Here is a 111,411-nt window from a genome sequence, read left to right on the forward strand (position 1 = left end):
TCGAACAGCGGGCCGCGCTGAAGCCGATCTTCACAGGGTAGAGGTGGCGAGGCGAGGACGCCACGCGCGACACGTGGGACCGGCGGGCTTGCACCGCACCGGTTGCGGCAAGCGGCCCGCCTCGCTACATACGCGGCACATTCCCGAAAGCCCCGGCCCACCAGTCCGAGAGCGGAGCCCGCACGCCCCATGTCCCGTCAGTTCATCTACCATATGCGCGGCCTGTCGAAGACTTATCCGGGCGGCAAGCAGATCCTCAAGGACATCCATCTCTCCTTCTACCCCGACGCCAAGATCGGCGTGCTCGGGGTCAACGGCGCGGGTAAGTCGACCCTGCTCAAGATCATGGCGGGCTTCGACAAGGAATGGACTGGCGAGGCCTGGGTCGCCGAGGGCGCGCGCGTCGGCTACCTGCCGCAGGAGCCCAAGCTCGACGAGACACTCAACGTCCGTGACAACGTCATGCTCGGCGTGGCGCCGCAAAAGGCGATCATGGATCGCTACAACGAGCTCGCGATGAACTATTCCGACGAGACCGCCGACGAGATGACCAAGCTGCAGGACGAGATCGAGGCCAAGGGCCTGTGGGATCTCGATTCCAAGGTCGAGCAGGCGATGGACGCGCTGGGCTGCCCGCCGGACGATTGGGAAGTCTCGAAGCTCTCGGGCGGTGAGCGCCGCCGCGTCGCGCTGTGCAAGCTTTTGCTCGAGCAGCCGGAGCTGCTGCTACTCGACGAGCCGACCAACCATCTCGACGCCGAGACCACCGCCTGGCTCGAAGGCCATCTGCGGACTTATCCGGGCGCGATCCTGATCGTGACCCATGATCGCTACTTCCTCGACAACGTCACCAGCTGGATCCTCGAGCTCGATCGCGGCCAGGGCATTCCCTATGAGGGCAATTACTCGGCCTGGTCGGTGCAGAAACAGAAGCGCCTCGCCCAGGAAGGCCGCGAGGATGTCGCGCGTCAGAAGACGCTGGAGCGCGAGCAGGAATGGGTTCTGGCCTCGCCCAAGGCGCGCCAGGCCAAGAGCAAGGCCCGTATCCAGCGCTATGACGAGCTCGTGCAGAAGGCCAACAACAAGGGGCCCGACACCGCGCAGATCATCATCCCGATCGCCGAGCGGCTCGGCAACAACGTCGTCGATTTCGACAATCTGTCGAAGGGTTTCCAGGACAAGCTCCTGATCGACGGCCTGTCCTTCAAGCTGCCGCCGGGCGGCATCGTCGGCGTGATCGGCCCCAACGGCGCCGGTAAGACCACGCTGTTCAAGATGATCACCGGCCAGGACAAGCCCGATTCTGGCACGATCGCCGTCGGCGAGAGCGTCACGCTCGGCTATGTCGACCAGAGCCGCGACTCGCTCGACGACAAGAAGAATGTCTGGGAGGAAATCTCGGGCGGCAACGACATCCTTTATCTCGGCAAGCGCGAGATCAATTCACGCGCCTATTGCTCGACCTTCAATTTCAAGGGCGGCGACCAGCAGAAGAAGGTCGGCTCGCTCTCGGGCGGCGAGCGCAACCGCGTCCATCTCGCCAAGATGCTGAAGGCGGGCTCCAATGTCCTGCTGCTCGACGAGCCGACCAACGATCTCGACGTCGATACGCTGCGGGCGCTGGAGGAGGCGCTGGAGGACTACGCCGGCTGCGCTGTGATCATCAGCCATGATCGCTGGTTCCTCGACCGCATCGCGACCCATATCCTCGCCTTCGAGGGTGAGAGCCATGTCGAATGGTTCGAGGGCAATTTTGCCGATTACGAGGAAGACAAGAAGCGCCGTTTGGGCATCGATTCCACGATTCCCAAGCGCATCCAGTACAAGAAGTTCTCGCGCTGACGAGACGGATTCGACTTTCAGGGCCAGCGTTCCGGGACCGGAGCGCTGGCCCTTTCTTTATGCGCCGGTTCTTTATGCGTTGAGACGTGTCTCATGCTTCGGGATTTGCTTCGCGCACCGGGGGGCTGCCTCCGATGCGAGGTTTGGCGCGTATGATATGTCAAAAGACACGGACATGGGGTGATCACGCCTCTATAGGCCGAAGTTTGACGTCTCCGCAGTGAATGGAACGAACGACCCGTGTACGACCTCGCCGATGAAGGCCCAGCTCCGGAGCGGCAGGAGGTCGATGCGAGGTTCATGCGCAGCCTGCTGGCCGCATCGGACGACTGCATCAAGGTTTTGACCCTCGACGGCGCGCTCAGCTTCATGAGCGAGGGTGGCCAGCGCGTGATGGAGATCAGCGACTTCAATGCGGTCAGGGGCTGCTCCTGGCCGGACTTCTGGCAGGGCGACGGCAATGCCGATGCGAAGGCGGCGATTGCGGCGGCAAAAGCGGGACGAAGCTCGCGTTTCCAGGGCGCCGCCAATACCGCGCTGGGAAATCCGCGCTGGTGGGATGTGCAGGTTTCGCCCATTCTGGGTCCGGACGGGCGCCCCGAAAGCATCCTGTCGGTCTCCCGCGACGTCACGGAACTCAAGCGCGCCGAGGAGCGCCAGCGGCTGCTCGCGCTGGAGCTCAAGCATCGCATCAAGAACACCATCGCCATGATCCAGGCGATCGCGAACCAGACGCTGAGGAGCGGCGCGGAACTGGCCGATGCCAAGGCCGCGCTGATGGACCGGCTGAAGAACATGGCCGATGCCCAGGATCTGCTGACGCAGTCGGCCTGGTCGAGAGCTCGCATGCATGAGCTCGTCGCCAAAGTCGTAACGCCCCAGGGCGAGGCGGACCGGATTGGGGTTGACGGGCCCGATGTCGAATTGTCCTCGAAATGCGCGCTGGCGATGTCGCTGGCGCTGCACGAGTTGACGACCAATGCGATGAAATACGGGGCCCTGTTGGGAGAGGTTGGCCGGGTCGGCGTGGCCTGGACGATCGACCACGCGGCGAGCCCGCCGCAGTTCCGGTTCGAGTGGCGGGAGACAGGCGGGCCGGTCGTCACCCCGCCATCGCATGTCGGGTTCGGCTCACGCATGATCGAGCGGGCGCTGGCGGGCTATTTTGCCGGTACGGCCGGGATGGAATACCCGCCGACGGGTGTCATCTTCACGCTGGTGGCGCCGCTCGAGGCCCTGACGGCCGAGTGAACGGGGGCTTCAGCCCTTGCCGCCCACCAGAATCCGCCCATCGACATCGCGCACATCGCGCAGGCCGCACAGCGCCATGGTGATGTCGAGTTCCTTGCGGATGATGTCGAGGCAGCGGGTGACGCCCTCTTCGCCCATGGCGCCCAGCCCATAGAGGAAGGCGCGGCCGATGAAGGTGCCGTGGGCGCCGAGCGCCAGCGCCTTGATCACGTCCTGGCCCGAGCGGATGCCGCCGTCGAACAGGATCTCCATGCGCCCGCCGACCTGCTCGACGATAGCCGGCAGCGCCGCGATCGAGGACAGTGCGCCGTCGAGCTGGCGGCCGCCATGGTTGGAGACGATCAACGCGTCGGCGCCGCTCTTGGCTGCCATCTCGGCATCTTCGGGGTCGAGGATGCCCTTGAGGATCAGCTTGCCGCCCCAGAGATCCTTGATCCATTTGACGTCGTCCCAGCTCAGGGCCGGGTCGAACTGCTCGGCGGTCCAGGAGGAGAGCGAGGAGAGATCGCCGACGCCCTTGGCGTGGCCGACGATATTGCCGAAGGAGCGGCGCGGCGTGTCGAGCATGCCCAGGCACCAGCGCGGCTTGGTGGCGAGGTTGATCAGGTTGGCGATGGTGGGCTTGGGCGGTGCGCTGAGGCCGTTGCGGATGTCCTTGTGGCGCTGGCCGAGGATCTGCAGGTCGAGCGTCAGCACCAGCGCCGTGACGCCGGCATCCTTGGCGCGCTGGATCAGCCGGGCGATGAAGTCGCGGTCCTTCATCACATAGAGCTGGAACCAGAACGGCTTGCCGACATGGTTGGCGATGTCCTCGAGCGAGCAGATGCTCATGGTCGAGAGCGTGAAGGGCACGCCGGCCTTGGCCGCGGCGCGCGCGGCGAGGATTTCGCCATCGGCGTGCTGCATGCCGGTGAGGCCGGTGGGGGCGAGCGCGACCGGCATGGCGACGGGCTGGCCGACCATGGTCGAAGCCAGCGTGCGGTTGGTCATGTCGACGGCGACGCGCTGGCGCAGCTTGATGACGGCGAAATCGGTCTCGTTGGCGCGGTAGGTGCCCTCGGTCCAGGCGCCGGAATCGGCGTAGTCGTAGAACATGCGCGGCACCCGGCGCTTGGCCAGGATGCGCAGATCCTCGATGGTCAGGGGCTGGGCCATGCTCGTCGCCTCCACGCGTGTGTTTGACGGCGAGGTCGCATGGAAATTTGCAGGTGGCAACCGCTCCTTACGACACCCCCATATACCGTCCGGGCTTGTGGTTGATCGCGAGGATGAGGTTGAGCACGGCTGCGCCGGCTAGCGAGATCAGCACCTTGTCGAGCGGCAGCAGGAAGAGCGCCCCGGTGAGGATCACCACATCGACGCCGAGCTGGAACCAGCCGGCGCGGATGCCGTGATGCTCCTGCAGATAGAGCGCCAGGATGTTGATGCCGCCAAGCCCGGTGCGGTGGCGGAAGAGCGCGAGCAGGCCGAGCCCCATGAAGCTGCCGCCCGCGATCGCGGCATAGAGCGGGTCGACAGCCTCGATCCGGAGCCAGGCCGGTGTCGCCCAGGTGAAGACCGAGACAAGCCCGACCGCGATGAAGGTGCGCGCCGCGAAGCGCCAGCCCATGCGGCGGATCGCCAGCCAGTAGAAGGGCAGGTTGAGGGCGAAGAACAGGATGCCGAAATTGATGCCGGTGGCGAATTGCAGCAGGAGCGCCAGGCCCGCCGCCCCGCTCGTGAGCAAGGTCGCCTTGGTGTAGAGCACGATGCCGATGCTCACCATCAAGGTGCCGAGCAGCATTGCCAACACGTCTTCATAGAAGCGGTGGCGTTCGCCCGTCTCCAAGGCGGTGGCAGCTTGCGTCATCGCGTCATCCCGGTTCGCGCGCCTTCGGCAGGGCTCGCCCTGCGGCGATGCAACGGTTGAGCCATGCGGAGCGATCCTGTAGGGCCGGACCACCCTTTCCGCCAGTGAGCGAGACCTGTTCCATGATCCTGCGGCTCGTCGCTGCGTTCCTGCTCTGCCTTGTTGCGCCCCAGGCCTTTGCTGATAACGCCTTTGCCGATGACACCGTCGCCTGGAAGACCGGGCGCGAGGCCGCCGCGATCGAACGGCGCATCGACGCGCTGCTGGCGAAGATGACGCTGGAGGAGAAGGTGGGGCAGCTCCATCTCTCGGGGCGCGGCGACGGCTTCGACATCAACCAGATCAAGACCGGCCACATGGGCGGGGTGATGAACTTCGTCGTGCCCAGCGAGGTGCTCGCCGTCCAGCACGCCGCGCGCGAATCGCGCCTGAAGATCCCGGTGATCATCGGGCTCGACGCGGTTCACGGCTTCTCGACCTATTTTCCGCTGCCGCTCGGCCAGGCCTCGACCTGGAATCCCAAGCTGATCGAAGAGGCGGCCTATTGGACCGGCCGCGAGGCGCGCGCCGCGGGCATCCAGTGGACCTTTGCGCCGATGGTCGACATCTCGCGTGATCCGCGCTGGGGCCGGGTGCTGGAAGGGGCGGGGGAGGACCCGTATCTCGCCTCGGTCGTGGCCGCAGCGCGCACCCATGGCTATCAGCGCGGCGGCGTCGCGACCACGGCGAAGCATTTCGTCGGCTATGGCGCGGCGGAAGCCGGCCGCGACTATAATTCGACCTGGATCCCGACGAGCCAGCTGTACGATCTCTACCTGCCGCCGTTCAAGGCGTCGTTCGAGGCGGGCTCGATGACGGCGATGGCGGCGTTCAACGCGCTGAACGGCATGCCAGCGACCGCCCATCGCGGCATGCTGACCGATCTGCTGCGCGGGAAATGGGGCTTCAAGGGCTTCGTCACCTCGGATTTCGGCTCGATCACCGAACTCAGGCTGCACGGTATCGCCAAGGATGATGCCGAGGCCGCGCGCAAGGCGCTGCTTGCCGGCATCGACATGGACATGATGGGCGATGTCTATCTCAAGCATCTCGGCAATGAGGTGACGGCCGGCCGCGTGCCGATGAAGGCTCTGAACGAGGCCGTGCGCCGGGTGCTGCGGGTGAAATTCCATCTCGGCCTGTTCGAGCGCGCCGATATCGATCCGGCTGCGGCGCCGGCGCTGATGCAGACGCAGGCCGCCCGCGAGGTGGCACTGAAGGCGGCCCAGGAAGGGGTGATCCTGCTGAAGAACGCCAATGAGACGCTGCCGATCGCGGCGGGCGTCAAATCGGTCGCGGTCATCGGCGCGATGGCGCGCCCCGAGGATGAGCGGGTCTGGACCGATCCCGCCGGGCTTGGCCGGCGCGTCATCCAGGCGCTGCCCGAGGCGCTGAAGGAGCGACTGCCGGCTGACGCGAACGTCGTCTACGAGCCCGCCTTCACCAAAGCCTGCGGCACGGAGTTCGCCGACAAGGGCGCTGCGCTGCGCGCGGCTGCCGCGAGCGACGTGATCGTCGCGATGCTGGGTGAGGATTGCGAGTTCATGGGCGAGGGCGCCTCGCGCACCAATCTCGGCCTGCCCGGGGTGCAGCAGGAACTGCTGGAGGCGCTGGTCGCTACCGGCAAGCCGGTCGTGCTGGTGCTGGCGACGGCGCGGCCTTTGGTGTTGAGCTGGGCCGAGGCCCATGTCGCGGCGATCGTCCAGACCTTCCATGGCGGCACGGAAGGGCGGACCGCCATCGCTGATGTTCTGGCCGGCAAGGTCAATCCGTCAGGGCGCGTGCCGATGAGTTTTCCGCGCTCGGTCGGGCAGATCCCGGTTTATTACGACCAGTTGCCGACCGGCCGGCCCGAGAAGGTCCGCCAGCGCTATGAATCCATCTTCATGGACGAGAAGAACGAGGCGCTCTACCCGTTCGGCTATGGCCTGTCCTATTCCCGCTTCACCTATGCCAATCCGCGTGTCGACAAGGCAAGCGTACCGATGAACGGGACCGTCGAGGTCTCGGTCGATGTCGGCAATGCCGGCTCCCGCGACGGGCAGGAGGTGGTGCAACTCTATATCCGCCAGCCGGTCGCCAGCCGCTCGCGGCCGCTGCGCGAATTGAAGGCATTTGAGAAGGTCGCGTTGCGCGCCGGGGAGACGCGGACGGTGCGCTTCAAGCTGGATGTGGCCCGGCTCGGCGTCCATGACGACGCGGGGCGCTATGTCCTCGACCCCGGAACCTTCGAAATCTATCTCGGCGGCTCGTCGCGGGCGTCGGAAACGGTCAGCTTCATTCTGACCAAGTCTTGATCGGATCGCCTCGCGCCCTGCATTCCCTTTGGTCTCGACAAGGATGAATTTTCGGTCAATCCTTTGAGGGCGCGGCCTTCGGACGCTTGCATCCGTCGGCTGGCAAGATGCGTGGCTCCAAAGGATGCGGCGATGGCGACCGGAACCGTAAAATGGTTCAATACTGAGAAGGGCTTTGGTTTCATTCAACCTGCTGACGGCGGCAAGGACGTGTTCGTCCATATAACTGCCGTAAAGGAAGCAGGCCTGATGACCCTGACGGAAGGGCAGAAAGTCTCGTTCGAGCTCAAGACCGAGCGCGGCAAGACGGCGGCGGGATCGCTCCAGCTGATCTGACCCTTTCGAGCTTGGCCTATGTCTGGAGATCGCATCCTGGCTGCTGCGATAACGAAGGGCTTTGCGCAGGAGATCGCGGGCGGTTTTTCGCTGCGGTGGAACTCGGGCAGCGGGCTCGCGGTATCGTGACGATCGCCGCAGACGCTTGCGAGCGCGAGTAGGCCGCCGCCCTGGTCATCGCGCGAAGCGCTTGGCTCCTGCGACGCAGAGCGCCACGGCCGCCGAGACGGCGACCATTTGCCAGCTGACCGCCTCGTTCAACAGCATCGACGCCAGCAGCAATCCGAAGAAGGGCTGCAACAATTGCAATTGCCCGACGGCGGCGATGCCGCCCTGGGCGAGGCCGCGATACCAGAAGACGAAGCCGATCAGCATGCTGAACAGCGAGACATAGCCGAGCCCGAGCCAGGCCGGTCCGCCTGTCTGCGCGAGCGACGCCGGCATGGTGCTGAAAGTGAGCGCCGCCATGATCGGCAAGGCCAGGACCAGCGCCCAGGAGATCACCTGCCAGCCGCCGAGCCTGCGCGACAGCGCCGCGCCTTCGGCATAGCCGAGGCCGCAGATGATGATGGCGGCGAGCATCAGGAGATCGCCCAGCGGTGAGGCGTCGAAGCCGTGGGTCATGGCGAAGCCGGCGACGAGTGCGCTGCCCAGGCAGGAGAACAGCCAGAAGGCCAGGCGCGGACGCTCGCCGCCGCGCAGCACGCCGAATATCGCCGTCGCCAGCGGCAGCAGCCCGATGAAGACGATGGAATGGGCCGAGGTGACGTGCTTCAGCGCCAGCGCCGTCAGGAGCGGGAAGCCCACGACGACGCTGAGCGCGACCACGACGAGCGAGACGAGATCTCCCCGTTCCGGCCGCTTCTGCCGGAAAGCGAGCAAGAGCCCGAGCGCGAGGATGCCGGCGATGGCGGCCCGCGCGGCGGTGAGGAAGACGGGGTCGAAATCGGCCACCGCCACCCGCGTCGCAGGCAGCGAGCCGCTGAAGATCAGCACGCCGATCAAGCCGTTGATCCAGCCGCTCAAGGTCTTGTCCATCGATCACGCTCCGATTTCTGCATGCATCGAGGGTGCGGCGTCGTTTTTCCAGAGACAGTTCAATACAGTTGATACAAACTGTGCTGCTTTCAGGAGCGATACGGATGCATGATTGGGTTCTGCCGAACAGCGATGACGGCACGCTGGTCGAGCGCGTCATGGCGGCCGTCAACCAGCGGATTGCGGGGCGGGCGCTTGCGCCGGGAGCCAAGCTGCCTTCGCTGCGCAGCCTCGCCGAGACGATGGGCGTGTCGAAATCGACCGTGGTGGAGGCCTATGATCGCCTCGCGGCCGAAGGCGTGATCCAGGCGCGGCGCGGCTCCGGCTTTTATGTGGTGGGACATGCGCCGCCCTTCTCGGTCGCCGATCTGGGCCCAAGGCTCGAGCGCGCGGTCGATCCGTTCTGGGTCTCGCGGCAATCGCTCGATGCCGGTGATGGCGTTCTCAAGCCAGGCTGTGGCTGGCTGCCGGCCGATTGGCTGCCGGAGGACAGCATGCGCCGGGCGTTGCGGGCGCTGTCGCGTGCGCCGGCCGAAACGCTGGCGGATTACGGTACCCCGCTGGGCTTGGCGCCGCTGCGGCAGGTGCTGGCCCGCCGCATGGCGCTCCACGGCATCGAGGTTGGGCCGGACCGGATCATGCTGACGGAATCCGGTACGCAGGCGCTTGACCTCGCCTGTCGTTTTCTGGTCGAGCCGGGTGACACGGTTCTCGTCGACGATCCCTGCTATTTCAATTTTCACGCCCTGCTGCGGGCGCATCGCGTCCGCATCGTGGGCGTGCCCTATACCCAGAACGGGCCGGACACCGTGCAGTTCGAGCAGGTGCTGGCGGAGCATCGCCCGCGCCTCTACATCACCAATTCCGCGCTTCACAACCCGACTGGCGCGACGCTGTCCCCGGTCGTCGCCCATCGCGTGTTGAAGCTCGCCGACCAGTTCGGCTTGACGATCATCGAGGACGACATCTTCGCCGATTTCGAGCTGGAGCCGGCCCCGCGCCTGGCCGCTTTCGACGGGCTCGACCGCGTCGTCCAGATCGGCAGCTTTTCCAAGTCGCTCTCGGCTTCGGTGCGCTGTGGCTACATTGCGGCAAAGCGGGACTGGATCGAGGGGCTGATCGATCTCAAGATTGCGGCCTCCTTCGGCACCGGCCGCCTTGCGGCCGAGATGGTCCTGACCATCCTCAGGGATGGCAGCTATCGCAAATACATGGATGGGCTGCGCGCGCGTCTGGCGCGGGCCATGAGCGAGACCTCGGCACGGCTCAAGGCCATGGGCATCCAGCCCTGGATAGAGCCGCGCGGCGGCATGTTCCTGTGGTGCGTGCTGCCCGAGGGGCTGGATTCCTCGATGATCGCGCGGCAGTTGCTGGCGGAGGACATCGTGCTGGCGCCGGGTAACGTCTACAGCCTGTCGCAATCGGCGGGCCGGTTCCTGCGCTTCAATGTCGCGCAATCCAGCGATCCGCGTCTGTTCAGCGCGCTTGGGCGGGCCATGGCGACCGCCGCGCGGCACGGTGCGCGGCGCGGGGCGCCGGCACAGATTGAGCTTGCGCGAACGCCGTGATTGACATAAAGATATCTTTATATCTTTCTTGGCTTCATCGCGGAGTTCGAGCGCTTGCGCCAGCCGACCATGGTCTCGTCCGATGTTCTGCTCGCCGGCCTGCGCGCGGCCGGTGAAGAGACGCGGCTGCGTATCCTGGCGCTGCTCTCCGAGGGTGAATTGTCGGTGTCGGATCTGACCGACATTCTCGGCCAGTCGCAGCCGCGCATTTCGCGCCATCTCAAATTGCTGACCGAGGCCGGGCTGGTGCGGCGCTCGCGCGAGGGGGCCTGGGCCTTCTTCCGGCTCGACGAGACCGGGGCGGGCGGCGCCTTCGCCGCTTCGCTCGCGGCCTGGCTCGATCCGCGCGATCCGGTGCTCGCTGCCGATCGCGAACGGCTGTCGGCGGTGCGCATGTCGCGCGCCGAGGCGGCGCAGGGCTATTTCGCCAGCGTTGCGCGCGACTGGGACCGGCTGCGCTCGCTGCATGTGCCTGATGAGGCGGTCGAAGCCGCCGTGGAAGCCGCCGCCCGCGAAGGCGCGCGTGGCGCGCTGCTCGATCTCGGCACCGGCACGGGACGCATGCTGGAGCGGATTGCGCCGACCTTCGGCCGCGCCGTCGGCGTCGACGCCAATCACGCCATGCTTGCGGTTGCGCGCGCCAATCTGGAGAAGGCCGGGCTGTCGCGCGTGGAATTGCGCCAGGGCGACATCTACGCGCTGCCCTTCACGCGCGGCTCCTTCGATCTCGTCGTGATCCATCAGGTCCTGCATTTCCTCGACGATCCTGGCCGCGCCGTGCGCGAGGCGACGGCGATGCTCAGCCCCGGCGGGCGCTTGATCGTGGTCGATTTCGCGCCCCATGAGATGGAGTTCCTGCGCGCCGAGCATGCGCATCGCCGGCTGGGCTTCTCAAAAGCCCAGATTTCCGGCTGGTTCTCGGAGGCCGGGCTTAACTGCGATCTCGCCGAGGAGATCAAATCAGCGGGCGGCGTCTCCGCTGAGCTCACCGTCATGCTCTGGCGCGGGCAGGACCGGCGCAAGCCGGCTGAGCAGAGCTTGCGTCAAACCAATCTCGAGGTTGCCTGATGAATGCGTTTCGCCCCAGCCGGCACGGCTCGCGCCGCCCAAAAGTCTCCTTCGAATTCTTCCCGCCCAAGACGGCGGAGATGGAGACCGCGCTATGGGAAAGCGTGCGCCGGCTCGAGCCGCTGGTGCCGAGCTTCGTCTCGGTGACCTATGGCGCCGGCGGTTCGACGCGTGAGCGCACCCACGCCACCGTCAAGCGCATGGTCGAGGAGACGGCACTGAAGCCGGCCGCACATCTGACCTGCGTGTCGGCGACGCGCGACGAGGTCGATGACGTCATCCGCTCCTATTGGGAGGCTGGCGTGCGCCATATCGTGGCGCTGCGCGGCGACCCGGCGGGTGGCTTGGGGACGGCTTACGAGCCGCATCCGCAGGGCTATCACCAGACCTCGGATCTCGTCGCCGGTATCCGGCGCGTCGGCGATTTCGAGGTCACCGTCTCGGCCTATCCGGAAAAGCATCCGGAAGCCGCCTCGCTCGACGCCGATATCGACGCGCTGAAGAAGAAGGTCGACGCCGGGGCGACGCGCGCCATCACCCAGTTCTTCTTCGATAACGACGTCTATTTCCGCTATCTCGACAAGGTCCGGGCGCGAGGCATCGATATTCCGATCCTGCCCGGCATCGTGCCGGTGCAGAATTTCAAGCAGACCGCGAACTTCGCCCGCAAGACCGGCGCGAGCGTGCCGCAATGGCTCGCCGACCGCTTCGAGGGGCTGGAGGACGACGCCGCGACGCGTCGGCTGGTCGCGGCTGCCGTCTGCGCCGAGCAGGTGCTCGATCTGATCGATCGCGGCGTTTCGGACCTGCATTTCTACACGATGAACAAGGCTGATCTGGTCTATGCGATCTGCCATCTGGTTGGCCTGAAGCCCGAGAAGACGGCGGCGCAGGCTGTTGCGGCGGAGTGATTTCGGCATTGCGAGCGAAGCGAAGCAATCCAGATTCATAGAGTTTTACGAACCCTGGATTGCTTCGTCGTTTCACGCCTCGCAATGACGCTGAGGGCGCGCTGTCGGCGCCATAAAACTTGAGACGAAAGCGTGACGATGTCCGAGTTCAAGCCTACTCCTGTCGACGGCGCCGAGATCGAGCGCGCGCTGCGCCAGTCCGCCTCCGAGCGCATCCTCGTGCTCGACGGCGCGATGGGCACGCAGATCCAGAACCTGAAGCTCTCGGAGGCCGAGTTCCGGGCCGAGCGCTTCAAGGGCTGGAACCATGACCTCAAGGGCAATAACGACCTGCTGGTGCTGACCCAGCCAGAGGCGATCCGCGACATCCACCTGGCTTACTTCATGGCCGGCGCGGACATCGTCGAGACCAACACCTTCTCCTCGACCCAGATCGCCCAGGCCGATTACGGCATGGAGGCGCTGGCTTATGAATTGAACGTCGCCTCGGCGAAGCTCGCCCGCGAGGCTGCCGCGATCGCCCAAAAGGCCGATGGCCGCCGCCGCTATGTCGCCGGTGCGATCGGCCCGACCAATCGCACGCTCTCGATCTCGCCCGACGTCAATAATCCCGGCTTCCGCGCGGTGACCTTCGACCAGGTCCGCGATTCTTACGCCGAGCAGGTGCGCGGGCTGATCGATGGCGGCTCGGAGCTGATCCTGGTCGAGACCATCTTCGATACACTCAACGCCAAGGCGGCGATCGTGGCGATCGAGGATGTTTATCGCGAGAAGGGGTTGCGCCTGCCGGTGATGATCTCCGGCACGATCACGGACCTCTCCGGCCGCACATTGTCGGGGCAGACGACTGAGGCCTTCTGGAATGCGATCCGCCATTCCAATCCGATGACGGTCGGCCTCAACTGCGCGCTCGGCGCGCGCGAGATGCGGGCGCATATCAAGGATCTGTCGCGCGTCGCCGATACGCTGATCTGCGCTTATCCCAATGCTGGCCTGCCCAACGAATTCGGCCTCTATGACGAGAGCCCGGAGGCGACGGCCGGCATGCTGGCCGAATTCGCCGATGCCGGCCTCGTCAATGTCGTCGGCGGCTGCTGCGGCACGACGCCCGGCCATATCCGTGCCATTGCGGAAGCTGTCGCCGGCAAGGCGCCGCGGCAGGTCCCTGAGATCAAGCGTTATCTCAGGCTGGCGGGGCTTGAACCCTTCACGCTCGACGAGACCATCCCCTTCGTCAATGTCGGCGAGCGCACCAACGTCACCGGCTCGGCCCGCTTCCGCAAGCTGGTCAAGGAGGGCGATTTTGCCGCCGCGCTCGATGTCGCGCGCGACCAGGTCGCCAATGGCGCGCAGGTCATCGACATCAACATGGATGAGGGCCTGCTCGACTCGCAGGCCGCGATGACCGAGTTCTGCAATCTGATCGCCTCGGAGCCGGATATTTCGCGGGTTCCGATCATGGTCGATTCGTCGAAGTTCAATGTCATCGAGGCCGGGCTGAAGACGATCCAGGGCAAGCCGATCGTCAATTCGATCTCGATGAAGGAGGGTGAAGAAGCCTTCCTCGAACATGCCCGCATCTGCCGCAATTATGGTGCGGCCGTCGTCGTCATGGCCTTCGATGAGACCGGGCAGGCCGATACCTATCAGCGCAAGATCGAGATCTGCACCCGCGCCTACAAGCTCCTGACCGAGGAGATCGGCTTCCCGCCCGAAGACATCATCTTCGACCCCAATATTTTCGCGGTCGCGACGGGCATCGAAGAGCACGATAATTACGGCAACGACTTCATCGAGGCGACCAAGACGATCCGCGAGACCTTGCCGCACGCCCATATCTCGGGCGGCGTCTCGAACTTGTCGTTCTCGTTTCGTGGCAACGAAAAAGTCCGCGAAGCGATGCATTCGGTCTTCCTGTACCACTGCATCAAAGTCGGCATGGATATGGGCATCGTCAATGCGGGCCAGCTCGGCTCCTATGACGACCTCGACCCCGAGTTGCGCGAGCTCTGCGAGGATGTCGTCCTCAACCGCCGCAAGGATTCGACCGAGCGGCTGCTCGATGCCGCCCCGCGCTTCAAGGGCGACGGTTCCGTCGCTGTCTCGGCCAAGGATCTCGTCTGGCGCGACAACCCGGTCGAGAAGCGTCTCGAATATGCGCTGGTCAACGGCATCACCGCCTTCATCGACGTGGATGTCGAGGAGGCCCGCGCCAAGGCCGACAAGCCGCTGCATGTCATCGAAGGCCCGCTGATGGCCGGCATGAACGTGGTCGGCGATCTGTTCGGCGCCGGCAAGATGTTTCTGCCGCAAGTGGTGAAGTCCGCTCGCGTGATGAAGCAGGCGGTGGCCTATCTGATGCCCTATATGGAGGAGGAGAAGCGCCTGAACGGCGGCACCGAGCGCTCGGCTGCCGGCAAGGTGCTGATGGCGACCGTCAAGGGCGATGTCCACGACATCGGCAAGAACATCGTCGGCGTCGTGCTCCAGTGCAACAATTATGAGGTCATCGATCTCGGCGTGATGGTGCCGACGCAGAAGATCCTCGACACCGCCCGCCGGGAGAAGGTCGACATCATCGGATTGTCCGGCCTGATCACGCCTTCGCTCGACGAGATGGTGACGGTCGCCTCCGAGATGGAGCGCGAGGGTTTTGACATTCCCCTGCTGATCGGCGGGGCGACGACCAGCCGCGTCCATACGGCGGTGAAGATTCACCCGGCCTACAGCCAGGGCCAGACGGTCTATGTCACCGACGCCTCACGTGCGGTTGGCGTCGTCTCCAGCCTGCTGTCGCAGGACCAGAAGCCGGCCTATATCGAGGGCGTCCAGGCTGAATATGCCAAGGTCGCGGCGGCGCATCGCCGCTCCGAGGCCGACAAGCAGCGCCTGCCGCTGGTCAAGGCGCGCACTAATGCCTTCAAGCCGGACTGGACGAGCTATATGCCGCCCAAGCCCAGCTTCCTCGGCACGCGTGTCTTCCGCACCTATGACGTCGCCGATCTCGTGCCGGTGATCGACTGGACGCCGTTCTTCCAGACCTGGGAGATGAAGGGGCGTTTTCCTGCGATCCTCCAGGACGAGAAGCAGGGTGAGGCGGCGCGCGCGCTCTGGGAGGATGCGCAGGCGATGCTGAAACGTATCGTCGAAGAACGCTGGTTCAATCCCAAGGCCGTCATCGGCTTCTGGCCGGCCAATGCGGTGGGCGACGATATCCGCCTCTATACCGGTGAGAGCCGGCAGGAGACGCTCGCGAGCTTCCACGGTCTGCGCCAGCAGCTCTCCAAGCGCGACGGCAAGCCGAATATGTGCCTGTCGGATTTCGTTGCACCGGAGGGGATTGAACGGCCCGACTATATCGGCGCCTTCGTCGTGACCACGGGTGCGGAGGAGGAGCGCATCTCCGAGAAATTCGCACGCGACAATGACGACTATCGCTCGATCATGGTCAAGGCGCTGGCCGACCGCATCGCCGAGGCCATGGCCGAACGCATGCATCAGAAGGTCCGCACCGAGTTCTGGGGCTATGCGCCCGACGAGAACCTGGCCAATGAGGACCTGATCCGCGAGGAGTATCGCGGCATCAGGCCGGCGCCGGGCTATCCGGCTCAGCCCGACCATACCGAGAAGGAAACCCTGTTCGAGCTGCTGCAGGCGGAGCGGCGCGTCGGCGTGAAGCTGACCGAGAGCTTTGCGATGTGGCCGGGCTCCTCGGTCTCGGGGCTCTATCTCTCGCACCCCGACGCCTATTACTTCGGCGTCGCCAAGGTCGAGCGCGATCAGGTCGAGGATTACGCCGCCCGCAAGAGCATGCCGATCCACGAGGTCGAGCGCTGGCTCGCGCCGATCCTGAACTACGAGCCTTCGGCCTATCGATTGGAAGCGGCGGAGTAACGCCGTCTTCCGTCGCGGCTGGCGCGGCATGGGCCGTAGGCTCGATGAGCTGCGTGTTCGTGATGATGCCGGGCTGAAGGGCTATCGGCGGGCGATCGTCATTGCTGCAGTGCCAGATCGCGCCTGCGCAGGCGCAATGGCGCGGGCATTGAAGAGCCTTCGCATCTGCAACATTTTGCGCCTCACCGAACGGTCCCGTTCCGACAGAGGTTGCCATGACCACCATCGCCATCGTTTTCCATTCCGGCTACGGCCACACCAAGAAGGTCGCCGAGCACGTCGAGAAGGGCGCGGCCTCGACCGGCGCCAAGGTCGAACTCATCGCCATCGACGCCGAAGGCAACCTGCCCGACAGCGCCTGGGAGACCATCAAGGCCGCCGACGGCATCATCTTCGGCTCGCCGACCTATATGGGCGGCCCGTCCTGGCAGTTCAAAAAATTCGCCGACGCCTCCAGCAAGCCCTGGTACAGCGGCGAGTGGAAGGGCAAGGTTGCGGCTGGTTTCTCCAACTCGGCCTCGCTGAACGGCGACAAGTTCTCGACCATCCAGTACTTCATCACGCTCGCCATGCAGCATAAGCTGCTCTGGACCGGCACCGGCATGATGCCGGCCAGCGCCAAGGCGAACACCCGCGACGACCTCAACCGGCTCGGCGGCTTCTCGGGCCTGCTCACCGCCTCGCCCGCCGATGGCAGCGTCGAGGAGATGATCCCGGGCGACCTGAAGACGGCCGAGGCCTTCGGCAAGAACGTCGCCGAGGTGGTCAAGAGCGTGAAAGGCTGATTGGAGCGTTTTCGAGCGAAGTGGACGCCAGTTCGCGTGAAGACAACGCGTTAAAATAAAGAGCTGGAGCTGTTGAACGATCCAACTGGATCGGAAACCGCTCTGGCCCGGGCTTCTCCAGCCCGGCACAACAGCTTTGCCGAAAGGGCCGCGATCCCGACCGGGTCGCGGCCTTGTCTCGTCTGGCCGATGGTTGTTGACTTGCTTCTCTGATCCGGCACGGCAGCGCAGCTGCTGCAGCCGGGCGAAAGCGGCCCCGTGAGAGGGCCGGTCATCCAAGGGAGACGCGCCATGACCCTGACACGACGTACCATGCTGGGCTCCGGTGGAGCCGCGGCCACTCTTGCTGCGGGTGCCGCACAGGCGCAGCCTGTCGCCACCGTGAAGACGCCCTTCGCGGTTGCGCAGACGACAATCCCGATCGTCGGATCGCAGGATGCCTTCCCGGTTCGGCGGATTTACTGCATCGGGCGCAACTACGCAGCCCATGCCCGCGAGATGGGCTCTGATCCGACACGCGAGCCGCCCTTCTTCTTCCAGAAACCGACCGACGCGATCCAGCTCGTCAAGCCCGGCGAGGTCGCCGACCATCCCTATCCCTCGCTGACCAAGAACTATCATTACGAGGTCGAGCTCGTCGCCGCGCTGAAATCGGGCGGGCGCAACATCCCGATCGACAAGGCGCTCGAGCATGTCTTCGGCTATGCGCTCGGCCTCGACATGACGCGGCGCGATCTGCAGCGCGCCTCGGGCGATGAGAAGAAGCCCTGGGAGATCGGCAAGAGCTTCGACAGCTCGGCCCCGATCGGCCCGATCCACCCTGTCGGCACAGTCGAGCACTTCACCAAGGGCGCGATCTCGCTTTCCGTGAACGGCACGGTGAAGCAGAACTCGAACCTGACCCACATGATCTGGTCGGTGGCCGAGCAGATCTCGAAGCTGTCGGACGCCTTCGAGCTCAAGGCCGGCGACATCATCTATTCCGGTACGCCCGAGAATGTCGGACCCGTGGTCAAGGGCGACGTGATCCTGTGCAAGCTCGAGGGCCTGCCGGATCTGTCGATCAAGATCGTTTGAGGCGCGGCTTTCGAGCGTTGGCGCGGGCGTTCCCCTCGGAACCGCGCCGTCATCCTGGACAAGCCGCGCAAGCGGCGCAGCGCCGGGATCCATCATAGAGCGGCGAGCTTTACGATGGATCCCTGTGTGTTTGATTGGTGTCATGATTGGTGCGGGCGGGAAGCCGTTGGATCCCGGGTGGCAAACACCGCGTTCCGGCTCGGTTCCCGCCCGCGTTCGAAGACCCCATCCTGAACAGTTGACCGAGGCCGCTTGCACCGGACCTCGCAGCACAGGGACAGGCACCATGACCATACACCCCTGCTTCATCGGTTGCGATATCGCCAAGAGCCATCTCGACCTGTTCGAGGAGACGAGCGGGACGAGCCTTCGGATCGCCAATACGAGCGAGGCGATTGCGAGCTGGCTGTCGTCGCTCGACTGCCAGGCCAGCTTCGTCGCTTTCGAGGCGACCGGCCCCTATGACCGTGCGCTGCGCCAGGCCCTGGAGCAGGTCGGCTGCCGCTTTACCCGGATCAACCCGGCGCGTGCCCGTGACTTCGCCCGCGCCACAGGCCGTCTGGCCAAGACCGATGCGATCGACGCTCACATGCTGGCTGCGATGGCGCGCATGCTGGCACTCACGCCCGACGCAGCCTCCGATCCCGCCCGCAACACCTTGGCGCAGCTTCACAAACGCCGCGACCAACTCGTCGAGATGCGCGCCGCCGAGCGGGTCCGCGACAGCGAGGGGCAAGATCCCACCGGCAGCCTCGCCCGCCATCTCGCTTGGCTCGATGCGGAGATCGCTACGCTCGAGCACCTCGTCAGCGAGGCACTGCAGGCAGATGAGACCCTGACAAGGACGCAGGCCCTGCTGCGCTCGGCGCCCGGCATCGGCCCCGTCACAGCCGCCACTCTCATCGCCCTGATGCCCGAACTCGGCCACGTCTCGCCAAAGGCCATCGCCGCGCTCGCAGGCCTCGCACCCTTCAACGACGACAGCGGGCGCAGGCGCGGCCAGCGCATGATCAAGGGCGGAAGGCGACGCGTCCGCAAAGCCCTCTACATGGCCGCGCTCGCCGCCATCCGGACATCTGCGCGCTTCAAGACCTTCTACGACGCAATCCGCGCACGCAGCCCAGCCGCAAAGGTCGCCATCATCGCCGTCGCAAGAAAGCTCCTCGTAACCCTCAACGCCATGCTCAAAACTGACACCGCCTTCCAACCATGACACTCCAAACAACACAGTTGCCGGGACGACCTGCGGTCGCCCAGGATGACGGCGTGGTTCCGAGCCAAGACAAATTGCCAGGCGCAAGGAAGGCGCCGGAGCGCAGCCTACTCCCGTCGCAGCGCTTCGATCGGGTCGAGCCGCGCCGCCTGCGTTGCCGGGTAGAAGCCGAAGAAGACGCCGATCATCCCGGAGACGCCGACCGCGATCAGGATCGTCTCGATCGAGACGACGGATGGCCAGCCGGCGAAATTCGCGATGGTCAGCGCCGCTGCGATGCCGAGCGCGATCCCGACCGCGCCGCCGATCGTCGCCTCGATCAGGAACTGCGCCAGTACGTCGCGCTGGCGCTCACCGACGGCGAGCCTGAGCCCGATCTCGCGGGTACGCTCCGTGACCGAGACCAGCATGATGTTCATGATGCCGATGCCGCCGACCAGGAGCGAGACGGCGGCGACCGCCGCGAGCAGCCAGGACAGCGTGTTGGCGATCTCGAGTCTTGATCTGGTCGCCGTTCAGCCGGGCGACGACCTGGCCGGCCTTCACCTGCGAATTATAATCGGTGAGAATTTCGACGACCTGGCCCGAAAGCTGCGAGCCGACGAGGACGGTGGTGACCGGGGTCAGCGTGCCGGTGCGCGCACGGCGGCGGTGATCCGATCAACCACTTGCGCAAGGTCGCTCAGGCCGTCCGCGCGTCCCGGGTCGCCGCCAGCAGGTCGCGCAAGGTGGTGATCGTCGAGGCGTCGGCGACGCCGTCGACCTTGTCCTGCCGCCAATGGCGCTGGAAGGCCGCGACCACGGCCTCGAGCCTCTCGTCGAAGACGCCGTCGACCGTCACGCCATAGCCCAGCATCGCGAACATCGCCTGCAGCGCCTCGACCGGCTGGCCGCTTTCGCCACGCGCCAGGAAGCGGCCGCTGCGGATCGGAGCGGGTTCCGCCCAGACGCCGACGCCGCCTTCGGCGAAATAGCGCCACGGGAATTTCTCGCCGGGGTCGATCTTGCGGCCGGGCGCGATGTCGGAATGGGCGAGCACGCGCTCGGGCGGGATGGCCCAGCGCTCGCAGATGTCGCGGCAGAGGTTCAAGGTCGCCGCGATCTGCTCGGGCGGGAAATCGGGCAGGCCGCCGGGATGGCCGGGATTGGCGATCTCGATGCCGATCGAGCAGGAGTTGATGTCGGTCTCGCCGGCCCAATGCGAGGCTCCGGCATGCCAGGCCCGACGGCCCTCCGGAACGAGTTGCAGCGTATGGCCGTTCTCGAAGACGAAATAATGCGACGAGACCTGCGAGACCGGATTGCACAGCCATTGCAGCGCTTCGCCGGCGTCGCTCATGCCGGTGTAGTGCAGGATCAGCATGTCCGGGCGGCGGGCAGGGGCGTCATCACCGGCGTCGTCGCCCGCGCCATTGCCGCTCGGCTTGCGCTCGCCATGATTCGGTGACGGAAAGATCTTGGCCGCGAAGCGGCTGTCGGGATGGGCGGTTTGGCTCATGCTGGGTTCTCTCAGGCCGGTTCTCGCGGGCGCTTGGTCGCCAGGTTCTTGGCCGCCAGCCCGCGTTCCGCCTCGATCGTATCCCAGGCGGCATTGATCGCGGCGAGGCGGCGTGTGGCGATGGCTACAGCCTCCTCAGGCAGGCCGCGCGCGATCTCGCGGTCGGGATGGGTCTGTGCGACCAGCTTGCGATAATGCTGCTTCAAGGCGGCATCGTTCATCTCGCGCGTCGCGCCCAGCACCAGATAGGGGTCGTCGGGCCGGCGCATATGGCGCGCCTCGATGCGGGCGAAACCGGCCTCAGCGATGCCGAAGATCGTGGCGACGTCGCGCAGATAGGCGTGCTCGTCCTGATGGATCGCGCCATCGGCCGCCGCGATCAGGAACAGCCCGTCGAGGACGTCCTCGAGCAAGGCAGGCTCGTCGCGGAAGGCTTCCGCGATCTGCGTCGCATAGGCTTCGAAGCCGGCGCTGGTCTGCTTGGCGAGGTCGAACAGGCTTTCGATCCGGGCCTGCTGGTCGGGCGGTACGATGACGATACGCCGGAAGGCGGCGATCTCGTCGCGCGTCACGACGCCGTCCGAACGCGCCATCTTGGCCGCAAGCGCGACCAGCCCTGTGGTGAAGACGAGCTCGCGCGGGGCCGGCCCGAATGGCGCGCCCTCCCGGTCGATCAGGACATGGCCGGCGACCGCGCCGATCAGCGCGCCGAGCGGGCCGCCGAGCGCAAGACCGAGGCCGCCACCGCTCAGCGCCCCCCAGAATGACGAAACCATGATACGGGCAACTCCCGGCCTGACCTGGTGGATGAGGATAGTGACGAAGGGCCGCGTCGGACAGGCCGGCTCGGCGCGGGATGGTGCCGTTAGCGATATTTTTTCGCTGCGGCATCGCCCGAGAGGCGATTTCACCACTCCGGCCGTGAAATGCGTCCTCAATGGGGCAATGTCTTCGGTCGAGATTGTCGTTGGGTTAACGCAACCTTCGGTTGCGCGCTCTTGATTCGATTACATGCCGAATACTCCAGCGATCAATATCGAATAATTCCCTGTTGATAGCGCCAAAGCACAGATTTATTGTGCCTCCGGTCAGATTATGGTCGCATTTACTGATCATTTGCCTCTGCCCTTCAGCCATGTTCCAGCATGAAGGGTAAAATTGATCATGCGATATACCACAAGCGCCGCCGCCATTTTCGCGATTTGCCTCATCGGATTTCAGCCTGCCAAAGCTGAATCGGTCAACGACGAAAAGGATGCGCTGGCGTTCATCGTGAGGGACGCTGAGATCGCTCGTGACAAGGCTGCCGCGCAGGGTGGGCACGAGACCGCGAAGACTGAAAAGGCCTCGCAGGCACGGCTTGCCCGGTCCGGGAAGACGGCGATGCGCGCAGTCCCTGCGCTGGCCGCGCCGGCCGGTTCCGAGGGCCTCAAGGCGCTGGTTGCGCGCCATGCAGCGGCCAATGGCGTGCCGTTCGCGCTGGCTGACGCTGTCGTGCGGATCGAGAGCCGCTACAACCCCCGCGCGGCCCATGCCGGCAATTACGGCCTGATGCAGATCCGCCACCAGACCGCGCGCGGCCTGGGCTATACCGGCGGGGCGAGCGGCCTGCTCGATGCCGAGACCAATGCGCGCTATGCGATGAAATATCTGGCTCAGGCCTATCGCCTTGCCGGCGGCGATACCTGCAAGACCGTGATGAAATATCAGAGCGGCCACATGACTGAGCGCATGAGCGGCGCCAACCGAACCTATTGCGCCAAGGTCCGCACCATCAGCGCCCATAGCTGAGCCGCGGCCCGGCCGGCTTGACGCGGCGCGCCCAAGCGCGCACTAGCGACCCGCCAGTCGGCCGGACGGCCGCTCCCGTTCGCGGGGGAGGGAAAGTCCGGGCTCCACGGAAACACGGTGCCGGATAACGTCCGGCGGGGGCGACCCCAGGGAAAGCGCCACAGAGATCGAACCGCCTTCTGCCAAGCGCTTCGGCGCCTCGGTGCGAAGGTAAGGGTGAAAAGGTGCGGTAAGAGCGCACCGCGGACCCGGCAACGGGGACGGCATGGCAAGCCCCACCGGGAGCAAAACCGAATAGGGACGATGCTTTCCGCGCAAGCGGGGAGGGGCCTGTTTCTGGGCCTTGTCGTCCGGGTTGGTTGCTCGAGGCGCGCAGCAATGTGCGTCCCAGAGGAATGGCCGTCACGTCGGGGGAGCGATCCTCCGGCCATCCAGAACCCGGCTTATAGGCCGACTGGCAATTCTCGACCGTCGGATATTCTACTCCGGCGGACATCTGACGCGGCTTTCTGCGCTTCCGGTGCTCACGGACCGATGTCCGCTCCGCTCCGGTTCTCGAAAGCCACGCCAGCTGACTCACCGGAGCGAATCTCCGATCGGCCTCGGATGGTCCGAGGCCTCACGAGACGTCTCGCGGCCTATCGGCTCACGCGACCTTCAGCTCGACGTCGATATTGCCCTTGGTCGCGTGCGAGTAGGGGCAGACGATATGGGCCTTCTGGACCAGGTCTTCGGCCACGGTCTTGTCGATGCCCGGTACCGAGATGGTCAGCTTGACTGCGATGCCGAAGCCGGCGCCGTCATCGCGCGGGCCGATGCCGACATCGGCGCTGACGCGGGCGTCGTCCGGGATCTTCACCTTCTCCTTGCCGGCGACGAATTTCAGCGCGCCGAGGAAGCAGGCGGAATAGCCGAGCGAGAACAATTGCTCGGGATTGGTGCCGTTGCCGCCGCCGCCGCCGAGTTCCTTGGGCGTGTTGAGCACGACATCGACATTGCCGCTATCCGTGGCGGCCTTGCCCTCGCGGCCTCCGGTGGCGGAACCATGGGCGGTGTAGAGGATTTTCATCGGGAATCTCCTTGGTCTTGGTGATCGTTCGGGTCTTGGTGATCGTTCGGCGGGTCGCGATGCGGGACCGGTTGATCGGCGAACTTGCATCGGCGATTTAGATCGTGCACAATTGAATTGTCAACGAGCAAAATGAGCCCGCTCACGTTGAGTTGATTGCGTCGCCGGCTGCGTTCTGGTCTGGGGTGAGCAGGAGGTGGCGGCTGGCGCTGGGAAGGGAAGCGATGACGGCTAAGAAGGTTCCCGAGCAGCATTCGCCCCGGCTGGAGGATCAGCTTTGCTTCGCGGTCTATCTCGCGGGCCATGCCTTCAACCGCGTGTATCGCTCGGTGCTGGCCGAGCTCGGCCTGACCTATCCGCAATATCTGGCCATGCTCGTGCTGTGGGAATGTGACGGGTTGACGGTGAAGGGGATGGGTGAGCGGCTCATGCTCGATTCCGGCACGTTGACGCCGCTGCTGAAGCGACTGGAGGCCGCCGGCCTGATCCGCCGCGAGCGCGACCGCGAGGATGAGCGGCAGGTGCGGCTATACCTGACGGCGCAGGGCGAGAGCCTGCGCGATAAGGGGCGCTGTGTGCCGGACGGCATGGCGCGCGCGCTCGGTGGCACGCTGGAATCCAAGGACCGGCTGCTGGAGCAGTTGAACGCCTTGCGCGATGCGCTGCTCGCGGCGGCCGAGCCGGCCTGAGGCGCAACAGAAGCCCGAAAATTATTTCGCATGGGCTGCCCGCCCGCGCGGCTGCCGTATGGTCGTTGCGGGGCCGGTTTCGGCGTCATTCCGCGCATGCTTACGGATACTTAACCTTAACGGGCTGTGATGGGGCGAAGCATCGGCAGGTACCTGTCGGCGCATGCGATTCCATTGACGCCCATAAGAACCCATGCTATCCCAAATCATCCCGTCGAAGCAGACAGGCGACAGTCAGGTCAAGGTCCGTGTGCCGCGCGGATTTCGGCCCGCCCTCGCGCTTTGCCTGCTTCGACGGGGTGTCGTGCCCTCGGCTGTTGCCGAGCCGGGCATGCATGTGAAGAGCAGGCCGGGAGGCGGCGTTGACAGACCGCTTCGTCTCGAACTTCACCAATCGGCTCGACGCCAAAGGGCGCGTGTCCATCCCTGCGAGTTTCCGATCGGTCCTGGCGAAGGACGGCTACGAGGGGCTTTACGTCCATCGCACGCTGGACCTGCCGGCGCTGGATGCAGGCGGCCACGCCTTGCGGGCGACGATCGACGATATCCTGGCCCGCTTCTCGCCCTTCTCGGACGAATGGGAATTGCTGTCGACGGCTCTGAACGGCGCCTCGGAGGTGCTGAAGGTCGATCCGGAGGGACGCATCATGCTCAGCGAGGCGCTGAAGACGCATGCCGGCATCGCAGATGCGGTGACCTTTGTCGGCCACGGCCACAAGTTCCAGATCTGGGAGCCGTCCCGCTTCGAGGCGCATCTGGAGGCGGCGCGGACGCGGCTGCGAGACGTCAAACGCAGCCTGGGAGTATCATTGCCAATTCCAGCCACTTCGGGGGCGGGGACATGAGGGGGCGTCGTAGGCTCGACGAGGTCGCGGTCGACACGGGCGCCCGCCATGTCCCGGTGCTGCTCGCCGAGGTCCTGCAGGCGCTCGCATTGCAGCCGGGCGGCCGCTATCTCGATGGCACCTTCGGGGCCGGCGGCTATGCCCGCGCCCTGCTCGAGGCTGCGCCCGGCGCGACCCTTCTGGGGCTCGACCGTGATCCGACGGCGATCGCGGGCGGGGCGGATCTCGTCGCCGAGATGGCTGGCCGGCTGACCTTGTCGCAGGCGCGCTTCGGCGAACTCGCCGAGGAGGCGCGGCGTTTCCAGATGGCGCCGCTCGACGGCGTTGTGCTCGATATCGGCGTCTCCTCCATGCAGATCGATCAGGCAGAGCGCGGCTTCTCGTTTCGCTTCGACGGGCCGCTCGACATGCGCATGGGGCGCGAGGGCCAAAGCGCTGCCGACATCCTCAACGAGTCCGAGGAAGGGCTGCTCGCCAACATCTTCTATCACTATGGCGAGGAGCGGCGCTCGCGCGCCGTGGCGCGCGCCGTAGTCGAGGCGCGGCGCAAGGAGCCGCTGACGACGACAAAGCAGCTTGCCGATCTCGTCGCCGGCATCGTCTGGACCGAGCCCGGCGGGGCCCATCCCGCGACGCGGGTGTTCCAGGCCTTGCGCATCGCGGTCAATGACGAGCTTGGCGAGCTGGTCAAGGCGCTGCACGCCGCCGAAGCCGTGCTCAAGCCCGGCGGGCGGCTGGTCGTGGTGACCTTCCACTCGCTGGAGGACCGCATCGTCAAGCAGTTCATGGCGGCGCGTTCGGGCCGTAGCCCTGCGGGCTCGCGCCACGCGCCCGTGGTCGCCATCGCCGAGCCGACCTTCCGTCTCGTCTCGAAGGGGGCGGTCGCGCCGACAGAGGCCGAGATGCGGCTCAATCCGCGGGCGCGCTCGGCCAAGCTGCGCGCGGCCGAGCGACTGGCCACTGCCGCGCGTGCCGCCGAGCCGGATCTGGTGGCGCTCGCCGAAGTGCCCGACCCACAGCCGCGCCGGAGGCCCTGAGCGTGATCAAGCTGCTCCATGTCGTCGCCATCGGCGCGCTCGTTTCCTCGGCGCTCTATGCCTACACGATCAAATACGGCACCACTCTGGAGGCCGAGCAATTGCAGAAGATCAAGGGCAAGACGCAGCGCGAGCGCGAGGCCATCGCCGTGCTCAAGGCGGAATGGCAGTTCCTCACCCGGCCCGATCGCTTGCAGACGCTGGCCGACCGCCATCTCGATCTGCAGCCCTTCTCGGTGACGCAGGTCGTGCGCGCCTCCGACATTCCCAATCGCGGCCCCAAGGTCGACGCCATCGGCCGCAAGCTTGAGGATCTCGGGCTGGGCCTGCCGACAGAGACCCCCAGGGATCGCAAGGCGAGCGCAACCACGCCCGGAGGCCGGCCATGAGCGTTGAGACGACCTCCGAGCCTGGCGCCGAGGCGCCGCCGCCGGCACGCCGGCTGTTCGGCTTCCTGCGCGAGGTCTTCCGCATGAGCGGCGAGAAGAGCCAGCCGCGCGTCGGCCTGGTGATCCTCGCCTTCTCCGCGCTGTTCCTCGCCATCACCGGCCGGCTCGTCATGCTGGCGACGCTGCCCAGCGAGCAGGTCGGCCTGCGCCGGGCCACCGCGAATGCGATCTCCGCTGCGCGGCCCGATATCCTCGACCGCAACGGCGTGGTGCTGGCGACCGATATCAGGACGGTTTCGGTCTTCGCCGAACCGCGCAACATCCTCGACAAGGACGAGGCGACGGAGCTCCTGACCGCCGTCCTGCCCGATCTCGACGCCAAGGAGCTGCGCGAGAAGCTCGGCACCAGGAAGGGCTTCGTCTGGATCAAGCGCGAGATCACGCCGCGCCAGCAGGCGGAGGTCCACCGGCTCGGCATCCCCGGGGTTGGATTCGTGCCCGAGAACAAGCGCGTCTACCCCAACGGACCGGCCGCGGCCCATGTGTTGGGCTTCGCCAGCGTCGACAATGTCGGCATCGCCGGTATGGAGAAATACATCGACACGCAGGGCCTGCAGGACCTGTACGGGGCGGGGCTCGCGACGCAGGCCTCCGACCTGAAACCGGTGACGCTCTCGGTCGATCTGCGTATCCAGCACCTGCTGCGAGACGAATTGGTCAAGGGCATGGAGCGATTCAAGGCGATCGCCGCCGCTGGCGCCATCCTGGACGTCAACACCGGCGAGGTGCTGGGGCTGGTCTCGCTGCCGGATTTCGACCCGGGCAATCCGGTTGACGCGCTGGAGAAGGACCGGATCAACCGGATGAATGTCGGCGTCTATGAAATGGGCTCGACCTTCAAGGCGCTGACCATCGCGATGGCGCTGGATTCGGGCAAGGCGAACATCAATTCGAGCTATTCGACCGCGGGCGGGATGATGCGCTTCGGCCGGCAGGTCATCAAGGAATACCATGGCACGGGGCGCACGCTGACGGTGCCGGAAGTGTTCGTGCATTCGTCGAACATGGGTTCGATCAAGATGGCGCTCTCCGTCGGCGTCGAGGGCCACAAGGCCTTCCTGAAGAAGATGATGCAGCTCGACCGGATGCAGACCGAATTGCCGGAAAGCGCATCGCCGATCGTGCCTACGCGCTGGGGCGAGATCAACACGGCGACGATCGCCTTCGGTCACGGGCTCGCGGTTGCGCCGATTCAGGCGATGGCGGCGGTGGGCGCGCTGGTCAATGGCGGCACCTTCATCACTCCGACCTTCCTGAAGCGTTCCGAAGAGGACGCAAAGAAGACCGGCGTGCGCGTGATCAAGCCGGAGACCTCGGAAGCGATGCGCTTCATCATGCGCGTCAATGGCGAGAAGGGCTCGGCCCGCAAGGCCGACATCCCCGGCTATTTCGTCGGCGGCAAAACGGGAACGGCCGAAAAGGTCATCAACGGGCGCTACGCCAAGAACCGCAACTTCACCACCTTCACGGCGATTGCGCCGTCCGACAAGCCGCGCTTCCTCTTCCTTGCGATCTATGACGAACCCAAGGGCTATGCCGAAAGCGGCGGCTACTCGACGGCCGCCTGGAACGCCGGTGTCACCACCGGCAAGGTGATCGAGCGCGCGGCGCCGATTCTCGGCCTGGCGCCGCGCTTCGAGCCCCCGACGGCGCCGTTCCCGCTGATGGCGAAGCTCGGCGCCTGGGGCAGTCGCTGATAGCATGGCGGGGCGGTTGTTGTTGTGGGCAGGCAGGGCTTTGAGCGAGCGATGAATGCGCGAAACTGGAGCCTTGGCCAACTTTTTCCCGAGGCCTTCCCCTCCGACAAGGACCGCAGCGTAACGGGTGTCGCCTTCGACAGCCGTAAGGTCGCGCCCGGCACAGTCTTCGTGGCACTCGCCGGGGCCAAGGCCGACGGTGCGCGCTTCGTCGCGGACGCGGTCGCGCGGGGTGCGACTGCCGTCGTCTCGGGCCAGCCCAGGCCGAAGGATCTCGACGGCACGATCGCCTTCGCACAGGTCGGCGATCCGCGCCTGGCCTTGTCGTTGGCGGCGGCGGTCGTCCATCCGCGCCAGCCCGCAACCATCGTCGCGGTGACGGGCACGAGCGGCAAATCCTCGGTCGCCGACTTCACACGCCAGATCTTCCAGGTGCTCGGCCATGAGGCGGCGAGCCTCGGCACGGTCGGTATCGTCACCTCCAAGGGCTCGAAATACGGCTCGCTGACGACGCCCGATCCGCTGTCGCTGCATGCCTCGCTCGACAAGCTTGCGAGCGATGGCGTCACGCATCTGGCGATGGAGGCCTCCTCGCATGGGCTCGACCAGCGCCGGCTCGACGGGGTGCGGCTTGCTGCCGGCGCCTATCTCAATCTCGGCCGCGACCATCTCGATTACCACCCCACCGTCGAGGACTATCTCGACGCCAAGCTGCGGCTCTGGGATCTGCTGCCCGCTGGCGCGCCGGTCGTGATCAATCGCGACGGGGCGTTTGCCGACAAGGCCGCCGCCGCCGCTATAGCGAAGGGCCATCCCATCATCGGCGTCGGCCGTACCGGTGAGACGCTGACATTGCTGGAGGTGCTGCGGGAGGGCTTTTCGCAGCGTCTGCGGGTTCGGGCTCAGGGTCGGGAGATCGAGGTCGTGCTGCCGCTGGTCGGCGATTTCATGGCCGGCAATGCGCTGGCCGCCGCCGGGCTCGCTGTCGCGACGGGCGAGGCGCCAGAGGCCGCGCTCAACGCTTTGTCGGGCCTCGTCGGCGTGCCGGGGCGGCTCGAACGCGTCGGCTCGCTGAAGGGTGGGCTCGCCGTCGTCGATTTCGCCCATAAGCCCGACGCCCTGGAGGCCGTGCTTGCGACCTTGCGGCCCTATGCGGCGGGGCGTCTGATCTGCGTTTTCGGCTGCGGCGGCGATCGCGACCGCGGCAAGCGGCCGGTGATGGGCCAGATCGCGGCCGATCTCGCCGATCTCGCGATCGTGACAGACGACAATCCGCGAACCGAGGATCCCGCCGCGATCCGGGCCGAAATCCTGGCGGCTTCCCCCAAGCTGACCGAGATCGGCGACCGGGCGAAGGCCATTCGCCACGCTGTCGGCCTGCTGGGCGCAGGCGATGTCCTCGTCGTAGCCGGAAAAGGCCATGAAACCGGCCAGATCATCGGCGACCGGACATTACCGTTCTCGGATCAGGACGTCGTGCGGGCGGCGATTGCGGAGATGAGTCAATGAGCGCGCCCTTGTGGAGCGGAGACAGCCTGGTCGCGGCCATGGGGGCGCGGCTTGCCGGGGCAATGCCGGCCGCCGTGACAGGGGCTTCGATCGACACCCGCACGCTGGAGCCGGGCGACGCCTTCTTCGCCATCCAGGGGGAGGCGCGCGACGGCCATGAATTCGTCGCTGGGGCGCTCGCGAAAGGCGCCGCGCTCGCGGTGATCGACGAGGCGCATGCCGCACGATTCAGCGGCGAGGGGCCTTACGCCGTGGTGCCCGACGTGCTGCGGGCGATGGAGTTGGCCGGCGCGGCGCGCCGGGCCGAACTCAAGGCCCAGGTCGTCGCGGTGACGGGCTCCGTCGGCAAGACCGGCACCAAGGAAGCGCTGCGGCTCGTCCTGTCGCGTCAGGGCAAGACGCACGCACCGGTCGCCTCCTACAATAATCACTGGGGCGTGCCACTGACCTTGTGCCGCACGCCGGCCGATGTCGCCTATGGCGTTTATGAGATCGGCATGAGCAACCCCGGCGAAATCCTGCCGCTGGCCCGGCTCGTGCGCCCGCATGTCGCGATCATCACGACGATCCAGCCGGTGCATTTGGCGGCCTTCGCCTCGCTCGAAGGCATCGCCGAAGAAAAGGCCTCGGTGTTCTGGGCCTTGGAGCCTGGCGGCACCGCCATCATCAACGCCGACATCCCACAGACCGAGCTCTTGCGCAGTCTCGCCAAGGCCGGCCCGGCCGGGCGCATCATCAGCTTCGGCGAGAGCATGGATGCCGATGTCAGGCTGGTTTCCTGCGCGCTGAAACCGGATGTCTCCACGGTCGATGCCGTGGTGATGGGCCAGCCGGTCACCTATCGGCTCGGCAGCCCGGGCAAGCATATCGTGCTGAATTCGCTCGCGGTTCTCGCTGCCGTCGCGGCGCTTGGCGCCGATCTCGCTTTGGCGGCGCTGGCGCTGGGCGATCTCAAGCCGCCGGCCGGACGCGGCGCACGGCAGATCCTGCAAGGGCCGGGCGGGGCCTTCGCACTGATCGACGAGAGCTATAACGGCAACCCGGCCTCGATGCGGGCGGCGATCGAGAATCTCGGTCGCATGCCGGTCTCCGGGCGCGGCCGGCGCGTTGCCGTGCTGGGCGACATGCTGGAGCTTGGGCCGAGCGGGCCCGACCTCCACAAAGGCCTGGCCGAGGTTGTGCTCGGCAACGGCGTCGACAAGGTTTTCGCCTGTGGTCCATTGATGCGCGGGCTCTACGACAGCTTGCCATCCACCCTTCGGGGGGCTTATGCCGCCCAGTCGAGCGGACTCGAGCCGCTCGTACTGGATGCGATCAGGGCCGGCGACGTCGTCACGGTCAAGGGGTCGCTGGGTTCGCGCATGGGGCCGATCGTGAAGGCGATCGTGGCGCGCTTTCCGGCCCTGCAGGCCGATGAATAGAACAAGAGACTGAAAACCGATGCTTGTCTGGCTCGCCGACTTCTCCGGCACGTTCCCGATCCTGAACGTGTTCCGCTACATCACCTTCCGCGCTGGCGGTGCAACTGCGACCGCGCTTCTTTTTGTCTTCTTCTTCGGTCCGGTTGCGATCTCCTGGCTGCGCATCAAGCAAGGCAAGGGCCAGCCGATCCGCACTGACGGACCGGAATCCCATCTCGCCAAGCGCGGCACGCCGACCATGGGCGGGCTGATGATCCTGGCCGGGCTGTTCGCGGCAACGCTGCTCTGGGGCAATCTGCGCAATCCTTACGTCTGGATCGTGCTCGGGGTCACCGCGAGCTACGGCGCCATCGGCTTCTACGACGATTTCCTGAAGGTCACGAAGCAGTCCCACAAGGGCTTCTCCGGCAGGGCAAGGCTCCTGCTCGAGGTGGCGATCGCGCTGATCGCCTGCACCTTCATCATGCAGACGCAGCCGCCGGCGATCTCGTCGGGCTTCGCCATGCCCTTCCTCAAGGAAGCGATCATTCCGCTCGGCATCCTGTTCCCGCTGGTCGCCGCCTTCGTCGTGGTCGGGGCCGGTAATTCGGTGAACCTGACCGACGGGCTCGACGGGCTCGCCATCGTGCCGGTGATGATCGCGGCCGGCACCTTCGGCTTCATTGCTTATCTCGCCGGTAACGCCATCTTCGCCAACTATCTGCAGATCCATCATGTCCCAGGCGTCGGCGAGCTCGCCGTGATCTGCGGCGCGATGATGGGTGCGGGGCTCGGCTTCCTCTGGTTCAATGCGCCGCCGGCGCAGATCTTCATGGGCGACACCGGCTCGCTCGGCCTGGGCGGCATGCTCGGCACCATAGCGGTCGCGATCAAGCACGAGATCGTGCTCGCCATCGTCGGCGGCCTGTTCGTGGTCGAGGCGCTCTCGGTCATCATCCAGGTCGCGGTGTTCAAGCGCACCGGCAAGCGCGTCTTCCTGATGGCACCGATCCACCATCATTTCGAGAAGCTGGGCTGGACCGAGCCGCAAGTGGTGATCCGCTTCTGGATCATCTCGGTGGTGCTGGCGCTGGTCGGTCTCTCCACGCTCAAGCTGCGCTGACATGACGCCCGTGACAGTTTTCAAAGGCAAGCGCCTGGCTCTATTCGGGCTCGGCGGCTCGGGGCTGGCCACAGTGCGCGCCTTGAAGGCGGGCGGGGCGGAGGTCGCGGCTTGGGACGACAACCAAGCGAGCCGCGACAAGGCTTCAGTCGAGGGCATTGCGATCGTCGATCTCGCCTTGGCGGACTGGGCGGGTTTTGCGGCGTTCATCCTATCGCCGGGCGTGCCGCTGACCCATCCGCAGCCGCATTGGACGGTCGAGAAGGCCAGGGTCGCCGGCGTCGAGATCATCGGCGATGTCGAATTGTTCTTCCGCGAGCGGGCGAAGATCGCGCCCGCCGCGCCGGTCGTCTGCATCACCGGCACCAATGGCAAGTCGACGACGACGGCGCTGATCGCGCATGTGCTGCGCCAGGCCGGCCGCGATGTGCAGATGGGCGGCAATATCGGCACGGCCGTGCTGGCGCTGGAGCCGCCGGCGCAAGCCCGCATCCATGTCATCGAATGCTCGAGCTACCAGATCGACCTCGCGCCCTCGCTGACGCCGACCGTCGGCATCCAGATGAACCTGACGCCGGACCATCTCGACCGGCACGGCACCTTCGAAAACTACGGCGCGATCAAGGAGCGCCTCGTCGCCCAGTCCGACATCGCCGTGATCGGCGTCGATGACGAGCCGTCCAAGCAGATGGCGCGGCGGCGCGCGGCCTCAGGCCTGCCGCTGGTCAAGATCAGCGGCGAGCAGCCGCTGGATGAGGGCGTCTTCGCCGGCATCACGGCCAATGCCGGCAAGCTCGACACCCGCATCGTCCAGGTCAAGGACGGCAAGCCCAAGGTCGTGGCGAACCTCGCCGGCATCGGCAGCTTACGCGGCTCCCACAATGCCCAGAACGCGGCGGCGGCTTTTGCGGCCTGTTTCGCGCTGGGACTGAGCGCCGAGGAGATCGCGGCGGGCTTCAAGACCTATCCGGGGCTGGCCCACCGCATGGAGGAGATCGGCCGCGTCGGCCGGATCGTCTTCATCAATGATTCCAAGGCGACCAACGCCGATTCCACCGAAAAGGCGCTGACCTCCTTCCGCGACATCTTCTGGATTTTGGGCGGCAAGGCGAAGGAGGGCGGCATCGAGAGCCTGACGCGCTACTTCCCCAACATCGCCAAGGCCTATCTCATCGGCGCGGCGAGCGATCTGTTCGCGGCGACCTTCGATCAGGACGGCCGCGTCGCTTACGAGCGCAGCGGCACGCTCGATGTCGCGGTCGCTGCCGCGACACGCGACGCGCAGGCTCAGCCCGGCGAAGGCGAGATCGCGGTGCTGCTCTCGCCGGCTTGCGCCTCCTTCGACCAGTTCCCGAATTTCGAGGTGCGCGGCGACGCCTTCAGGGCGTTGGTCAAGGCCTTGCCGGGATTTGTGGGGTTCGGAGCGGGTTAGGCCGTTCCACAGACATGCTCGTCAAACCCGATCATGTCGATGTGTCCATGATGTAGGGAACGCTGCTCGCGACGATGGCGAGCTCGATCGCATTGAAGAGCATGCCGCCGCAATGCAGCCAGCGTAGCTGACGGGCCGCATCGGCAGGCCGGGCATCGATCTGGGCATCCAACCGCGGCAAGAACCAGCGGCGCGCCGAGACCGTGAAAGCCAAGACGCCGATGCCAATGACGACGGCCCGTCGACCCGCCACGGCGAAAGCCACCGTTCCAATGACACTGGTGATCGTCAATGCCAGGAAATAAGCATGGAACATGCCGCGCAAAAGCCGGGCGACTTGCGGGATGTCGAGTTTGAAGAAGAGAAAGCCGGGCGCCGCCAGCAGGAAATAAGCCATCGGAAGCATCAGAATGACGATGGCGAAGAAGGCAGCGGCATCCGTCGTCATGCGAGCACCCGTAACGTTCCCGCCGTGCAAGGGGTTTTACGGCAGAAGGCTGCAACAATATCCGCCTGGATATAGCCTCGACACTATTGGGCTTTAGTCGGATGCGGTCGCATAAGATCGCTGCCCGGCGCGTGAGATCGTCGTCGCAGCAGCGTCACCATCTGCACGCTGCGCCTAAGGTCTAGTTGCTTGGGTCCGCCGCCTTCAGCACAACGATGACCTTACGATATGCTCCCAACGAAATCGATTGAGGGTCCGGCGCGACAGCGGCGACGCAAAACAGCGACGAAGAAAGACACCGACAAAAAGAACCCAGACAGCGGAGGACACAGATGGGCAGGCTCTCTTGGCGCTGGTGGTCGCGAAACAAGAACAAATCCCTGGACGAGGCGGGGCTCTCTTCCGGACGGTTTGAAGGCGAGGATCGGCGCCAACTGCTCCAGGCACTCTCCGCCATCGCCGGCGGCGGCGCCCTGGCTGCGATGCCGCAACCCGCGGGTGCGAAGGATTCGAGCGAATTGCCGCCCCCCAAACGGGTGCTGACCGGTCGCGATGCGGCTGGCAAGTCGGTGTTCAAATCCGTCGATGTCACCTCCAAGGTGGTGGAGATCGATTCCAATCCGGGACTGACATTCTACGAACTCTATATGACCGAGGGCGTGCCACGGCTCACCGGCCAGGAGCTGGACCCGATGCTCCAGGGAACGAGGGCCTTTCCCGGCCCGGGCGGCACGATGTTTCGCCTGATCTCGTATCCGCCGAAGCGACCCGAGGGCTGGAAGCCGCCGCCCGGCGTCACTTTCGCGAGCGCGTTGGGAGAAATGTCGGAGAAGATCCCTCGCATGGGGGATCATTTCGAGCAGGGCGCGCCAGGCATGCACACCTCGGACACCATCGACTATGGGGTCGTGGTTCGTGGCGAGATGACGCTGGAACTGGACGACGGAAAGATCGTCCATCTGCGCCAAGGCGATTGCATCGTGCAGAACGGAACCCGGCATCGCTGGCGCAACCCGTTGCCGGAGCCCTGTCTCATGGCCTTCATCTCTGTCGGCGGACAGCGCGGCTAGAGCAGGATGCGAAAAGTGGAAACCGGTTTTTCGCGTCGATCCCGCTCCGCCTCATGCAGTCGGCTCCGGGCGAAACTCCACCGTGGCGCCTAGTTCGACCAGCTTGTCGCGGAGGCGACGCAGCTGGATCGGCAGGCCGGTCCCAACGACGATGTCGCGCTCCCCCGCCAAGGCCAGGACTTCTGGCAACGACAGGCCGAGAGCCTGTCTCATAACCTGAACCACCTTGAGCTTTTGCGAGCCGACATCGGTGATGACCAGAGCGCCCTGCTGGAAGTCCGCTGGGTCGCATGTCGTTTCGTCCAGCGGAAACTCCTTCTCCAGTGCCTCCCGCTCCAGTGCCTCCCGCTCCAGTGCCTCCCGCTCCAGTGCCTCCCGCTCAATGACACCCTGATGGACCTCGCTCCATAACGCGTTTGTCATGTCGGCTTCGGTCTCGATGAGCTTCAGGAGCTGCTCATCGTCATCCTTCACGTCGTTCAGAGCCGACAGAAGCTGACCGAAACGTTGAAGGCTCGCAGCCGCAGTGACGGCATCCCAGCGCCCGGCACCGTGCGCTGCGTAGTAGACGGGGAAGCCGGCCGATCTTTCATCGATGTCGATGAAGAAGGGGTCGTCGAAGCCGTTCAGTGCGATGACATACCATCCCGGCTGCCAATCGCCCGATGCTCGTGACACAAGGCTTTCGCCCGTGATCCCGTGAGAGCGGAAGCCGACCTGCCAAGCCCCGATCTCGTGAAGTTCGGGGTAGTGGGTCGGCAAGGCCAGATTGCCGACGACAATCCGTGCTTCGATGAAATCCCTGATCACGTCCTGAAGACCGTCGGCCAATGGGTCGCTCTCATTTGGTGCCATGGTTTCGACGAGATCCGATTGAGGTAACGGCTTCATGCCAGATTCTGCGGCACCGCGTCAGCCGAGCTTCGCAACATGATCGAACCTCCCGGTCCGATAAGGACAGGGCTTCACCTGGCAGATCGCGCTACTCACCGCGCCCTCGGAATCAAACGCTTAACCATTCATTGACAGAGTGATTCGGAAACGAGGCGCATCTCTGCGCCGTGCTCGATCTTGGAGCCAAGTATGGTCTCTCGCGCGGAACCCAGTCTCAGCGGCCGCTGGTGGTGGTCGATCGACCGCCTCATCCTCAGCGCCCTCGTGGCGCTGATGGTGTCGGGCGTCGTCTTGCTGATGGCGGGTGGGCCGCCGGTCTCGGAACGGCTCGGGCTCTCGACCTTCCATTTCGTCAACCGCCAGGCGGTCTATCTGCTGGTCGCGCTGACGGTCGTCATCGTCGTTTCGTTCATGACGCCGCGCCAGGTCCGGCGTTCGGCCTTGCTGCTCTTCGTGGTTTCGCTCGCCATGGTGGTGGCGACGCTCTATCTCGGCGTCGAGGTCAAGGGCGCGCGGCGCTGGCTGACCATGGGGCCGCTGGGCTCGGTGCAGCCCTCCGAATTCCTGAAGCCCGCCTTTGTCGTGCTCGCGGCCTGGGCCTTCGCCGAGGGTACGCGCCGGCCCGACCTGCCGGGTACGATCATGGCCTTCCTGCTGTTGCCATTGACGATCGTACCGCTCGTGCTGCAGCCCGATTTCGGCCAGACCATGCTGATCACACTGGTCTGGGCCGGGCTGTTCTTCGTCGCCGGCTTGCACTGGTTCTGGGTGCTGGGGCTCGGCGGCGCCGGCGCCTTCGGCATCCTGGTCGCCTATCAGCTCGTGCCGCACGTCCGTGCCCGCATCGAGCGCTTCATGGACAAGGGTTCGGGCGACACCTTCCAGGTCGACACCGCGCTGGAGAGCTTCGCGCAGGGCGGCTGGTTCGGCAAAGGGCCGGGTGAGGGCACCGTGAAGCGCATCCTGCCGGACGCGCATACCGACTTCATCTTCGCCGTCACGGCGGAGGAGTTCGGCATCATCGTCTGCATCGCGCTGGTCATGCTGTTCGCGCTGATCGTGCTGCGGGCGCTGTTCGTGGCGCAGAAGGCCGAGGATCCCTTCGTGCGCCTGGCGACGACGGGCCTCTCGCTGCTCTTCGGCATCCAGGCCGCGATCAACATGATGGTCAATCTGCACATGATGCCGGCCAAGGGCATGACTTTGCCGTTCATCTCCTATGGCGGCTCGTCACTGATCTCGCTCGCCATCGGCACCGGCTTCCTGCTGGCCTTGACGCGCAAGCGCCCGCGCGCCGTCGATCTCGGCGCATTCAGGCGCTGACCGCGATGGCAAGAGACATGCTCGTCGTTCTGGCCGCCGGGGGCACCGGCGGCCATCTCTTTCCGGCCGAGGCACTGAGCCATGCGCTGCATGCTCAAGGAGCGCGCGTCGTGCTGATGACCGATACGCGCGCCGCCGAATATGCCGGCGATTTTCCAGCCGAGGCGGTGCATGCCGTCCAGGCGGCAACGCCGTCGGGCCGTTCGCCCCTGAAGATGGCCGGCGCACTGCTGACGCTGGCGAAGGGCGTCTTCGCAGCGCGGCGGATCGTCAAGGAACTGAAACCGGCGATCGTCGTTGGCTTCGGCGGCTATCCGACGGTTCCTCCGGTGCTCGGCGCCTCGCTTGCGGGCGCCAGGACGCTGATCCACGAGCAGAACGCCGTGATCGGCCGTGCCAACCGCTTCCTGGCTGGTCGCGTCGACATCATCGCGACGGGCTTCGCCGAGGTCGGCGGGCTGTCGGCCTCGACCAAGGCGAAATGCCGGCAGGTCGGCAACCCGGTTCGCCCGGCCGTGCTAGAGGCGGCCTCGCCCTATGCTGCTCCCGGCGACGGCATGCTCAATCTCCTCGTCTTCGGCGGCAGCCAGGGTGCGCGGGTCATGGCCGATATCGTGCCGCCGGCGGTCCAATTGCTGACCGAGGCCGAGCGCGCGCGCCTGACCGTGATGCAGCAGGCCCGGCCGGAGGATGACGAGCGGGTGCGCCGCATCTATGCGAGCGCCGGGGTCAAGGCCGAGATCGCACCCTTCTTCAAGGACCTGCCGGCGCGCATGGCAGCAGCGCAACTCGTCATCGGACGTGCCGGTGCCTCGACCGTGGCGGAGCTGACGGTGATCGGCCGGCCGGGGATCCTCGTGCCGCTGCCGGGCGCGCTCGACCAGGACCAGGCGGCCAACGCCGCCGTGCTGGAACGCGCCGGCGGCGCGATCCGTATCCTGCAATCCGATTTCACGCCGAGACGGCTGGCGAGCGAGCTTTCCGGCCTGCTTGCCGACCCCAACCGCTTGACGGCGATGGCGGGCAACGCCAAGAGCGCCGGCATTCCCGATGCGGCCGAACGACTCGCCCGCCTCGTCATCGACGTCGCTGCGTCCTAGAGGCTGTACAGCCTCTCGTCGCCACAGGAGTTCCCCGATGAAGCTGCCGCCAAAGCTCGGCTCCATCCATTTCGTCGGCATCGGCGGCATCGGCATGTCCGGCATCGCCGAGGTGCTGCACAATCTCGGCTACAAGGTGCAGGGCTCGGACGCCGCCGACGGCGCCAACGTCAAGCGCCTCGCCGACAAGGGCATCAAGACCTTCGTCGGCCACAAGGCCGAGAATCTCGGCGAGGCCGAGGTCGTTGTGGTCTCGACCGCGATCAAACGCGACAATCCCGAGCTCATCGCCGCGCGCGAGCAACGCCTGCCGGTGGTGCGCCGTGCCGAGATGCTGGCCGAGCTGATGCGGCTGAAGAGCTGCGTCGCCATCGCCGGCACCCATGGCAAGACGACGACGACCTCGCTCGTCGCAACGTTGCTGGAGAAGGGCGGGCTCGACCCGACCGTGATCAATGGCGGCATCATCAACGCCTATGGCACCAATGCCCGCATGGGCGAGAGCGACTGGATGGTGGTCGAGGCCGATGAATCGGACGGCACCTTCCTGAAGCTGCCGGCCGATGTCGCTGTTATCACCAATATCGACCCCGAGCATCTCGACCATTTCGGCACCTTCGACGCGATCAAGGCGGCCTTCCGCAGCTTCGTCGAGAACCTGCCATTCTACGGCTTCGCGGTGATGTGCATCGATCATCCGACCGTGCAGGGGCTGGTCGGGCAGATCGAGGATCGCCGCGTCGTCACCTATGGCGAGAATCCGCAGGCCGATTTCCGCCTGATCGACATCGATCTCTCCGGCGGCCAGGCCAAGTTCACGCTCCTGATCCGCGACCGCAAGCGCGGCCGCGACGAGGTCGTGCGTGACCTGATCATGCCGATGCCGGGCCACCACAACGCGCTCAACGCCACGGCGGCGATCGCGGTCGCCTATGATCTCGGCATCCCGGTCGAGAGCATCCGTGCGGCTCTCGCTGGCTTCGGCGGGGTCAAGCGGCGCTTCACCAAGACCGGCGAATGGAACGGCGCGCTGATCTTCGACGATTATGGCCACCACCCGGTCGAGATCGCCGCCGTGCTCAAGGCGGCGCGCGCCTCGACCAAGAGCAAGGTGATCGCCGTCGTGCAGCCGCATCGCTACACCCGGCTCTCCAGCCTGTTCGACGATTTCGCCGCCTGCTTCAACGATGCCGACACGGTGATCGTGGCCGAGACCTATGCGGCCGGCGAGACGCCGATCGCCGGAGCCGACCGCGATTCGCTGGTGTCAGGGATCAAGGCGCGCGGGCACCGGCATACGCTGGCGCTGGAGGGGCCGGAGCAGCTTGCCGGCATCGTGGCGGAGCTGGCGGGACCGGGCGACTATGTCGTGTTCCTGGGCGCCGGCAACATCACGCAATGGGCTTATGCGCTGCCGGGAGAGCTGGCGGCGTTGAAGGGGTGAGCCACACCGATTGACCCTTCTCCCCTCGGGGGAGAACCGCTAAAGCGACCCCATGACCTTCCCCGACATCACACCCGATCTCCGCGCCGCTGCGCCGCAATTGCGCGGCCGGCTTCTGCCCAATCACGACATGTCCGGCTTGACCTGGTTCCGCGTCGGCGGGCCGGCGCAGGTGCTGTTCACGCCGGCCGATGAGGAGGATCTGGCGCATCTGCTGGCTCATCTGTCGGCCGATATCCCCGTCACGGTGGTCGGGCTCGGCTCGAATCTGATCGTGCGCGATGGCGGCATTCCCGGTGTCGTGATCCGGCTCGGCGGCAAGGCCTTCGGCGAGATTTCGCTGGAGGCGGGTGACCGCCTGCGCGTCGGCACCGCCGTGCCCGACGTCAAGGTCGCGCGCGCGGCGGCCGACGCCTCGCTCGACCGGCTTGCCTTCTATCGTGGCATTCCCGGCTGCATCGGCGGGGCGCTGCGCATGAATGCCGGCGCCCACGGCGGCGAGACGACCGATGTGCTGGTCGAGGCGCGCGGCGTCACCCGCAAGGGCGAGATCGTCACGCTGAGCCATACGCAGATGGGCTTCACCTACCGCAACAGCGCGGCCGAGACCCATGAGATCATCTTCACTTCGGCGCTGTTCCAGGGCCGGCCGGGCGATCAGGCGGCCATCTTCGCCGAGATGGACCGGGTCACGGCGGCGCGCGAGGCGGCCCAGCCGATCAAGGAGCGCACCGGCGGCTCGACCTTCAAGAACCCGCAAGGCGGCAAGGCCTGGCAGTTGATCGATGCAGCCGGCTGCCGCGGCCTGCGCATCGGTGGGGCGCAGGTCTCGGAGATGCACTGCAACTTCCTGATCAACACCGGCGGCGCCACGGCGGCCGATATCGAGGGGCTGGGCGAAGAGGTCCGGCGCCGGGTGAAGCAGAATTCCGGCTTCGAACTGCAATGGGAGATCAAGCGGCTCGGCGTGGCGGCCTGAATTTTCAGGCCGCTGGCCGCTCCAGCCAGTCCCGCAGCGCTTCGTTGACACGCGACTGCCAGCCCGGACCGGAGGCGCGCAACTTTTCGACGAGATCGATGTCGAGCCGGATCGAGATCGCTTCCTTGGTCCGGGCCGGGCCGCGCTTGCGGATTTCCTCCTGGATGGCGGCATAGAAATCTGGAAGCGCCTCCTTCATCGGGCGAAGCCCCGCAAGCTCCTCGTCAGTCAGTTCGGGACTGTCGACGGCGTCCCAGTCCTCCTTCGTGTACCCTTGGCCAGGAACTAATTTCTTGGTCATAGGCCTCTCCTTTCCTTGATCGACGCAGGCCGCATGCTGATGACCGATAGCGCTTCGGTTCCGAGCATGATGAAGATCACGGTGATAATTCCATTCAGTTCGCCCACCGCGATCAGGCGTCCATCTTTGGCTCGGCCGATTGCGGCGCGAGCAAAGAAATCGAGATCGAGCGAGGCGAAATCCATCCCGTGCTTGACGAGATTGGCGAGCCGTTTCGGTTCGTCCCACAGGATTCTCATCAATCGGTATATACAAGATAACGAGCCCAGAGACAAACTCGTATATGCAGGTTTTGGCACCGGCAGCCGGCTCTCGCGCCATCTCTTAACGTTGCATTAACCATGACGGGTCGAGGTTCGCGACAACGCGGAGCCATGACCTCGATGACCAAACACGTCGCAGTGCTGATGGGCGGATGGTCCGTTGAGCGGGAGGTCAGCCTCAACAGCGGTGCGGCCTGTGCGCGGGCGCTGGAGAGCGTCGGCTTCCGCGTTACGCGCATCGATGTGCAGCCCAACATCGCCCAGGTGCTCGATGAATTGCACCCGGACGTCGCCTTCAACGCCCTGCATGGGCGCTTCGGCGAGGATGGCCTGATTCAGGGCGTGCTCGAGATTCTGCGCATCCCCTACACGCATTCGGGCGTGCTCGCCTCGGCGCTCGCGATTCGCAAGGACAAGGCCAAGCTCGTCGTCGCGGCGGCCGGCGTGCCGGTGGCGCATGGAATTGTGGTTTCCCGCTTCGATGCGGCGAGAAAGCACGTTCTGCCGCCGCCTTACGTGCTCAAGCCGGTGGATGAGGGTTCGTCCGTCGGCGTCGTGATCGTCAAGAAGGGTCGCGAGCACCCGCCGCAGGAAATCGCCCGCGAGGATTGGCCCTGCGGCGATACGCTGTTGGCTGAAAGCTTCATCAAGGGGCGCGAGCTGACCTGCGCCGTCATGGGCGGCAAATCGCTGGGCGGCAAGTCGCTGGGCGTGACCGAGATCCGGGCCTCGACCGGGGAGTTCTACGACTACGATGCGAAATACACGAAAGGTGGTTCGATCCACATCTGCCCGGCTCAAATTTTACCAAAAATTTACCAGCAGATCGAAGAGTGTGCGTTAACGGCGCATCAAGCAATCGGGTGCCGGGGCGTTAGCAGGTCTGACTTCCGCTATGACGACGAGACCGACACTCTCGTCTGGCTGGAAGTCAACACGCAGCCCGGCATGACCGAAACGAGCTTGGTGCCCGAATTGGCCGCCCATGCGGGCATGAACTTCGGTGAACTCGTCAAATGGATGGTGGAGGACGCCTCCCTCGATCGGTGAATGCGGTGATGGCGTCAGCCACCTCCCGCTTGCCGGTCCCTGCCGCCGGACCGCAACTCCTCGTCGGGGAGCGGTCTGGGCGCTGGCTGCGCCGCTCGCGGCGCAGCGCGGTCGCGGTGCCTCTGGCGCAGCGCCTGCCGCGCCGCATCGGCACCTGGCTCGCGCTCGGTTTCCTGAGCCTGAGCATCGGCGCGGGCAGCGTTCTTGGCGGCCATGTCGAGGCGCTGCGCCAGGCCTATGGCGAGCCGCACCACATGCTGGCCCGGCTGGTCGGGCTCGGCATTGACCGCGTCACGATCTCGGGCCTCACGGAGCTGTCCGAGGTCGAGGTCCTGGTCGCTGCCGGGATCGATCCGAAGATCTCGCTCGCCTTCTTCGATGCCGACCAGGCGCGCAAGCTCCTGGAGGCGACGCCGCTGATTCGCGAGGCGACGGTCCGCAAGCTCTATCCGGGCGAGATCTCGATCACGCTGGTCGAGCGCGAGCCCTACGCGCTCTGGCAGGTCAAGGGCGACCTGTTCGTGATCGCAGCCGACGGGACGGTGATCGACAAGATGGATGACGGACGCTTCGCGCATCTGCCGCTCGTCGTCGGGCCCGGCGCCAATCTGCGCGCGGCCGAGTACATCGCGCTGCGCGGCGAGGCCGGGCCGCTGGCGGCGCATATCCGGGCGGCGACGCTCGTCTCCGGACGCCGCTGGACACTCAAGCTCGACAACGGAATGGATGTGCGCCTGCCCGAAACTCAGCCTGGCGTCGCGGTCAAGCGGCTCGCCGGGCTCGAAAGCGATTTCCGCGTGCTCGACAAGGATCTGCTCGCGATCGACCTGCGCCAGCCCGACCGGGTGGTGATGCGATTGTCGGAAGAGGCGGCCAGCGCCCGCACTGAGCAGCTCAAGAGCAAGACCAAGAAGAAGGGAGGCGAAGCATGAATCTGACCTCCCAGGGCCTGACGCCGCGGATGCGGCCCTTGTCGTCGCGCAAGAGCGCGACCTTGTCGATTCTAGACATCGGCACCAGCAAGGTCGTTTGCCTGATCGCCGAACTGAACCCAGCCGAGGCCAATGAACGGCTGCGCGGTCGCACCCATGTCGCGCGCATCATCGGCATCGGCCATCAGCGTTCGCTCGGCCTCAAGGGCGGGGCGATTATCGATCTCGAAAGCGCCGAGCGGGCTATCCGCGCGGCGGTCGACGCGGCCGAGCGCATGGCCAAGGTCGAGGTCCAATCGGTCATCGTCAACCTGACCGGCGGCCGGCTTGGCTCCCAGCATTATGCGGCGGGCGTCGATCTGCGCGCCGGCGCGGTCGGCGACAGCGACGTCAAGCGCGTGCTGGCCGCGGCCGCGATGCATGCGCTCAAGCCCGGCAAGGCCGTGCTGCATGCGCTCCCCACCGGCTATGCGCTCGATGGTTCCCCCGGCGTGCTCGATCCGCGCGGTTTGATCGGCGGCAAGCTCTCGGTCGACATGCATGTCGTCGCCAGCGAGGCCTCGGCCGCGCGCAATGTCATGCTGGCAGTCGAGCGTTGCCATCTCGAGGTCGAGGCGGTCGTCGCGACGCCTTACGCGTCGGGTCTCTCCGTACTGGTCGATGACGAGGCCGAGATGGGCGTCGTGGTCGTCGATATGGGCGGCGGCACGACGAGCCTCGGTGTCTTCTCCGGCGGCCATCTGATGCATGCCGACGCGATCGCAGTCGGCGGCAACCACATCACCATGGACGTGGCGCGCGGGCTCTCCACCCGCGTCTCGGCGGCCGAGCGGCTGAAGACGCTGCACGGCTCGGCGATCTCCAGCGCCTCGGACGAACGCGACATGATCTCCGTGCCGCAGGTCGATGACGACGAGCGCGACATGCCCAACCACCTGGCCAAGTCGCATCTCGTGCGGATCATCAAGCCGCGCGTCGAGGAGATCCTCGAGCTGGTGCGCGACAGGCTCAGCAATGCAGGCTTCTCCGCCCAGGCGGGACGCCGCGTCGTGCTGACGGGCGGCGCCTGCCAGCTCACCGGCCTGCCCGAGGCGGCGCGCCGCATCCTCGGCGGCCAGGTCCGCACCGGCCGGCCGCTCGGCATCAAGGGTTTGCCGGAAGCGGGCAAGGGGCCGGCCTTCGCGGCGGCCGTCGGGCTCCTGGTCTATCCGCAGGTGGCGCATGTCGAGCATTTCGAGCCGCGCGCCAGCTCGGCTTATTTCGCCACGGGAACGGACGGGTATTTCTCCCGCGTCGGCCGGTGGCTGAAGGAAAGTTTCTAAGGGGTAACGGTGCGCCGGGGCGTTTTTCCGGCGGCGCCAAGTGTCAATCGTAGCAATCGGGACGGCTCCCGCCAGGCGCCGGACAAGGATCAAAAGAGGCAACCATGGCGATGAATCTGCAAGCCCCGGACATCCGGGAACTCAAGCCCCGGATCACGGTGTTCGGCGTTGGTGGAGCCGGCGGCAACGCCGTGAACAACATGATCGAGGCCGGTCTCGACGGCGTCGATTTCGTGGTCGCCAACACGGACGCCCAGGCGCTGGCGCTCAGCCGTGCCTCGCGCATCATCCAGATGGGCCTGCAGGTCACCGAGGGTCTTGGCGCCGGCTCGCAGCCTGAAGTCGGGCGCGCGGCGGCCGAAGAGGTCATCGACGAGATCCGCGACCACCTGGCGGGCGCGCATATGGTCTTCATCACCGCCGGCATGGGCGGCGGCACCGGCACCGGTGCTGCTCCCGCGATCGCCCGCGTCGCCCGCGACATGGGCATCCTCACCGTCGGCGTCGTCACCAAGCCGTTCCAGTTCGAGGGCCATCGCCGCATGCGCATGGCGGAAGCCGGCATCGGCGAGCTGAACGAGGCGGTCGACACGCTGATCGTGATCCCGAACCAGAACCTGTTCCGCGTCGCCAACGAGACCACGGGCTTTGCCGACGCCTTCGGCATGGCCGACCAGGTGCTCTATTCCGGCGTCGCCTGCATCACCGACTTGATGGTGCGCCCAGGCCTGATCAACCTCGACTTCGCCGACGTGCGCGCCGTGATGCGCGGCATGGGCAAGGCGATGATGGGCACCGGCGAGGCGCAGGGCGAGAAGCGCGCTCTGTCGGCTGCCCAGGCCGCGATCAACAACCCGCTGCTCGACGACGTCTCGATGAAGGGCGCGCGCGGCCTGCTGATCTCGATCACCGGCGGGCGCGACATGAAGCTCTATGAGGTCGACGAGGCCGCCACCCGTATCCGCGAGGAGGTCGATTCCGAGGCCAACATCATCGTCGGCGCGACCTTCGACGAATCGCTCGAAGGCATCGTGCGCGTCTCGGTCGTGGCGACCGGCATCGACAAGCCCGTCACCACCCAGGCCGAGATGGACGAGACCGAGGCCCGCATCGCCCAGGTCGCCGAACGCCTGAAGGCGGAAGCCCGCCTGCGCAGCACCAGCGCCCCGGTGCGCGGCTTCACGCCGCCGCCGGCGCCCGAGCCTGTGATGGATCTGCGCATGCCGCAGCAGGTCGAGACGCTGCGCGCCCCGGCGCCTGCTCCGATCACCGAGGACATCCATATCGAGCCGGTCCAGCCGCGCGCGATGATGTCGGCGGCGCCGGCTCCCGAGCCGATGCTGTCGGTCGCGCAGCAGGCCATGCCGGAGAGCAGCTTCATCCCGCCTTCTCCGGAGCGCGCCGTGATCCGCCCGACGCGGATGCCCCGCATCGAGGATCTGCCGGTGCCGGCGCAGAACCAGATTGCCGCCCAGCGTGGCGCGCAGTCGGCTCCCCAGCCGCCAAGCTCCGTCGACCAGAAGCGGATGTCGCTGATGCAGCGCCTGGCCTCGGTCGGCTTCGGCCGCAAGGAGGATGAGGCTCAGGAGCCTCAGGCTCCGCTGCGCCAGGCTCCGCAGCCTCCCGCCGCGGCGCCCGCGCCGAGCGCGGCCCATGCCGAGTATATGCGCCGTCCGGCGGCGCCGGTCGCGCGCCCGGCGCAGGGTCAGCTCGACCAGATGGGTCGCGCCGCCCCGAATCGCAGCAGCGAGGAAGACCAGCTGGAAATCCCCGCATTCCTGCGTCGCCAGGCGAACTGACGCAGGGGTAGCTCCCACGCCTCTGTAACAAAGCCCGGTGCGCTGCAGCGAACCGGGCTTTGTTCATGTCTGGAAAACCATATTTATCAACGGGATGATCAATCTTTCCTGGCTTTGTGAGGGCTGTAACACAGCGAAAGAAAGCGTGATTTTGTCACCCTGTCCGAAGCGCTTATGTTGCATCTGCACTAACGGGGACATCGGCGCAGGGCTTCGGCCAGGGGTTTGATGTCCGAGGCATCGCAGCGACGGTCGGTTCGGGAGCCATGTCAGGCTCTGCCACGTTCCCAGCGATCAGGATTGGATACCAGATGAGCTTCGATCGGCAGACGACACTGCGCGCCCCCGTGACCCTGACCGGGATCGGCGTGCACTCCGGAGCACCCGCCACCATTTGCCTGAAGCCCTCCAGCGCCAATTCGGGCGTGGTCTTCCTGCGCAAGGGGCTCGATGCCCAGCCGGCGCAATTGATCCATGCCAAACACACCAAGGTCAGCGCTACCGAGCTTTGCACCGTGATCGGTGACAAGGCTTCGGCTTCGGTCGCGACCATCGAGCATCTGATGTCGGCCTGCGCCGGTCTTGGCCTCGACAACGTGCTTGTCGAGATCGACGGCCCCGAGATGCCGATCATGGACGGCAGCGCCACCGAATTCGTCAACGCGATCGAGACTGCCGGCGTCACGACGCTGCAGGCCGCCCGGCGCTACCTCAAGATCCTGCAGCCGGTGCGCATCGAGCATGGCCGCGCCTTCGCCGAATTGCTTCCGTCGGATCAAGAGGGCTTCCGCCTCGACGTCGAGATCGATTTCGACACCACCGTGATCGGCCGCCAGCGTAAGGTCTTCGACCTGGAGCCGGTGGCTTATGCGCGTGAGATTTCCCGCGCGCGGACCTTCGGCTTCATGCGCGATGTCGAGCAGCTCTGGAAGGCGGGCTTCGCGCTCGGCGCCTCGCTCGACAACACGGTCGCGATCGGTGACGACAAGGTCATCAATCCCGAAGGCTTGCGCTATGCCGACGAGTTCGTGCGCCACAAGGTGCTGGACGCGATCGGCGATCTCGCGCTTGCCGGCTATCCGATCCAGGGTGAGTTCCGCTCCTATTGCGGCGGCCATCGCATGAATGTCCGCATCCTGGAGGCGCTGTTCGCCGACCGCGCCAATTACGCGATCGTCGAGGCCGAGCCGGTTTACGCGGCTCCGCGCGCCGTGCAGATGGCGGCGGCAGCGCCGGCCGCCTTCGCGCCGGATTTGCACTGACGCGCGCGGCTAAGACGCGTCTGCGCCTTCCATTCGCCTGCTTTCTGTCGAATGTACGCTGCTGGAATCGGCTCGCACCGGATGTTATCGCGGGGCGACAGGTTCCGCGCCGCTATCGCCGCTCGTCCGGTTGTTCCAGATCATGCGCCTCGTTTTCGACGGTGGCGCATGGGCGGCGTCTGAGGTAAGGCATGCTTCCCCATTAAGTGGGGACGATCGAAAGAGGACAGACGACGTGAGCGTCAAGCGGCTGACCATTCCGACAATCCATCGCGCCGGATCGATGCGCAGCAGCACGGGCCTTGCTCTTGGCGTCGCCCTGATGCTCGGCGGCTGCGATACGCTGTCGAACATGAATCCCTTCGACAAACCCGAGGTCTACAAGCCCGAGGTCGTCGCCGATGTTCCCGCCGACAGGCTCTATAATGAGGGCCTGGCGCGGATGCAGAATGGCGATAGCGAGGGCGCGACCAAAAAATTCGGCGAGATCGATAAGAACGCGCCGTTCTCTCCCTTCGCCAAGAAGGGCCTGATCCTGTCCGCCTATACGAATTACCAGGCGAGCAAGTGGGACGACGCGATCACCGCCTCGAAGCGCTTCATCGCGCAGAACCCGGCGAGCCCTGACGCTGCCTATGCGCAGTATCTGATGGCGATGTCCTATTATAACCAGATTCCGGATGCGACGCGCGACCAGGAGCGGACGGAGAAGGCGATCGCCGCCTTCGACGAACTGCTGCAGAAATATCCGAAGTCCGAATATGTCACCGACGCCAAGGAGAAGGTGATCGTCGCGCGCGACCAGCTCGCGGGCAAGGAGATGAATGTCGGGCGCTTCTATCTGGAGAAGCGCAACTACACCGGCGCGGTGAACCGCTTCCGCGACGTCATCACCAAGTACCAGACCACGCGCCATGTCGAGGAGGCGCTGATGCGCCTGACCGAGGCCTATATGGCGTTGGGCATCACCAATGAGGCGCAGACGGCAGCAGCCGTTCTCGGGCATAACTTCCCCGACAGCCCCTGGTACAAGGACGCCTATGTGCTGCTCGAGAGCGGTGGCCTGGCTCCGCGCGAGGATCGCGGCTCCTATATCAGCCGCGCCTTCCAGGGCTTCTCGCGAGCTGTCGTCAGCCTGAACCCGTTCTAGAGCGTTTTCGAGCGAAGTGGGTGCCGGTTCGCGTGAAGAAAACGCGCCGAAACGAAAAGATAGGACAACGCCCGGTCCATCGGATCGGACATTGTTCTAGATCGAACGCATGAGGGTTTTCCGCGCATGCCCCGCTTTCTGAGCCTGCGCTAAGCGCCATGCTGGCGCAGCTCTCGATACGCGACATCGTCCTGATCGACCGGCTCGATCTGAGCTTCGGCGAGGGCTTGAGCGTGCTGACCGGTGAGACTGGCGCCGGCAAGTCGATCGTGCTCGATGCCTTCGCGCTCGCTTTGGGTGGGCGCGGCGATGGCGGGCTCGTACGCCATGGCGAAACGCAGGGCCAGGTCGGGGCGGTTTTCGATCTGCCGATGCAGCATCCAGCGCGGCTCCTGGCGCAGGCGCAGGAAATCGACACTGATGGCGACCTGATCCTGCGGCGGGTGCAATATGCCGACGGGCGCACGCGCGCCTTCGTCAACGACCAGCCGGTCAGCGTCCAGATCCTGCGGATGATCGGTGCGGCCATCGTCGAGATCCACGGCCAGCATGACGACCGTGCCTTGACCGACCCGGCGCAGCACCGCCTCATCCTCGACGGTTTCGGTGGGCTGGAAAGCCAGTCCGCGGCCGTGGCTGAAGCCAGCGAGACGCTGAAACGCGCGCGCCAGGCCTTGCAGGCGCAGCGCATCCGCGTCGAGGCGGCGCGCAAGGAGGCCGATTTCCTGCGCCATGCGGTTCAGGAACTCGGCAAGCTCGCGCCACAGCCCGGGGAGGAAGATAGCCTCGCCGCAACGCGGCAAGGCATGATGCAGGCGGAGAAGGTCGCGCGCGACCTGATCGACGCGCATGAGGCCGTGGGCGGGCAGGGCTCCCCGGTGCCGGCGCTCGCCGCCGTGCTGCGGCGGCTGGAGCGCCGTGCCGCGCAGGCGCCGGGCCTGATCGATCCATCGCTCGCCGCACTCAACACCGCGCTCGTCGCATTGGAGGAGGCGTCGGAGACGCTCGCCGCTGCGATGCGTGCCGCCGAATACGATCCGCGCGAGCAGGAGCGCGTCGAGGAACGCCTGTTCGCCTTGCGCGCAGCTGCGCGCAAATACGACGTGCCCGTCGACGGTCTGGCCGTGCTCGCCGAGAGCATGGTCGCCGATCTCGCGGCGCTCGACGAGAGCGAGACCTCGCTTGGCCGGCTCGAGGCGGAGTTGCGCGAGGCGGAGGCTGCCTTCGTCAAACTGGCGAAGGCCTTGTCGGCGCAGCGCAAGCAGGCCGCAGCCAGGCTCGACGGCGCGGTCAAGGCGGAATTGCCGCCATTGAAGCTGGAGCGGGCGCGCTTCATCACCCAGATCGACTCAGACGAGACGGCGCGCGGGCCCGAAGGCTTCGACCGCGTCGAGTTCTGGGTCGAGACCAATCCCGGCACGCGGCCGGGCCCGATGATGAAGGTTGCTTCCGGCGGCGAGCTGTCGCGCTTCATGCTGGCGCTGAAGGTGGTGCTGGCCGAGCGCGGCTCGGCCCCCACCCTTGTCTTCGACGAGATCGACACCGGCGTCGGTGGCGCGGTCGCGGATGCGATCGGCGAGCGCCTGGCGCGGCTCGCGCAAAAGGTCCAGGTCATCTCGGTGACCCATGCGCCGCAGGTCGCGGCCAAGGCCGGGCAGCATTTCCTGATCGCCAAATCGGCGCTCGACGGGGACAGCGCCTCGCGCACCGTCACCCGCGTCTCGGCGCTGGCCGATCAGGCGCGGCGCGAGGAGATCGCCCGCATGCTGGCAGGCGCGAGCATCACCGAGGAGGCGCGGGCGGCAGCCGGGCGCCTGCTGAAGGCCACCGTCGCGCAGGCCTGATCACAGCATCTGCCCGAATTCGATATTCGGTCAGATGCTGTAGAGTTTGGTTTTGCATCGGCTTTCCCCGAAAACCGGTTCCCACTTTTCGGGCCGATGCTCTAGCTGCTTGTTTTAACGCGTTTTCTTCACGCGAAATGGTGTCCACTTCGCTTTAAAACGCTCTAGCTCCGCAGGCCCGGCGCCTCCTGGCCCGTGCGCGCAACATATTCCGTATAGCCGCCGCCATAGGCGTGCACGCCCTCGGGTGTCAGCTCCAGCAAACGGTTCGACAGCGCCGCCAGGAAGTGGCGGTCGTGGCTGACGAACAGCATGGTGCCCTCATACTGCGAGAGCGCTGTGATCAGCATCTCCTTGGTGGCGATGTCGAGATGGTTGGTCGGCTCGTCCAACACGAGGAAATTCGGCGGGTCATAGAGCATCTTGGCCATGACGAGGCGCGCCTTCTCGCCGCCCGAGAGCACCCGGCAGCGCTTCTCGACATCGTCGCCGGAGAAGCCGAAGCAGCCGGCAAGCGAGCGCAGCGAGCCCTGGCCAGCCTGCGGGAACGAATCCTCCAGCGATTGGAACACGGTCCGGTCGCCATCCAGCACCTCCATGGCGTGCTGGGCGAAATAGCCCAGCTTGATGGTGGCGCCGAGCGCGACCGTTCCTGTGTCGGGCTCGGTGGCGCCCGTCACCAGCTTCAACAGCGTCGATTTGCCGGCGCCGTTGACGCCCATCACGCACCAGCGCTCCTTGCGGCGCACCTGGAAGTCGAGCCCTTCATAGATGCTGCGGCTGCCGTAAGCTTTGTTCACGTTCTTGAGCGTGACGACGTCTTCGCCCGAGCGCGGCGCCGGCTGGAACTCGAAGGACACGGTCTGGCGGCGCTTGGGCGGCTCGACCCGGTCGATCTTGTCGAGCTTCTTCACCCGGCTCTGGACCTGGGCCGCGTGCGAGGCGCGCGCCTTGAAGCGCTCGATGAAGTTGATCTCCTTGGCGAGCATCGCCTGCTGGCGCTCGAACTGGGCCTGCTGCTGCTTCTCGGCGAGCGCGCGCTGCTCCTGGTAGAACTCGTAATTGCCGGAATAGGCGGTCAGCGAACCGCCATCGATCTCGACCACCTTGTTGACGATCCGGTTCATGAATTCGCGATCATGCGAGGTCATCAGAAGCGCGCCGTCATAGCCCTTCAGGAACTCCTCCAGCCAGATCAGGCTCTCCAGGTCGAGATGGTTGCTCGGCTCGTCGAGCAACATCGCGTCGGGCCGCATCAGCAGGATGCGGGCGAGTGCGACCCGCATCTTCCAGCCACCCGAGAGCGCGCCGACATCGCCGTCCATCATCTCCTGGCTGAAGCCGAGACCGCTGAGCACCTCGCGCGCCCGGCCGTCGAGCGCATAGCCGTCGAGTTCCTCGAAGCGGCCCTGGACCTCACCATAGCGCATGATGATCTCGTCCATCTCGTCGACGCGGTCGGGATCGGCCATGGCGGCTTCCAGCTCGCGCAATTCGGCGGCGACGCTGCTCACTGGGCCCGCTCCGTCCATGACGGCGGAGACGGCGCTGACGCCCTTCATGTCGCCGACATCCTGGCTGAAATAGCCGATGGTCACACCGCGATCGACGCCAACCTGCCCCTCATCGGGCTGTTCCTGCCCGGTAATCATCCGGAACAAAGTGGTCTTGCCCGCGCCATTGGGGCCGACGAGGCCGACCTTCTCCCCCTTCTGGAGCGCCGCCGAGGCCTCGATGAAGACGATCTGCTGACCGTTCTGCTTGCTGATGTTTTCGAGGCGGATCATGCGTTCACGGAACCTGGGGGAAGCGGATTTCCCGCGCCCTTACGCCATGGGGGCCGTCTGCGGAAGAGCGGGCGGGCAAATCAGGTGGTGGTGGCCGTGTCATCCACCCCCTCCATTCCCTTTTGCCGCGATCTGCTTTATGAGCCCATTTCAATCGATGGCTGCGGACTGGCTGCATTTGCGCGCCGCGCCGCTCATCGCCCGAATTCCTGCGCCGTCTCCTGATCTGCGCCGTAACCCTAGGCACGACACCTCATGTCCTTTCTTCCTACGAGCCCGCCGCTCGCGCGTGCGCTCGCCGAGCGCAACTATTCCGATCCGACGCCGGTGCAGAACGCCGTGCTCGAAGACGCTGCCGCCGGGCGCGACCTGCTGGTCTCGTCGCAAACCGGCTCCGGCAAGACGGTCGCCTATGGGCTCGCCATCGCCACGACCCTGCTCGGCGAGGCGGAAGCCTTCGGCCGCGCTGGCAAGCCGCTGGCGCTGATCATCGCGCCGACGCGCGAATTGGCGCTGCAGGTCCAGCGCGAACTCGCCTGGCTCTACAAATACGCTAATGCCCGCGTCATCGCCTGCGTCGGCGGCATGGACCCGCGCCGCGAGGCCGCGCTGCTCGATGAAGGCGCCCATATCGTCGTCGGCACGCCCGGCCGCCTGCGCGACCATATCGAGCGCCACCGCCTCGACGTTTCCGCGCTCAAGGCCGTCGTGCTCGACGAGGCCGACGAGATGCTTGATCTCGGCTTCCGCGACGATCTCGAATTCATCCTGAAGACGACGCCGGCCGAGCGCCAGAGCCTGCTCTTTTCGGCGACGCTGCCCAAGGCGATCATCCAGCTCGCGACCAACTACCAGCGCAACGCGCTGCGCATCGAGGTCACAGGCGGCTCGCGCGGCCATGCCGATATCGAATATCGCGCCATCCGGGTCTATCCGAAGGAGGCCGAGCTCGCTGTCGTCAACCTGCTGCGCTTCCATGATTCGCCGTGCTCGCTGGTGTTCTGCAACACCCGCAACGCCGTGCGCCATCTCGAGGCGATCCTGCTGGAGCGCGGCTTCTCGGCGGTGGCGCTCTCGGGCGAGCTCAGCCAGAGCGAGCGCAATTCGGCGCTGCAGGCGCTGCGCGACGGTCGGGCGCGGGTCTGCGTCGCGACCGATGTCGCGGCACGCGGCATCGATCTGCCCGGCCTGACGCTGGTCATCCATGCCGAACTGCCCAACGACCCCGAGGTCATGCAGCATCGCTCGGGCCGCACCGGCCGCGCCGGCAACAAGGGCACGAGTGTCCTGCTGGTGCCGGTGTCGCGGCGTCGCAAGGCCGAGATGCTGATCGCCGAGGCCAAGGTCGAGGCGGTCTGGGCCGGGCCGCCGACGGCCGAGGAAATCCGCGCGCTCGACCAGCAGCGGCTGTTGAGCGATCCGCTGTTGACGGGAGAGGCTGACGAGGACGACGCCCCCATGGTCGAGGCGCTGCTGGCGGGACGTTCGCCGCAGGAGATCGCGGCTGCGCTGGTGCGGGTCTACCGTTCGCGCCTGCCCGGCGCCGAAGAGGTCGGCGATCCGAACTTTCAACGCGATTCGCGGCCGATCCGTTCGCGCGAGGAGTATGCGCCACGCGAAGGTGGCCGGTTCGGCGAAGGCCGCGAGGACAGTCCGCGCGCCGAGGGGCCGCGTAAGGCCGGCCCGCGCGGCAATACGGTCTGGTTCGTTCTGAATATCGGCCGCAAGGACGGCGCCGATCCGCGCCAATTGCTGCCGATGCTGTGCCGTCGCGGCAAGATCACGCGCGACGAGGTCGGCGCGATCCGGATCTTCGACAAGGAGACCAAGGTCGAGATCGACGCCGATGTCGCCGAGCGCTTCTACGAGCTGGCAAAGGCCGTCGATCGCGACAAGATCGTGATCCAGCCTGTCACCGGTGAGGAGGAACGGCGCCCGGCAAAGCCCTTCGCCGAAAAGGCAAGCCATGCGCCTTCGGCCTATGCGCGCCCTGAGCGCGATACAGACCGCCCGCCTGCCAGGGCTTATGAGAAGAAGCCCTACGAGAAGAAGCCCTATGAGCGAAAGCCCTATGAGGGCGGCGAGAAGAAGCCCTATGAGGGCAAGAAGAAGGCCTATGAGGGCAAGGGCAAGCCGTTCGGCGCGGCCAAGCCCTATGATCCGGTTCGCAGCGACCGGGACGCGCTGTCCGACCCCAATGTCTCGTTCAGGTCGGGGCCGAAGCCCTATGCCGGCAAGCCGGGTGGAGCGAAGCCCTATGCCGGGAACAAGCCCGGCTTCGGCGGCAAGCCTGCGGGCAAACCCTTCAAGGGCAAGAAGCCGGGTCGCGACGACCGCGGCTGAGCCCTGCCCGGCTTGGTCCCTCCTGTTTTTGCCTGGTGTTTTGCTAGGGCCCTCAGCGTAGGCCGAGGAAGGACAGGATCGCCAGGACGACCACGATCAGGCCGACGATATAGATGATGTTGTTCATGGTAGCCCCGGTTCCGGGCGGACCATGGCGGTCCGCGTGAATAGCGCGTCACGGCTTGCGTGACGCAAAGTGAACCGGATTCGCTGGCAAAGGTTCCTGGATCGCGACGCAGTTCCGAGCATGAGCCGTGCGCCCCAATCTTAAACGCCGAGGGAGCCGGATCGCTCCGGCTCCCTGCATGGCGCGGCATGATCGTGATCAGCGGCAGCGGGTCACGGGGCGCTCGACATAGCCGAGGCCGGGGACGAAGCGGGTCCGCAGGACGGTGTAGCAGCCGCCATAATAGCCTCCGGCATAGATCGGGCGACCCCAGCCGCCGCGATGGCCCCAGCGGCCATGGCCTCCGCCGAAATGGCCGAAATGGCTGTGATGGCCGTAGCCGCCATGCCAGCCAGGCGCTGCCTGGGCGGCGGAGGAGGTGGCGAGCGAGCCGCCGATCAGGGCGCCTGCGCCGAGAACGAAGGCGGTGGCGAGGCCGGCGACGGTGGTGCGAGTGGTCATGATCGTCTCCCTTGGAGTTTTGGAAGGAGCCGCACCATGCAGCTCCATGCCCATTGGTCGCGGGAGAAGCCAGGCAGGTTCAAAGCGATCGCGTTTTTTTCTCGGGTGAGTGAGGGCGCGCTTAGCTGAATCATTTTCCGCGCGGCTTGAACCGTCATTGCGAGGAGCTTGAACAGCGAGGCGATCCAGGAGGGCTCGCTCTACGCCTTCTGGATTGCTTCGGTGCGCTCGCAATGACGGTGCGGATATTCATATACAATCGGTTCGTTTGTATATATGCCTTGCACGAAGCGAGAGGCGGATCCGTGCGCAGGACCAAAGAGCAGGCTGCGGAGACGCGGCAGACGATCCTGCAGGCGGCTGAAGCGCTGTTCCTTCAGCGCGGCTATGAGACTTGTTCGCTGGATGAGATCGCGGTGGCGGCCGGCGTCTCGCGCGGAGCCATCCACTTCCATTTTCGAAACAAGCTCGGACTGCTGTTCGCGTTTCGGGACGAGCTGATCCTGCCGATGCGGCAGCTTGCGCAGAGTCTGTTGGGTGGCGCGACGCTCGCTCCGCTCGATGCCCTGGGCGATGTGATCGCGACGACTTTTGTCGAGCTTCAGGGCAAGCCCGCAAAGAAGCCCATCCTCAAGCTGCTCAAGGCGATCGATGCTGATCAGGCGTATGACGATGTCAGCAGCGCGCGATATTTTCGGCAGCAGGTCAGACTGGCTCTGACGGAGATATGCGAGGCCGCGCAACGCAACGGCGCGCTATCGGCGCCTTGGACGGCGCGTTCCGCTGCGACCGCGCTCTATGCCCTGCTGGACGGTCTGATCAATGAGTGGCTCCTCGAGGAGGCTGATCTCTCGCTTGCCCGGGACGGGGTTGCGATCATCCGCAGCTTCCTGACATCCTTGACCAGACCGGGGCGGCACATGCCGGCTGGGGAGCGAGCAGCGTGATGATGGGCTCTTCCAATCGCCTGGTGATCGGTCTTTGCCTGTTTCTGGGCGCCTGCGCGACGCAGCCATCGAAAATTCTTGTGCCGGTCGCTGCCTCCGTGCCAGGCGCGAGCCGCGTCGACATGCTCGTCGCCACGACACGCAAGCCGGCGAGCGACCCGGGCGAGCTCTTCACCGGGGAACGGGCGACGGCGATCTCGCTGACGAACATCGTGGTCTCCGTCCCGCCCGACAGCAATCGCAAGGTCGGGGAAATCCAGTGGCCCGGCAGGTCGCCGGGCAATCCGGAGACCGATTTTGTCACGCTCAAGGTCGCGCCGGTCCTGTCCACCAACGCGGCCATGGACTGGTACCGGCGCAATCGCGGTTCGAAGCGCCGGTTGCTCGTCTTCGTGCATGGCTTCAACAACACCTATTCCGACGCCGTCTATCGCTTCGCCCAGATCTCCCATGACGCGGGTATCGACGCCTCTCCGGTCCTGTTCACCTGGCCGTCGCGCGCCAGCGTGTTCGATTATGTCTACGACAAGGAGAGCACGAATTTTTCCCGCCATGCGCTGGAGGAGCTGTTGCTGGGGGCCACCAGAAGCCCCGATGTCGGCGAGGTGACGATCCTGGCGCATTCGATGGGAAGCTGGCTGGTCACGGAAGCGCTGCGCGACATCGCTCTGCGCGACAAGGGGATTTCCGCCAAGATCCGGAACGTCGTGCTCGCCTCGCCGGACATCGATCTCGACGTGTTTCGCCGCCAGATCATCGAGATGGGTTCGAAGCGGCCGCATTTTACGATCTTCTCCTCCCGCAACGATCGCGCGCTGGCCTTGTCGCGCTGGCTCTCGGGAGATGTCGAGCGCGTCGGCGCCGCAGATATGCGGCCTTATGCTGCCGCGCTCGCCGCGCTCGGGATTTCGATCATCGACACCTCGGACGTGAAGGCCGGGGATCCGCTCGCGCACAATACCTTCGCGGACAGCCCTGAGATGGTGCGCGTGCTGGGGCAGCGCCTGTCCGGCCAGTCGCTGGCGGGCGGCGAGGCCAGCCTGACCGAGCAGGTCGGCATGGCGGCGCTGGGAGGCGCGCGCATTGCGGGGGCGGCGGTCACCGCCCCTGTCGCTGCCATGAGTCAGGCCAGCCGCCGCCAGCTCATTCAACGGTTCGGAGCGGGCGGCACGCCGGGCGCAAGAACGCTGGACTATTGAGGCGTTCCAGGCGCCGCTGCCGGAACGGAAGGCTTTCCCGTCAGGCCTCCACGAGCTTGCGGTAGAGGTGCCAGGTTGCGTGGCCAAGCACCGGCATGACCACGATCAGGCCGACCAGCACTGGCAGGCAGCCGAGCACCAGAAGCCCGGTGATCATCAAACCCCAATACATCATTACGCGCGGATTGGCCTCGACGGCGGCGATCGAGGTCTTGATCGCGGTCGGCGCGTCGACGCCCTTGTCGATGATCAGCGGGAAGGACACCACCGAGATCGAGAAGGCGAGGATGGCGAAGAGCAGGCCGAGCGAATTGCCGACGATGATCATCACCCAGCCGTCGAAGGTGGTGAAGACCGCGCGCAGGAAGTCCGGCGTCGAGACGTCTGGCGGCAGGTCGAGCAGGCCGCGATAGATGAACCAGGCGGCAAACAGCCAGGCGATGAAGAGCCCGGTCAGCATGGCGCCGAGCAGGAGGATCTGGCCGATCGAGGGCGATCTCAGGATGCCGAAGGCATGGCTCCAGGAGGAATCCAGGCCGAGCTCGCGCCTGCGGCTGACCTCGTAGAGGCCGATCGCGGCGAAGGGGCCGAGCAAGGCGAAGCCGCCCAGCAGCGGGAAGAGCAGCGGGAAGATGTTGTAGCTCACGGTCAGCTGCGCGAGCATCACGCCGGCGATCGGATAGATCAGCGCGATGAAGATGAGGTGGCTCGGCTGCGCCTTGAAATCCTCCCAGCCGCGCAGGAGCGCGTCGCGAAGGTCGCGGGTGGTGATGATGTTGATCTTCGGTTCGGCGTGCTGCGCCGCGAGGCGCGTACCGGCATCGGATATTGTGCCGTCGAGGTTTGCCATGGCGTTTCTCCCGGTTCTGGCCCGGTTCGCCTGCGGCAATCGACGCCATCCTTGGGTCAACGGCCTGCAGGCGTCGAGCTTCCAATTCCCAGCGCTGCCATTATACGCGCGAACGGGCGTCTTGTCGCATGCATGCCGAACACGAAAGCGGGACGCGGAGGCTGCAGCATCAGACCGAATATCGCATTCGGTCTGATGCTGCAGGGTTTTGATCTAGCATCGGCTTATTCCGAAAACCGGTTCCCACTTTTCGGGCCGATGCTAGGTCGCGTCGGCTCCTGCCCTTTCTCGTCACAGGCATCTCGCTTAATGAAGGGCCATGAGCGAGTCCCAAGCCATTCCCGTCGCGGAGTTGACGCAGCGCCAGGCCAGGGCGGAGCACAAGCTGCTCGCCGCCGAGATTGCGGCTGCCGACAGCGCCTATTTCCAGGACGACCAGCCGATCCTCGACGATGCGAGCTATGACGCCAAGCGCCGTCGGCTCGTCGTGCTGGAGGAGGCGTTCCCGGCCCTGAAGGACGCGGGGTCCGTCAGCGACAAGGTCGGCGCCAAGCTCTCGGGGAAATTCGCCAAGATCCGGCACCGCGTGCCGATGCTCTCGCTCGGCAACGCCTTCACGGATGAGGATGTCGCCGATTTCGTGCAGCGCGTGCGCAGCTTCCTCGGCATGAAGGAGGAGGGCGGCATCGCCTTCACGGCGGAGCCCAAGATCGACGGTCTCTCGCTCTCGCTGCGCTACGAGGAGGGCAGGCTTGTCTCCGCCGCGACGCGCGGCGATGGCGAGGAGGGCGAGGACGTCACGCTGAATGCCCGCACGATTTCCGAAATCCCGCATGTGCTTTCTGGCGATGATGTGCCCGAGATCGCCGAGGTGCGCGGCGAGGTCTATCTCGGCCATGCCGATTTCGCCGGCATCAACGAACGCCAGCGCGAGAAGGGGCTGCCCGAATTCGCCAATCCGCGCAATGCGGCGGCGGGCTCGTTGCGCCAGCTCGATGTTTCGATCACCGCAGCGCGGCCTTTGCGCTTCTTCGCCTATGCCTGGGGCGAGATGCCGGTCTTGCCGGCTGGGACGCAGTTCGGCGTGGTCGAGGCCTTCAAGCGCTGGGGTTTTCGCACCAATCCGCTGATGAAGCGCTGCGAGAGCGTCGAGGAGTTGCTGGAACGCTACCGATTGATCGAGAGCCAGCGCGCCACGCTCGGCTACGATATCGACGGCGTCGTCTACAAGGTCGACGAGCTTGTCCTGCAGACGCGGCTCGGCTTCGTCGCGCGCGCGCCGCGTTGGGCGATCGCGCATAAATTCCCGGCCGAGCTCGCGACCACGGTACTGGAGGCGATCGAGATCCAGGTCGGGCGCACCGGCGCGCTCAGCCCCGTCGCCAAGCTCAGGCCGGTGACAGTCGGCGGCGTCGTTGTCTCCAATGCGACGCTGCACAATGAGGATTATATCCGCGGCTTCGATTCCAAGGGGCTGCCGATCCGCGACGGCTCCGACATTCGCGTCGGCGATACGGTGACGGTGAAGCGCGCGGGCGACGTCATTCCGCGCGTCCAGTCGGTCGATCTCGCCAAGCGGCCAGCGGATTCGCAGCCTTATACCTTCCCGACGCTATGTCCGGCCTGCGGCAGCCATGCGACCCGGGAGATGAACCCGCGCAGCGGCAAGGAGGATGCGGTGCGCCGCTGCACCGGCGGCCTCATCTGCCCGGCCCAAGCGGTGGAGCGCCTGAAGCACTTCGTCTCGCGCGACGCGCTCGACATTGACGGGCTCGGCGACAAGCAGATCGAGTTCTTCCATGCCGATCCCGACCTGCCGGTGAAGGAGCCGGCCGACATCTTCACGCTGGCGCAGCGCGACGCCGCGAATTTCAAGAAGCTCAAGGACAAGGAAGGTTTTGGCAGCCAGAGCGTCGCCAAGCTGTTCGCCGCGATCGAGGACAGGCGCCAGCCACCGCTCAACCGCTTCATCTTCGGGCTCGGCATCCGCCATATCGGCGAGACCAATGCCCGGCTTTTGGCGCGGCATTACGGTTCGTTCGAGGCTTTGCGCGCGGCTGGCATCGCAGCTGCCGATCCGGTCTCGCCCGAGCGCCAGGAACTCGACGCGATCGACGGCGTCGGGCCGACCGTGGTCGAGGCGTTGATGCAGTTCTTCGCCGAGGCGCATAATGTGGAGTTGCTCGACCGGCTTTTGGCTCAGGTCGTGCCGCAGCCACTGGAGGCGGTCGCCTCGGTCAGCCCGGTTGCGGGCAAGATCGTCGTCTTCACCGGCGCGCTGGAGCAGATGACCCGTGACGAGGCCAAGGCGATGGCCGAGCGGCTCGGCGCCAAGGTCGCGGGCTCGGTCTCCTCGAAGACCGATCTTCTGGTCGCGGGGCCTGGCGCCGGCTCGAAGCTCAAGGACGCCGCAAAGCACGGCGTCCAGGTCATCGACGAGGCAGGTTGGTTCACCCTCGTCGGAGGCTAGAGCATTGCCCGATCCAGTTGGATCGCTCAATTGCTCCAGCTTTTTGTTTTAACGCGTTTTCTTCACACGAACCGGTATCCACTTCGCTCGAAAACGCTCTGGATACCGCCTTCAGTGGCGATGATGGCGCCTGTGGTGGTGGCGATGGCGATGCGAAACGCCGGTCCTCTGCGGAATGCCGACGACGCCCTTGACGCCGCCGACCACGCCACCGGCAACGCCGCCAACGACCGCGCCCGCAGCGCCGCCGACCGGGCCGGCCGCCTGGTTGCCGACGCGCGCGCCTTCAGACGCGCCGCGCGGAATGCCCTGCGCGCTGGCGCTGAGGGGGAGGGCCAGGAGCGCCAACGCCGCTGCGCCGGCCAAGGTGATACGTTTGATTGTCATGAGGAATGTCCGTTCGCATGGGCCGCAGCGCCGGCTTTCGGGCGCTCGGCGGTCCCAAACAGAACCGGCGCAGCGCGTCATTGTTCCGTTCGGGTCGACGCATGGCTGCGATGCCCGAGGTGATGTCGCCGATTATTTTGCTGAACTCGGATTGCCGCTTCAAGCTCGCAAGCTGAACGCGCGGGGGCGGATGGCGTCACGCGGTCAGTTGCCCGCGCTTGGCCGCGTCGCTCCATTCTGTCCGTTGGCGCCGTCTGTCCGGACATGGCTCGGCGCCGTGCCGATGACGCGCTTGAAGGCGCGACTGAAGGAGGCTTCCGATTCATAGCCGAGACGCCGGGCCACGACCGAGATCTTGAGCTTGTCGCCGGCGAGCCATTGCCGGGCCTGATGCATGCGCATCTGCGCGACATAGCGGGCCGGCGTCTCGCCGACGACGCTGGCGAAGCGCTCGGCGAAGGCGGAGCGCGAGGCGCCCATCAGCCTGGCGAGCGAAGCGACCGTCCAGTCGCGCTCCGGGTCGAGATGGATCGCCGCCAGCACCTTGCCGACATCGGGGCAGCGCGCCGCCGCGATCCAGCCCGTGGCGTCGCCGCAGCCGCTCTCGACCCAGGAGCGGATGATGCTGGCGGCCAGCACATCGGCGAGCCGCGCCAGGATGCCGCCGGCGCCGACCCGGTCCATCGCCACTTCGCGGGCCATCGCCTCCAGGAGATGCGGGATGCCCGATTCGCTCGTCGCCAGATCGCACATGCGCATCAGCTCGGGCATCATCCGCAGCAGGGGATGGGCGCTGTCGACATTGAAGGTCATGCTGCCGCTGAAGAGCAGGGTGGCCTCGCCGTCCCCGCCGCCCTTGAGATCGAAGATGTTGCCGCAGACCTTCTGGACCTGGCAGCTTCCCAGCGGAAAGGCCTCGACATCCGGCGCGCTGGCGAGCACATGCTCGGCGCCGCGCGGGAACAGCAGCGCGTCGCCGTCGCGCAATTCGATCCATTCCTTCGCGGGGGTCAGCAGCCAGCAGCCGCGCTTGCCGATGAAGTAGAAGCGCGCGGCCTTCTGGGCGGGAACGGCGATGGCCCAGGGCTCCGCCATCTGACAGCGGCCATATTCGACGCCATCGAGCCGCAGACCCCGCAGCATCTCGGTCAGCGGATCGTTCGCAGGCGCAGCAATCTTGGACGAATGGTCAAGCATTATGGAGAAACTAGCATGGAAGCTCCAGGCGGTCACGCCCATCTTGCGGCAACCCTTTGGAGACAGCCATGTCCGAATCCGCAGCCGCAGTGGCAACCCTGCCATTCGATTCTCCGGCCGATGCCGATGAGCAAAGCCCGGCCTGGTCCGCGATCGCCTCGCTCACCCTCGGCGTTTTCGGCCTGGTCACGGCCGAATTCCTGCCCGCCAGCCTGCTGACGCCGATGGCGGCGGATCTCGGCGTTTCGGACGGTGCGGCCGGGCAGACCGTGACCGCGACCGCCGTGGTCGCGATTCTTGCCGCGCTCTTCACGTCGATCCTGACGCGCGGGCTCGACCGCCGCCTCGTGATCTGGGGTTTCACCGTCCTCTTGGTGCTGTCCAACATCCTCGCCGCACTCTCCGACGGCCTCGCTACGCTCTTGGCGGCGCGGGTGCTGCTCGGCATCGGGCTCGGCGGCTTCTGGTCGATGATGGCGGCAACCGCGATGCGGCTGGTGCCGGAGCGCGCGCTGCCCCGCGCCATGTCGATCATCTTCACCGGCGTCTCCTTCGCGACGGTCAGCGCCGCGCCGGTCGGTGCCTATCTCGGCGACCTGCTCGGCTGGCGCTCGGTCTTCGCGATCGGGGCCGTAGTCGGAATCCTGGCCCTGATCGCCCAGCTCGCCACCATGCCGCGCCTGCCGCCGCTGGCGGCCGCGCAGCTCGGGACGCTGTTTTCGTTGCTGCGGCGCGGCAATGTCCGGCTCGTCCTGGCGACGGTGCTCATCGTGATCTCGGGCCATTTCGCCGGCTTCACCTATGTCCGCCCCTTCCTTGAACAGGTGCCGCGGCTTTCGGTCGAGACGATCTCGCTTGTGCTCCTGGCCTATGGCATCGGCGGCTTCTTCGGCAATTTCGCCGGCGCGGCGATCGTCGAGCGCAGCGCGCCCGCCGCGGTAATCTTCGGCGCCCTGCTCGCCGCAGTGACGGCGGCGGCGCTCGTTGCCTTTGGCGGCAGTCTCTGGGTCGCAGCCGGCGCCGTCGCGCTCTGGGGCTTCGCTTTCGGTGCGCTGCCGGTCGGTCTCCAGACCTGGATGGTGCGCGTCGCGCCGGACCAGGCGGAAGCCGTGGGTGGTTTGCTGGTTGCCGCCTTCCAGGTCGCGATCGCCAGCGGGGCCGTTCTCGGCGGGGTGCTGGTCGACCATTTCGGCGCCACGGGCGCGACCGGCTATTGCGCCCTGGCGACACTGGCGGGCGCGCTTCTCGTCGCCTTTGCCGGGCGCGGCGAGATGAAGCCGGCCTGATCGGCTTCATCACTTTTCTTCAAGACAGGGCGAGCCCAATCCAGTCTAAGCTCGTCCCATGGAATTGATCAGCCAGGGACAGGCCTTGTCGGCATCGCCGCTGCGGGCGGAGGAGAGGGCGCACCTCTTCACCGCGCCGCGCTTCGGCGCGCTCGAGTTCCTGGCCGCGACCTTCCGTACCCATGCCTATGCGCCGCATGCGCACGACACCTATGCGATCGGGACGATCGAGACCGGTTGCGAGGTCTGGCATGCGCGCGGCCGCAAGCTCTATGCCGGGGCGGGCGACATCGTGATGAACCACCCGCTCGACGTTCATGACGGCGCGCCGAGCGAGGGCGGCTACCGCTACCGGATGAGCTATCCGACGATCGGGCTGATGCAGGAGCTGGCCGCCTCGCTGACGGGGCATGATGGCATCGGCACGCCGTTCTTCCGCGAGCCCGTGGTGCATGATCCTGTCGGGGCGGCGCTGTTCAGCGCGGCGCATCAATTGCTGGAGGAGGGCACGGATGCGCTCGCCGGCGAGGAGAGGCTGGTGCGCGCCTACGCCCATTTCCTTGGCCACCACGCCAGTCTTGCGGTGCGTTCCGTCGGGCAGGAGACGGGCCCGGTCGCGATCGTCAAGGCGCTGATCGAGGCGCGCCATGGCGAGGATCTCTCGCTCGCGGATCTCGCCCGGGCCGCGGGGCTGCCGCGCCATCACCTGATCCGCGCATTCCGGCGTGAAACCGGGCTGACGCCCCATGCCTGGCTGATCGATGTCCGCGTCCGGCGCGCCCGTGACCGGTTGCGTCGCGGCGAGACGCCGGGCGATGTCGCGGCGGCGACCGGTTTCTGCGACCAGGCCCATCTGACCCGAGCCTTCAAGGCGCGCTATGGCGTGACGCCCGGCGTGCTGCGCTCCGCCCATCTCTCCTGACCTTCAGCGCCCCATCCTCAGCACCTCATGTCATCAACTCTCGACGACGCCCGCACGGGCTTTTCCGACATCTGGCCGGCTATGCTGGCGGCTGCGCCCTTCGCCTTGCTGTTCGGCGCGCTCGCGGCAGGCAAGGGTCTGTCGCCATTCGAGGTTTTCCTGATGAGCGCGCTCGTCTTCGCCGGCGGGGCTCAGTTCGCCGCCGTCGAATTATGGGCGACGCCAGCCCCGGTCGCGGCGCTGATCTTCTCGACGCTGCTGATCAATGCCCGCCATGTGTTGATGGGCACCTCGCTGGTGCCGAAGCTCGATGGCTTCGCGCCCTGGCAAAAATGGCTCGGCCTCGCCTATATGGCCGATGAGAACTGGGCGCTGGCCGAGAAGCGGGCGCGCACGCATAGCCTGACGCCGGGCTATTGGTTCGGCATGATCGTGCCCTTCGTCGGCTGCTGGCTGATGATGACGACGCTCGGCGCCGTGGTCGGCCCGGCGCTGGGCGATCCACGGCGCTTCGGCGCGGATTTCGCCTTCACCGCCATCTTCATCGCGTTGACCGCCGCTTTCTGGAAAGGGCGCGTCACGGCCTGGACCGTGGCGGCCTCCGGCGTCGCCTCGGCCCTGACCTACCGCTTGGCCGGACCGCCTTGGCATGTGCTGGCCGGCGCGCTTTGCGGGCTGGCGGCGGCGTGGCTCGCGGCCGGCAGCGATGCCGCGGTTGCCAGCGAGGAGGCGGCGTGATGGCGCTCGACAGCCTCAACCTTCTCGCCATCCTCGGAATGGCTGTGGTGACCTATGCGACACGGGTGGCGGGACTGGCGCTGGCTGGCCGGTTCGATCTGTCGCCGCGCGCGCAGGCTGCTTTCGATGCGATTCCGCCGGCTGTCCTGATCGCCGTGATCGCACCGAGCGCGCTCGCGACCGGCTGGCCCGAGACGGCTGCGGCTGCCGTGACCGCGCTGGCTGCGACGCGGCTGCCCTTCCTGGCCGTGGTGGTGGTCGGGGTGATTGCGGTAGTGGGGCTCAGGGCGTTGACATAGCGCTCTTCCCTTCTCCCGCGAGGGGAGATGGGAAGGCTCTCAAAGCGGCAAGCACGCCTTCTCCAGCCAGGCCTTCGCCTCACCCTCGACCAGCGGGGCGAGATTGCTCCAGACCTGGGCGTGATAGGCGTTGATCCAGGCGATCTCGCCGGCGTCGAGCAGCTTCAGATCAATCAAGGCGCGCTCATAGGGCGCCCAGGTGATGGTCTCGAAGCCGTAGATGGTGCGGTCGCCGCCAGGGATGACACGCTCCTCGACCACGATCAGGTTCTCGATGCGGATGCCGTATTCGCCTTCCTTATAGTAGCCCGGCTCGTTGGAGAGGATCATGCCCGGCTCCAATGGCGTGGTGCCGAGCTTGGAGAGGCGCTGCGGCCCCTCATGCACCGAGAGATAGCTGCCAACGCCATGGCCCGTGCCGTGGTCGAAATCCAAGCCCGCCTGCCAGAGCGGCAACCGCGCCAGCGCATCGAGCTGCGCGCCCGAGGTGCCCTTGACGAAGACGACGCGCGAAATCGCGAGATGGCCTTTGAGCACGCGGGTGTAGCGGTCGCGCATCTCGTCGGTGGGCTCGCCCACTGCCATGGTGCGGGTGATATCGGTGGTGCCGTCCTCATATTGCCCGCCGGAATCGACCAGGAGGATGCCGGGCTCGATTCTGCGGTTACTGGCCTCGCTGACGCGGTAATGCGGCAGGGCGGCATTGGGGCCGGCGCCGGCGATGGTGGTGAAGGAGACATCCTTGAGCAGCCCGGTCTTCATGCGCTCGGCTTCGAGTGCCGCGACAGCATCGATCTCGGTCAAACCGCCCTTGGGCGCCTCGCGCGCCAGCCAGGAGAGGTAACGCACGATCGCCGCGCCGTCGCGCAGATGGGCGTCGCGCGCGCCTTTCAGCTCCGCCTCGTTCTTGCGCGCCTTCATCAGGGCGATCGGGTCCGCGCCGGCATCGGGCGTGCCGCCGGCCTTGGCGATCAGCGTTGCGAGCGCGGAGGCTGCGGTCGCCGAGTCGAGCCGGACCTTGGCCTTGGCCGCGCCCAGCGCGTTGAGCTGCGTCTCCAACGCTGCGGGGGGAGCGATCTCGCCGACTGCGCCGATGGCATCGCCGGCCTCGTTCGTCACCTTTTCCGGGGCCAGAAAGACGGTGGGTCGGCCCTCGCGCGGCACGATGGCATAGCCCAGCGGCAGCGGGGTGTGCTCGACATCGCCGCCGCGGATGTTGAAGGTCCAGGCCAGCGCATGCGGGTCCGAGACCACGAGCGCATCGACCTTGGCCTTGGCGAGCGCCTCCTGGATGCGGGCGAGCTTGCTCGCCGTGCTCTCACCGGCAAAATCGGCGCGATGCGCCTTGACTGGAGCAGCGGGCGGGGCAGGGCGGTCGCTCCAGAGCGCGTCGATCGGGTTCGCCTTGAGCGCGACCAGCGTGCCGCCGGCTGCCGCGACCGCCTTCTCCAGCTTGATGACGCCGTCGACGGTGTGGAGCCAGGGATCGTAGCCGAGCTTGCCGCCAGCCTGCAGGTTCGTCTCGATCCAGCGCTCCAGCGGCATCTCCTCCAGCTTCGTCGGCGTGATACTGGCGGTGTCTGTCTGCTCGGCCGATTGGATGGTGTAGCGGCCATCGACGATCAGCGCCGCCTTGTCGGCTAGCACGATGGCGTTGCCGGCCGAGCCGGTGAAGCCCGTCAGCCAGGCGAGGCGGGCCATATGCGCCGGGACGTACTCGCCCTGGTGCTCGTCGGCGCGCGGGATGATGAAGCCGTCCAGCCCTTGCGCCGCGAGCGCGCCGCGCAGGGCGGCGACCCTGGGGGCGACCTGGGAGGGGTCGCTCGGTTCCGAGAAGGACTGGAAGCGGCAGGCGGCGGGCGATTCGGTCATGACGGGTCCGGAAGCGGTGGTTTTGGCCATGGTCGCGACTCGGGCCCGCGAAAGCCAGAGCAAAAGCGGCTTTCCACTCTGCTTTCTCCGCAGGCCGCAGCGGCCTCGCGTTTGGGCTTGCTGCCTCTTTGTTATGCGAAAATCGCGATCGTTAACGAAACGAGGCCAAGTGCATGCATTCTGTGCATATCTCGCATCTGCGAAGGCCCCTTTTCGCAAGTGCGAAGAAGGTCCACTTTAGTCGCATAAGAGAACGAGGAAGCGACCGGGACTGTCCTTCGTTTGAATGAGGAGATGGACCTGTGACCTATGTGATGAACAACACCGCCGTTCTGCCCGCTTCCGAGGCCGCCGCTCCGAGCAGCCCGAGCTTCTGGCAGCGGCTCTTTGCGGCGCTGGTCGAGAGCCGCCGTCGTTCCGCCGCCCGTGAGCTGCGTGCGCGTTCCTATTTGGTCAACGAGGCCGAGATCGTTCTGGGCGGTTTCCCGCAGACCGCTCTCAGCAACGACGCCAAGCTGCCTTTCAATCGCTGAACCCAGCAATCCCTGATCTCACGCGCCGGCTTCGCGCCGCGCCGCGCAACATCGGACAACGATCATGATCGCCATCGTCAAGCACGTCTATGAGTGGGCCATCGACACGGCCAAGTTCACCGCCGCTGTCTGGCACGATGCCCGCTCGATGCAGGCTGAGGCGGAAGCCAAATACGGCCATATGGGCTTCTGAGCCCGCGCTCCTTCGCGATGCTGGCCGCCTGGCGCGGCGTTCTGCGCTTCCGGTGCTCACGGACAAAAGTCCGCTCCGCTCCGGTTCTCGAACGCCACGCCATGCGACTCAGCCTGGCGAAGGATCGCTCCCGGGACGTTCCGGGTCTTTGATGTGGTTTGCCTGATCTATCGAAGGCGGCGTGGCCTGGGGGCTGCGCCGCCTTTTTTCATGACCAGCGTCGCCCAGCCCTCGCGCAGCGACTGGCGGGCGAGATAGAGCCCCTGATGCCGGTAGGTCGAGACGACGCCGGCGACATCCATCGCCAGCAGGCCCGACAGGATCACCGTACCGTCGCCTGAGAGGGCCAGGGCGATCGAAGGTGCCAGGCGCTTCAGCGGCCCGGCCAGGATATTGGCAAAGATGAGGTCGAAATGGCCGGGCCGGTTCGCCTTGGCATGGCGCAGGCCCGGCGCGACATAGAGGTCGAGGCCATGAGGGGCGTGGTTGACGCGAGCATTATGCGCGGCAACCTCGACCGCGACGAGGTCGATATCGCCGGCGACGACCTTGCGCTTGATCTGCTTGGCCAGCGCCAGCGCCAGGATCCCGGTGCCGGTGCCGACGTCGATGGCGTTGCGCGGCCGGCGCTGCTTCAGTTCGGCGTCGAGCGCCAAGAGGCAGCCCGCCGTGGTGCCGTGATGGCCGGTGCCGAAGGCGAGCGCGGCTGGAATCTCGATGCCGACATCGTTGATGCGCACCGCGTCGCGATCATGCTCACCATGGACAAGGACGCGGCCGGCGCGCACGGGCTTGAGGCCATCGAGACTGGCCGCGACCCAATCCTGCTGGTTCACGGTCATGAAGGGCGTCGTGTCGATGACGTCGCCGACGATCGGCCGCAGCATGTCGCGTACGGCGTCTTCGTCCGGGTGTGTGGCGAAATAGATCTCGACCTTCCAGGGCGCGTTCAGCGAGAGCGTGGTGACACCGCTCTCGATCTCGAAGGCGGAGATCGCGGTTTCGGTCGGGTCGAAGACCTCGCCCAGAAGTTCCGTCAGCGCGCGCGCCTTCTCGCCGCTGGTGGAGAGTTCGAGGACGGTCGCGACCGTCGATGGCAGGAGACCTTCACGCATGGCAGCGCGATAGCAGCCCGCGCGCCGCTTGTCATGCGGCGCGGCGCGCGGAGCTCCTCGTCTCAATGCAGGCTGTTCAGCATGGCGAAGACGCCGGCGAGATTACCGTTCTCGGCGGCGAAGCGTAGCGGCTTGCAGCGTTCGACGATGACCTCGTGGGCGTCGGCTTGCGTTTCCAGGATCGTCATGACCTCGGTGATGAAATCGGCCAGCGGCATCGCCATGGGATCGACCGCCTGTTTGGGCCCGCGCAACTCGGTTTGGACGTAAGGCGGGGCAAGCTCGATGACTTGGGTCGAGGTGCCCGCAAGCTGCGCCCGCAGCGCCATCGAATAGGAATGTATCGCGGCCTTGGTGGCGCTGTAGCTCGGCGTCGCCACCATGGGCACGAATGCCAATCCCGAGCTCACGGTCATCACGGTCGATTGCGGCTGGCTCAGCAGATGCGGCAGCAGGGCTGCGGTCAGCCGGATCGGCCCGAGCAGGTTGGTGACGATGGTCTCCTCGGCGATGGCGAGGTGGTCTTCCGTCGCGGTGACGTCCTCGTCCTTCATGATGCCGGCATTGTTGATGACGACGTTCAGCGCCGGGAAGCGCTCGGCGGCGTCACGAGCGAAGGCTGCTATGTCCGCCTTGTCCTGGATGTCGAGCACGATCGACGCCATACCCGGATTGGCCGCGGTGACCTCGTCGAGCAATTGCTCGCGGCGGCCGGAGATGATGACCTTGTTGCCCCTGGCGTGCAGCGCTTCGGCGAGTGCGCGGCCGATGCCCGAGCCGCCGCCGGTGATGAGGATGGTGTTGCCTGTGATGTTCATCGCCAAGTCCTTTCGCGAGTGCGCCTTTCGTGGTTGCGCGGGCAAGAGCTAGGCGCGATGCTCTCCAAACGAAAGAAGGCACCCAGAAGTTCTATAGGCACCAAAAGGAGAGTGTCGGATGCAGACGATACGCGACGCGGTCGCGGCCGTGCAGGAGCAGGGCGGTTTCTCCCATCCCGAGGTCAGCCCGGCGGTCGAGGCGCTGGTGCGCGACGTGATCGCCCAGGTTGCGGATAAATGGACGATGCTGATCCTGGAGGCGCTGGAGGAGCACGGCACGCTGCGCTTCACCCAGATCGGCCGGATCGTCGGCGGCATCAGCCAGAAGATGCTGACCAAGACGGTGCGCCAGATGGAATGCGACGGGCTGATCACGCGCAAGGTCCATCCGGTGATCCCGCCGCATGTCGACTATACGCAGACCGAGCTCGGCCGCGAGCTGACGGCGGCGTTCTGCGGAGTCTGGGTCTGGGCCGAGACTTATTACGCACAGGTGGAGGCGGCGCGGGCGGCGTTCAAGGCGCGGGAGGGGCGGTGAGGCGATGTGCGACCGGGTGGTTCCGAGGATAAGTGGTGTGCGCTAGATTGTCGTTCGGAGCCGGGTGCAGAAGCGAGGTGGGTTGTGCTGTCGCATATCGTCTTGAGCACGAATGATTTCGAGAAGGCCTTTCGCTTCCATGCGGCGCTGTTCGAGGCGCTCGGCCACAAGCTCTGGTTCTGCGATCGCGCCAAGCCCCTGGCGGCCTGGCAGCCGCGCGATGCGCCGCGCCCGTACTTCTTCGTGGGAACGCCCTTCGATGGTGCGGCGGCCGATCCGGGCAACGGCCAGATGATCGCCCTGCTGGCAATGAGCCGCGCGATCGTCGATCGCTGCCATGCCGCGGCCCTGGCGCATGGCGGGACCTGCGAAGGGCAGCCGGGCCTGAGGCCGCATTATCACGCGAATTATTACGGGGCTTATGTCCGCGATCCGGACGGCAACAAGCTTTGTGTCTGCTGCCATGAGGCGGAGTAGGAACGAACGCGATCAGCGGGCTGCAAAACCCTCGCAGCGCAATTGATCGCGGCCTCCTTCGTAGCGGCGACGATTGCCATGGCGCATGTTCTTGTGGTCGGCGCAGCAACCATTGGCCTTGTGCGGCTTGCAGAGCAGGCACCCCGCGCGGGCGCTCTTGGGGCGTTTGCGTTTATGATGCATGGCGGAGCCTCCGTCAGCCGATCATAACGCGACGACATTCCCGGTAAACGCAGCCGCTCACCCCGCCTTCTGCACGAAACTATCCAGCACCATCTTCCGCCCAGCCTTGTCGAAATCGACGGTCAGCTTGTTGCCGTCGACGCTGGCGACGGAGCCGGGGCCGAATTTGACGTGGAAGACGCGGGCGCCGGCGTCATAGGCCGATGTGCCGGTCGATTTGGCGGTGAGCTCGCCTTCGATCAGCATCGGGCCGCGCTGCCGGCCGCCGCCGAAACCGCCCGAGCCGAAGCCGCGTCCGCCGCTGTCGGAGAAGCCCGAGCCGCTGCCTGAGCCGGCCTTGGCCTTGTTTTCCTGGGCGCGCTGCCAGCCCGGCGTGTTGTAGCTGGAGCCGAAGCTCTCCATGCGGTCGAAGCGCGAGGCGCCATAGCCGCCCTGGCTGTAATTGGAGGCGGCCTGGACGACCTCGACATGCTCTTCCGGCAATTCGTCGATGAAGCGGCTGGGCAGGCTCGATTGCCAGAGGCCGTGGATGCGGCGGTTCGAGGCAAAATAGAGCTTGAGCCGCTTGCGGGCCCGGGTCAGGCCGACATGGGCGAGGCGGCGCTCCTCCTCCAGGCCGGCGCGACCGCTCTCGTCAAGCGCGCGCTGATTGGGGAAGAGCCCTTCCTCCCAGCCGGGCAGGAAGACGGTGTCGAACTCCAACCCCTTGGCGCCGTGCAGGGTCATGATCGAGACGCGCTCGGCGGTTTCGCCGGAATCAGCGTCCATCACCAGCGAGACATGCTCGAGGAAGGCCGGCAGGTCGGGGAATTCGTCGAGCGAGCGGACGAGCTCCTTGAGGTTTTCGAGCCGGCCGGCGGCATCGGCCGAGCGGTCCTTCTGCCACATCTCGGTATAGCCCGACTCTTCCAGCACGAGCTCGGCGAGCTCGCCTTGCGGCATGTGCTCGGCCCTGGCCGACCAACGGCCGAAGGCCTCGACCAGTTCGCGCAAGGCGGTTCTGGCCTTGGGCTTCAACTCGTCGCTCTCGACCACCATGCGGGCCGATTGCAGCAGCGAGACCTGGGATGCGCGGGCGTGGTTGTGCAGGATCTGGATGGTGGCGTCGCCGAGCCCGCGCTTGGGCACATTGACGATGCGCTCGAAGGCGAGGTCGTCGGTTGGCGAGACGACGCAGCGCAGATAGGCCATGGCGTCGCGGATTTCGGCGCGCTCATAGAAGCGCGGGCCGCCGATGACGCGATAGGGCAGGCCGAGATGGACGAAACGATCCTCGATCTCGCGCATCTGCGCCGAGATGCGTACCAGGATCGCGATCTCGGAGAGGTTATGGCCGTTGCGCTGCAGGCTCTCGATCTCGTCGCCGATCAGCCTGGCCTCTTCCTGGCTGTCCCAGGCGCCGGTGATGGTGACCTTCTCGCCCTCGACATCCTCGGTACGCAGCGTCTTGCCGAGCCGGCCCTCATTGCGGGCGATTAGTTTTGAGGCGGTGGCGAGAATATGCCCGGTCGAGCGGTAATTGCGCTCCAGCCGGACCACGGTCGCACCGGGAAAATCGTGCTCGAAGCGCAGAATGTTGTCGACCTCGGCGCCGCGCCAGCCATAGATCGACTGGTCGTCGTCGCCGACGCAGGCGATGTTGCGCCGGCCCTGGGCGAGCAGGCGCAGCCAAAGATACTGGGCCGTGTTGGTGTCCTGATACTCGTCGACCAGGATGTAGCGGAAGCGCTCGTGATAGGTTGCGAGCACGTCGGGATTGTCGCGAAACAGCGTTAGGCAGTGCAGCAAGAGGTCGCCGAAATCGACGGCGTTCAGCGTCTTCAAGCGCTCCTGATAAGCGAGGTAGAGCGCGCCGCCCTTGCCATTGGCGAAGACGGCGGCCTCGCCGGGCGGGACGTCCTTGGGGGCGAGGCCACGGTTCTTCCAGCTATCGATGAAGCCCGCCAGCATGCGGCCGGGCCAGCGCTTCTCATCGATATCGGCGGCGGCGATCACCTGCTTCATCAGGCGGATCTGGTCATCGGTGTCGAGGATGGTGAAATCCGAGCGCAGGCCGAGCAGTTCGGCATGGCGGCGCAGCAGCTTGGCCGAGATCGAGTGGAAGGTGCCCAGCCACGGCATGCCCTCGGCGACCGGGCCGACGAGATGGGCGATGCGCTCCTTCATCTCGCGCGCCGCCTTGTTGGTGAAGGTCACCGACAGGATTTGCGAGGGGTAGGCACGGTTGGTCGCGATGAGATGGGCGATGCGGGTGGTCAGCACGCGCGTCTTGCCGGTGCCGGCGCCGGCCAGCACGAGCACGGGGCCGTCCGTCGCCTCGACGGCGAGGCGCTGCTCCGGGTTGAGGCCAGCGAGATAGCCGGCCGCAGGCGCAGCCGCGGCGCGTGAGGCCAAGCCGCCGGGGCGGGGCAAAGGGGCGGAGGTGGCGTTGTGGTCGGACAAGGGGCGCAGCGCTCGATCGTGATTCGTTCTGGCGTCAATATAGGGTGTTGTGCGGCGGATTGCTGGACAAGACGGATGGGCGTTGAATGCACCGTCGAATCCGTAGTCAGGATGCGTGCCGATGAGCATGGACCCCGGTCCCCGCTATTCCACCTATGAGGTCACGAACCAGGCCCCGCCCTTGGCCGATTACGACGCCTTCGCGGCCGATCCGGTGCTGCGGGCGGTGATCACCGTCTTCGACGCGGATTGGGCCGCCAACCGCCTGCACGAGACCGGGCGCTGTGTCGGCTCCGCCCAGGTGCAGGAGCTGGCGCGGCTCGCCAACCGCTTCACGCCGGAGGCGCGCACGCATGACCGCTTCGGCAACCGCATCGACCAGATCGCCTTCCACCCGGCCTGGCAAGAGCTGATGGGCCTGACCATCGGCCAGGAGACGCATGCCCTGTGCTGGAACCGTCCGGGACCGGGCGCGCAGGTCGCGCGCGCGGCGCTGCAATATCTCTGGTACGGCGCGGAAAGCGGGGTCTGCTGCCCGGTCAGCATGACCTATTCGGCGATCCCGGTCCTGAGGCAGGATGCGGCGCGCTGGGCGGAGTGGGGCGCGCTCATCACCTCCAACGCCTATGACAGCCGGCAGGGGCCGGCTGCGACCAAGACCGGTGCGACCGTCGGCATGGCAATGACGGAGACGCAAGGCGGCTCGGATCTGCGCCAGACGCAGACGCTCGCCAGGGACAATGGCGACGGCACGCATTCGCTGTTCGGACAGAAATGGTTCTTCTCCGTTCCGCATTCCGACGTCTTCCTGACGCTGGCGCGCACCGTTGAGGGTGTCTCCTGCTTCGTCGTGGCGGGCTGGCTGCCCTCGGGCGAGCGCAACGGCATCGCGATCCAGCGGCTCAAGGAGAAATGCGGCAACCGCTCCAACGCTTCCTCGGAGATCGAGTTTCGCGGCGCGATCGGGCACATGCTCGGCGAGCCGGGGCGGGGCCTGCGGACCGGGCTTGCGATGAACCACAACACGCGGCTCGACATTGCCGCGGCTTCCGCCGGGTTGATGCGGCAGGCGGTGGCGCAGGCCGCGCATCACTGCGCGCACCGGCACGCTTTCCAGCGGGCGCTGATCGACCAGCCGATCATGCAGAACGTCCTCGCCGATCTCGCCATCGAGGCCGAAGCCGCGGCCTGGCTCGCCTTTCGGCTGTTTGCGGCGGTGGACCGGCAGGAGACTTCGCAGAGCGAGCGCTTGCTCGCGCGGATCGGTGCGCCGATCGCGAAATACTGGGTCGCGAAGCGCACGCCCGCCGTCCTCGTCGAGGCGCTGGAATGCCATGGCGGCAACGGCTTCATCGAGGAGCACGCGATGGCGCGGCACTATCGCGAGGCGCCGCTGAACTCGATCTGGGAGGGTTCGGGCAACGTCATCTGCCTCGATGTGCTGCGCTCATTGGAACGGGAGCCAGGTGCGCTGCCGGCACTGCGGGACGAATTGCGCGCCGCCAAGGGCGCGGATCGGCGTTATGACGCGGCGCTCGCCGCGCTGGACAGCGCGCTGCCTGAACTCGTCCGGCACGAGGGCCAGGCGCGCCGGCTGGTCGAGCGATTGGCGCTGTTGCTGCAAGCCTCGCTGCTGCTGCGCCATGCCGCGCCCGCTGTTGCCGACGCCTTTGTCGCCAGCCGGCTGGACGGCGGCTGGTCGGGGCATTTCGGTGATCTGCCGACGGGCGTGGATGCGGCGGCTCTGGCGCGGCGGGCGGTGCCGGCGCTGGGGTGACATTGTCCCGTCATGCTCGCCCTTGTGGCGAGCATCCACGTCTTGAACACGCGCCTCGACTAGCGAAGACGTGGATGGCCGGGACAAGCCCGACCATGACGGCTGAGCGCGCTAACCCTCCGCCGGCACGAAATCCATCGCGACGCCGTTCATGCAGTAGCGCAAGCCTGTCGGGGGCGGGCCGTCGGGGAAGACGTGGCCGAGATGGCCGCCGCAGCGGGAGCAATGCACCTCGGTGCGCGTCATCATGAAGCTGCCGTCCTCGGTCGTACCGACCGCGCCTTCCAGCGGCTGGTCGAAGCTCGGCCAACCGGTGCCGCTTTCGAATTTGGTGCCGGCCTTGAACAGCGGGTTGCCGCAACCGGCGCAGACGAAGGTTCCAGCGCGCTTCTCATAGTTCAAGGCGCAGGAGCCGGCGCGCTCGGTGCCATGGCCGCGCAGCACGCGGTACTGTTCGGGGCTGAGCTTCGCCCGCCATTCAGCGTCGGTCAGCGTGACCTCGAAAGTCTCGGCTTGCGCAGTCTCGCTGCCGAACATGCTCATCAGGCCCATATCCGTCTTCCTTTCGTCGCGAGGCTCGATCCATCGCCCCTACTCGTTCGACGAGCAATATGGCGATTATGGCGCGGAATTCAGCCCGGCGCGATCTCAAACATGGTCACGATGTCGTAGTCCCTGGCCGTCGTTCCCCGGCTGGCGGCCTTTGACCTCAGGCGTTGTCGCCGGCAATCGCGGCAATGACCGCGTCGGTGACCTGTCGCGTCGTCGCTTTGCCCCCAAGATCTGGCGTGTGGAAGCTCGCATCGGCCGTGACGCGCTCGATCGCGCGCATCAGCCTCGCCGAGGCGGCCGGCTCGCCGAGATGGTCGAGCATCATCGTCGCGGTCCAGAAGGTGCCGATCGGGTTGGCGATACCTTGGCCTGCGATGTCGAAGGCCGAACCATGGATCGGCTCGAACATCGAGGGGAAGGCGCGCTCGGGGTTGAGGTTGGCGGTCGGCGCGATGCCGAGAGAGCCGGCGAGCGCGGCGGCCAGATCCGATAGAATATCGGCGTGGAGGTTGGTCGCGACGATGGTGTCGATGCTCTGCGGCTTGATCACCATGCGCATGGTCATGGCGTCGACCAGCATCTTGTCCCAGGTTACATCGGGAAACTCGGCCGCGACCTCGGCGGCGATCTCATCCCACATCACCATGGCGTGGCGCTGGGCGTTCGATTTGGTGACGACGGTCAGCAGCTTGCGCGGCCGGGACCGGGCGAGGCGAAAGGCATAGCGGATGATGCGGGCGACGCCCGAGCGCGTCATCATCGAGACATCGGTCGCGACCTCCTCCGGGAAGCCCTTGTGCACGCGCCCGCCGACGCCGGCATATTCGCCCTCCGAATTTTCGCGCACGATCACCCAGTCGAGTTCCGGGCCGGATACCGAGCGCAGCGGCGACGTGATGCCGGGCAGCACGCGGGTCGGCCGGACATTGGCGTATTGGTCGAAGGGTTGGCAGATCGCGAGCCTCAGCCCCCAGAGCGTGACATGGTCGGGCACGTCGGGCGCGCCGACCGCGCCGAAGAAGATCGCGTCATGGCCCTTGATCTGCTCGCGGCCATCTTCCGGCATCATCAGCCCGGTGCGCTTGTAGTAATCCGAGCCCCAGTCGAAATGGTCGAAGGCGAAATCGAAGGAGCCATCGCGTCCGGCCAGGGCCTGCAGCACCTCGACGCCGGCCGCGATGACCTCGACGCCGATGCCGTCTCCGGGGATCGCCGCGATCCTGTAGGTCTTCATGATGCTGCCTCCGATCCGATGTGAGCCGCAGGCCTTGCGGCTCAAGCAGTCTTTGCGGCTCAAGCAGCCTGCGAGTCAACATTGCATTGCAGCTTCCATGGAAGATGGTACGCTATCGGGATCGGAGGGCGGAATGCAGGCTGGGTTGAAGGCGATCGATCAGGCGAATGACCGGGCGCCGAGCCTCGTCGACAGCGCTTATGCCGCGCTGAAACAGGCCATTCGCGAGAGCGTTTTCGCGCCGGGCTACCAGGCTTCGGCCGGCGAATTGGCCTTTCGCCTCGGCGTCAGCCGCACGCCGGTGCATGAGGCGGCGCTCAGACTCCAGGAGGAAGGGCTTGTCCGCATCGTCCCGAAGCGCGGCATCCTGATCTGCGCGCTGGCGCCCGACGATATCCGCGAGATTTACGAGGTGTTGATTGCGATCGAGGCCGGCGCGGCTGAGCTCGCGGCTGGGCTGCCGGAGGCCGAGCGGCTGCTGATGGCGCAGGATCTGGCGCGCGAGACCGACGCCATGGCGCGAGCGCTGGACGCAGGTGACCTCGCCGATTGGGGGCGAGCTGACGAGGCCTTCCACCGCATCCTGGTCGAGCGCTGCGGCAACAGCCGCTTCGTCCGCATCATCCAGACGGTGAACGACCAGTCACATCGCGCCCGCATGCTGACTTTGCGCTTGCGTCCTCGCCTGCCGATTTCGACTGAGGAGCACCACACCACCATCGACGCCATTCGCGACGGCGCGTCTGAGGCCGCCCGCGAGGCGGCCCGCCAGCACCGCGTCAGGGCGCGCGACGAATTGCTGCCGCTGATCGAAAGCATCGGCCTGCGCCATCTCTAGCAGGCTGCTCGACCATCGCATCAGACCTGAAGACCGCGACGAACGCGGCTATCAACCTGGGAGGACATCCATGCGACGCCTGTTTCTGGCCGCTTTGGCCGCATTCTCGCTTGCCGCTATGCCTGCGCTAGGCCAAGCCTATCCCTCGCGTTCGATCGCCCTGATCGTGCCCTTCGCTGCTGGTGGCCCGACCGACATCATCGCCCGTATCGTCGGCGAGCATATGGGCCGCACGCTGGGGCAATCGGTCATCGTCGAGAATGTCGCGGGCGCCGGTGGTACGACCGGCTCACTGCGCGTCGCGAGAGCCACGCCCGATGGCTATACCATCATGATGGGCAATCTCGGCACGCATTCGGCCTCGGTCGGGCTCTATCCCAATCTCGCCTATGATCCGCGCACCGATTTCGCTCCGGTGATCAACACGGCCGGCACGCCGATGCTGATCGCGGCGCATAGGGACTTTCCGGCCAATACGCTGCAGGAGTTCGTCGCGCTGCTGAAGGCCAATCCGGACAAGTACAATTACGGCCATGGCGGCATCGGCTCGACCTCGCATCTGACCTGTGTCTATTTCCATCATCTGATCAAGGCGCCGGTGCAGCAGGTGCCGTTCCGCGGCTCCGGCCCGGCGATGAACGCGCTGATCGCAAAACAGCTCGACTATGTCTGCGACCAGACCGTCGGGATCGTGCCGCAGCTCAGCAATCTCAAGGCCTATGTGGTGGCGACGCCGAAGCGGCTGGAGGTCGCCAAGGACGTGCCGACGAGCGCGGAGGCTGGCCTGCCTGAATTCCAGGCGGTCGGCTGGAACGCGATCTTCGCGCCGAAGGAAACGCCGCGCGAGATCGTCGACAAGCTCAACGCCGCCGGCCGTGCGGCGCTGGCGGATGCAGGCGTGCGCGCCCGGCTGCTCGAACTCGGCTGCGAAATTCCAGACGAGGCAGGGCAGAGCTCGGCTGCGCTTGGTGCCCATGTCCGCGCCGAGGTCGATAAATGGACGCCTGTGATCAAGGCGGCCGGCGTCACCGCGCAGTAGATGCTCGTCACCCAACCGTCACGCGACTCCTCTAGTCGGCTCGCCATCACCATGGGCCGACCAAGGGGCTTCAGACGATGCAGACGGCGCGCGCGGTTCGGCGGGAGACGGCATCGGGGCTGACCTCGGCAGTCCATCGCAACAAGCCGCTCTCAAAGGCGGGCGTGCTCGAGCGCATGTTCACGCTCGCCTTTTCCGGCTTGGTCTATCCGCAGATCTGGGAAGACCCGGTCGTCGACATGGCGGCGCTGCAGCTCAAGCCAAGCGACCATGTCGTCGCCATCGCCTCGGGCTCCTGCAACATCCTGTCCTATCTCGCCGACGATCCCGGCCGGATCAGCGCGATCGATCTCAACGGCGCCCATATCGCGCTCGGCAAGCTCAAGCTCGCCGCTTTCGCGCGGATGCAGGGCCATGACGAGGTGCTGCGCTTCTTCGGGCAGGCGCAGTCGCGCAGCAATGTCGCGTTCTACGACAGCGAGATCGCGCCGCATCTCGATCCGGTGTCGCGTGCCTATTGGGAGGGGCGCGGCCTGAACGGACGGCGCCGGATCAATCTCTTCGCCCGCAATTTCTATCGCTACGGCCTGCTCGGCCGCTTCATCGGGGCGGGCCATCTGCTGGGGCGCACGCTCGGCTGCGATCCGCGCATCATGCTCAAGGCGCGCAGCATGGACGAGCAGCGCGTGCTGTTCGACAGGCATCTCGCGCCGGTCTTCGACAAGCGCCTGGTGCGCTGGCTGGTGCGCCAGCCGGCCTCGCTTTACGGGCTCGGCATCCCGCCGGCGCAATACAAGGCGCTGGCTGCCGATGGCGATGACGGCATTCGCGGCGTGCTGCGCCACCGGCTGGAGCGGCTCGCCTGCGGCTTCGATCTCAAGACCAACTACTTCGCTCGCCAGGCCTTCGGGCGCGGCTATGAGCCTGGGCCGGACGCGGCCCTGCCGCCTTATCTGCAGAGCGGCAACTTCGCTGCCGTGAAGGCGCGGGCGGACCGCGTTGCCTATCACCAGAGCGCGATCACCGCCTTCCTGGAGCGCCAGCCTGCCGAGAGCTGCGATGCCTATGTGCTGCTCGACGCGCAGGACTGGATGAACGACGCCGATCTCACCGCGCTCTGGTCGCAGATCACGCGCACGGCGAGGCCTGGTGCGCGGGTGATCTTTCGTACGGCCGCCGATGAGCGCCTGCTGCCCGGCCGCGTGCCGGACGCGATCCTCGGGCAATGGCATTATCAGGAGGCGCGCAGCCGCGAGCTCGGCGCGCAGGACCGCTCCTCGATCTATGGTGCGTTCCACCTCTATGCCCTGCCGGAGCGCGCCGCGTGAGCCTCGACCTGCCGCGCGGCGAGGCGGCCGGGCTGATGGACGCGATGTACCGGCATCAGCGCCATATCTACGACGCCAGCCGGAAATTCTATCTGCTCGGTCGCGACGAACTCATCGCCGGGCTGGCGCCGCCCGCGGGCGGCAGCATCCTGGAAGTCGGCTGCGGCACCGGGCGCAATCTGATCAAGATCGCGCAGGCCTATCCCGGCCGGCCCTGTTACGGGCTCGATGTCTCCTCCGAGATGCTGGCGACGGCGCGGCAGGCGGTGGGCCGCGCCGGGCTCTCCGAGCGCATCCATCTGGCGCAGGCGGATGCGACGGCGTTCGATGCGCAGGCCTTGTTCGGCCAGGCGGGTTTTGAGCGGATCGTGATCTCCTATGCGCTCTCGATGATCCCGCCCTGGCAAAGCGTGGTGCGGCAGGCATTGCGTTCGCTGACGCGGAATGGCGAATTGCACATCGTCGATTTCGGCGATCAGGCGGGCCTGCCGCCGCCATTCAGGGCGATGCTCAATCGCTGGCTCGGGCTGTTCCATGTCACGCCGCGCGGCGACCTCGCTGCGGTGCTGGATGAGATCGCGCAGGCTGAAGGCGCGGTGGCGAAAACCACGCCGCTCTATCGCGGCTATGCCGTGCAGGCGGTGGCGCGGCAGGGCGGCGGCCATGCCAAGCTTATCTGAGATTTTGACGAAATCGACTAATCGATGCAGATGGTTGTCGAAGCCACGCAGGATTTGAATCGCACAAATTTTCCTTTGAGATCGAGAGCGAAAAAATTCGGCGGATTGGCAGTGGGGAAGAGCGGCATCATGGTTCGTAGCGTGCCGCCAGGCATACTCAGCCCTTACGATTCTTCCCCCGGCCAAGTCCATTTCGGGACCGATCGAAGCGGGTGCAGCTCGGCCTCTGTCGCGGCGTTGGAGTTCTGCATCGCGACATGAGAGCCAAATTCGACATGGTCGCGAACGGCCGTACGAAACGCTTCGTCTTGCGGCATGCCGGCTTTGTCCATGGCCGTCATGTAGAGTTCGACGAAGCGCGCCCGCTGCTCTTCTCCAATATGGAGCCCGCGGTGCACGGCGATCAAATGGGCGAACCCGAGCTCCTTACTGAAGCTGTCAGGCCCGCCGAATGACTCCGCGGTGAACGCCGTCAGATGATCAACATGCTCCGGCTTGCCGTCGCCGAACAGCGGCTTCAACAGCGGGTCTGCCAGGACGCTCGCGTAGAATATGCTTTCCAGGTGATGCAGCGCGTCTTCACCGCCAGCGAATTCAAACAGTGATGGCATGAACCGCTCCAGACTTTTGCGCGCCAGAATTCTTCGGCGGCTTCTTCGAATTCCTCCATGGGTGCTGCTGCTTCAAGGCCGGTCGATCCGCGAGCCGCCGGTTTCGCCGACGTCGATGTGGACCAACTTCGCTTCCTGCAACGCGCCCTGGCACGGCGAGAACAGTCCGCCGCCGGTGGTGACATAGACGCCCGCCGCAACCCGCTTCGCCAGACGCTGCGACCGGAACACCACACGCTTCAAAGGCTTCGTATACCTCGCCGCGACAATGATATCGCTACGATGAATGTCGATCGTTTCCGGCTCAATGCCGCGTTTCGGTCTCGCGTTCGCCGGTCATGCCCTCGACCGTGATTGCGGTGCGTTTCGGCATGCCGATGATCCGGCCGATCGTGGCGGGCAGCGGCATCATGCTGTGGGAGGCCTTCATCAGCGCGAGATTTGCCAGGATGTCGGGCGGGAAGGGCGTGACCTTGCGGCTCGTCATGTCGACATGGAGCGAGAGGTTCTCGCTGGTGGCGGCGAGCCAGCCTTCATGGGCGTGGCGCATTTCGAGATAGTAGTGCAGCCGCTTGTCGTCGAAGGCGATGAGTTGCGCCGTGACGCGGACCTGGTCGCCCTCGGTCAATTCGCGCTTGTAGAGGACATGGCATTCGGCCGTGAAGCAGGAGGCGTGGCGCGTCTCGAGATAGTCCTGGTTCAGCCCGACGAGCGAGAACACCTCGTCGACAGCCCTGTCGAACAGCACATGATAATAGGCCATATTGAGATGGCCGTTATAGTCGATCCATTGCGGCTCGATCCGCATGGCCGACGAGACGAAGGGCGCGAAGAACAGCGCCGGGGCGCGGATATCGTCTTTCACGGTCGCCCTCCCTACTCAACGCCACACCGACGGGGGCAGTCCGTCCGCGACACGTAGATGATGATCAATCCGCAACCGCGTCATTGCGGCTGCCTATTCCGTGTCGGCATGGTCTACTATGCACCAATCCTGTTTGCCGTCAGCCCGGCGGTGGGGCAAGAGAGCCTGCTTCGCCATGCTGGTGTCGAGATCGTGACCATCTGCGAAACCGAATAGTTCCAAGTCTAAGCGCTAGAACCGGATGTTGACAATGAGCTTGCCCGCCGCCGCCCTTCATGACACCCCCGCTTCAGCCGCAACGCTGCCGCCTTCGCCCGAGGCCGTCGCGGCCGTGACGCGCGCTCTGGCGGCCTCTTTCGGCAACCGGCTCGTCACCAGCCTGGCGGTGCGCCAGCAGCATGGTCACACGCTGACCTGGATCCCGAACCAGCCGCCCGATGCCGTCGTGTTCCCGCAGAGCACGCAGGAGGTGGCCGAGATCGTCAAGCTCTGCGGCACCCATGGCGTGCCCGTCATCGCGTTTGGCACCGGCACTTCGCTGGAAGGCCATGTCAACGCGCCCTTTGGCGGCGTCTGCATCGATATGAGCCAGATGAAGCGGATCATCGCGGTGCATGGCGAGGATCTCGACTGCGTGGTCGAGGCCGGCGTCACCCGCAAGGAATTGAACGAGAACCTGCGCGATCAGGGCCTGTTCTTCCCGATCGATCCGGGCGCCGACGCCTCGATCGGCGGCATGGCGGCGACGCGCGCCTCGGGCACCAACGCCGTGCGTTATGGCACGATGAAGGACAATGTCCTGGCGCTGACCGCAGTGATGGCCGACGGCTCGATCGTGAAGACCTCGACGCGGGCGCGGAAGACCTCGGCCGGCTATGACCTCACCCGCCTGCTCGTCGGCTCGGAAGGCACGCTCGGCATCATCACCGAGGTCACGCTGAAGCTGCACGGCATTCCCGAGGCGATCTCGGCCGGCGTGTGCCCGTTTCCCTCGGTCAAGGCGGCTTGCGATGCGACCATCGTCACGATCCAGTCCGGCCTACCGGTGGCGCGCATCGAATTGCTCGACGATGTGATGATCCGCGGCGTCAACCTGCACTCCAAGCTCGGCCTGCCCGAGACCACCATGCTCTTCGTCGAGTTCCACGGCTCGGAAGCCGGCGTGAAGGAGCAGGCGGAGCGTTTCGGCGAGATCGCGGCCGAATATGGCGGCGGGCCGTTCGACTGGGCGACCAAGGCCGAGGACCGCTCGAAACTCTGGCAGGCGCGGCACGATGCCTATTGGGCGGCCAAGGCGCTGCGGCCGGGCTTCGATTCCGTTGCCACCGATGTCTGCGTGCCGATCTCGCGGCTGGCTGAATGCGTCGAGGAGACGAAGCGCGACATCGATGCCATGGGCCTGATCGCGCCGATCGCCGGCCATGTCGGCGACGGCAATTTCCACACCCAGCCGATCGTTGATCTGAACGATCCCGACGAGGTCGCCCGCAGCCAGGGCTTCATCGACCGCCTGGTCAAGCGTGCGCTCGCCATGGGCGGCACCTGCACCGGCGAGCATGGCGTCGGCCAGAAGAAAATCAAATATCTTGAGGCCGAGCATGGCGCGCCGGCGCTCGCGGTGATGCGGACGCTGAAGCGCTCGCTCGACCCGCAGAACATCCTCAATCCGGGCAAGATCATCGCGCTGTGAGGCGCCGTGACCGTGCGGGGCTGCTTCCCGGGAGCGAAATGTCGTGATCTTGCCGCGACGCGGCGGCATGATCACCAAATCAGGCATGCCCAAATCTGGCATGTCGAAGCCTGAAATGCCTGGACCGGAAACGACGAGGACACAGCCCGCCGTTGCGTGAGACTCTGACAGTCCTGGCCGGCCTGCTCGTGCTGGCGCTGCTTGCCGCCTTGATCGGACCGGGCTTCGTCGACTGGCGAGGCTACCGGCCGCAGATCGAGGCGCGGCTCAGCTCTGTGCTCGGCGTCGAGACGCGTATCGCCGGCGGCATCGGCTTGCGCCTGTTGCCGTCGCCGCGCCTGACCCTGAGCGATGTCCGGGTCGGCGGTGCACCCGAGGCGTCGAGCTCGGTCGCCGTCGAGCAGTTGACCGTCGAGCTGGCGCTGTCGGCCTTGGCGCGCGGCGATTTCCGCTTCGCCGACGCGCAGGTCGAAGGCGCGACGCTCTCCATCGTCGTTGACGAGGCGGGAGCTATCCGGCTCCCGGCAAGCGTTGGCGGTGGCCTGCCGGCGCATACCAGCCTCGACAAGCTCAGCATCCGGCGCTCGGCGCTGATCTGGCGCGATGCCGGCAAGGCGCCGGTGACGCTGATGCCTGTCGCGGCCGAAGTCTCCGCCGTCAGTCTCGCCGGGCCCTGGCGGATCGAGGGTGAAGTCGCGGGTTCGTCGCTGCGTATCACCACCGGCGCGATCGAGCCCGATGGCCGCTTGCGCGCCAAGGCTTCGATCACGGGCGACGCCATCCAGGTCGGCTTCGATGGCAATTTCCTGCTCCCCACGGTTCAGGACGGCATCAGCGCCGGGCTGGAGGGAGCCTTCACGCTGTCGCCTGGCGGCGCGATCAACCTGGCAGGACGCGTCAGCGGCGGCAGCAAGCAGCTCGACCTCGCCGGCCTCGTGCTCGACATCGGCGGCGGCGCGGCGCGGCTTGAAGGCGAGGGCCAGTTCTTGCCGGCGGGCGGGACGGGTTCGCTAGCGCTCAGGGCGCGCCGGCTCGATCTCGATGCGCTGGCGAAGGCGCTCTCCGAGCGCGCCGGTTTCGAGCACTCGCTCCACGCATTGCCCGGCCCGTTCGACATCAGCCTTGACCTCGACCAGTTGATCTGGCGTGGCGAGGATTTCTCGGCTTTCGGGTTGCGTGGGCGGCTCGACGAAGGCGGCTTGAGCAGCGCGGCGGCTTCCGTACGTGTCGCGGGCGCGCTGGTCGGGGCGACCGGGGCCGCTGATGCCAAGGGTGTTGCCGGCCGTCTCAACCTCAAGGCCGAGGATTCCCGCCGTGTTGCGCTCGTGCTCGCACGGGCCGGACTCGACCCGGCTTTGGCCGACCTCGTCGCGGGGCTGGGCCAGATCGACGCCGAGGCGGTGGGCGCCTGGGATGGCGGGCGGGTCGCCTTCGAACGCCTGCTGGTGACGGGCTCGTCGGGCCTCAGGCTGGAGGGCTCCGGCGATATCGTCGCCGAGCGCCTGGCGGCGAAGCTTGCGCTCAATGGTTTCGACCTCAACATGCTGCCTCCGGCCGAGAGTTTGGCGGGGCTCGTCGGCGGGCGCGATCTCGCGCTCGATCTCGCCTTGACCAATGCCCGCTTCCGCAATGCGCCTGCGGGCTCGGCCAGCCTCGACCTGCGTCGCGAGGGCGCGGTCTGGCGGCTCAGCCGGCTTGCGATCGAAGGCTTCGGCGGCGTCGCGGTCTCGGGCTCGGGCGCGTTGCTCGCCGAGGGCGGCGAGATAACCGGCCGCATCCGCGCCCCGCGCTTCGAGACATTGGCCGCGCTAGCCGGTCCGTTGCTGCCCGAGGTGGTCCGGCAGGCGCTGGCGCGCGCGGGCGACGGGCTCTCCCGGTTGGATGCGGGTTTTCGCCTGACACGCTCGGCTGGAGGCGAGACCGGGATCGCGGCCGAGGGTACGGCGCAGGCCGGCGCGCTTGCGCTCGACGGCCGGCTCGACCCTTCCGGCGCATGGCGCAATGCCGGCTTGCGCTTCGACATGACCGACCGGCGCCAGGTCTTCGCGGCGCTGGGTCTGCCCGCGCCGCAGCTCGGCGGTCCCGGCCGTTTCACCCTGGAGCAGCAGCCCGGCCGCTTGATCGGTTCGCTCGCGGGACCCGGCCTTTCGCTGGTGCTGGAGGGCGAGGGGGGCAATGCTGCGCGGTTGAGCCTGCAGGCGGACCGCCCCGGTCAGATCCTGCCCGAAGGGCCGGCGCGATTGATGCCGGACGGGCTGTTCGATGCGAGCGGCCGCGTCGGCTTCACCTCTGATGGCGTCGCGCTCGACGGTCTCGTCGCCAATCTCGGCGGCGTCAGCGCGAAGGGGGCTGTCGTTCTGGCGCGCGATGGCGGGTTGTCGGGCCGGCTGTCGCTGCCGGGCCTGGATCTGCGCGCCCTGCTCGGCGGTGCGCTGGGCGCAAGTCCGGCGGCGCCGGGGTCGACCTGGTCGACCACCCGTTTTGGACCCGTCATTGGGCTCGGCGATCTCAAGCTCGCGATCGAGGCCGCCTCGCTCATCGCAAGCGATGGCGTCATGCTGCGCGACGCCCGCTTCACGCTCCAGGCCGACCGCGACGGGGCGAGCATCGAGAATCTGACGGGAGCCTATGGCGGCGGGACCCTATCGGGTCGCGTCGCGTTGCGTCGCGATGGCGGGCTGGCGCAGCTTTCGGGCCGTATCGGGCTTACGCAGCTCGACCTCGCTGCGCTGACGAATGGTGCGCTTGGAGGCAAGCTGTCCGGCCAGGTCGAGGCCGGCGGCTCCGGCGAAAGCCCGGCGCGGTTGATCGCCGGGCTCGGCGGAGCCGGCTCTGTGACGCTGACCGGCGCCAGCCTGTCGCGCTTCGACCCGGCAGCCTATTCGCGCGTCATTGCCGGAACGGGCGAGGACGCCTCCGAGAGCGAGACAGCGCGATTGCAGGGCCGTCTCGGCGAGGCGCTCGACAGTGGCGCCTGGGCACTCGGGGACGTGACCTTGCCCTTCACGCTGGCTGGCGGTCTCGCGCGGCTGCAGCCCTTCAGCTTCGAGCGCAGCGGTTTGCGCGCGGAGACGACCGGCCTCATCGACCTGCGCGCCCTGACCGCCGATCTGCGCTTGGGCCTGCGGCCGCTTGGAGGCCTGCCGAAGGGTTGGCCGACCGATGCGCCGCAGATCGGCGTCGCCTGGCGTGGGCCGCTCTCGGCGCCGCAGCGCGAGACCGATGTCGGGGCGCTGTCCAATGCGGTTGCCGCCCGTGCCCTGGCGCGCGAGATCGAGCGCGTCGAGGCCTTCGAGGCTGATGCGCGCGAGCGGGCGGCGAATTCGCGGCGGCTCCGGGCCGAGCGCGAGATGCGCGAGAACGAGCGCAAGCTCGCCGAGTTCATCAAGGCCGAGGAAGAGCGCAGGCTCGCCGAGGAAAAGCGTGCGGAGGAGGCAAAGCGCTTGGAGGAGCTGCGTCGCATCGCCGAGGAGAAGAAGGCCGAGGACGCCAGGCGGGCCGAACAGGCCCGGCAGGAGCAGGAGGGGCGTGGCCGGTCCGAGGCCGAGGAGCGCGCCCGTGCCGCGGCGGCTCGCGGGGCGTCGCAACCGCAACAGCCCGGCCCGCTGGTGCTGCCCAGTGCGCCGCGCGCGAATTTTCCGGAGCCCGATCTTCAGCCGGCGAAGCCGGGCGGCTCGGTGCCGCCTCTGCCGCCTCCGATGGCGATTGAATCCGTGCCGCGGCCGCTTTCGCGCAGCGTCCAGCCAAACTGATTCAAGTTCTTCGCAGCAAGTTCTTGGCAAAGTGATTCAAGTTGCTGACGACTTGATTCAATACGGCGCTGCAAGCCGTTAGGATCGCACCATTTTTGTCGCGGCGCTTATGCCCCTGCGGTGAGCCGGCGGTAATGCGCGAGCACATGCAGGCGCAGCGCCGAGGACAGGTTGTTGCCCTCGCGCCGGGAATCGATCTCGGCGATCAGCGCTGCCATCGTGCACCCTTCGGTTGCCGCGATCTCCTTCAGGGCTGTCCAGAACGGATCCTCAAGCGAGACGCTCGTACGGTGGCCCGCGATGGAGAGCGAGTGCTTGCGCTCGCGGCTCATCGTTTTGGGGCGTCGCCGTCGAGCCGGTGGCCGTCGAGTTCCCGGGCGGCCTTGTCGCGCTCGGCCTCGCTCAGGCTGCGTTCGGCCTTGCTGCGGCCGAAGGCGATGCGGTTCTGCTGCGCCTGGTCTTCGGCATCCTGCCGGGCGCGCTGCTTGCGGGCGCGGCGGAGATTGATGATCTCGGCCATGGCGCGCTCTGCGCTCAGGCGGGCCCGAGCATCAGCTCGGGCTTGACCGTTGCGTCGAACAACTCGCCCGGTACGCCGGCGCGCAAGGCCTCCTCGCGCAGGGTCGTGCCGTTGTGATGGGCGGCCTTGGCGATGCCGGCTGCCTGGTCGTAGCCGATGGCGGGCGCCAGCGCCGTGACCAGCATCAGCGAGCGCGAGAGCAACTCCGTCAGGCGATCCTCATTGGCGACGATGCCTTCGACGCAATGGGCCTGGAAACTCGCGGCCGCGTCAGCCAGCAGCCGGACCGATTGCAGGAAGGCGCTGGCGATCACCGGCTTGAACACGTTCAGCTCGAAATGGCCCTGGCTCGCGGCGAAGCCGATCGTCGCCTGATTGCCATGGACTTGGGTCGCGACCATGGTCAGTGCCTCGGCCTGGGTCGGGTTGACCTTGCCGGGCATGATCGAGGAGCCGGGCTCGTTCTCCGGCAGGCTGATCTCGCCAAGACCCGAGCGTGGGCCGGAGCCCATCAGGCGGATGTCGTTGCCGATCTTGAACAGGTCCGACGCCAGTGCCGCGAGCGCACCATGCGCCGCGGTCAGCGCGCCATGGCTCGCCAGGGCCTCGAACTTGTTGTCGGCCGTGCGGAAAGGTAGGCCGGTCAAGGCGGTGACTTCCTTGGCGAAGAGCACGGCGAAATCGCGATGGGTGTTGAGGCCGGTGCCGACCGCCGTGCCGCCCTGCGCCAGCGCGTAGAGGCCACCGAGCGAGGCCTCGATGCGGCCGATGCCGAGATGGATCTGCGCGGCGTAGCCGGAGAATTCCTGGCCGAGCGTAACCGGCGTCGCATCCTGGAGATGGGTGCGGCCGATCTTGATCAGGTCCTTGAAGGCCTCGGCCTTGGCCTGCAGCGCCTTCTCAAGGTTGCGCAGCGCCGGCAGCAGCAGCCGGGAGAGTTCGAGCGCGGCAGCGATATGCATCGCGGTGGGGAAGCAGTCGTTCGATGACTGGCCGCGATTGACGTGGTCATTGGGGTGGACAGGGCTCTTCGCGCCGAGGCCGACGCCGAGGATCTCGTTGGCGCGGTTCGCCAGCACCTCGTTGACGTTCATATTGGTCTGCGTGCCCGAGCCCGTCTGCCAGACGACCAGCGGAAAATGCCCGTCGAACTTGCCGCTGAGCGCCTCATCGGCCGCCTGGCCGATCGCGCCCGCGACACGCTGCTCGACCAGGCCGAGGCGCGCATTGACATGGGCGGCGGCCTTCTTGACCAGCACGAGTGCGTGGATGAGCGGCAGGGGCATGCGCTCGCGCTCGCCGCCGATGCGGAAATTCTCGAGCGAGCGCTGCGTCTGAGCGCCCCAGTAACGATCGGCAGGCACGGCGATCGGCCCGAAGGAATCGGTTTCGGTGCGGGTCTCGGACATGGGGGCGCCGTCAGGTTCTCGGGTGGGTCAGGTCGTCTTGTGCGTCAGGTCTTCTTGCGGAAGGAATCGAGGCTGACGACCTGCGCGCTGCCGGCCTCTTCACCCTCATCCGCCTCGGCCTTCTTAGCGCTTGCCTTGCCGGAGATCTTGGCTGCCGGTTCGGCATCCCGCTCCGCGGGCTTGAGCTTGAGAGCAGGGACGCCGGCGGGCGTCACCTTGGCGGGCAGGGCGATGGGAGCGGGCGGGGAGACGCTCGGCTCGGAGCCGGCGCCGCGCGGCGCCTTGCCTGGACCTGGCGCGTCGTCCTCGACAGCTGCGCCTTCGACGGCGTCCTGCGCCTCGAATTTCAGGCCGAACTGCACGGAAGGGTCGAAGAATGTCGTGATCGCGTCGAAGGGAACCAGCAGGCGCTCGGGCACGCCGGAGAAAGACAGCCCGACCTCGAAGGAATGTTCGCTGACGTTCAGATCCCAGAACTGGTGCTGGAGGACGATCGTCATCTCTTCCGGGTGCTTGTCGCGCAGGCGCTGCGACAGCCGCACACCGGGCGCGGTGGAACGGAAGGTGACGTAGAAATGATGGTCGCCGGGCAGGCCGTCGCGGCCGGCCTCGGTCAGAATCTTGCGCACGACGCCCTTGAGTGCCTCCTGCACCATGAGATCGTAGCGAAGAATATCCTTTGCCATCGTGTCGAGAATCCGTTTCCGCTTCGCGCTTCCGGCGGGAACAGCCGGCAGGCCTGCATAAAAAAGTGGAGGCTTCTGTTGCCAGGCGCCTCCGGGCCCCGCCTTACGTCGCTAAACGGAAGGACTTAGGTTTGGGAACCAGCACCGCTTACGCGGCGACAGCGACCCGAGCATTGTTGTCATTGGCAACTATGCGTTAGCCCTATAACGGCGGAACCATACCGAGCAAAAGAACGGCCTTTACACCCTCGTCGATCCTATTTCGCCCCCGCCGCAACCCTGCCACTGAGTGGCCTGGCGAGCCCGCGGTCCAAGATCCCGCAGGCCGCCCCAAAGCTTGCGCCGCAGGGCTGTGGTGGAGGCGCCGGGTACCGCCCCCGGGTCCGAAAAGCTTATTACGACGTCCGTTTATCGCCATAGCCGGTCTTGCGAACGGCAAGGCGAATATAGGGGCTGCGGACGTGCGGGGAAAGAGAGGAACGTGAGCCATGCCGGCTTAATTTCCCAGGCCTTCGTTTCAGTCGAGAATCCGGCCGTCATAAGCGCTGATATCGAGCACCGTTTCATTCCCGTCACGGTCGCGCCCGGCGATTTCCCAGCGACTGCCGGAACGAGCGATCTCCTCGACATGGGTGATGCCGAAACGCCAGGCGATCTGGCGCGCGCCATGCTCGGAGAGCAGCGCCGGCTTGCCGGGAGGGGGATGATTCGATGTCATGGACAGCGCCGGCCCCGCGATCGTCATCACGGCGCTCAATAGCGCCAATCCGGTCATCCGGCCGCGAAAATTCATCATATGCCTCCAACACAGGCCTCCAGCGACGCCTCATCGATCGAGGCGGATAAATCCCTGGAATTGTGGCCGGCCTGAAGGCGGTTGGGGCGTTCATGGTTCACGTCATTTCCCGATCTCGTGAGCGGGAACGTCGCGCCGAGGCCCTGCCGCTCCGCGTGGAAGCCTTGCCGCTCAAGGCGGCGCGGCGGCGGAGAGCGGGTCGTCACGCTCGATCTTGACGACTTTGCCGTCACTGGCGCGCAGGTCGATCTCGATGTCGGCGCCGAGATTGTCGCTGCCATTGAGCTGCCAGAGGCAGTCCTCGAGCTCGATCTCCTCGATTCGCACCATGCCGTTGTCGATGGCGATGCGACGGGCCTCGTTCATCGAGATACCCGGCTCGCCTGGTTGATTCGGGGCAGCCGGCTGAGCGGCGGCGCTGCCCGCTTGCAATATCAGCGAGCCTGCGAGCGCCCAGGCGGACGCAGCGCGATAAAGCGGCATTGCTTTCTCCCTAATGCTGTTTTGCCGGAGAGAAACACGGCTTCATGGCTTTGTTCCGGCATAGCGATGGCGAAGCCGGTGCGCCGGAAGGGCGAGTTGGGGAGCCAGGCAGGCGGGCATGGCGAGCAGGCATGGCGAGAATGCATGGGATAGCTTGCGACGACAGGGCGGCGCGCCCGAAGCAAAGCCGCTAAACTGTCTCGCCTCACGAGATTCGCCATGCGCCAATATCACGATCTCCTCAATCGCGTCCTGACCGAAGGCGTCCGCAAGGACGACCGCACGGGAACCGGCACCATCGCGGTGTTCGGCCATCAGATGCGCTTCGATCTCGCGGAGGGCTTTCCGCTCGTCACGACCAAGAAGCTGCATCTGAAATCGATCATCCACGAATTGATCTGGTTCCTGCGCGGCGACACCAATGTGCGCTACCTGCAGGAAAACGGCGTCACGATCTGGGACGAATGGGCGGACGAAAACGGCGATCTCGGCCCCGTCTATGGCCGGCAATGGCGCTCATGGCCCGCGCCCGACGGCACGACGATCGACCAGATCGCCTGGCTGGTCAGCGAGATCCGGCGCAACCCGGATTCGCGCCGGCTGATCATCTCGGCCTGGAATCCGGCCGATATCCCGAAGATGGCGCTGGCGCCCTGCCACTGCCTGTTCCAGTTCTTCGTCCAGCCTTCGACGGACGGGCCCGGCAAGCTCTCCTGCCAGCTCTACCAGCGCTCGGCCGATGTCCTGCTCGGCGTGCCCTTCAACATCGCGAGTTACGCGTTGCTGACGCATATGGTGGCGCAGGTGACGGGGCTGGCGGTGGGCGACTTCGTCCATTCCTTCGGCGATACCCATCTTTATGTGAACCATGTCGACCAGGCCCGGCTGCAATTGACGCGAGAGCTGCGCCCCCTGCCGAAGCTGACGCTCAATCCGGATGTGAAGCGGCTGGAGGATTTCTCCTTCGCGGACGTGCTGATCGAAGGCTACGATCCGCACCCGGCGATCAAGGCGCCGATTGCGGTCTAGAGGGTACCCCGCCGTCAGCGATCGAAGGCGGCGTCGATGGGGACGCGATAGCCATTGACGAGGCGGTTGGTCTCGTTGGCCATGCCCACGACCGCCATGAGCTCGCCAAACATGGCCTCGCTCATGCCGGCCTTGGCTGCCGCCGCCGAGTGGCTGGCGATGCAATAGCCGCAGCTGTTGGTCACGCTGACGGCGAGATAGACCATCTCCTTGACCAGCGGGTCGAGGGCGCCGGGCGCCATGACCTCCTTGACGCTCTCCCAGGTCCGGCGCAGCGAGACGGGGTCGCGTGCGAGATATTTCCAGAAATTGTTGACGTCCTTGAGGTTTCGCGAGGTCATGATGTCGTCGAACACGGCGCGCACCTCCGGCGAGGCATCGGCGTATTCGATCGGTGTCGGCTTGGCCATGGTGGTTTCCTCCAGATGGCGATCTGTTCGTCGGAGCCGGTGGCGTCGCCAATCGCGACCGGCTTGAGCTGGCGCCGCCGGCAGCCCGGTCATTCGTGGCCTGCCTTGCGTCGCGCGATGATTTTCGAGCTCAGTCCTGCACGAAGCGCTGTGGCTTCAGCGCGGCGTGGAAGCAATTGACCATGGTCACGGCGTCGAACACCGGCACGCGGAAGCGCTGCGCGATATCGGCGCTGAACGGCGTCAGATTGGTGCATTCGGAAACGATCGCGCCGATGTCGGGATGCCGGGCCATCAGCGTGCCGGCCGTCGCCAGCACCTCCTCGCGCAAGATCTCGAAGGGCACGCTGTCGTCGCCGTCGCGGATCGAGCGGACGAACTCCGAGGTCGGGGGCATGCCGACGACCGGCGTGTCGGCGGCGACGCCCGCGGCTTCGAGATAGCGGCCCGTCAGGGCATCGCCATTATAGGTCAGGATGCCGACCTTCTTGTTGCTGGGGATGATGCGCTCGACCATCGGCACCTGCAGCAATGCGCTCGTCGCCACCGGCACCGAGCAGAAATCGGCGAGCTCGCGCTGATAGATCGACAGGAAGCCGCAGGTCGTGGTGATGCCGTCGACGCCGGCCTCGATCAGCTCCTGGGCGGCGGCCTTGAACGGCTCGAGCAGGCTGACATTGTGCATCTCCGTCATCCGTGAGGGCACGGCATCGGCGACGATGCGGTACTGCACCGGGAACGACCAGGTCCCGGCATGGCCGATATCGCCATGGAACCGGCGGAAATGGCTCTTCACCATCAGGATGCCGAGGGTGACGCCGTAATAGGTCTTCTTCATGGGCTGCATGGGCGATGTCCTGGGATAGGCGAGGGGGCGAGAGCACCCCGCTCATGGGCTGCGCCGGCGTAGATATTCGCCGGCGAAGAGAAGCAGCGTCATCACGACCAGCAGGATCGTGGCGACGGCTGCCAGCGTCGGATTGATCTGGAGCAGCATGTCGCTCCACATCTGGCGCGGCAGCGTCGAGACCGCGCCGCCGGTCACGAACAGGGCGATGGTGAGTTCGTCGAAGGATGTGATGAAGGCGAACAGGAAGGCGGCGATCAGACCCGGCCTGATCTGCGGCAGGGTGATGCGCCAGAGCGTGCGCAGCGGGCTCGCGCCCAGCGTTGAGGCAGCCTGGTCGTAGCGTTGGTCATAGGTGCTGAGCACCGCCATCACCGTGATGACGACATAGGGCACCGCCAGGACGGCATGGCCGATGACGAGGCCGGTGATCGTCCCGACCAGTTCAAGCCGCGAGTAGAGGTAGAACAGTGCCACCGCGATGACGACGCGCGGCACGATCAGCGGCGACAGGACCAGAGCCAGAACAGCCGTCTTACCCGGGATCCGCCGCCGCGTCAGGGCGAAGGCCGCCATGGTCCCGATCAGCAGCGCCACCAGCCCCGACATCGTGGCGATGGCGAAGGAGTTGTAGGTCGCGCTGATCCAGTCCGGCGAGGAGAGATAGGTCTGATACCAGCGCAGCGAGAAGCCGCGCGGCGGAAACTCGACGGCGGCGCCTGCGGTGAAGGAGGCGGGGATGACGAACAGCGCCGGCAGGATCAGGAAGCCGATGACGAGACCGAAGGCGAGCCGCAACGCAGCCTTGCCGAGCACGCCTTGTGCGCTCTCCGGAATGGTCCGCTCCCAGCGCTCGGCGACCGCCGCGCAGAGATTGCCGAGGGCACTGAGGATGGCGCCGCCCAGGCGCGCACCGACGCGCCCCAGCATGGAGGGGCGCGAGCGGCCCACCGATGCCGATGCACCAGCCAGCGTCGCCATGCCGACGACGCGGTCATAGAGCGCGAAGACCAGCAGCGCCGCCGCCAGCAGGAAGACGGCAAGTGCGCCGGCAAAGCCCCAGTTCAGCAGTTCCTGGACCTGCGTGATGATGACCTGCGTGATCATCGTCTCCCGGGCGCCGCCAAGCAGCGCGGGCGTGATGAAGAAGCCGAGCGAGGTGATGAACACCATGATGCAGGCGGCGCTGACGCCGGGCATGGATTGCGGGACATAGATTCGCCAGAAGGTCTGGCCGCGGCGGGCGCCGAGCGTGTCGGCAGCCCGCGTCAGATTGGGGTCGATCGTCTGCATCACCGGCAGCATGGTCATGATTGCCAGCGGGATCATGACATGGCTCATGCCGATCAGCGTCCCGGTCAGGTTGTAGATCAGCGCGACCGGAGCATCGGTGATGCCCAGGGAGATCAGCATGCGGTTAATCGCGCCATTGCGCCCGAGCAGGATCATCCAGGCGAAGGTCCGCACCAGGAAGCTCGTCCAGAACGGCACGAGCACCCAGATCATCAGGCTGTTGCGTCGCTTGGCCGAGGCGGTGGCGAGGAGATAGGCGACGGGATATGCGCCCAGGATCGAGACCAGCGTGGTCCAGAACGCGATCTTGAAGGTGATCGCCAGCACATTGGCGTAGATCGGGTCGGAGACGATGCGCAGATAGTTCTGGGCCGTCATCTCGCCTGCCGACGTGCGGACCGAAAGGGTCAGCAATTGCAGCACCGGGTAGACGAAGAAGGCGCCCAGGAACAGGGCGATCGGCAGCAGTGGCCAGAGCGCGAACAGCGGCGATAGCGGCTGGGAGAGCGCGGCCGGGCGCAGTGTCGTCGCTTCGCCGGTCACGGCGTGGCCGCCGGTAGCAGGACCGTATCCTCGCCGCTCCAACTGACGAAGACCTCCTCGCCCTGATTGGGCACGCCGTTGGCGGTGGTCAGCTGCTTGGCGACGAGCGTTTCGCCCTGGTCGGTGCGGACATGGATCTTGGTGACGCCACCGGCGAAGACGACATCCTGCAGCCGGCCGCGCAGCGTATTGCCCGGCGGGCCCGCATCGCGCGTCACGCGCAGGCTCTCGGGCCGCACCATCCAGCTCAGGCGCTCCTCGGCCTTGAAGCGCGCATCCGGCCGCGCCTCGAAGGTCGCGCCGGCCCGGACGCTGATCACGGCCTTCTCGCCCATCGTCCGGACGACGCCGTCGAGGATATTGGATTCGCCGAGGAAGCTTGCCGCGAAGATGCTCCGGGGCCGGAAATAGAGATCATCGGGCGTACCGACCTGCTCGATGCGGGCATTGTTCATCAGGCAGATCCTGTCCGACATCGCCAACGCCTCCTCCTGGTCGTGGGTGACATAGAGGACGGTGATGCCGATCTCGGTGTGGAGGCGCTTGATTTCCATCTGCATGTGGTCGCGCAGATTCTTGTCGAGCGCGCCCAGCGGCTCGTCCATCAGCACGATCGACGGGCTGTAGACGATGCAGCGAGCCAGCGCGATGCGCTGCTGCTGCCCGCCCGAGAGCTCGCGCGGGAACCGGTCGGCGACCTGGGGCAGCTTGACGATGTCCAGAACGCGGCGCACCTCGTGCTCCACCTCCACTGCGGGCAGGCGGCGCATATGCAGTGGGAAGGCGATGTTCTCGAACACCGTCAGATGCGGAAACAGCGCATAGTTCTGGAACACCATGCCGATGCCCCGCTTGAACGGCGGCAGCCGGGTGGAGCAATGGCCGTCGATCCAGACCTCGCCGGTGGTCGGGCTGATGAGCCCGGCCACGATCGAGAGCAGTGTCGTCTTGCCCGAGCCGGATGGCCCCAGCAGGGTCAGGAACTCGCCCTCGGCCATATCGAGGTCGGTGCTGTCGAGTGCAGCGACATCGCCGTAGCGCTTCGACACGTCCACGATGCTCAGCTTCTTCAGCGACTTGTTCTCGGGCGACGTGTAGTTCTCGGGCGATTTGCCGGTGGCCATGGCGTGTCGATCCGCAGCCGTCAGCGCAGCAGCCAGGCGTTGAAGCGGTCGAACATCTTGTCCTTGTTGGCGCCCCACCAGTCGTCGTTGATCTGGGCCATGCCCTTGAAGTTCTCGGGTGCGGTCGGCAGGAATTTCGCCCGCTCCGGCGCGATCTTGTCGAAGGCCGCAGGGTTGGTCGGGCCATAGGCGAGGGCGTTGGTGTAGGCGGCCTGCCGCGCGCCATTGGCGCAGTATTTGATGAAGCGCTTGGCGAGCGCGGCGCGCGGCGAGCCTTTCGGGATCGCCCAGCCTTCGAGCCCATAGAGCGCCTGGTTCCAGATCAGCTGGACCGGCGCGCCGCTGTCGATCGCGGCCTGAATGCGCGCATTGCTGCTGTAGAGCATGTCGACCTCGCCGCTCTGCAGCAACTGGGTCGTCTGGCCGAAGCTCGCCCACCAGACGCTGACATGGGGCTTGATCTCGTCGAGTTTCCTGAAGGCGCGGTCGACATCGAGCGGGTAGAGCCTGTCGAGCGGAACGCCATCGGCCAGCAGCGCGCCTTCCAGGACGATGATCGGGCTCTTGGGCAGCGAACGGCGGCCGGGGAATTTCTTCACGTCGAAGAAATCCGCCCAGCTGTTGGGCGCGGTCTTCATCGTGTCCGTGCGATAGGCGAGCAGGCTGGCGAAGACGTTGGTGCCCATCCAGTCGGGCTGGCGCGCGGCCGGGATAAGCGCATCCATCTCCGGCCCGCTCCAGTCCAGCGGCTCGAGCAGTCCCTGGTCGGAGAGCAGCTTGCGCGACGAAAGCGTCACCGACACCACGTCCCAGACATAGGATTTCGCCTCGACAATCGCCTTGATCTGGCTGGTCGGTTCCGCCTCACGGGCGACATTGACGATCTCGATGCCGGTCTCGGCCTGGAAGGGTTTGTAGAAGGCGGCGCCGAAGCCCGATTGATAGATGCCGCCCGGGTCGGCGACGGTGATCTTCTCGGCGGCGAGCGCCGATGACACCGAGCCCATCGTCGCAGCAGCCCCGGCCAGCGCAGCGGTGGCGAGAAAGTCCCGGCGCGTCGCTTTCGGGGGCACGTCTCGATCATCTGTCGTCGTCATGGCGCATCTCTCCCCTTCGATCGTCACTCAAGGCTGTGTGAAACGAGGCTGTCGGCGATAGCGTCCGCAAGCTGGCGATCGGCTCGGCACGATCTCTGCCGACACCGCTTGGCAAGCGGCGCGGCGTTGTGGGGACGACAATCATTCTCGCGGATAGTCATTTTCCATATTGTCGACAATACGCAGGCGCGATAGCCTTGCAAGCGTAAATAAGCGGCTGCCAGGTAGGCGCTTGCTGGAAACGAGACCTTCATGAGCTTGACCCGCGTTCCGGATGGCCAGAGCCCCGTCTCCGACGAAGCCGTGCCGAGGCTGTCGCTGACTGTGGCGGCCCAGCCTCTGACGCAGCAGATCGCGAACCATATCCGCGATCAGATCATTCATGACGGCCTGAAGCCCGGTGAACGCATCCGCGAGCAGCCGATCTCCGAGCAACTGCGAGTCTCGCGCACGCCGATCCGCGAGGCGCTTCAGATCCTCGCGACGGAACGGCTCGTCGATATCCTGCCCAATCGGGGAGCAGTCGTGGCCAATCCCGGCGTCGAGGATCTGCGCGGCATGCTGAAGGTCTACAGCATGCTCGACGGGCTCGGCGGCGAACTCGCCTGCCTCAGCGCCCAGCCGGCGCAGGTGGCTGAGGTCAAGCTGCAATACGAGCTGTTGCAGGTGGCGTTCGAGGCCAAGGACCGCTCCGCCTATTTCCAGGCAAACCAGGCCTTCCATCTCGGTATCGTCGCCGGCTCGGGGAATCCGACGTTGGTCGAGATCCACGGCCAATTGAACCTCAGGCTCTATCGCACCCGCTATCTCGCGGTCATGCAGATCAAGGACTGGACCTCGGCGGCCTACCAGCACGCCGACATCCTGAAGGCCTTCCTCGATCGCGACGGACCGCTGCTCAACCGGCTGCTCCAGGCCCATCTGGGCTTCGCCTGGCGCCAGGCGGAAGGCGTCGTCGAGACGCCGGCCCTCGCGAGCGCCTGAACGGCTGCATCTCTCACCAGCAACAAGGACAGGACATGAACGATATCCAGCGTATCGGCGCGAATAGCCGCCGTAGCCGCGCGGTGGTGCATGGTGGCGTCATCTACCTGACCGGCCAGGTCTGCGACGACAAGCGGGGCGACATCGCCCAGCAGACGCAAGAGGCTTTCGCCAAGATCGATGCCGCGCTTGCCGAAGTCGGAAGTGGCCGGAGCAAGGTCCTCTCAGCCACGATCTGGCTGAGAACCATGGACGATTACGACGGCATGAATGCGGTGTGGGACGCCTGGATCGACCGAGACAACGCGCCGGCGCGCAGCTGCGGCACCGTCGGCATGGCCGATCCGGACTTTCGCGTCGAGATCATCGTGACCGCTGCCGCCTGAGTGCGGCCTTCTGCATGTCACGTCGGTTCTGCCGGCTGGCGCTTTTCCGGGTTATGCGCGAGACAAATCGTGGCGTGTCGGCTTGCCGATTCTCCTTCATGTTTCCATGAGCGCGGCGGTCGTCGTCGCAGGGCCTCTCGCCATGAGCTTGACCATCCGCCCCGCCCGTCCAGACGAGGCTGGCCTCGTCCTCGGTTTCATCAGGGAACTGGCCGAATACGAGAAGCTGCTGCATGAGGTCGCGGCGACGGAGGCTGACATCGCCTTGGCGCTGTTTGGCCCGAACCCGCGCACATTCTGCGACATCGCGGAGTGGGAGGGCGAGCCGGTCGGCTTCGCGGTCTGGTTCTACACCTATTCCACCTTCTCGGGCCGGCACGGCATCTGGCTGGAGGATCTCTATGTGCGGCCCGGTCAGCGCGGGCGCGGCATCGGCAAGGGGCTGATCGCGAACCTTGCCAGGCGCTGCGTCGAGGAGGGACTGCCGCGCCTGGCCTGGTGGGTGCTGAACTGGAACGAGCCGTCGCGGGTGTTCTATCGCTCGATCGGAGCCGCCGCGCAGGACGAGTGGACGGTGAAGCGGCTCGAAGGCGAGGCTTTGGCGCGGTTGGGGCAGGGGAACTGAGACGATGGCAGCGCTTCCCCTCGTCATTGTCGCAGCCATCGCTGACAACAATGTCATCGGCGACGACAACAAGCTGATCTGGCGATTGAAGACCGATATGCGGCGGTTCCGCCGCCTGACGACGGGTTGCCCTATCATCATGGGGCGCAAGACCTATCTCTCGATCGGCAAGCCGCTGCCGGGACGCGAGACGATCGTGCTGACGCGCGATGCGCATTTCAGCGCAGAGGGCGTGCATGTCGCGCATTCACTTGAAGGAGCGCTCGAGCTCGCCCAGAGCCTGGGCGGCGCGATGGGCGCGCATTCGGTCATCATCGGCGGCGGCACGGAGATCTATGGCCAGGCCCTGCCTTTCGTCGACCGGCTCGAACTGACCTTCGTGCATGCGGCGCCGCAGGGCGATGCGGTTTTCCCGGACTGGAATCGCGCCGCCTTCGAAGGTGTCGCACGCGAAGAGCACCCCCACGGTCCCGATGATGAGCACGCCTTCACCTTCGCGACGTTTCGTCGCCGGCCATGAGCCGGCTTTCCGTTGACGATGAATGGCTTGCGCCGTTGACGAATCCATGTCCCATGCCCAAGTCAGCGCCACGGCCCCGCAAGGGCGCTGACAAATGGCCGGCATTCGCCTATTGCACGGCCTGACACGAGCGTAAGGGAACGGCGCAAGTATGCCTTGGAGCAACCAGAGCGGCGGTAGTGGGAGCGGTGGCGGCGGGGGTGGACCCTGGGGCAATCGCGGTGGAAGCGGCGGCGGTGGCGGCCCTTGGGGCGGCGGCTCGAATGGCGGCGGCAGCGGTGGCGGTTCGCCGCCCGATCTGGAAGAGATCCTGCGGCGCAGCCAGGACCGGCTCAAGAATTTGCTTCCGGGCGGCAATGTCGGCGGGCGCGGCCTGATTCTCGGCGTGCTCGTCCTGGTGCTGGTCTGGCTCGCGACCGGTGTTTATTTCGTGCGCCCCAACGAGGTCGGCCTCAACACCGTCTTCGGCAAATATATCGGCAAGACCGGCGAAGGCGCCAACTGGAACTGGCCCTATCCGATCGGCGGCGTGATCAAGCCCCAGGTGACCAATGTCGTCACCACCGAGGTCGGCTTCCGCACGGTCGAATCGGTGCGCACCTCGCGGCAAACCGACGTGATCGAAGAGAGCCTGATGCTGACCGGCGACGAGAACATCGTTGACGTCGACGTCATCGTGCAGTGGCAGATCGACCCCGTCGCGCCCGAGAACTACGTCTTCAATATCCAGGATCCGCCGGGCACGGTGAAGGCCGTTGCCGAGAGCGCGATGCGCGAAGTCGTCGGCCGCCGCAACATCCAGCCGGTGCTGACCACCGATCGCGGCGCGATCGAGACCGAGGTGCGCCATTTGATGCAGGAGACGTTGGACACCTACAAGGCCGGCGTCCAGATCCGCCTCGTGCAGATGCAGAAGGTCGATCCGCCGCAGCAGGTCATCGATTCGTTCCGCGACGTCCAGGCGGCGCGCGCCGACCAGGAGCGCCTGCGCAACGAAGCGCAGACCTATGCCAACCGCGTCGTGCCGGAAGCGCGCGGCCGTTCGGCACAGCTCGTCCAGTCGGCCGAAGCCTATAAGGACCAGACGGTGGCCGAAGCGCTGGGTCAGGCGAGCCGTTTCAATGCGGTCTATGCGCAGTACAAGAATGCGCCGGCCGTGACCCGCGAGCGCCTCTTCATCGAGACGATGGAGCGCGTGCTTGGCGGCACCGATAAGGTGATCATCGACCAGAAGAATGGTAGCCAGGGCGTCGTGCCCTATCTGCCTCTCAACGAACTCCAGCAGCGGCGCACGGCGCCGGGCGCTCAGCAGGGAGGAGCGGTCCGATGAACGGTTCGATCCTGCGCCTTGGTGCGCTCATCCTCGTCGGCCTCGCCGCGGTCCTGCTCTATGCCGGCACCTTCGTCGTGCAGCAGACGCAATCGGCCATCGTGCTGCAGTTCGGGCGAGTGCGCACCATTGCGACCGCGCCCGGGCTCTACTTCAAGCTGCCGGCGCCGTTCGAGACGGTGACCTTCCTCGACAACCGCATCCTCGATCTGGACTTGCCGTCGCAGGAAATCATCGCCTCGGACCAGAAGCGGCTCGTCGTCGATGCCTTCACGCGCTACCGGATCTCCGACCCGCTGAAGTTCTATCAGGCGGTCAACAGCATCCCGCGCGCCAACTCGCAGCTTGCCTCGATCGTCAACGGCAATGTCCGCAGCGTGTTAGCTGAGGCGAGCTTTACCGCCATGGTCCGTACCGACCGTTCGCGCTTGATGAGCCGTATTCGTGACGATGTGAACCGTGAGGCGGCGCGCTTCGGCATGACCGTCGTCGATGTGCGCCTGCGCCGCGTCGATCTGCCGGCTGCCAACTCGCAAGCCGTGTTCCAGCGCATGCAGACGGAACGTCAGCGCGAGGCGGCCGAAGCCCGTGCGCTCGGTGCCCAGCAGGCGCAGGAGATCAGGGCGCGTGCCGACAGGGATTCGACCGTGATCGTCGCCGAGGCACAGCGCCGTTCGGACGAAGTTCGCGGCGAGGGTGAAGGCGAGCGCAACCGCGTCTTCGCCGAAGCCTTCGGCAAGGATCCGGAGTTCTTCGCGTTCTATCGTTCGATGCAGGCCTATGAGGCCAGCATCAAGCCGGGCGATACGCGCATGGTGCTCTCGCCCGATACCCCGTTCTTCCGCTTCTTCAATGGGCCGCAAGCCCAGCGGGATGCGGGCGCGACGACCACCGTGCCGGCCGCGCCGGCGCGGCCCTGATTCGAACCCGGGCGCCGCGTATGTGGGATTTCATCGCGGCGCTCGGCCTGGTTTTCGCCATCGAGGGCATCCTGTTCGCGGCGGTGCCGAACCTCGCCAAGGATGCTTTGCGCAGCGCAGCCGAGACGCCGGTCGACCGTATGCGGTTGATCGGAATCGGCTCCGCCGTGCTCGGTGTCGTCTTGGTCTGGCTGGTGCGCGGCGGCGTTTAGGTAAGATCTGCTTGCAAGCGGCGGGCGGACCGTCGTTTCAGCATCGGATTGGTGCCCTCGCGTCTGCCGGCCTCTCGCAAGGCTCCTGCGTGGGGCGGGCTTGGCCGTGCGGGATGCCCGATGACGCGATCGTGCACCGCGATTCACGCTGCATCGCGCTTCCGCCGTATTTTCAGGTTCATTACTTCAGCCTATTCTGGCAGGCTGATTGCCTGCCCATTCTTCTCATGAGGACCCTGATGGCATTCAAACAGTCTCCTCTTCGGCTCGCCCGGATTGCACTGGTCTGCAGCACGGCTCTGCTGCCGCTGGGCGCCGTCTCGGCTCCCGCGCAGGCGAATTCGCCGGTGCTGGCCGGCCAGGTTTCGCTGGCCGATCTCGTCGACAAGGTCATGCCCGCGGTGGTCAACATCTCGGCGGTGACGACGGGAGATGCCAAGGGCCGCACCCTGCCGCAACTGCCGCAGCTCGGCCCCGACACGCCCTTCGGCGACCTGTTCGAGGAATTCTTCAACCGGCGCGGCCAAGGTCGCGACGGCCAGAACCAGCAGGGCGAGCGCCAGGCGCCGCAGCCGCGCCGCTCGCAATCGGCGGGCTCGGGCTTCGTGATCGACGCGTCGGGCATCGTCGTGACGAACAACCACGTCATCGGTGACGCCAACGAGATCACGGTGATCTTCCCCAACGGCCTGCGCCTCAAGGCCGAGGTCATCGGCAAGGACGCCAAGGTCGATCTCGCGGTGCTGCGGGTGAAGCACGACAAGCCGCTGCCTGCGGTCAAGTTCGGCGATTCCGATGCGATGCGCATCGGCGATCCGGTGATGGCGATCGGCAATCCGTTCGCGCTGGGCGGTTCGGTTTCGTCGGGTATCATCTCGGCACGCAACCGCGACATCAGCCAGGGACCCTACGACACCTATATCCAGACCGACGCTGCCATCAACAAGGGCAATTCTGGCGGGCCGCTGTTCAACATGGCGGGCGAGGTCATCGGCATCAACACGGCGATCCTGTCGCCGACGGGCGGTTCGGTCGGCATCGGCTTTGCCGTGCCGTCCTCGCTCGCGGCCAATGTCGTCGAGCAATTGCGCGAGTTCGGCGAGACACGCCGCGGCTGGCTCGGCGTGCGCATCCAGAGCGTTGACGATGCCACCGCCGAGGCGCTCGGCCTTGGTACGGCGCGTGGCGCGCTGATCGCCGGCATCGACGACAAGGGACCGGCCAAGCCCGCGGGCCTCGAGATCGGCGACGTGGTCGTCAAGTTCGACGGCAAGGAGGTCAAGGATTCGCGCGACCTGCCGCGCATCGTCGCCGCGACGCCTGTGGGCAAGGATGTGCCTGTCAGCATCGTGCGCAAGGGCAAGGAAGAGGTGAAGACGGTCAAGCTTGGCCGCCTCGAGGATGGCGAGAAGGTCCAGCCCGCCTCGGCACGCACGCCGGCGGAGCCTGCCAAGCCTGCCGTGACCAGCGCTCTCGGCCTCGAATTCTCGCCGCAGACCGAGGAGCTGAAGAAGCGCTACGCGATCAAGGACGGCACCAAGGGCGTCATCATCACCAAAGTCGACCCGAATTCGAACGCCGCGGATAAGCGCATCTCGGTTGGCGAACTGATCGTCGAGGTCGGCCAGGAGCCGGTGAACTCGCCTGAGGATGTGACCAAGCGTCTCGATGCCTTGAAGAAGGACGGCAAGAAGTCCGCCTTGCTGCTGGTCTCGAACGCGCAGGGCGAGGTCCGCTTCGTCGCGGTATCGATGAACTAACACTGGGCGTCATGGATTTGCGAAAGGGCGGCCGTCGAGGCCGCCCTTTTTCGTGTTGTCGCCTTGGAGGCTTTGTTCCGGAGCGTCGAGATTCCGGAGCTTCCAAGGTCAGGTGCTACCTGACGATCTCCGCGCCGGTATAGCCCTGGGCATAGAGCAGCGCCGTCAGATCGGCGTGGTCGAGCCGCGCATGAGCGGCGGCGGCGACCGCCGGCTTGGCGCGGAAGGCTGCGCCCAGGCCCGCTTCGCCCAGCATGGCGAGGTCATTGGCGCCGTCTCCGACGGCGAGCGTCTGTGCCGGGGCGAGGCCAAGACGCCCGCGTAATTCCAATAGCGCATCGAGCTTGGCCTGCTTGCCGAGGATCGGGTCGGCGACCTCGCCGGTCAGCACGCCCTCATGCGCGAGCAGGACATTGGAACGGTGCTCGTCGAAGCCGATCGTCGTGCTGATCGGCCCGGTGAAGACGGTGAAGCCACCCGAGACCAGCGCGGTATAGCCGCCATGGGCGCGCATGGTGCGCACGAGGGCCGAGCCGCCCGGCGTCAGTGTGATGCGGTCAGTGATGATCTCGCCGACGACCGAAAGCGGCACGCCCTTCAGCAGAGCGACGCGCTCGCGCAGGGCCGGCTCGAAGGCGATTTCGCCGCGCATGGCGCGCTCGGTGATGCCGGAGACCTTCTCCTTGAGGCCGACATAGGCGGCGAGCTCGTCGATGCACTCCTGGCCGATCATGGTCGAATCCATATCGGCGAGGAACAGCGCCTTGCGCCGCGTCGCTTCCGGCTGGACGACGATATCGATCGCGGCGCCCGCGAGCGCGAGGCGGATCTCGGCTTCCAGCTTGCGCGCGTCGTTCGCTTCCGCGAAGACGTCGGCGGCGATCTCACCGTCGAGGCCTGCGCTGCGCGTAAGGCCGGGGATGGTCGCCGACAAGTGGCTCAGCAAGCTGTCATCGACCAGCGCCTGGCCATGGGCGGAAACGAGCGTGGCGACGAGCATGAGGAAGGACCGGGCAGGGTGACGATCAGGGCGGTGCTCATCGCAGGTCCGACGGCCAGCGGCAAGTCCGCGCTGGCGATGGCGATTGCGCGGCGCTTTGGCGGCACCGTGGTCAATGCCGATTCCATGCAGGTCTATGCCGATCTCCGGGTCATCACGGCGCGCCCGACGCAAGCCGAGGAAGCCTCCGTGCCGCATCGGCTCTATGGCCATGTCGACGGTGCGGAGAACTATTCGGCGATGCGCTACGCCGCCGAGACCGGCGCGCTGCTGGCGGAGCTCCAGCAAGCTGGCTCGCTACCGGTGCTGGTCGGCGGAACCGGGCTCTATTTCAAGGCGCTGACCGAAGGGTTCTCGGCGATTCCGCCGGTGCCGGAGGCAGTGCGGGCAGCGTTCCGCGCCCGCGTCGAGGGGCTGGAGACGGCAGCCTTGCATGATGAACTGCGGGCGCGCGATAGCGCCATGGCGGAGCGGTTGCGGCCGAGCGACCGCATGCGAACCATGCGGGCGCTGGAGGTGTTGGAGGCGACGGGGCGTTCGCTGGCGAGTTTCCAGGGGGACCGCCGGCCGGGCCCGCTCGACGGCCTGCCGCTGCTGCGCTTCTTCGTGGCGCCGGAGCGCGAGGAGATCCGCGCGCGGATCGACCGACGCTTCGAGGCGATGATGGCGGAAGGTGCGCTGGACGAGGTCGCGCGGCTGCGCGAGCGCAGGCTCGACCCGCTGCTGCCGGTGATGCGCGCCCATGGCGTGCCGGGGCTGATCGCCCATCTCGACGGCGATCTCGCGCTGGCGGAGGCGGTTGCGCGTGGGCAGGCCGATACGCGCGCCTACGCCAAGCGGCAGGTCACCTGGTTTAGGCATCAGATGGCGGGATGGACGGCGGTCGCGCCCGCCGCTGCGCTGGAAGCCGCCTTGCAGGCGATCGAGGCTGCGTCCTGAGGGTCAGGCCGCGGCTACGGCTGCGGTGACGAGGGCGGGCTCGGCCAGCCTGATGCAGTCGCGGCCGTCGTTCTTGGCGCGGTAAAGCGCGCGGTCGGCGCGCTCGATGAAGGCGGTGAAGTTCTCGCCCTTTTGCCGGGTGGCGATACCGAAGCTCGCCGAAACCTGCAGGGCCAGCGTCTCCGACACCGGCAAGCGCTTGGTTTCGAGGGAGTGCTGCATGCGCTGCGCCATGCGCCGCGCCGTCGCCGCATTGGCGCGAGGCAGGAAGACGGCGAACTCCTCGCCGCCGAAGCGGCCGACGAGGTCGCGGTCTGAGCGGACCGTGCCGAGCAGCAGATCGGCGAAGGCGCGGATCACGGCATCGCCGGCGGCGTGGCCGTGGCTGTCGTTGACGCTCTTGAAATGGTCGAGATCAACGATGATCAGCGAGGTGTCGGCGCCGCATGCATCGCAGGCCGCGATGGCGTCGTTGGCCTTCTCGATGAAGGAGCGCCGGTTTAACAGTGCAGTCAGAGGGTCGGTCTCGGCCAGGCGCCGCAATTCCTGTTCGCGCTCCTCGCGCTGGCCGATCTCATGCGACAGGGCCCGGCGCGTCGCGCGTTCGCGGCCGATCTCGAGCGCCAGCGTCGCCGCCCGGCTCTGCAGGGTCTGGTTGGCGACCATCAATTCGGAGACGTCGGTCATCGTCATCACGAGCCCGTCGCCGAGCGGCGCGATGGCGATCTGCAGCCAGGTGACCTTGTCGCCATGGCTGAAGGAGGTCTCGATCATGTCGCTGCGGCGCAGTTCGATGGCATAGAGGCAGCGTCGCCAGATCATGGCGTCGGCGAGGAAGGGCAGGCTCTCGCGCGCATCGGTATCGTGCAGGTTCTCGTCGCCGCGACCCGCCATCACCGCCGCGCGTTGATTGGCGGTGATGATCAGCGTGCGGGTGATGTCGCCCTGGTCGTCGCGCATGGCCCGCAGCGCCACGATGCCCGAGGGCGAGGTCTCCAGGACCGTGGTGAGAAGCTCCTCGTGAAACTGCAGCGGTCGGCTGAAGACCACGAGGAAGCGCTCGCCATTGCGCGCCGTGGTCGGCATCACCAGCCGCTCCCACAGGCAGACGCGAACCGTCTTGAGCGAGCGATGCACGGTATAGGCCGGCTTGCCGTCGCTGAGCGCCTGATCGTAGCAGGAGGCGGTGAAGCGGGCGACCTGGGGCGTCATGCTGGAGATGCGCTCGCCGAGTCGACTGCCGCCGACATAGCGCGTGATTTCGCGGCCGTAGTGGACATAGGTGTAGTCGCCGTCCTCTGTGGGGGCGAGCACCATCACATCCTCACCGAAGCGCGGCAGAACCTCGTCGCAGAACGCTTCATGCGGCGCGCCACCTTCATCCTGGGCATGCCGCGCGAAGCGTTGCAGGAGCTCCGCGATCTCCTTCGCATGGGCCCGCGCCACGATGTTTTCGGTGTGGACTTCCTGATACATGGCGTTCCTGAACCCAAGTCGGTCGACGCTATCAGCGTGACCTTGAAAAAGTGTTCCCTTCGGTCAATCGATTTTCGGGGTTGGCGGCGGGGTTGGCGAAAGCCCGCTCGCGCGACTGTGGGAAGGTGGTTCGCGTTGCCGCTTGACCGGGCGCGGCGCCTCGGCTAGCGTCCGGCAATATCTGCAAAAGGTGGAAGCGCGATGCGCAAGCTTATTATCGTACGGGTGCGCTGGTAGGGGCCGGTTTCAACAAACCGCGCGTCCCCGACGCCAGCGCACGTCCAGGCCCCTTCGAGGGCCTTTTTTATTGCCTGCTTCCCCCCGACCGACCTCAACATAGCTGCCGCAGGAGATCGTTATGAGCGAGATGATGACCGGAGCCGAAATGGTCGTCCGCGCGCTTCAGGACCAGGGCGTCGAACATCTGTTCGGCTATCCCGGTGGCGCGGTGCTGCCGATCTATGACGCGCTGTTCCAGCAGGACAAGGTCAAGCATGTCCTCGTCCGGCACGAGCAGGGCGCGGTCCATGCGGCTGAGGGCTATGCCCGTTCCTCCTCGGGCAAGGTTGGCTGCGTGCTCGTCACCTCCGGTCCCGGCGCGACCAATGCCGTCACCGGGCTGACCGACGCGCTGCTGGATTCGATCCCGATCGTCGTCATCACCGGTCAGGTTCCGACCCATCTGATCGGCTCCGACGCCTTCCAGGAATGCGACACGGTCGGCATCACGCGCTCCTGCACCAAGCACAACTACTTGGTGAAGAGCATCGCGGACCTGCCGCGCGTCCTGCACGAGGCCTTCTATGTCGCGGCCAATGGCCGTCCGGGCCCCGTCGTCATCGACATCCCGAAGGACATCCAGTTCGCGACCGGGGCCTATAGCCGTCCGCGCGACAACCAGCACAAGACCTATCGGCCGACGGTCAAGGGTGATCTGAATCAGATCAAGGCCGCGGTCGAACTGATCGCCAAGGCGAAGCGCCCGGTGTTCTACACCGGCGGTGGCGTGATCAATTCGGGGCCGCACGCTTCGGCGCTGCTGCGCGAACTCGCGCGGCTGACCGGCTATCCCGTCACCTCGACATTGATGGGGCTTGGCGCTTATCCCGCCGCCGACCGGCAATGGCTCGGCATGCTGGGCATGCACGGCACCTACGAGGCGAACCTCGCGATGCATGACTGCGACGTCATGATCAATATCGGCGCGCGCTTCGACGACCGCATCACCGGCCGGCTCGACGCCTTCTCGCCACGCTCGAAGAAGATCCATGTCGATATCGACCGGTCCTCGATCAACAAGAACGTCAAGGTCGATATCGGCATCGTCGGCGACTGCGCCCATGTGCTGGAGGATATGGTCCGGATCTGGCGCGAGACTTCGCCCCAGATCGACAAGACGGCGCTGACCGCCTGGTGGACGCAGATCGAGGGCTGGCGGGCGCGCAAGAGCCTCGCCTACAAGAACTCGTCCTCGATCATCAAGCCGCAATACGCGCTCGAACGGCTGCATGCGTTGACCAAGGACCGCGATACCTACATCACGACTGAGGTCGGGCAGCACCAGATGTGGGCGGCGCAGTATCTCCACTTCCAGGAGCCGAACCGCTGGATGACCTCGGGCGGGCTAGGCACGATGGGCTACGGGCTGCCGGCGGCGATCGGCGTGCAGATGAAGCATCCCAAGGCCCTCGTCATCGACGTTGCCGGCGAGGCCTCGATCCTGATGAACATCCAGGAGATGTCGACGGCGGTGCAGTATCGGCTGCCGGTCAAGATCTTCATCCTCAACAACGAGTACATGGGCATGGTGCGCCAGTGGCAGGAATTGCTGCATGGCGGGCGCTATTCGGAGAGCTATTCGCAATCGCTGCCCGATTTCGTGAAGCTCGCCGAAGCCTATGGCGGGCACGGCATCCGCTGCTCCGATCCGGCCTCGCTTGATGCCGCGATCATGGAGATGATCGACACGCCCAAGCCCGTGATCTTCGACTGTCTCGTCGCCAAGGAAGAGAACTGCTTTCCGATGATCCCGTCCGGCAAGGCGCATAACGAGATGATCTTGCCCGATTTCGAAGGCGACACCGGCGACATCATTGACGCCAAGGGCAAGCAGCTCGTTTGAGCGCAGCCGTTATGCTCGGGCTTGACCCGAGCATCTCTGGCCGGATGGGACGTCTCATCCTGCCCGGGATTCTCGGATCTGCGCTTCGCTGCGCCCGAGAATGACGAGGTCGGTGCGGCAGGGAAAGGAACCATCATGACGACAATCGGCCTGATCGGCGGCATGAGCTGGGAATCGACGGCGGTGTATTACCGCCTTCTCAATGAGGGCGTGCGCGCGCGCCTGGGCGGGCTGCATTCTGCCGACATCATGCTGCATTCGCTGGATTTCGGGCCGATCGCCGAGATGCAGGCGAGGGGCGACTGGGAGGCGGCCGGCGATGTGCTGGCCGACAGCGCCAGGCGGCTCGAACAGGCAGGCGCCGGCTGCATCATCTTGTGCACCAACACCATGCACAAGCTGGCCGACAGGATCACCGGGGC

At 66.1% G+C, this 111,411-nt stretch carries 105 protein-coding genes, 2 other RNA genes and 1 pseudogene (2 of these 108 running past the window's edge); 68 read left to right on the top strand and 40 right to left on the bottom strand.

Annotation, left to right across the window (positions count from 1 at the left end):
* The 3 genes from RMR04_RS08690 to RMR04_RS08700 all read left to right on the top strand — a co-directional run.
* On the top strand, positions 1–41 hold the end of the coding sequence (locus tag RMR04_RS08690; RefSeq protein WP_311914170.1) for a LysR family transcriptional regulator. The gene continues 850 nt to the left of window position 1, outside the view; the window shows 41 of its 891 coding nt (coding positions 851–891); its start codon lies beyond the left edge, outside the window; the stop codon is at positions 39–41.
* Between the two features lie 148 nt (positions 42–189).
* Positions 190–1,842 (top strand): energy-dependent translational throttle protein EttA, encoded by a 1,653-nt coding sequence (gene ettA / locus RMR04_RS08695; protein WP_311914172.1) that lies wholly within the window; start codon positions 190–192, stop codon positions 1,840–1,842.
* A gap of 240 nt (positions 1,843–2,082) precedes the next feature.
* Complete coding sequence (locus tag RMR04_RS08700; RefSeq protein ID WP_311914173.1) at positions 2,083–3,093, top strand: sensor histidine kinase; 1,011 nt, start codon at positions 2,083–2,085, stop codon at positions 3,091–3,093.
* A gap of 9 nt (positions 3,094–3,102) precedes the next feature.
* On the opposite strand, the gene RMR04_RS08705 is transcribed toward RMR04_RS08700, so the two are convergent.
* A complete protein-coding gene (locus RMR04_RS08705) occupies positions 3,103–4,248 on the bottom strand; it encodes an alpha-hydroxy acid oxidase (protein ID WP_311914174.1) in 1,146 nt (381 codons plus the stop codon).
* Between the two features lie 67 nt (positions 4,249–4,315).
* Positions 4,316–4,942, bottom strand: a complete 627-nt coding sequence (locus RMR04_RS08710; RefSeq protein ID WP_311914176.1) for a YitT family protein — start codon at positions 4,940–4,942, stop codon at positions 4,316–4,318.
* Between the two features lie 122 nt (positions 4,943–5,064).
* Between RMR04_RS08710 and RMR04_RS08715 the strand changes: the two genes are divergently transcribed.
* A complete protein-coding gene (locus RMR04_RS08715; protein WP_311914177.1) occupies positions 5,065–7,278 on the top strand; it encodes a glycoside hydrolase family 3 N-terminal domain-containing protein in 2,214 nt (737 codons plus the stop codon).
* 132 nt (positions 7,279–7,410) lie between these two features.
* A complete protein-coding gene (locus tag RMR04_RS08720; protein WP_069692535.1) occupies positions 7,411–7,614 on the top strand; it encodes a cold-shock protein in 204 nt (67 codons plus the stop codon).
* Positions 7,615–7,788: 174 nt separating this feature from the next.
* Here RMR04_RS08720 and RMR04_RS08725 read toward each other — a convergent pair whose 3' ends face one another.
* The gene (locus RMR04_RS08725) at positions 7,789–8,652 is read right to left on the bottom strand and encodes a DMT family transporter (RefSeq protein ID WP_311914179.1); all 864 of its coding nucleotides are present in this window, start codon (positions 8,650–8,652) and stop codon (positions 7,789–7,791) included.
* Positions 8,653–8,756: 104 nt separating this feature from the next.
* Between RMR04_RS08725 and RMR04_RS08730 the strand changes: the two genes are divergently transcribed.
* From RMR04_RS08730 to RMR04_RS08760, 7 genes are all read left to right on the top strand, one after another.
* Entirely contained in the window at positions 8,757–10,220 is a 1,464-nt protein-coding gene (locus tag RMR04_RS08730; RefSeq protein WP_311914180.1) for an aminotransferase-like domain-containing protein, read from the top strand.
* A gap of 69 nt (positions 10,221–10,289) precedes the next feature.
* Positions 10,290–11,288 carry an ArsR/SmtB family transcription factor gene (locus tag RMR04_RS08735; protein WP_311915776.1) on the top strand — a complete coding sequence of 333 codons (999 nt, stop codon included), beginning with the start codon at positions 10,290–10,292 and terminating at the stop codon, positions 11,286–11,288.
* Positions 11,288–12,199, top strand: coding sequence for a methylenetetrahydrofolate reductase [NAD(P)H] (gene metF, locus RMR04_RS08740; protein WP_311914183.1), 912 nt, complete (start codon positions 11,288–11,290; stop codon positions 12,197–12,199). The genes RMR04_RS08735 and metF overlap by 1 nt, the downstream gene beginning before the upstream one ends.
* A gap of 138 nt (positions 12,200–12,337) precedes the next feature.
* Positions 12,338–16,093, top strand: a complete 3,756-nt coding sequence (gene metH / locus RMR04_RS08745) for a methionine synthase (RefSeq protein WP_311915777.1) — start codon at positions 12,338–12,340, stop codon at positions 16,091–16,093.
* A gap of 215 nt (positions 16,094–16,308) precedes the next feature.
* Positions 16,309–16,878 (top strand): flavodoxin family protein, encoded by a 570-nt coding sequence (locus tag RMR04_RS08750; protein WP_311914185.1) that lies wholly within the window; start codon positions 16,309–16,311, stop codon positions 16,876–16,878.
* A 291-nt stretch (positions 16,879–17,169) separates the two neighbouring features.
* Complete coding sequence (locus tag RMR04_RS08755) at positions 17,170–17,955, top strand: fumarylacetoacetate hydrolase family protein (protein ID WP_311914186.1); 786 nt, start codon at positions 17,170–17,172, stop codon at positions 17,953–17,955.
* A 286-nt stretch (positions 17,956–18,241) separates the two neighbouring features.
* Complete coding sequence (locus RMR04_RS08760) at positions 18,242–19,168, top strand: transposase (RefSeq protein WP_311912826.1); 927 nt, start codon at positions 18,242–18,244, stop codon at positions 19,166–19,168.
* Between the two features lie 107 nt (positions 19,169–19,275).
* Here the strand turns inward: RMR04_RS08760 and RMR04_RS08765 are convergent.
* The 3 genes and pseudogenes from RMR04_RS08765 to RMR04_RS08775 all read right to left on the bottom strand — a co-directional run.
* Positions 19,276–19,647 (bottom strand): annotated as a pseudogene (locus RMR04_RS08765) (FtsX-like permease family protein); the annotation flags it as partial.
* Between the two features lie 203 nt (positions 19,648–19,850).
* Complete coding sequence (locus tag RMR04_RS08770; protein WP_311914190.1) at positions 19,851–20,666, bottom strand: peptidoglycan recognition protein family protein; 816 nt, start codon at positions 20,664–20,666, stop codon at positions 19,851–19,853.
* Between the two features lie 11 nt (positions 20,667–20,677).
* Positions 20,678–21,442 (bottom strand): TerB family tellurite resistance protein, encoded by a 765-nt coding sequence (locus tag RMR04_RS08775; protein WP_311914191.1) that lies wholly within the window; start codon positions 21,440–21,442, stop codon positions 20,678–20,680.
* A 607-nt stretch (positions 21,443–22,049) separates the two neighbouring features.
* Here RMR04_RS08775 and RMR04_RS08780 point away from each other — a divergent pair.
* The gene (locus RMR04_RS08780; RefSeq protein WP_311914192.1) at positions 22,050–22,457 is read left to right on the top strand and encodes a lytic transglycosylase domain-containing protein; all 408 of its coding nucleotides are present in this window, start codon (positions 22,050–22,052) and stop codon (positions 22,455–22,457) included.
* A 53-nt stretch (positions 22,458–22,510) separates the two neighbouring features.
* Positions 22,511–22,919, top strand: an RNA gene (rnpB, locus tag RMR04_RS08785) — RNase P RNA component class A.
* A gap of 184 nt (positions 22,920–23,103) precedes the next feature.
* Here the strand turns inward: rnpB and RMR04_RS08790 are convergent.
* On the bottom strand, positions 23,104–23,526 hold the full coding sequence (locus RMR04_RS08790) for an organic hydroperoxide resistance protein (protein ID WP_311914194.1): 423 nt from the start codon (positions 23,524–23,526) through the stop codon (positions 23,104–23,106).
* Between the two features lie 224 nt (positions 23,527–23,750).
* On the opposite strand from RMR04_RS08790, the gene RMR04_RS08795 reads away from it, so the two are divergent.
* The 9 genes from RMR04_RS08795 to murD all read left to right on the top strand — a co-directional run bounded on the left by RMR04_RS08795 (position 23,751) and on the right by murD (position 33,707).
* Positions 23,751–24,215 carry a MarR family winged helix-turn-helix transcriptional regulator gene (locus RMR04_RS08795; RefSeq protein WP_311914196.1) on the top strand — a complete coding sequence of 155 codons (465 nt, stop codon included), beginning with the start codon at positions 23,751–23,753 and terminating at the stop codon, positions 24,213–24,215.
* A gap of 362 nt (positions 24,216–24,577) precedes the next feature.
* On the top strand, positions 24,578–25,060 hold the full coding sequence (locus RMR04_RS08800; protein ID WP_311914197.1) for a division/cell wall cluster transcriptional repressor MraZ: 483 nt from the start codon (positions 24,578–24,580) through the stop codon (positions 25,058–25,060).
* The gene (rsmH, locus tag RMR04_RS08805) at positions 25,057–26,097 is read left to right on the top strand and encodes a 16S rRNA (cytosine(1402)-N(4))-methyltransferase RsmH (protein WP_311914198.1); all 1,041 of its coding nucleotides are present in this window, start codon (positions 25,057–25,059) and stop codon (positions 26,095–26,097) included. The genes RMR04_RS08800 and rsmH overlap by 4 nt, the downstream gene beginning before the upstream one ends.
* Before the next feature lie 2 nt (positions 26,098–26,099).
* Positions 26,100–26,486: a cell division protein FtsL gene (locus tag RMR04_RS08810; protein WP_311914199.1), complete on the top strand. Its 387-nt coding sequence runs from the start codon at positions 26,100–26,102 to the stop codon at positions 26,484–26,486.
* Complete coding sequence (locus tag RMR04_RS08815) at positions 26,483–28,243, top strand: peptidoglycan D,D-transpeptidase FtsI family protein (protein ID WP_311914200.1); 1,761 nt, start codon at positions 26,483–26,485, stop codon at positions 28,241–28,243. Before RMR04_RS08810 ends, RMR04_RS08815 begins: the two co-directional genes overlap by 4 nt.
* 51 nt (positions 28,244–28,294) lie before the next feature.
* Positions 28,295–29,752, top strand: a complete 1,458-nt coding sequence (locus RMR04_RS08820; RefSeq protein ID WP_311914203.1) for a UDP-N-acetylmuramoyl-L-alanyl-D-glutamate--2,6-diaminopimelate ligase — start codon at positions 28,295–28,297, stop codon at positions 29,750–29,752.
* Positions 29,749–31,173 carry a UDP-N-acetylmuramoylalanyl-D-glutamyl-2,6-diaminopimelate--D-alanyl-D-alanine ligase gene (locus tag RMR04_RS08825; protein ID WP_311914204.1) on the top strand — a complete coding sequence of 475 codons (1,425 nt, stop codon included), beginning with the start codon at positions 29,749–29,751 and terminating at the stop codon, positions 31,171–31,173. Before RMR04_RS08820 ends, RMR04_RS08825 begins: the two co-directional genes overlap by 4 nt.
* Before the next feature lie 19 nt (positions 31,174–31,192).
* Complete coding sequence (gene mraY, locus RMR04_RS08830; RefSeq protein ID WP_311914206.1) at positions 31,193–32,275, top strand: phospho-N-acetylmuramoyl-pentapeptide-transferase; 1,083 nt, start codon at positions 31,193–31,195, stop codon at positions 32,273–32,275.
* A 1-nt stretch (position 32,276) separates the two neighbouring features.
* Positions 32,277–33,707: a UDP-N-acetylmuramoyl-L-alanine--D-glutamate ligase gene (gene murD / locus RMR04_RS08835; protein WP_311914209.1), complete on the top strand. Its 1,431-nt coding sequence runs from the start codon at positions 32,277–32,279 to the stop codon at positions 33,705–33,707.
* 31 nt (positions 33,708–33,738) lie between these two features.
* Here the strand turns inward: murD and RMR04_RS08840 are convergent, their stop codons facing one another.
* Entirely contained in the window at positions 33,739–34,155 is a 417-nt protein-coding gene (locus tag RMR04_RS08840; protein ID WP_311914210.1) for a hypothetical protein, read from the bottom strand.
* Positions 34,156–34,487: 332 nt separating this feature from the next.
* Here RMR04_RS08840 and RMR04_RS08845 point away from each other — a divergent pair, with 332 nt between their 5' ends.
* Complete coding sequence (locus tag RMR04_RS08845; RefSeq protein ID WP_311914211.1) at positions 34,488–35,225, top strand: cupin domain-containing protein; 738 nt, start codon at positions 34,488–34,490, stop codon at positions 35,223–35,225.
* A 51-nt stretch (positions 35,226–35,276) separates the two neighbouring features.
* On the opposite strand, the gene RMR04_RS08850 is transcribed toward RMR04_RS08845, so the two are convergent.
* Positions 35,277–36,116 (bottom strand): hypothetical protein, encoded by an 840-nt coding sequence (locus RMR04_RS08850; RefSeq protein ID WP_311914212.1) that lies wholly within the window; start codon positions 36,114–36,116, stop codon positions 35,277–35,279.
* Positions 36,117–36,308: 192 nt separating this feature from the next.
* Here RMR04_RS08850 and RMR04_RS08855 point away from each other — a divergent pair, with 192 nt between their 5' ends.
* From RMR04_RS08855 to murB, 4 genes are read left to right on the top strand one after another with little or no spacing between them, the layout of a single operon-like run.
* A complete protein-coding gene (locus RMR04_RS08855) occupies positions 36,309–37,442 on the top strand; it encodes an FtsW/RodA/SpoVE family cell cycle protein (RefSeq protein ID WP_311914213.1) in 1,134 nt (377 codons plus the stop codon).
* Positions 37,443–37,459: 17 nt separating this feature from the next.
* Entirely contained in the window at positions 37,460–38,542 is a 1,083-nt protein-coding gene (gene murG, locus RMR04_RS08860) for an undecaprenyldiphospho-muramoylpentapeptide beta-N-acetylglucosaminyltransferase (protein WP_311914214.1), read from the top strand.
* A gap of 37 nt (positions 38,543–38,579) precedes the next feature.
* Positions 38,580–39,986: a UDP-N-acetylmuramate--L-alanine ligase gene (gene murC, locus RMR04_RS08865; protein ID WP_311914216.1), complete on the top strand. Its 1,407-nt coding sequence runs from the start codon at positions 38,580–38,582 to the stop codon at positions 39,984–39,986.
* Between the two features lie 52 nt (positions 39,987–40,038).
* Positions 40,039–40,965: a UDP-N-acetylmuramate dehydrogenase gene (murB, locus tag RMR04_RS08870; protein ID WP_311914218.1), complete on the top strand. Its 927-nt coding sequence runs from the start codon at positions 40,039–40,041 to the stop codon at positions 40,963–40,965.
* 4 nt (positions 40,966–40,969) lie between these two features.
* Here the strand turns inward: murB and RMR04_RS08875 are convergent, their stop codons facing one another.
* Both RMR04_RS08875 and RMR04_RS08880 read right to left on the bottom strand, forming a co-directional pair.
* Entirely contained in the window at positions 40,970–41,266 is a 297-nt protein-coding gene (locus tag RMR04_RS08875) for a BrnA antitoxin family protein (protein ID WP_311914220.1), read from the bottom strand.
* Positions 41,263–41,451 (bottom strand): BrnT family toxin, encoded by a 189-nt coding sequence (locus RMR04_RS08880; RefSeq protein WP_410492219.1) that lies wholly within the window; start codon positions 41,449–41,451, stop codon positions 41,263–41,265. Before RMR04_RS08880 ends, RMR04_RS08875 begins: the two co-directional genes overlap by 4 nt.
* Before the next feature lie 198 nt (positions 41,452–41,649).
* Here RMR04_RS08880 and RMR04_RS08885 point away from each other — a divergent pair, with 198 nt between their 5' ends.
* The 7 genes from RMR04_RS08885 (at position 41,650) to recN (ending at position 50,888) form a co-directional block, all read left to right on the top strand.
* The gene (locus RMR04_RS08885; protein WP_311914221.1) at positions 41,650–42,579 is read left to right on the top strand and encodes a D-alanine--D-alanine ligase; all 930 of its coding nucleotides are present in this window, start codon (positions 41,650–41,652) and stop codon (positions 42,577–42,579) included.
* Positions 42,580–42,587: 8 nt separating this feature from the next.
* Positions 42,588–43,511, top strand: a complete 924-nt coding sequence (locus RMR04_RS08890) for a cell division protein FtsQ/DivIB (protein ID WP_311914222.1) — start codon at positions 42,588–42,590, stop codon at positions 43,509–43,511.
* Positions 43,508–44,833, top strand: coding sequence for a cell division protein FtsA (ftsA, locus tag RMR04_RS08895; protein ID WP_069692498.1), 1,326 nt, complete (start codon positions 43,508–43,510; stop codon positions 44,831–44,833). The genes RMR04_RS08890 and ftsA overlap by 4 nt, the downstream gene beginning before the upstream one ends.
* Positions 44,834–44,937: 104 nt before the next feature.
* Positions 44,938–46,632 (top strand): cell division protein FtsZ, encoded by a 1,695-nt coding sequence (ftsZ, locus tag RMR04_RS08900; RefSeq protein ID WP_311914224.1) that lies wholly within the window; start codon positions 44,938–44,940, stop codon positions 46,630–46,632.
* Positions 46,633–46,943: 311 nt separating this feature from the next.
* A complete protein-coding gene (gene lpxC, locus RMR04_RS08905) occupies positions 46,944–47,894 on the top strand; it encodes a UDP-3-O-acyl-N-acetylglucosamine deacetylase (RefSeq protein WP_311914225.1) in 951 nt (316 codons plus the stop codon).
* A 283-nt stretch (positions 47,895–48,177) separates the two neighbouring features.
* On the top strand, positions 48,178–49,044 hold the full coding sequence (locus RMR04_RS08910; RefSeq protein WP_311915779.1) for an outer membrane protein assembly factor BamD: 867 nt from the start codon (positions 48,178–48,180) through the stop codon (positions 49,042–49,044).
* A gap of 158 nt (positions 49,045–49,202) precedes the next feature.
* Entirely contained in the window at positions 49,203–50,888 is a 1,686-nt protein-coding gene (gene recN, locus RMR04_RS08915; RefSeq protein WP_311914227.1) for a DNA repair protein RecN, read from the top strand.
* 164 nt (positions 50,889–51,052) lie between these two features.
* Here the strand turns inward: recN and RMR04_RS08920 are convergent, their stop codons facing one another.
* Complete coding sequence (locus tag RMR04_RS08920) at positions 51,053–52,675, bottom strand: ABC-F family ATP-binding cassette domain-containing protein (RefSeq protein ID WP_311914228.1); 1,623 nt, start codon at positions 52,673–52,675, stop codon at positions 51,053–51,055.
* 255 nt (positions 52,676–52,930) lie between these two features.
* Here RMR04_RS08920 and RMR04_RS08925 point away from each other — a divergent pair, with 255 nt between their 5' ends.
* Entirely contained in the window at positions 52,931–55,018 is a 2,088-nt protein-coding gene (locus RMR04_RS08925) for a DEAD/DEAH box helicase (RefSeq protein WP_311914230.1), read from the top strand.
* A 325-nt stretch (positions 55,019–55,343) separates the two neighbouring features.
* On the opposite strand, the gene RMR04_RS08930 is transcribed toward RMR04_RS08925, so the two are convergent.
* Entirely contained in the window at positions 55,344–55,646 is a 303-nt protein-coding gene (locus RMR04_RS08930) for a sulfur globule protein precursor (protein ID WP_311914231.1), read from the bottom strand.
* A gap of 233 nt (positions 55,647–55,879) precedes the next feature.
* Here RMR04_RS08930 and RMR04_RS08935 point away from each other — a divergent pair, with 233 nt between their 5' ends.
* Together RMR04_RS08935 and RMR04_RS08940 are read left to right on the top strand one after the other, a co-directional pair.
* Complete coding sequence (locus RMR04_RS08935) at positions 55,880–56,593, top strand: TetR family transcriptional regulator (protein ID WP_311914232.1); 714 nt, start codon at positions 55,880–55,882, stop codon at positions 56,591–56,593.
* The gene (locus RMR04_RS08940) at positions 56,593–57,792 is read left to right on the top strand and encodes an alpha/beta hydrolase (protein WP_311914233.1); all 1,200 of its coding nucleotides are present in this window, start codon (positions 56,593–56,595) and stop codon (positions 57,790–57,792) included. Before RMR04_RS08935 ends, RMR04_RS08940 begins: the two co-directional genes overlap by 1 nt.
* Before the next feature lie 40 nt (positions 57,793–57,832).
* On the opposite strand, the gene RMR04_RS08945 is transcribed toward RMR04_RS08940, so the two are convergent.
* On the bottom strand, positions 57,833–58,642 hold the full coding sequence (locus RMR04_RS08945; protein WP_311914234.1) for a DUF2189 domain-containing protein: 810 nt from the start codon (positions 58,640–58,642) through the stop codon (positions 57,833–57,835).
* A gap of 319 nt (positions 58,643–58,961) precedes the next feature.
* Between RMR04_RS08945 and ligA the strand changes: the two genes are divergently transcribed.
* On the top strand, positions 58,962–61,112 hold the full coding sequence (gene ligA, locus RMR04_RS08950; protein WP_311914235.1) for an NAD-dependent DNA ligase LigA: 2,151 nt from the start codon (positions 58,962–58,964) through the stop codon (positions 61,110–61,112).
* A 111-nt stretch (positions 61,113–61,223) separates the two neighbouring features.
* Here ligA and RMR04_RS08955 read toward each other — a convergent pair whose 3' ends face one another.
* On the bottom strand, positions 61,224–61,499 hold the full coding sequence (locus RMR04_RS08955) for a hypothetical protein (protein ID WP_311914236.1): 276 nt from the start codon (positions 61,497–61,499) through the stop codon (positions 61,224–61,226).
* A 17-nt stretch (positions 61,500–61,516) separates the two neighbouring features.
* Between RMR04_RS08955 and RMR04_RS08960 the strand changes: the two genes are divergently transcribed.
* Complete coding sequence (locus tag RMR04_RS08960; RefSeq protein ID WP_311914237.1) at positions 61,517–61,675, top strand: hypothetical protein; 159 nt, start codon at positions 61,517–61,519, stop codon at positions 61,673–61,675.
* A gap of 28 nt (positions 61,676–61,703) precedes the next feature.
* Here RMR04_RS08960 and RMR04_RS08965 read toward each other — a convergent pair whose 3' ends face one another.
* Entirely contained in the window at positions 61,704–62,696 is a 993-nt protein-coding gene (locus RMR04_RS08965) for an AraC family transcriptional regulator (protein WP_311914238.1), read from the bottom strand.
* Positions 62,697–62,764: 68 nt separating this feature from the next.
* Between RMR04_RS08965 and RMR04_RS08970 the strand changes: the two genes are divergently transcribed.
* Genes RMR04_RS08970 through RMR04_RS08985 form a run of 4 tightly spaced genes read left to right on the top strand, consistent with a single transcriptional unit; the run spans position 62,765 to position 65,941 of the window.
* Positions 62,765–63,982, top strand: coding sequence for an MFS transporter (locus RMR04_RS08970; RefSeq protein ID WP_311914239.1), 1,218 nt, complete (start codon positions 62,765–62,767; stop codon positions 63,980–63,982).
* A 58-nt stretch (positions 63,983–64,040) separates the two neighbouring features.
* A complete protein-coding gene (locus tag RMR04_RS08975) occupies positions 64,041–64,904 on the top strand; it encodes an AraC family transcriptional regulator (RefSeq protein WP_311914242.1) in 864 nt (287 codons plus the stop codon).
* Positions 64,905–64,931: 27 nt separating this feature from the next.
* On the top strand, positions 64,932–65,642 hold the full coding sequence (locus RMR04_RS08980; protein WP_311914244.1) for an AzlC family ABC transporter permease: 711 nt from the start codon (positions 64,932–64,934) through the stop codon (positions 65,640–65,642).
* Positions 65,642–65,941: an AzlD family protein gene (locus RMR04_RS08985; RefSeq protein ID WP_311914245.1), complete on the top strand. Its 300-nt coding sequence runs from the start codon at positions 65,642–65,644 to the stop codon at positions 65,939–65,941. The genes RMR04_RS08980 and RMR04_RS08985 overlap by 1 nt, the downstream gene beginning before the upstream one ends.
* Before the next feature lie 39 nt (positions 65,942–65,980).
* On the opposite strand, the gene RMR04_RS08990 is transcribed toward RMR04_RS08985, so the two are convergent.
* On the bottom strand, positions 65,981–67,813 hold the full coding sequence (locus tag RMR04_RS08990; protein WP_311914246.1) for an aminopeptidase P family protein: 1,833 nt from the start codon (positions 67,811–67,813) through the stop codon (positions 65,981–65,983).
* A gap of 302 nt (positions 67,814–68,115) precedes the next feature.
* On the opposite strand from RMR04_RS08990, the gene RMR04_RS08995 reads away from it, so the two are divergent.
* Together RMR04_RS08995 and RMR04_RS09000 are read left to right on the top strand one after the other, a co-directional pair.
* Positions 68,116–68,346 carry a hypothetical protein gene (locus tag RMR04_RS08995; protein WP_311914247.1) on the top strand — a complete coding sequence of 77 codons (231 nt, stop codon included), beginning with the start codon at positions 68,116–68,118 and terminating at the stop codon, positions 68,344–68,346.
* Between the two features lie 64 nt (positions 68,347–68,410).
* A complete protein-coding gene (locus RMR04_RS09000) occupies positions 68,411–68,539 on the top strand; it encodes a hypothetical protein (RefSeq protein WP_280141727.1) in 129 nt (42 codons plus the stop codon).
* A 167-nt stretch (positions 68,540–68,706) separates the two neighbouring features.
* On the opposite strand, the gene RMR04_RS09005 is transcribed toward RMR04_RS09000, so the two are convergent.
* Together RMR04_RS09005 and RMR04_RS09010 are read right to left on the bottom strand one after the other, a co-directional pair.
* Positions 68,707–69,654, bottom strand: a complete 948-nt coding sequence (locus tag RMR04_RS09005) for a 50S ribosomal protein L11 methyltransferase (protein WP_311914248.1) — start codon at positions 69,652–69,654, stop codon at positions 68,707–68,709.
* A gap of 62 nt (positions 69,655–69,716) precedes the next feature.
* Entirely contained in the window at positions 69,717–70,472 is a 756-nt protein-coding gene (locus tag RMR04_RS09010) for an SDR family oxidoreductase (protein ID WP_311914249.1), read from the bottom strand.
* A gap of 118 nt (positions 70,473–70,590) precedes the next feature.
* Between RMR04_RS09010 and RMR04_RS09015 the strand changes: the two genes are divergently transcribed.
* Positions 70,591–71,010: a winged helix-turn-helix transcriptional regulator gene (locus RMR04_RS09015; protein WP_311914250.1), complete on the top strand. Its 420-nt coding sequence runs from the start codon at positions 70,591–70,593 to the stop codon at positions 71,008–71,010.
* A 102-nt stretch (positions 71,011–71,112) separates the two neighbouring features.
* Positions 71,113–71,487 (top strand): VOC family protein, encoded by a 375-nt coding sequence (locus RMR04_RS09020; RefSeq protein WP_311914251.1) that lies wholly within the window; start codon positions 71,113–71,115, stop codon positions 71,485–71,487.
* Positions 71,488–71,499: 12 nt separating this feature from the next.
* On the opposite strand, the gene RMR04_RS09025 is transcribed toward RMR04_RS09020, so the two are convergent.
* Complete coding sequence (locus RMR04_RS09025) at positions 71,500–71,670, bottom strand: hypothetical protein (RefSeq protein WP_311914252.1); 171 nt, start codon at positions 71,668–71,670, stop codon at positions 71,500–71,502.
* 57 nt (positions 71,671–71,727) lie between these two features.
* Positions 71,728–74,112 (bottom strand): ATP-dependent helicase, encoded by a 2,385-nt coding sequence (locus tag RMR04_RS09030; protein ID WP_311914253.1) that lies wholly within the window; start codon positions 74,110–74,112, stop codon positions 71,728–71,730.
* 121 nt (positions 74,113–74,233) lie between these two features.
* Between RMR04_RS09030 and RMR04_RS09035 the strand changes: the two genes are divergently transcribed.
* Positions 74,234–75,889, top strand: coding sequence for an acyl-CoA dehydrogenase family protein (locus RMR04_RS09035; protein WP_311914254.1), 1,656 nt, complete (start codon positions 74,234–74,236; stop codon positions 75,887–75,889).
* 111 nt (positions 75,890–76,000) lie between these two features.
* Here the strand turns inward: RMR04_RS09035 and msrB are convergent, their stop codons facing one another.
* Positions 76,001–76,432: a peptide-methionine (R)-S-oxide reductase MsrB gene (gene msrB / locus RMR04_RS09040; RefSeq protein ID WP_410492220.1), complete on the bottom strand. Its 432-nt coding sequence runs from the start codon at positions 76,430–76,432 to the stop codon at positions 76,001–76,003.
* A 166-nt stretch (positions 76,433–76,598) separates the two neighbouring features.
* Complete coding sequence (locus tag RMR04_RS09045) at positions 76,599–77,675, bottom strand: tartrate dehydrogenase (RefSeq protein WP_311914255.1); 1,077 nt, start codon at positions 77,673–77,675, stop codon at positions 76,599–76,601.
* Positions 77,676–77,808: 133 nt separating this feature from the next.
* Here RMR04_RS09045 and RMR04_RS09050 point away from each other — a divergent pair, with 133 nt between their 5' ends.
* The 4 genes from RMR04_RS09050 to RMR04_RS09065 all read left to right on the top strand — a co-directional run bounded on the left by RMR04_RS09050 (position 77,809) and on the right by RMR04_RS09065 (position 81,560).
* The gene (locus tag RMR04_RS09050) at positions 77,809–78,513 is read left to right on the top strand and encodes a GntR family transcriptional regulator (RefSeq protein WP_311914256.1); all 705 of its coding nucleotides are present in this window, start codon (positions 77,809–77,811) and stop codon (positions 78,511–78,513) included.
* Positions 78,514–78,583: 70 nt separating this feature from the next.
* Complete coding sequence (locus tag RMR04_RS09055) at positions 78,584–79,552, top strand: tripartite tricarboxylate transporter substrate-binding protein (RefSeq protein WP_311914258.1); 969 nt, start codon at positions 78,584–78,586, stop codon at positions 79,550–79,552.
* Between the two features lie 77 nt (positions 79,553–79,629).
* Positions 79,630–80,880 (top strand): BtaA family protein, encoded by a 1,251-nt coding sequence (locus RMR04_RS09060; protein WP_311914260.1) that lies wholly within the window; start codon positions 79,630–79,632, stop codon positions 80,878–80,880.
* Between the two features lie 44 nt (positions 80,881–80,924).
* Complete coding sequence (locus tag RMR04_RS09065) at positions 80,925–81,560, top strand: class I SAM-dependent methyltransferase (RefSeq protein WP_311915781.1); 636 nt, start codon at positions 80,925–80,927, stop codon at positions 81,558–81,560.
* Positions 81,561–81,724: 164 nt separating this feature from the next.
* Here the strand turns inward: RMR04_RS09065 and RMR04_RS09070 are convergent, their stop codons facing one another.
* The 3 genes from RMR04_RS09070 to RMR04_RS09080 form a co-directional block, all read right to left on the bottom strand.
* A complete protein-coding gene (locus RMR04_RS09070; protein WP_311914261.1) occupies positions 81,725–82,171 on the bottom strand; it encodes a group II truncated hemoglobin in 447 nt (148 codons plus the stop codon).
* 72 nt (positions 82,172–82,243) lie between these two features.
* Positions 82,244–82,402 (bottom strand): hypothetical protein, encoded by a 159-nt coding sequence (locus tag RMR04_RS09075; RefSeq protein WP_311914262.1) that lies wholly within the window; start codon positions 82,400–82,402, stop codon positions 82,244–82,246.
* 73 nt (positions 82,403–82,475) lie between these two features.
* Positions 82,476–83,036, bottom strand: a complete 561-nt coding sequence (locus RMR04_RS09080) for a thioesterase family protein (RefSeq protein ID WP_410492221.1) — start codon at positions 83,034–83,036, stop codon at positions 82,476–82,478.
* Positions 83,037–83,093: 57 nt separating this feature from the next.
* On the opposite strand from RMR04_RS09080, the gene RMR04_RS09085 reads away from it, so the two are divergent.
* From RMR04_RS09085 to RMR04_RS09095, 3 genes are all read left to right on the top strand, one after another.
* Complete coding sequence (locus tag RMR04_RS09085; protein ID WP_311914263.1) at positions 83,094–83,252, top strand: hypothetical protein; 159 nt, start codon at positions 83,094–83,096, stop codon at positions 83,250–83,252.
* Between the two features lie 34 nt (positions 83,253–83,286).
* Positions 83,287–84,726, top strand: a complete 1,440-nt coding sequence (locus RMR04_RS09090; protein WP_311914264.1) for an FAD-binding oxidoreductase — start codon at positions 83,287–83,289, stop codon at positions 84,724–84,726.
* A 152-nt stretch (positions 84,727–84,878) separates the two neighbouring features.
* Entirely contained in the window at positions 84,879–88,478 is a 3,600-nt protein-coding gene (locus tag RMR04_RS09095; RefSeq protein WP_311914266.1) for an AsmA family protein, read from the top strand.
* A gap of 107 nt (positions 88,479–88,585) precedes the next feature.
* Here RMR04_RS09095 and RMR04_RS09100 read toward each other — a convergent pair whose 3' ends face one another.
* From RMR04_RS09100 to RMR04_RS09130, 7 genes are all read right to left on the bottom strand, one after another.
* Positions 88,586–88,810 (bottom strand): ribbon-helix-helix domain-containing protein, encoded by a 225-nt coding sequence (locus tag RMR04_RS09100; protein WP_311914267.1) that lies wholly within the window; start codon positions 88,808–88,810, stop codon positions 88,586–88,588.
* Entirely contained in the window at positions 88,807–88,998 is a 192-nt protein-coding gene (locus tag RMR04_RS09105; protein ID WP_311914268.1) for a DUF4169 family protein, read from the bottom strand. Before RMR04_RS09105 ends, RMR04_RS09100 begins: the two co-directional genes overlap by 4 nt.
* 14 nt (positions 88,999–89,012) lie before the next feature.
* Positions 89,013–90,407, bottom strand: coding sequence for a class II fumarate hydratase (gene fumC / locus RMR04_RS09110; protein ID WP_311914269.1), 1,395 nt, complete (start codon positions 90,405–90,407; stop codon positions 89,013–89,015).
* Between the two features lie 44 nt (positions 90,408–90,451).
* Positions 90,452–91,093, bottom strand: a complete 642-nt coding sequence (locus RMR04_RS09115; RefSeq protein ID WP_311914270.1) for an SspB family protein — start codon at positions 91,091–91,093, stop codon at positions 90,452–90,454.
* A 64-nt stretch (positions 91,094–91,157) separates the two neighbouring features.
* Positions 91,158–91,569: a transfer-messenger RNA gene (ssrA, locus tag RMR04_RS09120) on the bottom strand.
* Positions 91,570–91,610: 41 nt separating this feature from the next.
* Positions 91,611–91,886, bottom strand: coding sequence for a hypothetical protein (locus RMR04_RS09125; RefSeq protein ID WP_311914271.1), 276 nt, complete (start codon positions 91,884–91,886; stop codon positions 91,611–91,613).
* 174 nt (positions 91,887–92,060) lie between these two features.
* Positions 92,061–92,372, bottom strand: a complete 312-nt coding sequence (locus RMR04_RS09130; RefSeq protein ID WP_311914272.1) for a PepSY domain-containing protein — start codon at positions 92,370–92,372, stop codon at positions 92,061–92,063.
* Between the two features lie 219 nt (positions 92,373–92,591).
* On the opposite strand from RMR04_RS09130, the gene RMR04_RS09135 reads away from it, so the two are divergent.
* Positions 92,592–93,401 carry a thymidylate synthase gene (locus tag RMR04_RS09135; RefSeq protein ID WP_311914273.1) on the top strand — a complete coding sequence of 270 codons (810 nt, stop codon included), beginning with the start codon at positions 92,592–92,594 and terminating at the stop codon, positions 93,399–93,401.
* Between the two features lie 14 nt (positions 93,402–93,415).
* On the opposite strand, the gene RMR04_RS09140 is transcribed toward RMR04_RS09135, so the two are convergent.
* The 5 genes from RMR04_RS09140 to RMR04_RS09160 all read right to left on the bottom strand — a co-directional run bounded on the left by RMR04_RS09140 (position 93,416) and on the right by RMR04_RS09160 (position 98,715).
* Entirely contained in the window at positions 93,416–93,811 is a 396-nt protein-coding gene (locus RMR04_RS09140) for a carboxymuconolactone decarboxylase family protein (RefSeq protein ID WP_311914274.1), read from the bottom strand.
* Between the two features lie 130 nt (positions 93,812–93,941).
* Positions 93,942–94,658, bottom strand: a complete 717-nt coding sequence (locus RMR04_RS09145) for an aspartate/glutamate racemase family protein (RefSeq protein ID WP_311914275.1) — start codon at positions 94,656–94,658, stop codon at positions 93,942–93,944.
* A 42-nt stretch (positions 94,659–94,700) separates the two neighbouring features.
* Positions 94,701–96,494 carry an ABC transporter permease subunit gene (locus tag RMR04_RS09150; RefSeq protein ID WP_311914276.1) on the bottom strand — a complete coding sequence of 598 codons (1,794 nt, stop codon included), beginning with the start codon at positions 96,492–96,494 and terminating at the stop codon, positions 94,701–94,703.
* Positions 96,491–97,618: an ABC transporter ATP-binding protein gene (locus tag RMR04_RS09155; RefSeq protein ID WP_311914277.1), complete on the bottom strand. Its 1,128-nt coding sequence runs from the start codon at positions 97,616–97,618 to the stop codon at positions 96,491–96,493. Before RMR04_RS09155 ends, RMR04_RS09150 begins: the two co-directional genes overlap by 4 nt.
* A gap of 20 nt (positions 97,619–97,638) precedes the next feature.
* Entirely contained in the window at positions 97,639–98,715 is a 1,077-nt protein-coding gene (locus tag RMR04_RS09160) for an ABC transporter substrate-binding protein (RefSeq protein ID WP_311914278.1), read from the bottom strand.
* 252 nt (positions 98,716–98,967) lie between these two features.
* Between RMR04_RS09160 and RMR04_RS09165 the strand changes: the two genes are divergently transcribed.
* The 8 genes from RMR04_RS09165 to RMR04_RS09200 all read left to right on the top strand — a co-directional run bounded on the left by RMR04_RS09165 (position 98,968) and on the right by RMR04_RS09200 (position 105,452).
* Entirely contained in the window at positions 98,968–99,699 is a 732-nt protein-coding gene (locus tag RMR04_RS09165; RefSeq protein ID WP_311914279.1) for a GntR family transcriptional regulator, read from the top strand.
* A 35-nt stretch (positions 99,700–99,734) separates the two neighbouring features.
* Positions 99,735–100,085, top strand: a complete 351-nt coding sequence (locus RMR04_RS09170) for a RidA family protein (protein WP_311914280.1) — start codon at positions 99,735–99,737, stop codon at positions 100,083–100,085.
* 142 nt (positions 100,086–100,227) lie between these two features.
* Positions 100,228–100,710, top strand: a complete 483-nt coding sequence (locus tag RMR04_RS09175; RefSeq protein WP_311914281.1) for a GNAT family N-acetyltransferase — start codon at positions 100,228–100,230, stop codon at positions 100,708–100,710.
* A 4-nt stretch (positions 100,711–100,714) separates the two neighbouring features.
* On the top strand, positions 100,715–101,230 hold the full coding sequence (locus RMR04_RS09180; protein ID WP_311914282.1) for a dihydrofolate reductase: 516 nt from the start codon (positions 100,715–100,717) through the stop codon (positions 101,228–101,230).
* 151 nt (positions 101,231–101,381) lie between these two features.
* On the top strand, positions 101,382–102,560 hold the full coding sequence (gene hflK / locus RMR04_RS09185; RefSeq protein WP_311914283.1) for an FtsH protease activity modulator HflK: 1,179 nt from the start codon (positions 101,382–101,384) through the stop codon (positions 102,558–102,560).
* Positions 102,557–103,480, top strand: coding sequence for a protease modulator HflC (locus RMR04_RS09190; RefSeq protein WP_311914284.1), 924 nt, complete (start codon positions 102,557–102,559; stop codon positions 103,478–103,480). Before hflK ends, RMR04_RS09190 begins: the two co-directional genes overlap by 4 nt.
* A gap of 20 nt (positions 103,481–103,500) precedes the next feature.
* A complete protein-coding gene (locus RMR04_RS09195) occupies positions 103,501–103,692 on the top strand; it encodes a DUF2065 domain-containing protein (protein WP_069692451.1) in 192 nt (63 codons plus the stop codon).
* A gap of 239 nt (positions 103,693–103,931) precedes the next feature.
* A complete protein-coding gene (locus tag RMR04_RS09200; protein ID WP_311914286.1) occupies positions 103,932–105,452 on the top strand; it encodes a Do family serine endopeptidase in 1,521 nt (506 codons plus the stop codon).
* A gap of 115 nt (positions 105,453–105,567) precedes the next feature.
* Here the strand turns inward: RMR04_RS09200 and serB are convergent, their stop codons facing one another.
* Complete coding sequence (gene serB / locus RMR04_RS09205; protein WP_311914287.1) at positions 105,568–106,452, bottom strand: phosphoserine phosphatase SerB; 885 nt, start codon at positions 106,450–106,452, stop codon at positions 105,568–105,570.
* Here serB and miaA point away from each other — a divergent pair.
* Positions 106,423–107,391 (top strand): tRNA (adenosine(37)-N6)-dimethylallyltransferase MiaA, encoded by a 969-nt coding sequence (miaA, locus tag RMR04_RS09210; RefSeq protein WP_311914289.1) that lies wholly within the window; start codon positions 106,423–106,425, stop codon positions 107,389–107,391. The two genes, serB and miaA, sit on opposite strands and share 30 nt — an antisense overlap.
* Positions 107,392–107,394: 3 nt before the next feature.
* Here miaA and RMR04_RS09215 read toward each other — a convergent pair whose 3' ends face one another.
* Positions 107,395–108,867 carry a GGDEF domain-containing protein gene (locus tag RMR04_RS09215; RefSeq protein ID WP_311914291.1) on the bottom strand — a complete coding sequence of 491 codons (1,473 nt, stop codon included), beginning with the start codon at positions 108,865–108,867 and terminating at the stop codon, positions 107,395–107,397.
* Positions 108,868–109,225: 358 nt separating this feature from the next.
* On the opposite strand from RMR04_RS09215, the gene RMR04_RS09220 reads away from it, so the two are divergent.
* Both RMR04_RS09220 and RMR04_RS09225 read left to right on the top strand, forming a co-directional pair.
* Positions 109,226–110,989 (top strand): acetolactate synthase 3 large subunit, encoded by a 1,764-nt coding sequence (locus tag RMR04_RS09220; protein WP_311914293.1) that lies wholly within the window; start codon positions 109,226–109,228, stop codon positions 110,987–110,989.
* Between the two features lie 135 nt (positions 110,990–111,124).
* Positions 111,125–111,411, top strand: partial view of an aspartate/glutamate racemase family protein gene (locus tag RMR04_RS09225; protein WP_311914294.1) — the 5' portion only. It continues 421 nt past the right edge of the window; only the first 287 of its 708 coding nucleotides appear in the window; it begins with the start codon at positions 111,125–111,127; its stop codon lies beyond the right edge, outside the window.

This window comes from Bosea sp. 685 (assembly GCF_031884435.1).
Classification (GTDB): Bacteria; Pseudomonadota; Alphaproteobacteria; order Rhizobiales; family Beijerinckiaceae; genus Allobosea.

What these genes read in the sequence shown, in the direction of transcription:
- ettA (WP_311914172.1), top strand. Translation starts at nt 190, where the DNA reads ATGTCCCGTCAGTTCATCTACCATATGCGCGGCCTGTCGAAGACTTAT.
- RMR04_RS08705 (WP_311914174.1), bottom strand. Translation starts at nt 4,248, where the DNA reads ATGGCCCAGCCCCTGACCATCGAGGATCTGCGCATCCTGGCCAAGCGC.
- RMR04_RS08710 (WP_311914176.1), bottom strand. Translation starts at nt 4,942, where the DNA reads ATGACGCAAGCTGCCACCGCCTTGGAGACGGGCGAACGCCACCGCTTC.
- RMR04_RS08715 (WP_311914177.1), top strand. Translation starts at nt 5,065, where the DNA reads ATGATCCTGCGGCTCGTCGCTGCGTTCCTGCTCTGCCTTGTTGCGCCC.
- RMR04_RS08720 (WP_069692535.1), top strand. Translation starts at nt 7,411, where the DNA reads ATGGCGACCGGAACCGTAAAATGGTTCAATACTGAGAAGGGCTTTGGT.
- RMR04_RS08725 (WP_311914179.1), bottom strand. Translation starts at nt 8,652, where the DNA reads ATGGACAAGACCTTGAGCGGCTGGATCAACGGCTTGATCGGCGTGCTG.
- RMR04_RS08730 (WP_311914180.1), top strand. Translation starts at nt 8,757, where the DNA reads ATGCATGATTGGGTTCTGCCGAACAGCGATGACGGCACGCTGGTCGAG.
- RMR04_RS08735 (WP_311915776.1), top strand. Translation starts at nt 10,290, where the DNA reads ATGGTCTCGTCCGATGTTCTGCTCGCCGGCCTGCGCGCGGCCGGTGAA.
- metF (WP_311914183.1), top strand. Translation starts at nt 11,288, where the DNA reads ATGAATGCGTTTCGCCCCAGCCGGCACGGCTCGCGCCGCCCAAAAGTC.
- metH (WP_311915777.1), top strand. Translation starts at nt 12,338, where the DNA reads ATGTCCGAGTTCAAGCCTACTCCTGTCGACGGCGCCGAGATCGAGCGC.
- RMR04_RS08750 (WP_311914185.1), top strand. Translation starts at nt 16,309, where the DNA reads ATGACCACCATCGCCATCGTTTTCCATTCCGGCTACGGCCACACCAAG.
- RMR04_RS08755 (WP_311914186.1), top strand. Translation starts at nt 17,170, where the DNA reads ATGACCCTGACACGACGTACCATGCTGGGCTCCGGTGGAGCCGCGGCC.
- RMR04_RS08760 (WP_311912826.1), top strand. Translation starts at nt 18,242, where the DNA reads ATGACCATACACCCCTGCTTCATCGGTTGCGATATCGCCAAGAGCCAT.
- RMR04_RS08770 (WP_311914190.1), bottom strand. Translation starts at nt 20,666, where the DNA reads ATGAGCCAAACCGCCCATCCCGACAGCCGCTTCGCGGCCAAGATCTTT.
- RMR04_RS08775 (WP_311914191.1), bottom strand. Translation starts at nt 21,442, where the DNA reads ATGGTTTCGTCATTCTGGGGGGCGCTGAGCGGTGGCGGCCTCGGTCTT.
- RMR04_RS08780 (WP_311914192.1), top strand. Translation starts at nt 22,050, where the DNA reads ATGCGCGCAGTCCCTGCGCTGGCCGCGCCGGCCGGTTCCGAGGGCCTC.
- RMR04_RS08790 (WP_311914194.1), bottom strand. Translation starts at nt 23,526, where the DNA reads ATGAAAATCCTCTACACCGCCCATGGTTCCGCCACCGGAGGCCGCGAG.
- RMR04_RS08795 (WP_311914196.1), top strand. Translation starts at nt 23,751, where the DNA reads ATGACGGCTAAGAAGGTTCCCGAGCAGCATTCGCCCCGGCTGGAGGAT.
- rsmH (WP_311914198.1), top strand. Translation starts at nt 25,057, where the DNA reads ATGAGGGGGCGTCGTAGGCTCGACGAGGTCGCGGTCGACACGGGCGCC.
- RMR04_RS08815 (WP_311914200.1), top strand. Translation starts at nt 26,483, where the DNA reads ATGAGCGTTGAGACGACCTCCGAGCCTGGCGCCGAGGCGCCGCCGCCG.
- RMR04_RS08820 (WP_311914203.1), top strand. Translation starts at nt 28,295, where the DNA reads ATGAATGCGCGAAACTGGAGCCTTGGCCAACTTTTTCCCGAGGCCTTC.
- RMR04_RS08825 (WP_311914204.1), top strand. Translation starts at nt 29,749, where the DNA reads ATGAGCGCGCCCTTGTGGAGCGGAGACAGCCTGGTCGCGGCCATGGGG.
- mraY (WP_311914206.1), top strand. Translation starts at nt 31,193, where the DNA reads ATGCTTGTCTGGCTCGCCGACTTCTCCGGCACGTTCCCGATCCTGAAC.
- murD (WP_311914209.1), top strand. Translation starts at nt 32,277, where the DNA reads ATGACGCCCGTGACAGTTTTCAAAGGCAAGCGCCTGGCTCTATTCGGG.
- RMR04_RS08840 (WP_311914210.1), bottom strand. Translation starts at nt 34,155, where the DNA reads ATGACGACGGATGCCGCTGCCTTCTTCGCCATCGTCATTCTGATGCTT.
- RMR04_RS08845 (WP_311914211.1), top strand. Translation starts at nt 34,488, where the DNA reads ATGGGCAGGCTCTCTTGGCGCTGGTGGTCGCGAAACAAGAACAAATCC.
- RMR04_RS08850 (WP_311914212.1), bottom strand. Translation starts at nt 36,116, where the DNA reads ATGAAGCCGTTACCTCAATCGGATCTCGTCGAAACCATGGCACCAAAT.
- RMR04_RS08855 (WP_311914213.1), top strand. Translation starts at nt 36,309, where the DNA reads ATGGTCTCTCGCGCGGAACCCAGTCTCAGCGGCCGCTGGTGGTGGTCG.
- murG (WP_311914214.1), top strand. Translation starts at nt 37,460, where the DNA reads ATGCTCGTCGTTCTGGCCGCCGGGGGCACCGGCGGCCATCTCTTTCCG.
- murC (WP_311914216.1), top strand. Translation starts at nt 38,580, where the DNA reads ATGAAGCTGCCGCCAAAGCTCGGCTCCATCCATTTCGTCGGCATCGGC.
- murB (WP_311914218.1), top strand. Translation starts at nt 40,039, where the DNA reads ATGACCTTCCCCGACATCACACCCGATCTCCGCGCCGCTGCGCCGCAA.
- RMR04_RS08875 (WP_311914220.1), bottom strand. Translation starts at nt 41,266, where the DNA reads ATGACCAAGAAATTAGTTCCTGGCCAAGGGTACACGAAGGAGGACTGG.
- RMR04_RS08880 (WP_410492219.1), bottom strand. Translation starts at nt 41,451, where the DNA reads ATGGATTTCGCCTCGCTCGATCTCGATTTCTTTGCTCGCGCCGCAATC.
- RMR04_RS08885 (WP_311914221.1), top strand. Translation starts at nt 41,650, where the DNA reads ATGACCAAACACGTCGCAGTGCTGATGGGCGGATGGTCCGTTGAGCGG.
- RMR04_RS08890 (WP_311914222.1), top strand. Translation starts at nt 42,588, where the DNA reads ATGGCGTCAGCCACCTCCCGCTTGCCGGTCCCTGCCGCCGGACCGCAA.
- ftsA (WP_069692498.1), top strand. Translation starts at nt 43,508, where the DNA reads ATGAATCTGACCTCCCAGGGCCTGACGCCGCGGATGCGGCCCTTGTCG.
- ftsZ (WP_311914224.1), top strand. Translation starts at nt 44,938, where the DNA reads ATGGCGATGAATCTGCAAGCCCCGGACATCCGGGAACTCAAGCCCCGG.
- lpxC (WP_311914225.1), top strand. Translation starts at nt 46,944, where the DNA reads ATGAGCTTCGATCGGCAGACGACACTGCGCGCCCCCGTGACCCTGACC.
- RMR04_RS08910 (WP_311915779.1), top strand. Translation starts at nt 48,178, where the DNA reads ATGCGCAGCAGCACGGGCCTTGCTCTTGGCGTCGCCCTGATGCTCGGC.
- recN (WP_311914227.1), top strand. Translation starts at nt 49,203, where the DNA reads ATGCTGGCGCAGCTCTCGATACGCGACATCGTCCTGATCGACCGGCTC.
- RMR04_RS08920 (WP_311914228.1), bottom strand. Translation starts at nt 52,675, where the DNA reads ATGATCCGCCTCGAAAACATCAGCAAGCAGAACGGTCAGCAGATCGTC.
- RMR04_RS08925 (WP_311914230.1), top strand. Translation starts at nt 52,931, where the DNA reads ATGTCCTTTCTTCCTACGAGCCCGCCGCTCGCGCGTGCGCTCGCCGAG.
- RMR04_RS08930 (WP_311914231.1), bottom strand. Translation starts at nt 55,646, where the DNA reads ATGACCACTCGCACCACCGTCGCCGGCCTCGCCACCGCCTTCGTTCTC.
- RMR04_RS08935 (WP_311914232.1), top strand. Translation starts at nt 55,880, where the DNA reads ATGACGGTGCGGATATTCATATACAATCGGTTCGTTTGTATATATGCC.
- RMR04_RS08940 (WP_311914233.1), top strand. Translation starts at nt 56,593, where the DNA reads ATGATGGGCTCTTCCAATCGCCTGGTGATCGGTCTTTGCCTGTTTCTG.
- RMR04_RS08945 (WP_311914234.1), bottom strand. Translation starts at nt 58,642, where the DNA reads ATGGCAAACCTCGACGGCACAATATCCGATGCCGGTACGCGCCTCGCG.
- ligA (WP_311914235.1), top strand. Translation starts at nt 58,962, where the DNA reads ATGAGCGAGTCCCAAGCCATTCCCGTCGCGGAGTTGACGCAGCGCCAG.
- RMR04_RS08955 (WP_311914236.1), bottom strand. Translation starts at nt 61,499, where the DNA reads ATGACAATCAAACGTATCACCTTGGCCGGCGCAGCGGCGTTGGCGCTC.
- RMR04_RS08960 (WP_311914237.1), top strand. Translation starts at nt 61,517, where the DNA reads ATGGGCCGCAGCGCCGGCTTTCGGGCGCTCGGCGGTCCCAAACAGAAC.
- RMR04_RS08965 (WP_311914238.1), bottom strand. Translation starts at nt 62,696, where the DNA reads ATGCTTGACCATTCGTCCAAGATTGCTGCGCCTGCGAACGATCCGCTG.
- RMR04_RS08970 (WP_311914239.1), top strand. Translation starts at nt 62,765, where the DNA reads ATGTCCGAATCCGCAGCCGCAGTGGCAACCCTGCCATTCGATTCTCCG.
- RMR04_RS08975 (WP_311914242.1), top strand. Translation starts at nt 64,041, where the DNA reads ATGGAATTGATCAGCCAGGGACAGGCCTTGTCGGCATCGCCGCTGCGG.
- RMR04_RS08980 (WP_311914244.1), top strand. Translation starts at nt 64,932, where the DNA reads ATGTCATCAACTCTCGACGACGCCCGCACGGGCTTTTCCGACATCTGG.
- RMR04_RS08985 (WP_311914245.1), top strand. Translation starts at nt 65,642, where the DNA reads ATGGCGCTCGACAGCCTCAACCTTCTCGCCATCCTCGGAATGGCTGTG.
- RMR04_RS08990 (WP_311914246.1), bottom strand. Translation starts at nt 67,813, where the DNA reads ATGACCGAATCGCCCGCCGCCTGCCGCTTCCAGTCCTTCTCGGAACCG.
- RMR04_RS09000 (WP_280141727.1), top strand. Translation starts at nt 68,411, where the DNA reads ATGATCGCCATCGTCAAGCACGTCTATGAGTGGGCCATCGACACGGCC.
- RMR04_RS09005 (WP_311914248.1), bottom strand. Translation starts at nt 69,654, where the DNA reads ATGCGTGAAGGTCTCCTGCCATCGACGGTCGCGACCGTCCTCGAACTC.
- RMR04_RS09010 (WP_311914249.1), bottom strand. Translation starts at nt 70,472, where the DNA reads ATGAACATCACAGGCAACACCATCCTCATCACCGGCGGCGGCTCGGGC.
- RMR04_RS09015 (WP_311914250.1), top strand. Translation starts at nt 70,591, where the DNA reads ATGCAGACGATACGCGACGCGGTCGCGGCCGTGCAGGAGCAGGGCGGT.
- RMR04_RS09025 (WP_311914252.1), bottom strand. Translation starts at nt 71,670, where the DNA reads ATGCATCATAAACGCAAACGCCCCAAGAGCGCCCGCGCGGGGTGCCTG.
- RMR04_RS09035 (WP_311914254.1), top strand. Translation starts at nt 74,234, where the DNA reads ATGAGCATGGACCCCGGTCCCCGCTATTCCACCTATGAGGTCACGAAC.
- msrB (WP_410492220.1), bottom strand. Translation starts at nt 76,432, where the DNA reads ATGAGCATGTTCGGCAGCGAGACTGCGCAAGCCGAGACTTTCGAGGTC.
- RMR04_RS09045 (WP_311914255.1), bottom strand. Translation starts at nt 77,675, where the DNA reads ATGAAGACCTACAGGATCGCGGCGATCCCCGGAGACGGCATCGGCGTC.
- RMR04_RS09050 (WP_311914256.1), top strand. Translation starts at nt 77,809, where the DNA reads ATGCAGGCTGGGTTGAAGGCGATCGATCAGGCGAATGACCGGGCGCCG.
- RMR04_RS09055 (WP_311914258.1), top strand. Translation starts at nt 78,584, where the DNA reads ATGCGACGCCTGTTTCTGGCCGCTTTGGCCGCATTCTCGCTTGCCGCT.
- RMR04_RS09060 (WP_311914260.1), top strand. Translation starts at nt 79,630, where the DNA reads ATGCAGACGGCGCGCGCGGTTCGGCGGGAGACGGCATCGGGGCTGACC.
- RMR04_RS09065 (WP_311915781.1), top strand. Translation starts at nt 80,925, where the DNA reads ATGTACCGGCATCAGCGCCATATCTACGACGCCAGCCGGAAATTCTAT.
- RMR04_RS09070 (WP_311914261.1), bottom strand. Translation starts at nt 82,171, where the DNA reads ATGCCATCACTGTTTGAATTCGCTGGCGGTGAAGACGCGCTGCATCAC.
- RMR04_RS09085 (WP_311914263.1), top strand. Translation starts at nt 83,094, where the DNA reads ATGATGATCAATCCGCAACCGCGTCATTGCGGCTGCCTATTCCGTGTC.
- RMR04_RS09090 (WP_311914264.1), top strand. Translation starts at nt 83,287, where the DNA reads ATGAGCTTGCCCGCCGCCGCCCTTCATGACACCCCCGCTTCAGCCGCA.
- RMR04_RS09100 (WP_311914267.1), bottom strand. Translation starts at nt 88,810, where the DNA reads ATGAGCCGCGAGCGCAAGCACTCGCTCTCCATCGCGGGCCACCGTACG.
- RMR04_RS09105 (WP_311914268.1), bottom strand. Translation starts at nt 88,998, where the DNA reads ATGGCCGAGATCATCAATCTCCGCCGCGCCCGCAAGCAGCGCGCCCGG.
- fumC (WP_311914269.1), bottom strand. Translation starts at nt 90,407, where the DNA reads ATGTCCGAGACCCGCACCGAAACCGATTCCTTCGGGCCGATCGCCGTG.
- RMR04_RS09115 (WP_311914270.1), bottom strand. Translation starts at nt 91,093, where the DNA reads ATGGCAAAGGATATTCTTCGCTACGATCTCATGGTGCAGGAGGCACTC.
- RMR04_RS09125 (WP_311914271.1), bottom strand. Translation starts at nt 91,886, where the DNA reads ATGAATTTTCGCGGCCGGATGACCGGATTGGCGCTATTGAGCGCCGTG.
- RMR04_RS09130 (WP_311914272.1), bottom strand. Translation starts at nt 92,372, where the DNA reads ATGCCGCTTTATCGCGCTGCGTCCGCCTGGGCGCTCGCAGGCTCGCTG.
- RMR04_RS09135 (WP_311914273.1), top strand. Translation starts at nt 92,592, where the DNA reads ATGCGCCAATATCACGATCTCCTCAATCGCGTCCTGACCGAAGGCGTC.
- RMR04_RS09140 (WP_311914274.1), bottom strand. Translation starts at nt 93,811, where the DNA reads ATGGCCAAGCCGACACCGATCGAATACGCCGATGCCTCGCCGGAGGTG.
- RMR04_RS09145 (WP_311914275.1), bottom strand. Translation starts at nt 94,658, where the DNA reads ATGCAGCCCATGAAGAAGACCTATTACGGCGTCACCCTCGGCATCCTG.
- RMR04_RS09155 (WP_311914277.1), bottom strand. Translation starts at nt 97,618, where the DNA reads ATGGCCACCGGCAAATCGCCCGAGAACTACACGTCGCCCGAGAACAAG.
- RMR04_RS09160 (WP_311914278.1), bottom strand. Translation starts at nt 98,715, where the DNA reads ATGACGACGACAGATGATCGAGACGTGCCCCCGAAAGCGACGCGCCGG.
- RMR04_RS09165 (WP_311914279.1), top strand. Translation starts at nt 98,968, where the DNA reads ATGAGCTTGACCCGCGTTCCGGATGGCCAGAGCCCCGTCTCCGACGAA.
- RMR04_RS09170 (WP_311914280.1), top strand. Translation starts at nt 99,735, where the DNA reads ATGAACGATATCCAGCGTATCGGCGCGAATAGCCGCCGTAGCCGCGCG.
- RMR04_RS09175 (WP_311914281.1), top strand. Translation starts at nt 100,228, where the DNA reads ATGAGCTTGACCATCCGCCCCGCCCGTCCAGACGAGGCTGGCCTCGTC.
- RMR04_RS09180 (WP_311914282.1), top strand. Translation starts at nt 100,715, where the DNA reads ATGGCAGCGCTTCCCCTCGTCATTGTCGCAGCCATCGCTGACAACAAT.
- hflK (WP_311914283.1), top strand. Translation starts at nt 101,382, where the DNA reads ATGCCTTGGAGCAACCAGAGCGGCGGTAGTGGGAGCGGTGGCGGCGGG.
- RMR04_RS09190 (WP_311914284.1), top strand. Translation starts at nt 102,557, where the DNA reads ATGAACGGTTCGATCCTGCGCCTTGGTGCGCTCATCCTCGTCGGCCTC.
- RMR04_RS09195 (WP_069692451.1), top strand. Translation starts at nt 103,501, where the DNA reads ATGTGGGATTTCATCGCGGCGCTCGGCCTGGTTTTCGCCATCGAGGGC.
- RMR04_RS09200 (WP_311914286.1), top strand. Translation starts at nt 103,932, where the DNA reads ATGGCATTCAAACAGTCTCCTCTTCGGCTCGCCCGGATTGCACTGGTC.
- miaA (WP_311914289.1), top strand. Translation starts at nt 106,423, where the DNA reads ATGGGCGGAAACGAGCGTGGCGACGAGCATGAGGAAGGACCGGGCAGG.
- serB (WP_311914287.1), bottom strand. Translation starts at nt 106,452, where the DNA reads ATGCTCGTCGCCACGCTCGTTTCCGCCCATGGCCAGGCGCTGGTCGAT.
- RMR04_RS09215 (WP_311914291.1), bottom strand. Translation starts at nt 108,867, where the DNA reads ATGTATCAGGAAGTCCACACCGAAAACATCGTGGCGCGGGCCCATGCG.
- RMR04_RS09220 (WP_311914293.1), top strand. Translation starts at nt 109,226, where the DNA reads ATGAGCGAGATGATGACCGGAGCCGAAATGGTCGTCCGCGCGCTTCAG.